This window comes from Geomonas sp. RF6 (assembly GCF_021044625.1).
GTDB lineage: Bacteria > Desulfobacterota > Desulfuromonadia > Geobacterales > Geobacteraceae > RF6.
This window is the reverse complement of record NZ_CP087999.1, coordinates 2,935,001-3,050,343: the sequence shown is the minus strand read 5'-3', so window position 1 is coordinate 3,050,343 and position 115,343 is coordinate 2,935,001. Positions and strand designations below refer to the sequence as shown.

Sequence of the window (115,343 nt, the reverse complement as noted above, 5' to 3'; positions counted from 1 at the left end):
GTCCCTCCCCCGCATGGGGGGAGGGGACGTTTTAGCGACTCTGCCGGAATACTCCGGAAGAACTAGTTATAAAGGCGCGTGTGAGGCAGGGCCGATCTGCCGAAACACGAGTCCCTGGACAAAGGAACCGGATGCAGCGCCTGGCGGCGCCACTCCGATCCTCGCTATGCCCTCCTGAAGGATGGGATATGCGGTAACTGAGCTTCAATTCAATGTGAAAGAGAGGGATCAACCAATGACACAATTCAATGCTCTGAGAGAGCTCCCGGTACCGGCCGGCTTCGGCAAGGGAGACGTCCTTTTCCTGTGCGGGGAGCTGTTCGGCCGTGGCTATGCAAACGGCATCGTTGACGAGGCCCGCGACAAGGGGATGACCATCATCGGGATCACCGTGGGGAGGCACGATACGGACGGGAAGCTGCGCGCCCTGACGGACGAGGAGCTGCGCCTTGCCGAAGAGAACCTCGGCGGCAAGATCATCAACATTCCGCTGGAGGCTGGGTTCGACATGGAGCCGTGCAGCGACGGCGTCTCCATCGTGGACAAGCTGAAAGGGGTGAAGCCGGACGACTGGAGCTCGGTGAACCTGCCGAAAGAGGAGATCGAGTACGCAAGAAACCGCGGCACGCAGAGGTTCAAGGAGAACCTCTCGACCGTCATCGCGGAGCTCGAAGGGCTCATCCCTGAAAAGACGAACGTGCTGGTGGTGCACACCATGGCGGGTGGGATCCCGCGCACCCGCGTCTTCATGCCGATCCTGAACAGGCTCTTCAAGGGCGCCGGCGAGCGCTTCCTCTCCTCCGAGGCCTTCTGGGGTTCGGACCTCGGGGAACTGTGCCGCGTGAGCTTCGACGAAGTCACCGCCGACACCTACAGCTACCTCATCGAGGCGACCGCGTCGCTGCGCGAGAAGCACTCCGTCCGCTACGCCGCATTCGGCTATCACGGCTGCGAGGTCCTCGTGGACGGGAAATACACCTGGCAGTCCTACACCCCCTACCTGCAGGGGTGGGCGAAGATTCGTCTCGAGGACGTGGCGGCTGCCGCGTGGGAAAAAGGGATCAAGGCGAGCGTGTACAACTGCCCGGAGATCCAGACGAATTCCAGCGCCCTCTTCCTCGGCGTGGAGCTCTCCCTCTACCCCCTCCTCGACTCGCTGAAGCAGGAAGGGCTCGAGGAGCTGCGCGCCGAGTGCCAGGAGCTCCTGCAGGACGGAGAGACGCTGGAGTCCGTGGTGGAGAAGGCGAATGCCTATCTCTCCTCGCCGCTCGTCACCGCGACGCGCGACTTCGCAAGCTGGCCGCAGCACAACTCCCCTGAGCAGCAGGAGTTCATGCTCGACTGCTCCGCGCAGCTTCTGGCGATGAACAAAAGCCCGAAAGACATCGTGTGCGCAGTCCTCTCCCGCGGCGTGTTCCAGGGAGTCGGCTACCTCATGTTCAACTCCTCCTGGGAGCCGAAGGCGCCGGTCTTCTGGCTCAACCACGACATCATTGCAAAGGCGCTGGCAACGAAGAAGTAGAGGCTGGCAGCGGGACACCATGGGGGGAGGGCAGCGCAGGCCGCGCCCTCCCCTTTCCGTTTAAGGTGGTCGCAGATGGCGCGCGGCCTCCAAGGAGGAGCGTCCCCCTCACGTCCCCTCCCTTTCAAGGGGAGGGACAGGGTGGGGATGGGGTTCAGCTTGAGGCAGATACAAAAATTAACACGCAGGGGATCTGAATGACGGTAAAAGTGCTGGTGGTGGACGATGTGAGCATGTTCGTGGAGTTGCAGAAGGACTTCCTGCAGGCTTCCGCGGCGACCATATTCACGGCCAGGGATGGTGCAGAGGCGCTGCGGGTAGCGAAGAGGGAGCGTCCGGACCTGATATTCATGGACCTGCACATGCCGGTCATGAACGGCGCGGAGTCGTGCGCCGCCATCAAGAGCGACCCGATGCTGCGGGGCACCCGGGTGGTGCTCATCACCTCGGAGGGGAAGGATAAGGACAAGGCGGTCTGCATGGCCGCCGGATGCGACGGGTTTCTGACGAAGCCGCTGGACAAGGAGATCTTCATGGAGATGGCCCGCCAGCTCCTCCCCGCCGTCGACAGGCGGGGGAAGCGGCTAAATTGCCGCATGAAGGCTAATTTCCGCATCTTCGGGCTGACGCTCTCCGGGCACATCCTCGACATCAGCGACAACGGCGCCTATCTGGCGACGTCACACGAGCTGGAGAAGAACGTTCTGCTGGAGATGGTCTTTCCCCTCCCCGATCCCGACGGTGCCATCATTCAGACCAAAGGAAGAGTTGCCTGGCTCAATACTTCGAAGAACCGGCATAAGCACTCACAGCAGGAAGGAGTGGGGATCGAGTTCACCGACCTCTCCCCGGAGTGCGCCCGCGCCCTCGCCCGCTATATCAAGCGCCAGACGATCTAGCGCACCAGCTTCGAAAGCTTCTTGAACTCGTCGGTCCCGGAGGTCCGCAGCAACTGGAAAAGGACGGCCTCCGTCGTGGTGAGGACCGCACCGGCTGCGGCGAGCGTCTTCAGGGCCGTCTTCCAGTTCTCCTTGCGCCGGCTCAGCACCGCGTCGGTCACCACATGGACGACGTACCCGTCATCCAGGAGTTCCAGCACGGTTTGCAGCACGCAGACGTGGGTCTCCATCCCCGTGACAATGACCTGAGGGCGCTTCAGCCGCGCGAGCTCATCTGGAAAGGTCTCGCAACCGCAGCAGCTGAAGGTCATCTTCTCCATCGCCGCCGCCGGCAGCTTCTCCTTCAGCTCCGGTATCGTCTCTCCCAGCCCCTTGACGTACTGCTCGGTCGCCAGCACCGGGATCTCCATCTCCGCACTCGCCTCGAGGAGGATGGAGATATTGCGGGTGGACTTCTCCAGCACCGCGGGGTCCATCACGCGGGAAAGCTTCTCCTGCACATCGACCACCAAAAGCATCGTCTTGCTGCGCTCCAGAAAGAATTTCTCCAGTATCGACATACATCCTCCTTTTGGCGGGATTGCGGGGAACTCGTACTATGCCGCAAAGAAGCGCCGCACAAGACCTCGCGTCCCCCCCTTTGCGAAGGGGGGACAGGGGGGATTTGACTTGGTCTGGTCACGGGATGACCGACTTGAAGATGCCCCCGTCAAAGTGCGCAAGCATATGACTGAGTGCCTGCTGTGCTCTCATCTACGGCGCAAGCAGATTCTGGGTCGAGGCCAACCGGTCGGTCGCTATGTCGTTGATCTCAATGGTGCTGCAGACGGCTGCGGTTTGAGGAGAAATCAGCATGTGCTAACGAAAAGCAAATCCCCCCTGTCCCCCCTTCGCAAAGGGGGGAACCTGCTACCTCGCCTACTGCTTTGATAGCACATTCATCTCGACTTCGAGATTCCCGGGATGAACCATTTATTCAGCAGTGGGCGCTAAGGCCGCGCTCAAAGAGTTCACCCCGGCTTCACCACCTCGATCCCCAGCTCCGTGATCTTCTTCCTCAGCGTGTTGCGGTTGATCCCCAGGATGTCTGCCGCGCGGACCTGGTTCCCGCGCGTCTTCTCCAGCACGAAACGGATCAGCGGGCGCTCCACCTGTTCCAGCACCATGGCGTACACGTCGCCGCTCTCCATCCGCTCCATGTTGCTGAAACTCCCCCTGAGCTTCAGATCGACGATCCCCTCCAGTGACAGCTCCTCGCCCCCCCCCTCCCCCTGCCGGGTGCGCAGCCCCGGAAAATCGGCGGAGATGAGAAGCGGGTCGGGAGAGAGAATCACCGCCCTCTTGATGGTGTTCTCCAGCTCGCGGATGTTGCCGGGCCAGGAATAGTTGCTCAATAGCCGCATGGCGTCGGCGGAGCAGCGCTTCGGGGGGTGCTCGAGCTCCGCGCAGATCTTGCCGAGGAAGTACTCTACCAGAAGCGGCACGTCCTCGCTCCTCTCGCGCAGCGGCACGAGCTGGATCGGTATCACGTTGAGGCGGTAGTAGAGGTCCTCGCGGAACTGCTTCTTGCGCACGCTCTCTTCCAGGTCCTGGTTCGTCGCAGCGACGACCCGCACGTCGACCTGGATGCTCTGGTTGCCGCCGGTCCTGGTGATCTCCCGCTCCTGCAGGACCCTGAGGATCTTCGCCTGCAGGTCGATCGGCATGTCCCCGATCTCGTCGAGAAAGATCGTGCCGCCGTTCGCCTGCTCGAACTTCCCGAGCTTGCGCTCCGTCGCTCCGGTGAAGGCCCCCTTCTCAAAGCCGAAGAGCTCGCTCTCCAGAAGCTCCTTCGGGATCGCCGCACAGTTGAGCGCAATGAACGGTTTCCCGAGGCGGCGGGAGTTGTAGTGGATCGCCCGCGCGATGAGCTCCTTTCCCGTTCCCGATTCACCTTGCACGAGGACCGTGACGTCGCTCGGCGCCACCTTCCCTATCGTCTTGTACACCTCGCGCATCGCCGGGGAGTTGCCGATGATTGTCTTCTCCAGCTGGTAGCGATCCTTCAGCTCCTCCTTCAGGAGGTTCACCTGCCCGCTCATCTCCCGCGCGCGACTCACCTTTTCCACGACCGCGTCCATGACGCTGAGATCGAACGGCTTGGTGAGGTAGTCGTAGGCGCCGCGCTTCATCGCCTCCACGGCGTTTTTCATGCTCGCCTCGGCGGTCATGACCACGACGAACAGATCGGCGCACTCCTCCTTTACCCGGTCCAGGAGGTCAAGTCCGGAGATCCCCGGCATCTTGATGTCGAGGATGGCGAGGTCGTACGCGTTCTCCCTGATCTGGCGCAGCGCCTCCTCCCCGTCCCTGGCGAGGTCCACCGCGAACCCCTTCTTCCTCAGGGCCTTGGAGAGGACCCAGCGCATGCTTTCTTCATCGTCGGCAACCAATATCCTGTTCATCGGCATAAAAGCTCCTCAATTCATCTGCCTGGCTCGGCGCCGGAGGCACTCCCGGCTGACAGCTCGATGGCTACTGCAGCAGCGGGAGGCTCACCGTGAAGACGGTGCCCCTTCCCGCGTGCGAGTCGACGTTTATCATGCCGCGGTGCTCGGAGACGATCTTCTGGCAGATCGCGAGCCCGAGGCCGGTACCGGTCGGCTTCGTGGTAAAAAAGGGCATAAAGAGCTGCTCCAGGTTCTCTTCCGCTATCCCCGGACCGTTGTCGGCGACATCCACCGCAAGGAGACGCGCCCGCCCCTCCCCTCTCTGGCTCATGCTGTAATCGTAGACGATGCGGCTGGTGACCTTCAGCGTTCCTCCCTCGCCGATCGCTTCGATGGCGTTTCTGATGAGGTTGAGGAAAAGCTGGGTTATGAGCGATTCGTCCGCCACGATCGGCGGGATGCTCGGATCGAAAAACTGGTGCACCGTGATGCCGCGGCAGTCAGTGTCGTGCTTTTGCAGGAGAATGATGTCGCCGAGCACCTGGTGCAGGTTCACCTTGTCGAGCTTCAGCTTTCCCGGGGAGGCAAGGGCCAGGAGCTGCTCCACGATGGAGTTCACCCGCTGCACCTCCTTCAGCACCACACGGGTGTATTCCCGCATCTCGTGACTCTCGGGAAGCTCCATCTCGAGAAGTTGCGCCGCCCCCTTGATGCCGCCGAGAGGGTTCTTGATCTCGTGGGCGAGGCCGGCAGCGAGCGTTCCGAGGGAGGAGAGGCGATCGGCGTGGCGAACGGCGGCCTCCAGTTCGCGCACCTTTGTGAGATCCCTCAGGACGACGATCGTTCCGCCGCGCTCCCCGTCGGACATCTGAAGCGGAGAGGTACTGGCGCTGACGGGGACGACGCGGCCGCCGCGCCTCATGACCACGTTTTCGTGATCGGAGACCGACATCCCCGTCGCCATCGTCTTTTCCACCATCTCCAGCAGCAGATCGGAGCCGCTGAAGATGCTGCTAAAGCGCTTCCCCTTCGCCTGGCGCCTGGAGACGCCGCAAATCTCTTCCGCCGCCGGGTTTACAAAGGTGACGGCGCCGCTGTTGTCGAGAACGATGACGCCGTCGCCGACGCTGTCGATGACGTTCTCGTAGTACCCCTCCATGACATCATGCATTGAAAAAGCTCTCCATGACCTCGGTAAGGTGCGCTGCCTGCTCTATCCTGTTCACCGCCGCGCGAAACTGCGCCGCACCCGGCAGTCCTTTGGAATACCAGGAGAGGTGCTTTCGCATCTCCATGAGGGCGGTGCGGTCCCCCTCCAGCTCGCAGAAGAGATCGAGGTGCCTCCTGGCCGCCGCCAGCCGTTCCACCCTCGTCGGAGGGTGCGGCTCCCCCCCCTCGAGAAGCGCGAGCGCCTCCCTGAAAATCCACGGGTTCCCCATGGCGCCGCGGGCGACCATGACGGCGTCGCAGCCGCTCTGCGCCATCATCGCCACCACGTCCGCCGCGCTGAAGAGGTCTCCGCTGCCGATGACCGGGATGGTGAGGGCGGCTTTCAGTTCACCGATCTTGCTCCAGTCGGCCTTCCCGTCGAACATCTGCGCCCGGCTGCGCGGATGGAGCGTCACCGCGTCGCACCCCTCCTCCTGCGCTATGCGCCCGATCTCCAGGAAGACGTCGTCACCGCAGGTCCATCCGGTGCGGATCTTCACCGTCAGCGGGAGGGGCGTCGCCCGCCGCACGCTGCGCACGATCGCGGCGACTCTCTGCGGATCCTTCAAAAGGGCGGAGCCGGCGCCGGTACCGACGACCTTGCGCACCGGGCACCCCATGTTGATATCGATGAGCTCCCCGTACCCCTCAACGAGCTTTGCGGCGTCCGCCAGCGTCTGAGGATCGTCCCCGAAAAGCTGCAGGCCGAGGGGCCGGTCCTCCGGCGTGCTGCGCAGCAGGTCGAAGCTCTTTTGCCCTTCCCTGGTCAGTCCGTTGACACTTACCATCTCCGTAAAGGTAAGCGCCACTCCCTGCTCGCGCGCCATCAGTCGCATCGCCAGGTTGGTGATCCCCGCCATCGGCGCCAGGAGGAGCCTGTTTCTCAATGTCAGCGACCCGATGGTCACCGTTTTGTGCATTATCTTCACCTTCCTATCCTGCTTAAAAAATGAGCATCATAGCATACGCTTTTTAAAAGGCAAGGCTTTTCTTCCGAAAGGAAATATTGCTGTAAATAGTTGAGAAGGCTTGGGTATTGGAGCAACCACAACACCTGTGTTGCGCCCGGACGAGTCAACGAGTTGACAGCAAAAGGAGAGATTCGGGAGTGCAGGACGTGAGGTTTCGCGTGTGGAGGTGGGGCAGTGGGGAGGGGGGGGAGGATACGCCGGTGAGTCAGACTTCTACGCCACCGGCGTCTGTTCGCTTTTTGGATGGAGGGATCAGCCTCCGATGATGGAAGAAACGTGGGCCTCCTCGCCCTCAACCCAGGAGTCCTTGAGGATGGCGAAGTTGTCGGGTGAGGTGGCCGCCTTTCGCTTATAGTCATTCACATCGATCCCGTACAGGCGAGCGGCGTTCTCCCCGAAGATCATGTTCTTCACTTCGCCGTCTACCGGGCCAAGTGCTGCGAAACTGTACTTTTGCTGCATGTCCGGCGGGATCTCGATGCGCCGGAACGCCTCGATCTGCCACTGCGGCGACCCGTACCACACCGAATCGGTCCCCCACAGGACGTGGTCCGCGCCGAGCCCCTTTACGAGCTGTCCGAGCATCCCGGCACAGAACCGGGGATGGGAGACGCAGGAGGCCGCAAAGGAGGCGCCGAGCTCGCCATACACGTTCTTGACACCATACTTCGCCGGCACCTCGGCGAGGTCGGACACCCATTCGATGCGACCGTCCTTCTCGAAGCGGCTGAGCTCCTCCTCCGGCGGCTCGACTCCCATCTTCAGCGCGGAGTGGTAGATGATGAAATTGAGCTGCGGCCAGTCCTTCGCGGCCTTGCCGACGTCGTCTACCTTGGACGCTTGCCAGTTGCGCATCATCTTCAGGTTGTATCCCGGTGGAAGTATCCCCTTGTGGATGCAGACGTTCTTGATCCCCGCCTTCACCATCTTCTCGTATGCCGGATACACCAGCTTCTCGTCGTCCAGCCTCCAGTGGTACTTCGAATTCTCGAAGGGCGCCCCCACCGTGTACCCCTTCCAGCTGTCGGGCTTCAGCGGTATGGCGAGATCCATCTCCTTCAGCCAGCCGGGTCGGCCGGGGGTGAAGAGCGCGTGGCAATAGAGCCGCTTTGACCCCGCCATCTTGTTCACCTGGGCGCGAGCCTTCGCCATCTCGTCGTTGAAGAGAAACCACTTCTCGGTCTGGTCGAAGGGGGCGCTGGTAAGGAGGGCAATGGAGGTGTCGCTCTCCACGAAGATCTCGCGCAGGTAGTTCTGGAACTTCACCTTGTCGAGATCGGTCTTTTCCCCCTTCAGCTCCGGGTTCCACCCCTTCTTCTTTGCCTCCTCGCGCAAAGGTAGCGTCCCCTTCCAGGTGTAGCGGTCGCGCACGAAGTGGGTCTGCACGTCGAAGATGAACTGGCTCCCGAGCTGACGGAAGCGCGGCGCGTTGGGCTCGGCTGCTTCGCAGGGGCTCACGTCGAAGAAGTATCCGTAGATCTCGTTCATCGCCATGAAGGCCACCGCCATCCCGCAGGAGGTTTTCAGGAAGGCGCGCCTGTCCATGCCGAGCTTCCCGGCGAAGGTGTCCGTGAGCTCGTTTATGCGGCGCTCTACCTTCTTCTGGTTCTCGGACTGCGGAGGGGGAGTGAATTCACCGTTGGAAAGGATCTTCGTGGGGAGGGGAAACTCGTCGTGCTCACCATCTCTCCGGTTCTTCGCCATAGGATATCCTCCTCATTCGAAGCGGGTGTGGTTGGTGCGGCAAAACGACATTCTTACGAGAATACTAATGTGAATGAGAATGTCCAGCAGACGGACCCTCGGACCGTGGCCGTGCAGCGGGCCCCCCCCCTCCCTCACCTCCTACTTGATCCCCACTCCCACCAGGGTCGGCTTCAGCACGCGGATCAGCTCCGACGGTTGCAGCGCCACGAGAAAGCCGCGGCTGCCGCCGTTTATGTAGATGACCGGCAGCGCAGCTATCGTCTCTTCCATGTACACAGGCATCGCCTTCCTGGTGCCAAAGGGGGAGGTGCCGCCGACGAGGTACCCCGAGTGCCGGTTCGCAGTCTCCGGAGTGCAGGGGGCCACGCTCTTCACCCCGATGGCGCGGGCGAGTTCCTTCGTGCTCACCTGCAGGTCTCCGTGCATAAGGACGATCAGCGGCGCCTTCGTCTCGTCTTCCATGATGAGGGTCTTTACCACGCTGTGCTCGTCGACCCCGAGCTCGCTTGCCGAGTGCGCGGTGCCGCCCCGCTCCTCGTAGTCGTAAAGGTGCGGCGTATAGTCAACTTTTGCCTCCCGCAGTGCGCGGACGGCCGCCGTCACCGGCAGCTTCTGCTTTGCCATTGCCTCTCCTTGTCGCTAATGAATTTCCTTGCCGACCGAACCTGACGCTGTTATAAATTGAGAGTCCCGGTCCGCATCCCCGTACTTCATAACACGTCCTTATTACTGGCACAATAGAGTAGCCAAAGGTGGGAATCATGGGTAGCAGCCAGCCTGAAGCAAAGACGATCCTTGTGATGGATGACGACGAGATGGTTCGGTTCGTTGCGGGCGAGACATTGAAAAGGTACGGCTTTGCAGTCGAGTTCGCCACGGACGGCTCCGAGGCGGTGGAGCTTTATGCGGAGCGTTTCCGCGACGGCAAAACCTTCGCAGCGGTGATTCTCGACCTCAACATCCCGGGGGGGATGGGGGGGCAGGAGGCGATGGAAAAGCTCCTGGAGATCGACCCGGCCGCGAAAGGGTATGTCTCCAGCGGCCGCCCCGATGATCCGGTCATGGTGAACTTCATGGAGTTCGGCTTCACCGGCACCATCGAGAAGCCGTACTTCTACCTCAACAAGGAACTGATGCAGCAGTTCAGCACCGACCTGCAGGGAGCCTGATACAGCATGTCAGGACTCGAAAACTACCGCGTGCTCGTCGCACGCGTCGACGAAATGTGCGCGACCACCGCAACGAAATTTGCCGCGCACCTCGCCTGCCGTCCCGGGTGCGACGCCTGCTGCAGGCACCTCACCATATTCGCAGTGGAGGCAGCCGCACTGCGACGCGCCCTGGAGGAACTCCCTCCGTCCCAACAGGAGCAAATCCGCGAACTGGCAAAGGTCAGCACAGCGCACGGGCGCTGCCCGCTCCTGCACGACGGCCTTTGCCTCCTCTACGAAGCCCGCCCCATTATTTGCCGCACCCACGGACTCCCGCTGCTGGTAAAACGAGGGGACGACAGCGAGATCGACTTCTGCCCCGAGAACTTCGCGGGGGTCGAGTCGATCCCGGGAAGCGCGGTCATTGACCTGGAGCGCCTCAACGCTCTTCTCGCCGCCATAAACGCGCTCTATCTCAAGGGATGCCCGGGACCGGAACGTATCACCATGGCTCAGGCTCTCAGCGAGTAGCCGCCCGCCCCCAGAGACTATATTCAATGAAGGAGAAGTACATGCAGGTAATCCACCACACCTCGGGGAGCTGCGCGACCCGTATCATCATCGAGATCGAAGATGGCATCATCCTCGGCGCGGAGTTCGAAAACGGCTGCCGCGGCAACACGCAGGCGGTAGCGGCTCTGGTGCGCGGCATGGCGGTTGAGGAAGCGGTAAGGAGGCTGAAGGGGATCCCGTGCCAGGGGAACACCTCCTGCCCCGACCAGCTGGCGCAGGCTCTGGAGAAGGCGGCTCTCTGACCGTCCCGCCACAAGATCGGAACCTTCACAGGAGGCTTTGATGGCAGTCTTCGGCGGATTTATGACTATCGTCTCCATCCTCGGGTTTTTCCTGACGGTGATCTGGTTTGTGCTCCCCTTTGTGATCTTCAGCATCAAGGGGCGAGTAGACCGCAGCGTCGAGCTCCTGGAGGACATCGACAGACGTCTCGCCCTGCTGGAGGCGCGCACCCGCACTCTCGAACCGGTAGTCGAGGAACCTGTAGTACCACCGGCATTCGAGGATACCCTGCCGGAGTAGGCGCACCGTGCGGGGACAGGCTCCTTTGTTAAAAGGTGCCTGTCCCCCTCCGTCCACCTACAGTTCGCCACCATCATCGAGCCTCTCCAGCCACAACTGTGTACAATCCGAATTCAGCCAAAGCCGCTATATTGCTTGCCAAAAACGTTCTTTTTCATTACTATCCTTCGTCTACAATTGAGGGACCATAGAAAAGCGGGCATCTGTTGATACCGATGAGGAGGGTATTTCATGGGTTTATTGGAAGGGAAAAAGGCACTCATTTTCGGGGTTGCCAATGACAAGAGCATAGCCTGGGCCGTGGCGGAAGCGTTCCGTCGTGAAGGGGCCGAGGTCGCTCTCGCCTACGCCAACGAGGCCGTGGCCAAGCGGGTCATGCCGTTGGCGGAGAGCATTGGGGTGACCCTCACCCTCCCGTGTGATGTAAGAAGCGACGACGACCTCAAAGCCACCTTCGCCGAGATCCAGAAGGCGTGGGGCGGACTCGATATCCTGGTGCATTCGGTGGCTTTCGCCAACAAGGAAGAGCTGAAGGGCTCGATCCTGAACACCACCCGCGAAGGGTTCAACCTCGCGCTGGAGATCAGCGCCTACTCCCTCATCGCGATGGCAAAGGAAGCAGCGCCCCTCATGCAGGGGAGAGACGGCAGCATCATCTCCATGACCTATTACGGCTCCACGAAGGTGTTCCCCAACTACAATGTCATGGGGGTCGCCAAGGCAGCTCTGGAAGCAAGCGTGCGCTACCTCGCCGAGGGGATGGGTCCCGACGGCGTGAGGGTGAACGCCATCTCCGCAGGGCCGCTGAGGACGCTCGCATCCGCCGGCGTGGGTGGCTTTACCCAGATCGCCGGGATCGTGGCGGGGAAAGCTCCGCTGCGCCGCAACATCAGCCAGGAAGAAGTGGCAGGTTCAGCTGTCTACCTTGCCAGCGACCTTTCCCGGGCCGTAACCGGAGAGGTTCATTTCGTGGACAGCGGCTATAATATTATTGGACTGTAGCGCGGGGCACAGAGCCGAGGATTCGCGACAGAATGAATAAGTAGACGGGCCGGAGGCCAGGGTCAAGGTGGCCCCGGCGCTCCGGCTTTTCTGCTTTATAGGGAGGAAACGCTATCAGACAGCCACAAGGGAACCTGACAGGACTGAAACCGAACCAGGTAAAGAGACTGGAGCGGCTCTTCCGCCGCCGCACCCTTCCGGCGGAATTGATCAATCCCGACTTCGCGCGGGAGCTCGCCGACCTCTCGCTGGAGATCAGACGGCAGATCGGGGTGCTCCTCGACCGCACCGGCGAGGTAGCCTACGTCATCGTCGGCGACGAGCGCGGTCTGCTGATACCGCAGCTGACCGACTACCCCATCGGCAAAAAGCTCCTGCGGGGGCTGCGCATGGTGCACACCCACCTGAAGGGTGAAGCGATCTCCGACGACGACCTCACAGACCTGGCGCTTCTGCGCTTCGACCTGGTCGCAGCCCTGCAGCTGACGCAGAACCCGGACCGCTTCTCCGTGCAGACCGCCTCCATCGTTCCGCCGAAGGAGCATGCACCGCCGTACGAAGTCCACCCTACGGTACCGTTCGACAGCCTGAAGCTCGACCTGCGTGCATTCATCGAAGAGCTGGAGCACAGCCTCAAACGGGAAGAGAGCCGGGAGACCGCAGCCGAAGAACGCGCGCTTCTCCTTTCGGTGACCCAGAAGCCGATGGAAGAGGCTCTCGACTCCATGGAGGAGCTGAAGGAGCTTGCCCGCACCGCCGGCGTCGGCGTACTCGATACCGTCATCCAGCGCCCGAAGGAGTTCAATCCGCGCTACCTGATGGGAGAGGGAAAGCTGCGCGAGGTGCTGATAAAGGCGATGCAGTTTGGCGCATCCCTCCTCGTCTTCGATCAGGAGCTCTCCCCTGCGCAGGTCCGTTCCATCTCGGAGATCACGGAGCTGAAGGTCATCGACCGCAGCCAGCTGATCCTGGACATCTTCGCCCGCCGCGCCCACAGCGTCGACGGCAAGGTGCAGGTTGAGCTCGCCCAGTTGAAGTATCTCTTGCCGAGGCTGAGCGGGCGGGGCGTGCAGATGTCGCGACTCATGGGGGGTATCGGCGGGCGCGGCCCCGGTGAGACGAAACTCGAGACGGACCGCCGCCGGATCAGGGACCGCATAGCTTCGCTGGAGCGGGAGCTGAGGGAGCTTTCCAACGGCCGTTACCAGCGCCGGCAGAAAAGGGTGAAAGCCGGGGTGCCGATCATCTCCATCGTGGGGTACACCAACGCCGGGAAGTCCACCCTTCTCAACACCCTTACCAGGAGCGAGGTCTTTACCGAAAATCTGCTCTTTGCGACTCTCGATACCTCGTCCAGGCGCCTGCGATTCCCGAGGGACCGCGAGGTAATCATCACCGACACCGTCGGCTTCATCAGGAGCCTCCCGAAGTCGCTCATGGGCGCTTTCAAGGCCACTCTTGAGGAGTTGAAGGACGCCGACCTCCTGATCCACCTCGTCGACTGCTCGAACCCGCGTTTCGAGGAGCAGATTCACCAGGTCGACGCGATCCTCGGCGAGCTGGAGCTCTCCAACAAGCCGCGGCTGCTGGTATTCAACAAGGTCGACCTGTTGCCGGATATGAAGAAACGCGATCCACTGGCGTTTATGAAAGTGCGGAAACTCTCGCGCACCCTGTCCGCCATCAGCGTTTCCGCCTCGGACCGCAAGAGCCTGGAGCCCCTTCTCAACGAGTTGCAGCAGCGCTTCTGGCACGACGTCCCCGACTACGCCGCGGCGCACGGCATCGAAGGGGACGAAGAGGAATAGGCATCTCCCGCCCCTGCCCCGCCTCCTGTATACACCCGCGAACAGGCTGCTTTTCCTTTCTCCGAAGAGCAGCCTGTTCCCTTTTTCATGATCGTTGTATACACCAGACAGCCACATCCCCCTGAACACCCTTCGCGAGGGCTCATCAGAGAATTCTGGGAGCGTCGGTACATTGCCACGAAGCACCGCAGAACGCCTAACGTTCCCCCCTTTGCGAAGGGGGGGCAGGGGGGATTTGATCTTCAACTCTCCTCTAGAACCGCAGCCCGTTTAACAGTAGGTCGTCGAACCGCACTGCTGCGGCAGTCTAAAGATCAACGACATACGCCCCTAGGTTTTTGCAACCAGGAATCAAAAAACTTGCTTGAGACCACAGCAGTTGCGCACTTTGCACAACGGTCCTTGCCAAGTCAAATCCCCCCTGTCCCCCCTTCGCAAAGGGGGGGACGCAAGGCCTCGTGCCGCACTTCATTGGAACATACTACGGCTTCCCCGGACTTTCCGGTAGAACCCTGGCAAAGGGGGACGTGATAGCGTCGCCTCTCTTTTTAGGCACACCAACCCCGCTTCCCCCGATCCTTTTTCACGCTGCCCTCTCATCTGTGGCTACTCGTCTCACTTCTAATGTATAATGAAAACGACATCCGGTTTCCCAGGGCAGCAGGACCAATAGACAGACGGAGTTCGTCATGAAAGCACTTGCCGGGATCGTTACCGCTTTTCTGATTGTCATAATTGTGGGCGCTGTCAGTGGCGGTGCTCTGTCGAAGAGCACTCCTGCCGCGGCGGCGCAGATCAAGGCCTTCTCCGCGGAGAAGAGGGGGTACATAATGACCGAGCAGGTAGTGAAAACGAAGGAAGAGTGGAAGAAAATACTGTCTCCCGAGCAGTTCCACGTGCTCAGGGAAAAGGGGACCGAGCGGGCCTTCAGCGGGAAACTCGTGAACAACCACGAGCACGGCGTCTATCGCTGCGCCGGATGCGGCCTCGACCTTTACCGATCTGAGGATAAGTTCGAGTCGGGTACCGGCTGGCCGAGCTTCACGCGCCCGATTGCACCGGAAAACGTGCGCACCCAGTCGGACAACTCGTTCTTCATGAAGAGGACGGGGGTCGTCTGCCCGCGTTGCGGCGGCCACCTGGGGCACGTCTTCGACGACGGCCCCAAGCCTACCGGGCAGCGCTACTGCATGAACTCGGCTGCGCTCGAATTCGTAGCCACCAAGAAATGAGGCTTCGCAGCATGGACCGGTGCTCTTTCGGAGGGAGAAATAGATGAAGATACCTATACTCATTCTGGCGGCTCTGACGTTCTTCCTGACCGGTGGCGCCTTCGCACAGGCGGCGTCCGGAAACGAGAAAGCCGCCCCTGCGGCAAAGACGGAAAAGGCCACCTTTGCCGGAGGGTGCTTCTGGTGCATGGAGCACCCCTTCGACGAGCTGCCGGGGGTTATCTCCGTGACCTCCGGCTACACCGGAGGGACGAAGAAGAATCCGACGTATGAGGAGGTATCGGCCGGTGGGACGGGGCATGCGGAATCGGTGCAGATCGTCTACGATCCGGCCAGGGTCCCCTATAAGAAGCTGCTGGAGGTGTACTGGCACAACATCGACCCCACCGTGAAAGACAGGCAGTTCTGCGATGTCGGCAACCAGTACCGCAGCGCCATCTTTTATCACACGGAGGAGCAGCGCCGCCTTGCCCTCCAGTCGAAGGAAGAGTTGCAAAAAAGCCGAGTGCTGAAGGGGGAGATACATACTGAGATCGTGGCGGCTACGGCTTTCTATCCGGCGGAGGAGTACCACCAGCACTACTACAAGAAGAACCCGATCCGTTACAAGTATTACCGCACCTCGTGCGGGCGTGACGCCAGGTTGAAGGAGCTGTGGGGCGCGTCGGCGGGGCATTAGCCCGTGGCGGCTGCGCCGCGATCGCAGGCAAGCGGCCTGCGCTCCCGCGCGGCTCATCCGAGAATCCGGGGAAGCTGTAGTATGTTCCAATAAAGGGCCGCACGAGGCCTCGCGTCCCCCCCTTCGCAAAGGGGGGAACGTTCGGCCTTCTGCAGTTCGTGGCAATGGCCCCACGCTCCCACGGAATTCCCGGATGAACCAGCAGCACGGCGGGACCCTTCTGCGGCTGAAGGAGGGGTTTCATCTCCGAGGCGTATGGTTGAATCAGCACACGTATTGGTTGAGCCAACCTCATTATACTTATTCCCTATTCCAGCTCTGGAGTAAATCATTCTCACACTGTTTACATTTCCAGCCGCAACCTTACTTCTATACGCACATCTGGACAATCCACTATTTCCTTGCAAAACATCGCCGCCTCGACTAATCTTCGACCTGCCTCAACCCGCAACCTCCTGAGCGAAAAATAATCTAAAGTTTCCGTAAACGCTGCCGAAGAGTTTTTCAAAAGATGCAGCCGCCTGAGAAGCCATCGCTTCGAGGGGGCCGATAGCCGACAATACTAAACCATCCGCGAGGATGGGACGGAAAGCCCAAGGGTCTCACCGAGACAGCCGGGATGCCGAAATATCGAGAAAACGATACACGGCACCGGCTTTTTTTGTGTCAAAAAGGTGACAATCATCACCACCTGTTGGGGAGGAAACTGGTACTCTCCCAGCAACTCGTGACGACACCGACAGCGACACAACTTGCCTGCCAGCTTACGCTTTGCCCGGCAGGCAGGAAACACAATCGATAACCGACAATACTAAACCATTCGCGAGGATGGGGCGGAAAGCCCAAGGGTCTCACCGAGACAGCCGGGATGCCGAAAGATCGAGAAAAACGATACCGGTCCCGGCTTTTTTTGCGCCCGCCGCCCTCCACCCCTGAGAGGGGGGACGGCTGGCACCACAATCGAATAAACGATAACCGACAATACTAAACCATCCGCGAGGATGGGGCGGAAAGCCTAAGGGTCTCACCGAGACAGCCGGGATGCCGAAAGATCGCCAAAACGATACCCGGCCCCGGCTTTTGTTTTACCCGACACCGGATTCAACAAAGTACAGAAAGTAACAACCGCATACGATAGACGACAATACTAAACCATCCGCGAGGATGGGACGGAAAGCCTAAGGGTCTCTCTGAGACAGCCGGGATGCCGAAATATCGAAGACGATATCCCGGCCCCGGCTTTTTCTTTGCCTGAACCGGGAAAAACCGGGATATCGAACGCGAAAAAAGGAGGTGAAATTTTTTTCGGTATCACAGGCACGAGTTAGCTGTTCGCATCAACTTCTACACACAGTTGGGGGAAACAATGAAAGCGAAACTTTTCTCAGGGATTCTCGCAGTACTTCTTTTGGTAACCGCAGTAAACGCACACGCACTCAAGTATGACAGTGGCAACACCACCACCTTGAGCGCGGGCCAGAGCTACACCTTCAACTTCCCGTCTGCAAAAGGGAACTTCAACTCGGCGAAATTCAGCTTCGACGTCGATCAGCTCTCCGGAGCGAGCACCAAGATCGGCTCCTCCACGCTGACCTCGCCGGCAAGCGGTCAGCTCTTCGCCTCCAACGGGTCGGGCCTCACCTACCTCTTCACCACCGACTTCCACCTTGGCAAAAACGTGTTCAAACTCAACAAGTTCCTGCCCGAGCTCAACGGCAACACGGCGGGACTTACCCTGGGCCTCCTGATGGACAGGGGCTCCATCACCTTCGACAGCGCACGCCTGCGCGGCACGGTTGCTCCCGAGCCGATCTCCATGGCGCTCATGGCTGCCGGGATGGTGGGTCTCCCCTTCGCACGCCGTCTGAAGAAGACGATCCGGGCGTAAGGAAGCCCCAGGCAGTACTATTCCTGCAATAGCGAGGTAGAGATGTTTCAAGCGCTTAAAAATATACATGCTGTCCTTACTGCTGCCGGCCTTGTGTTGTGTCTTGCCCTTTCCTCCCTCCCGGCCCACGCCGGGGACTACCTGATCGGAAGCCAGGACGTGCTGAAGATCACGGTGTTCGAGCACCCCGACCTCAGCATTGAGGCGCGGGTAAGCGAGGAAGGAAAGATCACCTTCCCCCTCGTGGGGGAGGTGATGATCAAGAACCTCACCACTCGGCAGGTGGAACAGAGCATCGCCAGCAAGCTCTCCACCGGCAAGATCATCAAGAAACCTCAGGTAAGCGTATTCGTGTCGCAGTACAAGGGGAGAAAAGTAACCATCATCGGCGAAGTGGTAAAACCGGGACAGTACGAAATCCCGGGCCCCACCTCGCTCCTGGACACGATCTCCCTCGCCCTCGGGCTGAATCAGAATGCTGGCTATGAGCTCACCGTCTTCAGGAAGGAACAGGCCGCGAACGGCAAGGAAGTCACCAGAAAGATAGCGGTCGATATCGACCGGCTCCTGAACGGCGGCGACCTGAAGCAGGACGTGGAGCTGAAAAACGGTGACGTCATCTATGTGCCGAAGGCGGTCTTCTACGTCTACGGAGAGGTGAACAGGCCCGGTGCGTACCGCATGGAAAGGGGGATCACAGTCAAACGTGCCATCGCCCTCGCCGGCGGGCTCACCCCGAAGGGATCGCTGAAGAGGATGGAGATCACCCGCAAGCAGGGAGAGAAGGACAAGACTGCGGGTGCCGGTATCGACGATCAGGTTGCCATCGACGACGTCGTACGGATCAAGGAAAGTATATTTTAACCGCTTAAAACACCATGCGCCGCCAGCAGTTCCGGCTGCTGGCGGCTCCTTTTTACCCGGAAACTACATAGCGGCGAAGGACTCTCTTCGTCGCGGATCGCCCCCAGCAAACGTACCCGCCCTCACCGTGACCTCCTGCTGATCCAATCGCTGCACTCTCCGGTCTACCGATCTAACGCTAACGCCCAAAAGGAATAGGCATGAAACTGCAGGACTATTGGAAAGTCATCAAGGACCGTAAAAAGGTCGTTTTGATGGTGTTTTTCACCACCGTCATCACCACCCTCATAAGCTCCCTGCTGTGGCCCGCGAAGTACCAGGGGACGGCGACCATCATGCTGGACTACGACAGCTCCAGCCCGCTGAACATCAGCATGGCGGCCGCGCCGCAGGCGCTCAACTCCGTGGAGTACATAAACACCCAGGTCGAGCTCCTCGAGAGCCGGCGCATCTCCGTCGCGGTGGTGAACATGCTGAACCTCGACAAGGTGCCCGACGTCATCGAGGACTTCAACGACATGAAGAACGGCTCCTCCTGGAAGATCTGGAAGAAGCCGACCACCACCGACATCAAGACGTGGCTGGCGGACGAATATCTCTCCAGAAACCTAAAGATCGCCCCGGGGCGCGACAGCCGCTTCCTGAACATCAATTTCTACGCGCCGGATCCGGTCTTTGCCGCAGCCGTCGCCAACGCCTACGCAAAGGCGTACACCGACTACAACCTGGAGCTGAAGGTCACCCCATTCAAGGACGCCGGGAAGTGGTTCGCCGAGAAGCTGAAAGACGCGAAAGGGTACTCCGACCGCTCCACCGAGAAGCTCAGGGAGTACCAGCAGAAGAAGGGGATCATCGCGCAGCAGGGACCGCAGGGGGGTGTCTTTGACGACGCGGTGCAGCGGCTGGACCAGATCAACCGCGAACTCGCCACGGCGAAGACGAAGCTGTACGAGACGCAGGTTGCAGTGAAAAGGGTCGAGCAGTGCGGCGGCAGGTACGACACCCTCCCCGAGGTGCAGGCAAGCGGCCTCATTCAGGGGATGAAGGCGGAAAAGCTGAAGCTCGACACTGAGCTCACCGAGCTCTCCGCGAAGGTCGGCCCGGGATACCCGCAGTATGCACGCCTCCAGTCGATGGTCAACAACCTGAGCGGCAAGATCAGCGCCGAGATGCGCACCATCGTCTCCACCATCCGGCAGGACCACTCGGCAGCTCAGCAGCGTGTGGCGGCACTCGAAGGTGCCGTGAACGGGCTGAAGAAGGAATCGAGCGCGGCGAGCGTCTCGCGCTATGAAATGGACTCCCTTACCCGCGAGTCCGAGACCTACAAGCAGGTCTACGAGGCGGTGCTCAAGAAGTACAACGAGACCGCGCTCCAGGGTGACATCAACAAGACCAACGTCTTCCTGGTCGACGCGGCGGTCCCCCCCATGGAGAAGCACAGCCCGAGGATCCTTTTGAACCTCATCCTGGCGAGCTTCGTGGGGCTCTTCCTCGGGGCGGGTCTGGCGATCTACGCCGACCACCAGGACGACACCGTGAAGAGCGCCGAGACGCTGGAGCGCGCCTTCGGGATAGCGGTTCTCGGAACCATCACCAGCGCGGGGGAGATCTAGCATGCACGTGATGAAAGTCGTTGAAAGGAAATCGGAAATTCGCGGCGCGGACATCGGGAACATCCTCATCGATGCCGGCCGCCTGACGGTCGCCGACCTGAACCGCATCGTGGCGCTGCAGGGGAAGGAGGAGATCCTCTTTGGCGAAGCGGCGGTGGCGCTCGGGATCCTTTCCGAGGAGGACGTGCGCTGGGCTCTCAGCTGCCAGTACTCCTACCCCTCGGTGGACACGGAAGACAGGGCGCTTGCCAGGGAGCTCATCGCGGCACACGATCCGGCGGACCCGCGGGTGGAGGCGCTGCGCTGCGTGCGCAGCGGGCTCATGTTCACCGGCGCGGGGAAGAGGATCAAGACGATCGCGATCGTGAGCGCCGACGCGGAAGAGGGAAAGACCTTCGTGGCGGCGAACCTCGCGGTGGTCTTCGCGCAGCTCGGGCTGCGCACCCTCCTCATGGATCTCAACTTCCGCACCCCGCGGGTGCACTCCCTTTTCCAGATGAAGAACAACACCGGCGCCAGCAGCCTCATCATCAAGCGGGCGCTCTTCGAGAAGGCGGTGCACAAGACGACCATAAACGCCCTGGCCGTCCTCCCCTCCGGTCCGAAGCCGCCGAACCCGTCGGAACTTTTGAGCTGGCAGGACTCACGCGAGCTCATGGCGACGGTGAAGGAGAACTTCGACGTGGCGATCATCGACACCCCGGCCTTCGTGAAGACCGCGGATGCGATGATGATCGCCTCCCTCTGCGACGGGACCCTCATCACCGCGCTGAAGGGGAAGACGAAGCTCGCCGCCATGGCGCAGATGAAGAAACAGCTGGAGGCTTCCAGCGTCCGTATCCTCGGCTCGGTGATGAACGAGATGGGGAAGAAGAAATAGGCGCCTCCCGGCGCGAGCCGGAGCAGCCACTACAGAGGAGGCTTTGAGTCCCAGCATGAAAAAGATCAACTTACTGATAGCCATCGTGGCCCTTTCCAGCGCGACCTTCCCCCTTGCCGGGTGCAAGAGCGCCGACATCTCCAAATCGAGCCAGGTGCTTGCGCGCGTGGGCGACAAGGAGATCACCAGCGTCTATTTCGAGCGCCAGCTCTCCGAGCTCCCGGAGTCGGTCCGTGAACTCTCCTCCCACGGCGAGGGGAAGAAGGCGGTCCTGGAGGGGCTGGTAAACCGCGAGCTTCTGTACGAGAAGGCGGTCAAGAAGCACCTGGACAACGACACCGACGTCCTCAGGAAGCTGGAGGACCTGAAGAAAGAGCTCATCATCAAGACCCTCCTGCAAAACGAGCTGTCAGGGAAGGTGGCGGTCGATGACCGCGAGGTGGAGAACTTCTACAACAGCCATCCGGACGAGTTCCAGCGCCGCGAGGAAGTGCGCATCAGCCAGATCGTGGTCCCCGACCAGGCGAAGGCGAACGAGATGATGGAGAAGCTGAGCATCAAGCGCGAGTTCGGGGAGCTGGCCGCCGCCAACTCCATCGACCAGCCGACCGCGGAGCGAAACGGCGACGTCGGGTGGTTCACCAGGGGGAAGCTCCCCGCAGAGCTGCGCGACACCATCTTCAAGCTCGGCACAGGCGAGGTGAGCCAGCCGATCAAGATGGGGAACGCCTACGAGATCTACAAGGTCACCGACCGTCGCAGCACCTCCTACGAGTTTGCCAAGGTAAAGGACGTGATCAGGGCGCAGCTTGTCGAGGAGAAGACCCAGAAAGAGCTGCAAAAGCTCGTCGAGGGGCTGAAGAAAGAGACGACCGTGCAGCTGAACGAGCAGATGTTGCGGTAACCACAGCTACCCCCCCTCCCCTCCCGGGAGGGGGGTACAAAGATCGAAGCAGTGCATCAATCGTGAAGTGAGGAAAGAGAAAATGAAGGTAATACTGCCGGTTGCCGGAAAAGGCACCAGACTCCGCCCCCATACCCACACCAAGGCCAAATCGCTGGTCCAGGTGGCCGGGAAAACGGTGTTGGAACATATCGTAAGCCGCCTCCTCCCCCTGGGGGTGGACGAGTTCATATTCATCACCGACGAAAACGGCGGGCAGATCACGGAGTTCATGGACAGGAAGTTTCCTGACCTGCACTGCCGGTACATAGTCCAGAAGGACCGCAAGGGGCCGGCCCACGCGGTCTCCCTGGCAAAGCCCCGCATCAAGGCAGGTGACGACCTCCTGATCGTCTTCAACGACACGATCTTCGTGGCGGACCTGACCCAGATCCCCCGCCTCTGTTCCGAGTGCGACGGGCTCATCTACTCGAAGGAAGTGGAAGACTACCAGCGTTTCGGCGTGAACGTCCTCGACGAGCACCAAAACATCGTGGACATGGTGGAGAAGCCGGACACCCCGGTGTCGAAGCTCGCGCAGGTCGGCCTGTACTACGTGAAGGACGCGGTGGGCTTCATGCGCACCATCGAGGAGACGATCGAGGCGGGCGAGATGGTGAAAGGTGAGTACTACCTCCCGAACGTCTTCATGCGCATGATCCGCCAGGGCGCACGGCTGCGGGCTCCGCAGATCGACGCCTGGCTCGACTGTGGCAAGCCTGAGACCCTCCTCGAGACGAACCGCTATCTCCTGACGGACGGGGAACAGGGGGACGGCGAGACGCTGAACTCCGTCATCATCCCGCCGGTGCACATCGAGAAGGGCGCCATCGTGCGCCACAGCATCGTGGGGCCGAACGTCTCCATCGCCGCCGGGAGCATCGTGGAGCAGAGCATCGTCATGGACTCCATCATCAACGGTGACAGCGAAGTGCGCAACATGCTCCTGAACGGCTCCATCCTCGGCGACTCGGTGCACCTCTTCGGCGCGCTGCGCCGCATGAACATCGGCGATCACTCCCTCATCGAGATGCCCGGTCTGACGTAGCAACCGGACGGTGGGAACGGCTCCGCGTCCCGCCCTATGCATAGGTTCATCCGGGAATTCCGGGGGAGCGTGGGTACATTGCCACGAAGCACTGCAGAAGGCCTAACGTTCCCCCCTTTGCGAAGGGGGGACAGGGGGGATTTGCTCTTTGTTGGCGTTCCCGGCAGTCCACCACAGAGGCAGCGCGCACCGGCGAATGCCGGCAGGAGTACGAATGCAGCTCAAACAATCCGAAGCAGTACAGAAAGGGCTCGCCACCATCGGGCAGCTGCGGGAAATCCCCCTTCTTACCGGGGTGACGTACGCGGCGATCATCGCCCTTTTTATCCCCACCTTCTACAAGCTCTTCTCCTTCGGGTGGGACAACGCCGACTACAGCCACGGCCCCCTCATTCTCGGCGCGTTCTTCTGGCTCCTGTGGCAAAGGCGCGATGCCCTGAAGTTCAGGGGGAGCGATGAGATGAACATCTTTTCCTTCTTCACCCTCCTGGTCGGGCTCGCCTGCTACGCCGTCGGTTCCATGCACGGCTCCATGGCGATAGAAGCGTTTTCCATCGTCCCGGTCCTTCTGGGCGCGACAGGTTTTCTCTTCGGAAAGGAAGGGCGCAAGGCGCTCCTCTTCCCGGTCATCTTCCTCCTCTTCCTGGTCCCGCCCCCCCTCGCCTTCACCGACATGCTGACCGCCCCGCTGAAGATGCTGGTGGCGAACGCGTCGGCGACGCTCCTGAAGGTGGCGGGGTACATGGTGACCAAAAACGGCGCGGTGATCATCGTCAACGACTACTCCATCGTGGTGGGGGACCCGTGCAGCGGGCTCCGTTCCCTCGTGGCCCTCATGGCGGTGGGCGCACTCTACGCGCAGATGCAGGCGGGAAGCGCGCTGAAAAAGGGGGCACTCTTCCTCTCGGTGATCCCGATCTCCATCGTCGCCAACATCGTGAGGCTGATTCTTCTGTGCCTCATCAGCGTCTACCTCGGAGAGGCGGCGGCAGAAGGGTTCCTGCACGGCTTCTCGGGATTTCTCCTCTTTGCGGTCTCCGTTGTCTGCCTCGTGCTGACCGACGCCGCCATGGAGTGGAGGCCGGCACATGACCGTAAAAAGTAAGGCAAAACACCTGGTTCTGATCGCCCTTCTCCTGGTGGCGGGGCTCGCGGCCGCGGCGCCGAAGGAAGAGCGCCACGCGGAGAAGCGGGGGCCGACCCTGACGGCGTTTCCGGCGCAGGTCGGGGAGTGGAAGATGGTCACCGAGGACACCTCGGCAAACTCGAAGGAGGCGAAGTTCCTGAACGAGGTCCTCTTCAGGACGTACCAGCGTAGCGACGGAAAAAAGGTGCTGCTGGTGGTGGCCTACGGCGCGGACCAGCGCAAGAAGTTCAACCTGCACATGCCGGAGACCTGCTACAAGGCGTCCGGTTACCAGGTCATGTCGCAGTCGAAGACGACGATGCACTCCCCGGAGCTGAAGCTGAAGCAGCTGGTGGTGAGCGCAGACCCGGTCGACACCCAGCCGGTCCAGTACTGGATCATGCTGGACGGGAAGCAGGTGGGGAGCGAGCTGGAAAAGAGGGCAAAGCACCTCTACTACAGCGTTATCGGTGCCCAGGCGGACGGGGTGCTGGTGAGGGTTTCCTCCTTCGCCACCGCTAAGACGCCGGACCCGGACTACCAGGTGCAGCAGGAGTTCATAGGCTCCCTGTACCGCTCTCTCGACCCGCAGCTCAAAAAGCTCCTCTTCGGAGCGGCGTAGGCAGCCGGGACAGGAGGGGGACAGGCACCTTTTAACAAAGGAGCCAGTCCCCGACGTCCCCCCTCCCTTGACGGGAGGGGGACAGGGGGTGGGTGAAACTGCCATATGCGCGACTGCTGGCACCTTCCCCCCCACCCCTGCCCCTCCCCCGCAGGTGGGGAGGGGACGTTCGCCGCCTCTGGCGGCAATTTCCAGAATCCAGAAAAGATTCACGGAGAACACATGCGTAAATGGTCCCTGATCGAACAGGGCTTTCTCTCCATAGCAAATTTCGGAATGGCGGTCTTCCTGGCAAGGGAACTGTCGAAGGGTGAGTGGGGCTCCTTCAGCCTCGGCTTCGCCCTCATGCTCTTCGCCCAGGGGTTCCAACGGGCACTCGTCTCCATTCCGGTCGCCACCATGGCCCACAGCGCCGAGATCCTCTCGGCGAGCCTCCCCTTCTGGCGCCGTACCCAGACGAAGATCACAGCGGCGGCAACAGCAGGGCTCGGCCTGGCAGCCCTGGCATGGCGCCCCTTCGGGACCGACAGCGGGATGCCTCTGGCGCTCCTCATCGCCGCGATCCTCGTCCCCGGCTTCTTCTCGCTGGAGTTCTGGCGTCGCGTCCTGATCCAGACCCGCGAGATCAAGGCGGCCGCCATGGTCTCCTCCTTTCTCCTTTTCTCCGTGGCGCTTCTGATCGGAACCGTCGCGCTGCGCCACGGCGGCGCCCTCTTCGCCGCGTGCGGCATGTCGGCGTGCACGCTCGCGGCAGGGGCGCTCCTGCGCCGACGCGCCATGAAGGTCCTTCCGGCCACCGCTGAGACGATCAGCTTCGCTGGCGAGCTGTACCGCTTCGGCCGCTGGGCCACCCTCAGCCACGTCGCCTTTTCCGGGTACAACACCGCGATCCAGATGGTGCTGACCATGGTCTGCGGCTCCGCCGCCATGGGGAGCTTCGCGGCGGTGCGAAACCTCACCCAGCCGATTAACACCCTCATCGGCGCGGTGGACAACCTGGACAAGCCGCGCGCGGCCCGCGCCTTTGCCGGCGGCAGCTTCCCCGACCTCTTCTCGTCGCTGTGGCGCACCATGGCCACCCTCACTATGCTCGGCGGCGGCTACCTCATCCTCTGCGCAGCGGGGGGCGGCCACCTGGTGAATGCCCTGTACCACGGCCGCTACGGCTACGCCTGGAACGAGATCTGGCTCTGGTGCCTCATCGCCTCCGCCATGATGGCGGCTCAGCCGATGGAATCGGGGCTCTACGTGGCGCAGCGCACTGACGCCCTCTTCGTGAACCGTGTCATCTCCGCGGTCATCGGCCTCGGGACCGCCGTCATCACCATCCCCCGCTTCGGCGTCGTCGGCGCCCTCATGGGGCTTGCCACCGGCTGGATCGCCACCGCGTTCCTGGCATTCCTGCAACTGCAGCTCTTCGCCCGCAAGGCCGGGGCGACGCAGCCCGCAACCGCGCTGGAGGCGGTCCAGGGATGAGAGGAGTGAAAGGAATGGCAACGGGAATGAGGAAGATCCTGACTGTCGTGGCCGCTCCTGCGCGGAAGGCGGCAGCAATGATGAAGAAAGCGGCAACCCCGCTGCGCAAGGCGGTCTCTCCCCTGCGGAAAGTGGCGGCTCCCTTTGCGAGAGCGCTCGCTCCCCTGGCGAAGCACCTCGCTCCGCTGTCGAAGGGGCCCGCATTCCTGCGGAAAGGGGTGGTCGCTCTCAGGGAGAAGGCGCGCGCCGCGAAGCTCACCATCGCGACCTGCGGCCTCGCCCTCTTCCTCGGCCTCTTCATCAGCCTCATGGGGATAAACAGCTATGCGGTCATGGTGGCGCTCGTGGTCGGACTCGCCGCCATGGTGGTGGCCTGCTTCATCCTGTACGCAGGGGTGCACGGGCGCGAGTGGGCCATCAGCCTGAGCTTCATCCTCATCACCTTTACCATCGACGCCACCTTCCGGCGCCGCGGGGACATGGCGGACAGCGGGATGGACGCGCAGACGCTCCTGAAGCTCGTCCTGTGGGGGGGAGGCTTCCTGATCGGCGCGCTGAACTTCTCCCACATCAAGAACGCCCTCGCCGAATCGGTTCCCCTCAGGTGGCTCCTCGCCTTTGCCACCTGGAGCTTCTTCTCCACGGTGTACTCCATCACCCCCACCTACACCTTCGGCGGCGGCTTCGGCTACCTCGCGCTCCTCTGCTTCGTGGCGGTGGTGGTGCAAAAGCTCGGGATGGCGAAGCTCCGGATGGGGGCGATCTACGCCTGCGGGCTCCTCACCACGAGCGCCCTCGCCCTCTATGCAGTCATGCCGAGCATCGCGGTGGCACAGCTGGAGAACGGCTCCACGCCGCGCCTGTGCGGGCTCACCGGCTCCCCGAACAACCTCGGTCGCACCGCCGCCATCGCACTTTTCTTCATCTTCTTCGCGGTGCGCGACAAGCAGGTGAAGTTCTGGCGTCCGGACATCGCCATCATCGCTCTCAGCGCGGTCGTCTCCCTTCTCATGTCGTGGAGCCGGACCTCGCTTGCCGGGGTGATCGCCGCCATCGCCATCGTCTTTTTGCGCAGGCGCATCCTCCTCATGCTGTGGGGGGCTATCGGCGTGCTGACGACCTTCTTCGCCATGATCCTCGCCAACGTGGACTGGGACCGGCTGATCAGCGTCTTTTCCCGGCACGGCTCGCTCAGCGAGCTCACCACCCTCACCGGGCGGACGGCGATCTGGCACTTCGTCTGGAACGCCATCGAGAAGAAGCCGCTCCTCGGCTACGGCTACGGCTCCACGAAGCTCCTCATCTCCAGCGGCTTCTGGACCGTCTTCGGCTGGACCACGACCTCGGCGCACAACATGTTCCTGCAGGCGCTGGTGACCACCGGCGCGGTGGGGGCGCTGTGCATCGTCATGGTGATCCTGCTGCAGCTGCGCGACTTCGTGAAGAGGCCGAACGACATGGCCGATGCCGCCTTCATCTTCGTCCTCATCACCGGCTTCTCCGAGGCGGGAGCCGTAGGGGTGGCACCGAATCTCCTCACCATCTTCTGGCTCATGTCGCTGGTGGTGCCGCGCGGCGAGCGGGTAGCGGAGCAGGTACCGGAGCAGGTTCAGCCGCTCCGGGGGGAGAGCTGGGCCCTTCCGGCACGGCCGACGGGGTCGTGGACCTGAACCCCATCCCCACCCCGACCCTCCCCTTGAAAGGGAGGGAGGTGGAGGAAGGATGAACGAAAGCAAAAAGAACACTTGAAGTAGCTGCACCGCCCCTATCCACGACAGCAAGAGCCCCAACGTCCCCTCCCTTTCAAGGGGAGGGGCAGGGTGGGGATGGGGTCAGGTGAATAAAATCGAACAAGGAACTACCTATGAAACAGATTCACGTAGCCTGGACGACATTTCAGCGCAGGCAGGTCTCCATGGCCCCGCACTGCGATTTCGAGCTCCTCTTCCTCCCGATAAAGCGCCGCACCGGCCTCTTCTCCAAAGGGATGCAGTACGTAAGAAACGGGTGGCAGACGCTGCAGGTGCTGCGCGAAAAGCGGGCGGACGTGGTGTGGATCCAGCTCCCGCAGGTCCCGCTCCTGTGGGTGGCGCTCGCCTACCGGATCCTGGTGAACCGCAAGGCGACTATCATCGCCGACTGCCACAACAAGATGTTCCGGCGCCCCTGGAGCGCCTTTCCGCTGGGGGTCTCGCAGCTGAAGCGCTGCGACGTGGTGCTGGTGCACAACGACGACGTCATGGACCAGGCGCTTGCCCTCGGGGTGCCGAGAGAGAAGCTCTCCGTGGTGGAGGATCCGCCGGCGTCCTTTGAGAAAGTCGAGGCGCGCCCCCTCTTCCCGGAGATCCCGCGCCCCTGGCTCGTCTTCCCGGCATCGTTCAACGAGGACGAGCCGCTGGTGGAACTGATGCAGGGAGCGGCGCAGCTGCCGGAGATGTCATTCCTCATCACCGGCAATACCCGCAACTGTCGCGACGAGTCGCTCATCAGGAACGCGCCGAAGAACGTCCACTTCGTAGGCTTTCTCCCTACCTGCGACTTCGACAGCCTGATCATGGGGTGCGACGCGGTCATCGCCCTCACGAAGTTCGACGGCATTCAGCTCAGCGTCTGCGGCGAGGCAGTCGGTGCGGGTAAACCGATGGTCGTCTCCGACACGAGCACCCTGCGCCGCCTCTTCCCGGCTGGGAGCGTCTTTGTAAAGGACACCGCCGAGGGGATCGCCTCCGGCGCGAAGGAAGTCATGGGGCGCCTTGAGGAGCTGAAGGGAGCCGTGCTGGCACAGCGGGACGAGATCACCGGCAGGTGGCGCTCTACCCGCGGCGACGCTCTCATGGAAACGGTTACCCGCACGGTGGAAGCGAAAAAGATGCAGAAAGGGAAGCGGAAGGTCCTCGCGGTCGCCTCCGGCGGCGGGCACTGGGTCCAGCTCATGCGCCTGCGCCCCGCTTTTGAGGGGATGTCCCTGGAGTTCATCGGCACCAACGCCGCCTACGCCAAGGAGGTCGGCAAGCCGATCCACACGGTGCGTGACGCCAACATGTGGGACAAGATCTCTCTCGCCATCATGTTTCTGCAGGTGGCGCTGAAGGTACTGAGGGTGCGCCCGGACGTCATCGTCACCACCGGTGCTGCCCCCGGCTTCGCGGCACTTCTCTTCGGCAAGCTCATTGGCGCAAGGACGATCTGGATCGACAGCATAGCGAACTCCGAGACGATGTCCTCCTCCGGGAAACACGCACGCAGGGTCGCGGACCTGTGGCTCACCCAGTGGGAGCACCTGGCAACCCCGCAGGGACCGCACTACATAGGGAGCGTTTTATGATTTTCGTAACGGTAGGTACCCAACTTCCTTTCGACAGGCTGATCAGGACGGTTGACGACTGGGCAGGTGCCCACCCCGAGGTGGAGGTCTTCGCCCAGGTCGGCCCGAGCGAGATGCGCGCAGCGCACATAGAGACGGTTCCCTTCGTGGCGCCGGACGAGGCTGACCGCCGCTTCAGGCAGGCGGACCTCATCGTATCCCACGCCGGGATGGGCTCCATCATCACCGCGCTGAAGTACAAGAAGCCGATTCTCATCCTGCCGCGCGTCGCCGCGCAGGGGGAACACCGCAACGACCACCAGATGGCGACGGCAAAGTGGCTCGGCGTGCGCCGCGGGATCACGGTGGCCTGGACCGAGCAGGAGGTCTCCAGGTATCTGGAAGGGGAGCTGCAGCTTTCCCAGACCGGAGAGATCAGCGACAGCGCCGACCCGCAGTTCATCAACAACCTGAGAAGCGCGATCATGGGTGAGGTCGAGCCGAGGCTCGCGCCGAAGAAGCTCGCCTTCGGGTGGCTGCGGCACTAGAAGCCGCACTCCTCCCTGCACATTCGTCCCCCCTCTCGCTGAGGGGGGGACCATAGATAGCAAAGCGCGCTGCAAGCGCGCCCATACCTGTTAAAATTCTAACGCCGTAGCCGCCGCAGAAGCGGGGGCTCGGGGCGATAAGGAGCTCTCGGCATGCTTCAGGAGCAGTACGCACTGCTAAAAAAATTCATCTTCGGCGTGGACGCGCTGCTGGTGGCGGTATCGTTTGCCGTCGCCTACATGGTCAGGGACTACATGGTAGTAGGCTTCCTGCATCCCCTCCCCCCCCTCGAGCAAAACCTGCAGCTCATGATCGTGGTGCTGCCGATGTGGATCATGCTGCTGCGCGCCTTCGGCGCCTACGACTCCATGCGGGAGAAGGGGTTCGGCCACATCTTCTGGGGGGTCTTCGAGGCTTCCCTCGTCGCTACCCTCGCCTGCGCCACCGCGGCCTACCTCCTCAACATGGGGATACTCTCCCGCCCGTTCCTCCTCATCTTCTTCGGGCTCGCCTCTACTACGGTGATGATGGAGAAGCTGGTGATCTTTCTCATCATGCGGAAGGTGTGGAAGACCGGCGTGAACCAGAGGGTCATGCTGGTGGTCGGCTCCGGCCCCCGCGCGCTGAAGTTCGCCAACGTCATCGAGTCCCACCCCGAGTGGGGGGTGCGCATCCTCGGCTTCATCGACGAGCCGGAGATGCAGGGGAAAGCGGTCGGCAAGGGGCAGGTCATCGGCACCTTCGACGACATGGCGCAGATCCTCGACGAGAACGTGGTCGACGAGGTCGTCTTCATCATGCCGCGGCAGTTTTTCGACCGGCTCGACAAGTACATAGGCGTATGCGAGAAGGTCGGGGTGAAGGCGACGATCGCCGTCGACTTCTTCGACACCGCCATCGCGAAGCCCGGGATCAGGGAGATCGAAGGGATTCCCCTTCTTACCTTCGACTCCACGCCGAAGGACTTCGTCTTCCTCACCCTGAAAAGGACGCTCGACATCGCCTTCTGCACGCTGGGAATGATCGCCATCTCGCCGATCTTTCTCTTCATCGCGCTCGCCATCAAGCTGACCTCGAAGGGGCCGATCTTCTTCAGCCAGGTCCGCGTCGGCCTGCGCGGCAGGCCCTTCAGGATCCTCAAGTTCCGCACCATGGTGGTGGACGCCGAGGCGCGCCTCGCGGAACTGCGCAAGCAGAACGAGCTGGAGGGGCCCGCCTTCAAGATGAAGAACGACCCGCGCATCACCGCCATCGGCAGGTTCCTGAGAAAGACGAGCCTCGACGAGCTCCCCCAGGTGCTGAACGTGATAGCGGGGGACATGTCGCTGGTGGGGCCCCGCCCGCCGCTGCCGGCGGAGGTGCAGAGATACGAGCGCTGGCAGAGGAGGCGCCTCAGCATGCGCCCCGGCATGACCTGCATCCACGAGGTCGTGGCGCGCAACAACAAGGACTTCAACTTCTGGATGAAACTGGATCTCGAGTACATCGACAACTGGTGTGTGGCTCTTGACCTGAAGATCATCGCCCGCACCTTCTTGACCGTGGTGCGAGGCACAGGATGCTAAACCTACATAGCTGCTGCAAGGGAGCTGTTTCACTCGCACTCGCCCTTCCGCCCCTCTTTCTGGGGGCGGATGAGGCGAGTTGCGCCTTTCTGGGGGACGTCCTCAAGCCTTTCGCTTCTGTAAGCGAAACGTACGACAGCAACGTTTTCAGGGTGGAAGACTCCGGCCAGCTCGCGGCGCTCCTCGGCGACGACCAGATGAGCGATTTCAGCACGATCTTCACCATCGGCACCGCGCTCAGGTACACCGTCAGCCACCAGTCGTTCGAGGCGATGCTGAAGAGGGATTTCATCCGCTTCAGCCACTACACGCAGGAGGACGCCGACCGGGACGAGGTGAGCGGCAAGGCGAACCTGAGCCTCCTGCAGAAGTGGACCCTGAAGCTCGACGGCGGCTATACCAGCGCGCCCGAGCCGAGGACCGAGTACACGAACCCCCAGCAGAACATACGGACGACCTACCGTTACGGCTTCCTCGCCGGGTATCAGCTCCCCATCGGCCTCACACTGGAGGCCGGGTACCGCAGGAGGGAGGTGGCGTACTCGCTGGAGACGTACAACGTCAGCGAATACGACGCCGACATCTATACCGGCACGATCACCTGGCAGATCTCCCCCACCGCCCAGACCTACGGCACCTACGAGCACGACGAAAGGACGTTCCGGGAAGGGACTTTTGTGGACGGGGAGACGCTGAAGCGCGACAACACCGGCGACTCCTTCCGGATCGGCTTCAACAAGACAGTCTCCCCCCGCACCTCAGTATCCACCTACCTCGGCTACCTTTCCCGCCGCCACGACGACTTCCCGGAGCGGGATTTCAGCGGCGTCATCGCGGCCCTTGAGGGGAGTTACGGCCTCACCTACAAGACGCGCCTCCTCATCGGCGGGGAGCGGCAGATCTACGAGGAGACGTACACCGACTGGATCTACAGCGTCACCAACACCTTTTCCCTCGGCGTGAACTACCAGGTAACGGAGAAGGTGAAGGCGACCGCCCTGGAGAGGTTGATGTGGAAGGACTACGAGGCGCTTCCCGAATCGAGCGCACCGAACAGAAGCGACTTCATAAACGAGACGAGCGCCGGAGTGGAGTGGGCGCCGATCAACAGGCTCACCCTCAATCTCGACTACACCTATTCCAGCAGGGATTCCGACATAGAAGGGTTCGACTTCACCGACCACACCGTCACCGCCTCCGTCGCCTACCGCTACTGATCAACGCGAGGGGACTGGCTCCGCAGGTGCCAGTCCCCCTTCGCCTTCAGCGAAATGAAGGCACCCGCCCCGACCGTTCACTGTGTGCCCTCAAGGAATGGCAACGATTACGTCCCCCCCTTTGCGAAGGGGGGACAGGGGGGATTTGACTTGGCCGGAACCGTCCTGCAACAAAGTGCGCAACTGCTGTGGTCGCAAGCAATTTCTTTCGTTCCACTTTCCAAAAACTGGTGGGGCCTATGTCGTTGATGTTTAGACTGCCGCAGCACTGCTGTTCGACGACCTAGATGTACTGTTACCGGGCTGGCGGTCCTGGAGGAAATTTGAAGATCAAATCCCCCCTGCCCCCCCTTCGCAAAGGGGGGAACGTTAGGCCTTCTGCAGTGCTTCGTGGCAATGTACCCACGCTCCCCCGCATCTCCACAAAAACTGCCCCGCCGGCGTCCTGCCACGCTCCCTCCATCCATTGCGCGTCCTCCCACCCGTTAACATAGTGTAATCAATATTTCCCTTAAGGGTGTCAGGCTTTCGCCGATAAAGAGGTTAACGCCGCGCCCCCTCCTCTCCTTCAAGCGGTAGCGAGCCAAAGAAATCACGAGTCGACGGGCATCACGCCAGGAGAAGGAGTCTCATCATGCTGTTGCGCCACAAGTTCATACTTTTCAACGTCATTGTAGTTGCACTCTCCGTGGTGGCATGCGCCGGCATAGCCATGCGGCAGGTGTACTACAACGGCATGGAAAAGGCGGTCAAGACGCGGGAAGTCCAGCTGAAGACCATGAAGGAGCTTCTCGCCGCCAGGGGATCGCAGTACAGGATCGTCAACAACAAGCTCATGGTCGGGAACTACGTGATCAACGACAACAACGAGATCCCGGACAAGTTGAAGGAGCTCGGCGGCGGCACCGCCACCATCTTCATGGGGGACGTCCGTGTCGCCACCAACGTGGTCACCGAGCAGGGGACGCGAGCGGTCGGGACGAAGCTCACCGGAGCGGCATACGATACCCTCTTCAAGGAGGGGAAGCCTTTTGTCGGGGAAACCGTCGTCTTTGGCACCCCCTTCCTCGGCGCCTACGAGCCGATCAAAAACCCCAAAGGTGAGATCATAGGCGCGATGTACGTGGGGGTGCAGAAGAAGGAGTTTCTGGCAGAATACAAGAAGATCGGGGTGCAGATCTTCGGGGGGGCGCTCCTTCTTCTCGCCTTCAGCAGCGTCGCCGCCTTCATCTTCGCCAAAAGGATCTGCAACCCCATCAGCCACATCATGAACGTCCTGCAAAAGGCCTCCGAGGGGGACCTCTCCGCGACCGCCGAGTGCGCGGGGAAGGACGAGTTCCACCACCTCGCCACCTCGGTGAACAGAACGATCGGCGCGGTAAAGGGGCTGGTGACCGATACGCAGATGCTTGTCCACGCCGCCATGCAGGGGGAGCTCTCCAGAAGGGCCGATGCGAGCCGGCACGAAGGAGAGTTTCGCACCATCATAGAGGGGATAAACGGCACGCTGGACTCCGTCGTCGCCCCCATCGTGAGCGCGTCGGAGCGGATCGACGAGCTGAGCCGCGGGGAGATCTTCGAGGAGATCGTCGACGGCTATCAGGGGGAGTACGCGCCGCTGAAAGACAGCCTGAACCGCCTGAGAGCGGTGAACGAGGCGATGCGCGCCGACGTCAGGGCCCTTTGCATCGCCTCCTACGAGGGGGACCTCTCCGCACGGGTCAATCCCGAGATCCACAGCGGCTTCTACGCGAAGATCGTCGGGGGGCTGAACAACATATTCGAGAACCTCTCCGCTCCCCTTCTGGTTTCCACAAGCTACATCGAAAAGATCAGCAGGGGGGAGATCCCGGAGAAGATCACCGAGGAGTACCGCGGCGACTACAACGGCATCAAGGAGAGCATCAACCACTTCGTGGACAGCATGGGGGCGCTGCGCGGCGAGCTCGGCTCTCTCATCGGGGCAGTAGCCAGCGGCAACCTGGAAGTCGCCGGCGATGTCGCTGCCTTCGAGGGGGAGTGGGCGAAGATCGTCTCCGGCATGAACGAGCTCATCGACGGATTCCGCACCCCCATCATCATGATCGCCGGGTACCTGGACAACATCAGCAAGGGTGAGGTTCCGGAGAAGATCGCCGAGGAGTACAACGGCGCCTTCGAAACGATCAGGGACAACCTGAACCACTGCATCGACGGACTCGGCGGGCTCGTGGAGGCCAATGCCATCCTGCAGAGGATGGCGCTGAACGACCACTCCTGCAAGGTGGAGGGGGAATACCTCGGTATCTACCACGAAGTCGGCTCCGCGGTTAACATGGTGCGCGAGCGGCTCCTCAGTGCGGCCACGACCGCAAACCTCATCGCCCGCGGCGATCTCAGCAACCTGGAGGTGTACCGCGCGGTGAACGGCGGTACCGGCAGGCGCTCCGAGCACGACACCTTCCTCCCGGCACTCATCGGGATGATGGAAGCGATCCAGGCGATGCTCGACGACGTGAACCTCCTCACCGAGGCGGCAATTGCCGGGAACCTCACCACCCGCGCCGACGCAGAGAAGCACCAGGGGCACTTCCGCCATATCATCGAGGGTTTCAACAGCGCCCTCGACGCCATCGTCGGCCCCTTCTACTCCGCAACGGAGGTGCTGTGCCGCATCGGCATGGGAGAAATCCCGGAGCCGATCGAGGCGGAGTTCCAGGGGGACTTCAACGACGTGAAGGAGAGCCTGAACAGCTGCATCGCCAACGTGAACGGCCTTCTGACCGATGTAAACCTCCTCGTGGAAGCCGCCATCGAGGGAAGACTCACCTTCCGAGCCGACGCCTCGCGCCACCACGGCGACTTCGGACGGATCGTGGAGGGGATGAACTCGGCGATCGGCACCCTGGTCGGACACCTCGACTCTATGCCAGCTCCTGCCATGATCGTGGACCGTGATCTCACCATCCAGTACATGAATCACGTGGGCGCTCAGGTCGGAGGGAAGACGCCGGAGCAGCTCGTCGGCACGAAGTGCTACGACCACTTCAAGACCACCGACTGCCACAGCGACAACTGCGCCTGCTTCCGCGCCATTCGCGACGGGCGCCAGGCATCCAGCGAAGCCACCGCGAGACCGGGTGGAAACGAGCTGGAGGTCGCCTACACCGGCGTCCCGCTGCGCGATTCCCACGGCAACGTCATCGGGGCCTTCGAGGTGGTGAGCGACCAGACGGCGGTTAAAAAGGCAGCGCGGGTGGCCCAGAAGGTGGCGGAGTTCCAGACAGCGGAGACCGCGAAGCTGAACGAAGGGCTGGAAAAGCTTGCCCTCGGCGACACGAGCATCGTCCTCTCCGTAGGGGCAGCGGATGCGGACACCGAGCAGGTGCAGCAGGTATTCGGAAAGATCTACGGCGCGGTGAACGGGCTTGCCGACGCGCTGAAGCACGTGACGAGACTGGCGCGCGAAATCGCCGCAGGGGACCTCACGGTGAGCGTCGAGGAGCGCTCCGAGCGCGACGAGCTCATGCAGGCGCTCGGCGGCATGGTCCGCAAGCTCATGGAGGTGGTGGGCGAGGTGAAGGTGGCCGCCGAGAACGTGGCGAACGGCTCCCGCGAGATGAGCATCAGCGCCGAGCAGATGTCGCAGGGTGCAACGGAGCAGGCTGCTTCCGCCGAGCAGGCTTCGGCCTCCATGGAGGAGATGAGTTCCAACATCAAGCAGACCGCGGACAACGCCTCGCAGACAGAGAAGATCGCGGTGAAGTCGGCGGAGGACGCCCAGGAAGGGGGGAAAGCGGTCGCCGCCACCGTCGCCGCCATGAAGGAGATCGCCAGCAAGATAGGGATCATCGAGGAGATCGCGCGCCAGACGAACATGCTGGCGCTGAACGCGGCCATCGAGGCTGCACGCGCCGGTGACCACGGCAAGGGTTTTGCCGTCGTTGCCGCCGAGGTGAGAAAACTCGCCGAGCGCAGCCAGAGGGCAGCGGGGGAAATCGCCAAGCTGTCGGTATCAAGCGTCGAGGTTGCCGAAAGGGCGGGATCGCTCCTGGCGACGATCCTTCCGGATATCCAGCGGACGGCGGACCTGGTGCAGGAGATCAGCGCGGCCAGCAGGGAGCAGGACAGCGGAGGGGAGCAGATCAACAAGGCGATCCAGATCCTCGACCAGGTCATCCAGAAAAACGCGGCAAGCGCCGAGGAGATGGCTTCCACCGCCACCGAGCTTTCCTCGCAGGCGAGCCAGCTGCAAAGTGCCGTCGACTTCTTCCAGATCCACGGACAGCGCCTCGCCCCGCTGCGCCAGCAGACGCCCAAGAGAAGGGCAGAAGCGGCACCCGCTTCAAAGGAGCTCCCCCGCGGCGGCACGCCGTGCCCGAAGAAGGTGAACGGGTACGACTACATGCTGGAGGACAAGCTCCATCTCGACGACTCCTTCGAGAGGTACTAAAAGTCCGCTCGTGAACGGGTCCCGCAGGCATCCTGCGGGGCCCGTCACGGTGGCGGCACCGGAGAAAACCAGCCGATCACCAGGAGAAGCACCCCCACCGCCACGAAAGACACGATCCTCTCCACCGTCCCCTGTCCCGCCAGATCTATCACGAAAAGCTTCAGCACCACCACCGCGAGAAGCGCTCCTCCGGCAAACCAGAACTTCCGCATCCCCACCCTGCTGGCCACCACCATGACGCACAGCGAAAGAAGCGCCCAGAAGATGGCGAATGAGCTCTGTGCCAGGGTGGAGTCAAAGAGCGCCCCCGCCTCCAGCGGCACGTCCCCCCAGTAGTGCAGCGCGCGGGCCAGGAGCGCGTTCAGCCAGACGAAGACCGCCGCGGCATAAAGGGGGGGCATCGCCCGCGGCTGATACGACGCTGCAACTCCCTCCGGCAGCTCCCGGAAGTGCCGGTACCAGAGAAGGAGCGCGCAGAGGGAGAGGACCACCGCGAGATCGAAGACGTTCAGCAGGGGAAGCCACCTGAAAGGCCACGGATCGCCGCTTTCCTCCAGATTTGCCAGGACGATCCACGAGAGGATCCAGAATGCCAGCGGGACGGCCGCGAGCGTAAGGTACCAGTCGCGGTGTCGCCGCACCGGCCAGGGGAGGCGCCCCCCCCACCCGGCAGCGACGAGGAGAAAGAGATCGGGGAAGAGCACGTACCCCGCCGCCAGCCAGCTCCCCGCTTCCGGGAGGCGCTCCTGCAACTGCCAGCAAAGCTCCCACGTCGCGGCAACGGCCAGAAGCCAGAGTGCCGCTGCGTGCAGGAGTCGCAGCACCTCGTCCTGTTCCCCTTCCCGCAGGTACAGGATGAGATAGCCGAGGGCGAAAGCGACGGGCCAGACGAACCATCCGCCGTTGGCGCAGGGATGCGAACCGATCGCCGCGAAGAGGAGAAGATAGAGGGCCGGTACCATTCCGAGCGCGGGAAATGCGAGCGGATGCCAGGAAAGCCGCCGCTCCAGAAAATGGCACCCCGCACTGGTGCCCGCAACGAAGAGAACCCTGCCGCCGTAAAGGACGGAGGTCGGAAGGTGCCGCCCCATCTCCTCCCACCCGCCCGCCAGCCACCACGCGAGCCCCCAGCCGAGGAGGACGGCATTGAGCGGCAGCTCCCACGCCAGGAGGCGCTCCCGGTGCCGGTACAGGGTGTATCCGCTCCAGAGTCCGGAGGCGGCGAGGAGGAGGCAGCCGAGGTAAAAGGCGTTCAGCAGCGGGGTGTCGCCGACGGAGCCCCACTCCTCACTGATGAAGACGAGCCCCGCGGCGAACTGCAGGAAGATCCCGAAAAACCGCACGTGCTGCCGCGACTGGCGTATGCCGCTCCACGCTATGGCGGCCCCTTCCACCGCCCATACCGCGGCGGTCCAGCGCCCGTCGAAGGCGAGGGGAACCGCGAGGGTGAGGTAGATCCCCCCGAAGGCGGCGAAGGCTTCGGCGAGGGGGCGCAACGCCGAGTCGCGCCGGAAGAGGACGGAAGCGAGGGAGAGGTAGATGAGACCGGCACAAAGGGCGCTCCAGGCGAGCCCGTAGCGGTAGTCGGCGACGAGTTCGGCCTGCAGGGCGAAGGCGGCGACCGGGGTACCAAAGATCAGGGTGCCGTCCAGGTATCCCTTCAGCCGGGGAGGCTGCCTCAGTGCGAAGAGAACCGCGACTCCCACGTACATGAGAAAGAAGAGGACGAGGAAAGGCTCCGTCGTCGGGAAGAAGTCGGGGCGGTAGTACCTCGCCCCCCAGAAGGCGCCGATGACAAAGGTGAAGATGAAGCCGGCGAGGTTCAGCGGGCGCCACGACTTGAACCAGGCGATCCCGATGATCCCGGCATTCAGCACGGCATAGTAGCCAAAGAGGAAGACATGGCTGCCATGGCCGGTGGAGGCCAGTAGCGGCGCGAGGAAGCCGCCGGAGATACCGAAGAGCGCCAGCGTCGGAGTCTCCTCGAGGACCGCGAGCGCGCCGCACAGCACGGAAATCGCGGCGAGAAGGGTGAAGGCGGCGAAGGGAGAAAAGAGGGAGTAGAGGCGAAAGGCTGCGAAAGAGGTGATGTAGAGGACGCCGATGCCACCCCCCTGGAGGGCGAGCGCATACTCGAGCCGTTTGCCGCGCAGGCTCCACCCCACCGCCAGGAGGACGATGCCGGCCGCGGCGCTGGCAGCAAGTCGCAGCTCGATCGGCAACAGTCCGTGCTGCGCCGCGTACTTCACCAGGAAGGAGACGCCGAAAAAGAGGATGACGACCCCGGTTTTTACCAGCAGATTGCCACCTGTGAAAAAGGCGAGGACACCCTCCGGCAAAAGATGCGGCGCACGCTCTCCGGCACCGGGGGGAGCCGGCTCCCGCGCTGCCGGGGGGGTCGCAGCCGTGGGCGGTTCCTGCGGAGCGGCGGCCGCTCCTTCCGGAGGGGGGTGCGGCGCGGGAGTCTGGAGGGGGGCCTTCTGCGCCACGACTTCCGGCGCCCGGCGCGGAACGTTCCGAGCCGCGTCGTCGCGCAGCCAGGCGACCTCACGTTCAAGACGGCGGAAACGCTGGTGCATCTCGAGGCGATCGGCCAGCAACCACCCGATGAGAGCCCCGAAGACGAAGCCGGAAAAGCCGTTGAACGCGGCCCCGATCGCACCACCCGCCATGGCGTACAGCACCTGCATCGATTCCTCCACTTCGAAAGCCCTGCGTTGAGGCTGACGCTATCCCATCCTCAGCACCTGCGCCGGATCCGCCAGCATCTCGGCCCGCATCCCCAGCGCCTCCTTCAAAAGCACATCCTGATCCCACGGGTTCCTGATGCGCGAGAGCTCCAGCATCTCCCGGAAGGAAAGCTTGAACGGGTAAAAGAGAGGGGAAACCATCGCCGTGTTCGGAAGGGGCATGTCGGTGCCGTACAGGAGCCTGCCGTGCACCTCCCGGTGCCTGATGAGCCGCTGCAGATGCCCGAACCGGTTGATCTGGGTAAGGGAGGCGATATCCGCGTACAGGTTGGGAAACTCCCGGATCAGACGGAGAAAGCGCCGGTGATTCGGCTCGCCGCCGTTTCTCCCGTTGCTTCCGGCGTGGGCGGCGATTACGGTGAGGCCGAGCGAGAGGGGGAGGCGCAGCCGCTCCGGGTCGGCGAGCTCATGCCGGGCCGCGGTAAAGGAATTCTCCCGCCCCGTGTGCGATAAAAGCGGCAGATCCAGCGCCTTCACCCGCTTGTAGAAAGGGATCAGCCGCTGGTCCGCAGGGTCGATGTACTGGATCGACGGAAGCCATTTCAAAAGGACCGCACCGTCCGCGGCAGCGCGCTCGAGCCGGTTGTAGGCGTCGCGACGGTACGGGTTCACGCTTGCGGCAAAGAGGAGGTTCGGAAAGTCCCGCACGGAAGCCGCCAGGTAGTCGTTCGGCACAAACATTTCCGTCGCGTCCCTGTCGAGATCCCCTTCCCGCACCACACCGTCGAGAGCGAGCACCACTGCCTTCGCCACACGCTGCGACTGTGCCACCCCGTCGGAGAGGTGCCGCAGCACCAGGATGTCCCCCTCCCGGTGCAGGTCGTTCTCCGTCACGCCGTACGACCGGAGGAAGAGCGGGTACCTCACATTCCTCCTCATCCGGCGGGAAATGAAGCAGCCGCTCCCCCCCGCCCCGATCCCCGCGGCGTGGCAGTGCATGTCGATCATGCTCTTGGCCCCGTCCATAAAAGCCGCTCTCCCGACGACGATCTCCGGCCCAGATTTGGTGGCGCCAGAACCAGAAGGGCGGAGCAACCTGTGATCACTCCGCCCTTTCCTCCTCTCCTTCCAGACCGACCTCAGTAGAGGAACATCGGCTTTCCAAGGACGTGCCGCACCTTCGGGCGGTACTCCGCCACATCGTACAACTCGTTCACGTCGACCCGCTTCTGCCCCTGCATCACGGTGCTCATCGGTATGTGCGTGTAGGTGCCGGCCTGCAGCGCCACCATCCGGCCCGACTGCCCCTCCGCCACCAGGTCCATCGCCATGTGCGCGTAGTTGAAGGCGACCATGAGGTCGAGGGAGTCCGGAGCGCCGCTCCTCATGAGGTAGGAGAGCTGCTGGTAGATGATGTGCGAATGCGTGAGCCGCTTCAGCGCCTCGCTGAGCACCACGCCGATCCCGCCGAGCTTCTTGTGGCCGTAGGCGTCTTCCTGGCCGTACTCCACGATCTGCCCGCCGATCATGGTCGCCCCTTCCGAGATGGTGACCATGGCGTAGTTGCTCGGATTGCTCCTCTTGTCCTCCACAAGCATCGCTGCCAGTTTCTCCACGTCGAAAGGGACCTCGGAGATGAGCGCCCGGTCAACGCCGGCGAGATAGGCGGAGATGAGGGAGGTCTCGCCGGAGTTGCGACCAAAGAGCTCCACGATGGCGATCCGCTCATGGGACCCTGCGCTGGTTCGCAGGTTGTGGATGAAGCTCACGCTGCGAGTGACCGCGGTGGAGAAGCCGATGCAGAAATCGGTGCCGTAGACGTCGTTGTCCATGGTCTTTGGGATGGCCACCACCGGAAATCCTTCCCTGTGCAGGCGCTCCGCGTAGCTCAGGGTGTCGTCTCCGCCGATGGGGATCAGCGCGTCGATCTTCAGGTGCTCCAGGTTGCTGAGGACGTGCGGCGTGAAGTCGAGCTTCTCCTTCGACTCCGGGTTGTAAGCGCCGCCTCGGAGAAATTCCGGGACGTCGTCCGGGCCGACCTTTGCGGGGTTGGTGCGGCTCGTGTGGAGAAAGGTGCCGCCGGTGCGGTCGACGGTACGCACCGCGTTGCGGTCGAGGTCGATCAGATACTTCTCCCGGGAGGCGGGATCGTCCTTGTTGTAATTGAGGAGCCCACCCCAACCGCGTCGTATGCCGATAACCTGGTAACCGCTGTCGAGGGCACGGTTCACCAGGGTCTTCAGAGCTGGGTTCAACCCCGGGACGTCGCCACCACCGGTCAGGATCCCCACGGTCTTCTTTCGATCAGCCATCGGAGCCTCCTTTTCTCATGATAGGTCCACAAGCGCTTACAAAGTATACTGGAGCTTTTTCAAAGCAAAAGCGCCGGCACCCGGAAGTGGCGCAGCGGAGCGGGGATAGAGATGCGAGGGAAGTGAATTTGTCGATGAAGGGGGAGTTATCGGTTCTTCGTGGAATGGTGGGAGTAGATAAATCAAAGCACAGCCGCCGGCAGCACGTCCCTCCCCTTTCAAGGGGGAGGTCAGGAGGGGGATGGGGTTTCTGTAGGCCGGAATAAGCGGTAGCGTTTCCGGCATTCGCTGGTGGCGGCTGCGCATGTGGTGGACTGCCGGGAACGCCTGGCGGCTTATCCCGGCCTACATGGACGTGGCCCACCAGGCTCAACCCCATCCCCACCCTGTCCCTCCCTTTGAAAGGGAGGGGACGCGCGTGCACCTGTTCTAGTGAAGGAATATACGGCGAAGGTACAGTGGAGTCAGTCAGGGAAGTGTGGCCTTGAGGTCCCCCCTCCCTTGACGGGAGGGGGACAGGGGGTGGGTGAAGCTGCCATCAATTCAGCCGGTGGCACCCTCGCCACCAAAGAGAGTCGTACTACAGCACCGGCGTCTGCGGCTCCTCATCTGCGGCGGGTGCGCCGGAAGGCTCCTCCTCACCGCCCTCAGGGTGCGGCTGGTCCGGCTGCGGCACTGCCTGCTGCACCGGGGGCAAGGCGTCGCCGCCGTGTTTCGGGCAGTACTGGTTCGGCTCCTTCCCGGCGATGAAGAATTCTTCCTTCTTGTTCGGGCAGTCCGGCGCCGCCAGGTATCCGGTGGAGGGATCGATAAAGGCGGAGACGACCCCCTGCGGCTTCGGGAAATCTCCGGCGGGCTTGGCAGCCACGGCAGCGCGCATGAATTTCCCCCAGATCGGGGCGGAGGCGGCCCCGCCTGTGAATCCTTTCCCTCCCGGCTTCGGCTTGTCATAGCCAAGCCACACGCCGGTTACCACCGTCGGGGTATAGCCAATGAACCAGGCATCGCGGTAGTCGTTCGTCGTCCCGGTCTTTCCTGCGCTCGGGTGCTGCATGCTGAATTTCTTCAGGTGCTTCGCCGTCCCGTAGGTAAGGACGTCCTTCAGCATCCCGGTCATGACATAAGCCGTAGCGGGGTCGAGCGCCGGGGTCAGCACCGGGGGGTTCTCGGTCCACTGCTGGCGCTTGCGGTCGAGGATGCGGACGATGGTGCGCGCCTCGGGGCGCACCCCGCCGTTGGCAAAGGGGGCGTACGCCTGGACCAGGTCGTTGAGGGTGACCTCCTGCGTACCGAGCGCCATGGAAAGATCGTTCGGCGGAGGGAGGGACAGCCCGAGCCTGCGGGCGAAGTTCGTGAAATCGGGAACGCCGACCGTGTTGAGGAGCTTCACCGCCACCACGTTATTCGAGTGCGCCAGTGCCTGCCTGAGGGAAAGATCGCCGTAGTGCTCACCCTCGTAATTCTGCGGCTTCCACACCCCATACGAGACCGGGGTGTCGTTCCAGATGCTGCTTGGGGAGATCCCCTTCTCCAGCGCCGCCGCATATATCAGGGGCTTCATGGCGGAGCCGGGCTGGCGCCTCGCGAAGAAGGCGCGGTTGTAGTTGCTCTTGGCGTAGTCGACGCTCCCTACCGCGGCGAGGACGTCACCGGTCGCGGTATCGAGGCAAAGAAGCGCCCCCTGCAGCTTCGGAGAGATCTTCTTTGCCCCCTCGCGCAACGTCTTTTCAGCGAGCGTCTGCAGCGAAAGATCCAGCGCCGCGATGACATCGAGCCCCCCCTGCTCCACGACTCCCGGCCCGTAGTGCTCGACGAGCTTGTTGCGGATGTGCGCCACATAGGAGGGTGCCTGCCCCGGCTGCATGACCTGGGGAGGGTGCGCCCTGAGGTTCGCGTGCTGCGCCGGGGTGATCAGCTTGAGGTCCTCCATCCGCCTGAGGACGACGTCGCGCCGCAACATGACGTCCGCGGATTTCCCGAGGGGGTTGTAGCGCCCCGGCGACTTCTGCACCCCCGCCAGCATGGCGCACTCCGCGTCGGAAAGCTCCTCCGGCCTCTTGTCGAAATAAAGCCGCGCCGCCTGCGCGATCCCCCAGGCACCGTTGCCGTAATAGATCTCGTTGAAGTACATCTCGAGGATCTGCTTCTTGGTGTACCTCTTCTCGAAGTCGAGGGCCATCCGCCCTTCCATCAGCTTTCTGTCGATGGTCTTCTCGCTTGAGAGGTACTTGTTCTTGATGAGCTGCTGCGTGATGGTGGAGCCACCCTCCGCCATCCTCCCTTTCACCACGTCCTTTACCAGCGCGCGGGCGATCCCCCGGAAGTCGAGGCCGCTGTGCTCGTAAAAGCGCGCGTCCTCCACCGCAACGACGGCGTCCTGGAGGAATGCCGGGATGCGCTCGATGGGGACCCAGTAGCGCTTCTCCGGCAGGATCCTCCCGACGAACCTCCCCTTGTTGTCGAAGACGCGGATCGAGCTGTAACCGTTCGGCAGGAACGGAAAGGTGGCGATGCCGGCGTGGGCGACGGATGCCGAGGCGACGAGGAGGACGATGAAAAGGTGAATCAGGAGAAGCGGGGCGAACTTCTTACGCAGCGGGGATAGATAAGGCTCCAAGGCGAGTTGTGCTCCTTCGAAAGAGTGGGGTCCGGAAAAACCTCGGAGATTTTCTCACAGGTTAGCCACCGGGGCAAGTCAAAGATGGGCGTGCTCACGCTCCTGCGACGGAACTCATTCGCCCCGAAGAGACTATGTCGAAGCAACCGGTGTTGACGCGGCCGCGCCTGCGGCGTACTATCCCGGGCTTTACCTCTTGCAAGCGGAGTAACGATGATCGGACCAATTGTAAACGCCTCCGCCGTAGCGGTCGGCTGTGTCATAGGATTTACCTGCGGCGGTCGGCTCCCGGAGAGGGTGCGCAAGAACATGCCCCTCACCTTCGGCTGCGCCTCCATGACCCTCGGCATCGCCATGATCGGGCAGATCCGGCAGATCCCCGCGGTCATCATCGCCCTTCTTCTCGGGTCACTATGCGGGGAGCTCTTCGACTTTCAGTCGTGGATCGAGCGCCTGACGGCGGTGATCTATGAGAGAAACAAGGAGGGGGGGAGCTTCCACGGCATGACGGAGGAAAATTTCTCCACACTCTTCAGCAGTCTCCTCGTCATCTTCTGCTTCAGCGGGACAGGTGTTGTGGGGTCGCTGAATGAAGGGCTTACCGGAGACCCTTCCCTTCTGATCGTGAAGAGCTGCCTCGACTTCATCACGGCGATCGTCTTCTCCGCCAATATCGGCTACAGCCTCCTTCTCTTCGTCATCCCCATGTTCGCCGTGCAAAGCTCCCTTTACGCCGGTGCCGCGAGCATCAACACCTTTATGACCCCTGTGGCGGTGAGCGACTTCAAGGCGACGGGGGGGATTCTCATGCTCGCCGCCGGCTTCAACCTCCTGCAGCTGAAAAGCTTCCGGCTGGTGAACATGCTTCCAGCGGTATTCATCATTCTTGTCGTGTCCGGGGTGTGGACCAGGCTGATGCCGTGACAGGGGCCGCTCTACTCCCGGGAAAAGTCGCCGACTTCGCCGCCGCTTGCAGTGACCAGGTCCTCGGGTGAGAGCTCGAATGTGCGGTCGGTGCGGCCGGTGCCGCAGTAGAGGGTGGGGAGAATGGTGAGGATGTCGCTGTCCAGAAGAACGGTGGTGTTGTCGCCGGCAAGAAGGGGCGACACGCCCCCCGGCTCGACCCCGAGGATCTCGCGCACCTCCTCCGGCGAGAGGGGAGCGAGATCGCGGCGGTTGATGCCGAGAAGGGCGGCGAGGCGGGGATAGTTCACCCGCCGCGTGCCGCGCAGGGCGGCGAGAACGATCCTGCCGTCCCTGGTGCGGAAAGCGACGGTCTTCACGATACGGGAAACGTCGAACGACAGCTGCTCCGCGGCATCGTCCACCGTGCGGGTCGCCGCATGGGCATGGAGCGCGAAGGGAAAGCCGCCCTCCCGAAGCCTCTGCACCATAAGCTGAAAGGGGGCCTCCTCCCGCGCAGCAAATTCCTCCATCTCGTCCGGCATCCGGCAGCTAGCGCTTCTCATGGTTTATCTTCTTCAGGCAGGAGAGCATGCTCGCGAGCATCCGGTACAGCCTGTCGTACCGGGGCCCGAGGCTCTTCAGCACCGCGGAGATGGTGGCGAGCGGAAGATGGATCTGATGCACCAGCGCGGCGATGCGGGCGGCGCGTTCTTCCGCCTTTACCTGCTGGGTGATGTCGATGGAAAAGCCGATGATCCCGGAGACGGCGTCGTCGTACATGAGGGGCATCTTCGTTACCGACATCCACACCACCTCGCCGTTGGGGTGGGTGATCCGCTCGCGCCGGTTCTTGATCGAGCGCCTGTTCTGCATTACCCACAGATCGTCCATCACAGCCCGCTGCGCCTGGTCCAGAGGGAGGAGGTCGTAGTCCGTCTTCCCGAGGATCTGCTTTATGCTCAGCCCGTAGTGGCTGGCCTTCACCTTGCTAACCCGGACGAAGTTCCCCCCGCTGAAGTTGTCGTTGCCGTCGTTGAAGTACTCCTTCACGTAAAAAGAATGGGGGAAATAATCCAAAAGGGCGCGAAAGATCATGAGATCCCTCATCATCGAACCCATCTCTTGCCTCCTTCTCTCTGGTCTGCGACATCCCGTCGGCGGCCCCTCGCGGCACCGCTCTGTCTTGAGCGGCAGGGAGTATAGCACAATCTTCGGAGAATCGTTTACTTTTCCTCATTCATTCCAGATCATCGATCTTTCCCTCTCATTCCTCCGCTCCCGCTTTCCCGGGATTGTATAAGAAAAACCCCTCCTCCAGTTGACTTCCGGAAGGATCGTTACTAGCTTTTTCTCAATACATGAAGGAGTCCTGCCATGAGTGAATACTTCCAGGAGATTATAGATATGGAGAGCAACGAGGAATTCGAGAAAGAGGGGGCGGGCGAGCTCGTCCTTGCGACGGACCTTCTCCCACCCCTCATCCCCATAATCCCGCTGCGGCCGCGGCCGGCCTTTCCCGGCCTCCTGATTCCGATCGTGATAAGCGGATCCGCCCAGATACAGGCCGTGCAGCGGGCGATGCAGACCCCCTCTCGGGCCCTCGGCATGGTGCTGGTGCGTGATCCCGAGGCTCCCGACAGCTCCGTCAACCTGCACGGCTTCGGGGTCGCCGGAAGGATCGTGAAGATCGTCCACCAGGACGATGATAACGCGCACTTCCTGATCAGCACGCTGGAGCGCTTCAGCATCGAGGAGGTCACCGAGTCCGCCGAGGGGTACCTGGCAAAGGTGCGGTACCACTATGCTGCGGATATCCCGGTAAATCCGGAGGTGAAGGCGTACTCCATGGCGGTGCTGGCGACCCTGAAGGAACTGGTCCAGATAAACCCCCTCTACTCCGAGGAGATCAAGCTCTTTCTCAGCCGCTCCAACCTCGACGACCCCGGCAAGCTCGCCGACTTCGCGGCGCACCTCACCACCGCCGACGGGCAGGAGTTGCAGCAGGTGCTCGAAAGTGTCGACGTGCGCAGCAGGATCGACCTCGTCCTCGTCCTCCTGAAGAAGGAGCTGGAAGTCTCCCGCCTGCAGACAAAGATCACCAAGCAGATCGAGGAGAAGATCAGCACGCACCAGCGGGAGTTCTTTTTGAAGGAGCAGCTGAAGGCGATCAAGAAGGAGCTGGGGCTCGAAAAGGAAGGAAAGACGACCGAGGTGGAGAAGTTCGAGGAGCGGCTGAAGGAGCTCAAGCTGAACCCCGAGGCGGAGCGGGCGATCACGGAGGAGTTGGAGAAGTTCAAGCTCCTTGAGCCCTCCTCCCCGGAGTACCACGTGACCCGCAACTATCTCGACTGGCTCACCATCCTCCCCTGGGGGAAATTCGGGAAGGACTCGTACAACCTGGAGAAGGCGCGGCGCATCCTCGACCGCGACCACTACGGGCTGAAGGACGTGAAGGAGCGGATCCTCGAGTTCATCGCGGTCGGCAAGATGAAAGGGGACATCTCCGGATCGATCCTGTGCCTGGTCGGCCCTCCGGGGGTCGGTAAGACCTCCGTCGGCAGGAGCATCGCCGACGCGCTGAACCGCACCTTCTACCGCTTCTCCTTGGGCGGCATGCGCGACGAGGCGGAAATCAAGGGACACCGGCGCACCTACATCGGCGCCATGCCGGGGAAATTCGTGCAGGCGATGAAGAGCGCGAAGACGGCAAACCCGGTCCTCATGCTGGACGAGATCGACAAGATCGGCGCCTCCTTCCACGGCGATCCGGCATCCGCCCTTCTCGAGGTCCTCGACCCGGAGCAGAACGCGACCTTCCGCGACCACTACCTGGACGTCCCCTTCGACCTCTCCAACGTCCTCTTCGTGGCGACCGCCAACACCCTCGACACCATCCCGGCGCCCCTCCTCGACCGCATGGAGGTGATCCGCCTCTCCGGCTACGTGCTGGAGGAAAAGCTGGAGATCGCCAAGCGCTACCTCATACCGAAGGCGCTGGAAAGCCACGGGCTCAAGGCGGGACAGGTGGTACTGCGCAAGGAGACCCTTGCCGCGCTCGTCGACGGCTGGGCCCGGGAGGCCGGGGTGCGCACCCTGGAAAACCGCATCAAGAAGCTCATGCGGAAAGCCGCCACCGAGTTCGCCACCGGACGGGTGGAGCCGCTGGTGATAGGGAAGAAGGACCTCCCGGAACTCCTCGGGCAGCCGGTCTTTGCCACCGAGGAGATCTTCGAGAACGTCGCAGGGGTGGTCACCGGGCTCGCCTGGACCAGCATGGGGGGGGCAACACTTCCGATCGAGGCGGCGGCGGTTTCCAGCAAGAACAAGGGGTTCAAGCAGACAGGGCAACTCGGGAACGTCATGGTGGAGAGCTCCGAGATAGCCTATTCCTATGTAATGTCCCACGCCAGGGAGTTCGGGGTGGAGGAAGATTTCTTCGATACCCGCTTCGTCCATCTGCACGTCCCGGCAGGCGCCACCCCGAAGGACGGCCCCTCCGCCGGCGTGACGATGGCGACCGCGCTCGCTTCCATGATGACGGGGAAACCGGTGCGCCAAAAGCTCGGCATGACCGGCGAGCTCACCCTCACCGGACGTGTGCTTCCCATCGGCGGCGTGAAGGAGAAGACGATCGCGGCGCGGCGCGCGGGCCTCAAGGTCCTCGTCTTCCCCGAGGCAAACCGGAAGGACTTCCTGGAGCTCCCCGACTACCTGAGGGAGGGGATCGAGGTGCACTTCGCCCGCGAGTACAAGGACGTGTACCAGGTCGCTTTCCAGGAGTGAACAGGAATAAAGCTCAGCCGCCCGGCGTGCTGACACTCGTAGGCCGGAATAAGCGCTAGCGTTTCCGGCATTTCGCTGCGGCTGCGTCTGCGGTGGACCGCCGGGAACGCCTGGCGGCTTATCCCGGCCTACATTGACTATATTGACGCCCGAGCAACAACCCCATCACCACCCTCTCCCTTGAAAGGGAGGGAACGCGTGAGCCCAAGGCAAAATGGTTTTATCGAAACCACCCCGTCCCTGTCACAAGGGGCGGGGTCTCTTGCACCTCCCGCACCTCTCGCACCTGCACATCCAGTCACTCCGCCCCCTCCGTTAACCCCGCCTTATGCGAAATTCACCCGATATTCTGCCACTTTCGACGCTACATGTGCTATAAGAGCAAGGTTCTGTCTCTACCCGAACACACTCCCAAAGAGACACCTTCAGATTGAAAGGGTTCAGCATGTCGAGGGCAAACAGTGCCGCCGCAGGTGTGAAATCCTGCACTCTCCACATTCTTTTCGCCATCCTCTTCCTTCTCTTTTGCACCGCACTCCCCGCAGTTGCCGACGTCGCAGGGCAAAAAAGGGTGCTGATCCTCAACTCGTACCATCAGTGGTACAAGGGATCGGACAGTGCGGTGGAGGGATTCTATCAGACCCTCATGAAATCCCTGCCGCTCACCGAGGTGCAGATCGAGTATCTGGACTCGAAGCACTTCACCGGCAAGGAGTTCGACGAGAAGGTGCTCGACCTGCTGCGCTTCAAATACCAGCAGCGCCACTTCGACCTCATCTTCTCCACCGACGACTACGCTTTCAACATCCTGGAGAAGTACCGCGACTCCATCTTTGGGCAGGAGCCTGTTCTCTTTTGCGGCACCAACTGCTTCGACCCCTCCCGCCTCAATGGAAAGAGGAACTTCAACGGCCTCGACGAGCGCCCGAGCTTCGCAGATACCCTGGAGCTGATCCTCCGCCTTCACCCCCGCACGAACGAGGTGGTGGTAGTCCACGACGACTCCGTAACAGGGGAGTTGAACAGCGCCGAGTTTCGCAGGCAGACCGCCAGCTTCAACAACAGGATCCGCTTCTCCTACCTCAAGGGTAAGAAAGTGGACGAAGTTTCCCGGCAGCTGGCGCAGCTGCCGCCGACGGCGGTGGTGATCTATTTCGCCTCCTTCATGGAGGACCGCGGCGGCGAGCGGCTCTCCAGCAACCACGCACTGCAGCGGCTCGCGGCGGCCACCCCTGTCCCGATCTACGGCGGATGGGGGTTCAGCCTCGGCAACGGAATCGTCGGGGGCCGCCTCCTCGATCTTCACGAGCACGGGGTCGTCATGGCCCAGATGGCGGTGAAGATCCTCGGCGGCGCCTCCCCCGCCTCCCTGGTTAATCTCTCCCCCGGCCCGAACGTGTACATGTTCGACTATGCGCAGATGAGCCGATTCGGGGTGAAGGAGTCACAGCTCCCCCCCGGCAGCATCATCATCAACCGTCCCGACACCTTCTGGGAAAGCAACAGGATGACGATCCTGGGGTTCCTGTGCGGCGCCCTCTTCCTCGCGCTGGTGGCAAGCTTCCTAAAGCTCCTGAGGAGTAGAAGGGAGCTCGCAGCCTCACTCGTGGAGCAGCAGCAGATCTCCCGCTCACTGGTCCGGAGCGAGGCTCGCTTCCGCAACGTGGTGGAGGCGATGCCGGACATGGTGTACCGCTGGACGACGAAGCGCGGCGGGATCTACTACTCCCCGCGCGTCATCGACATCCTCGGCTACACGCCGGAGGAGCTCTACGCCCGGCCGATGCTCTGGCGCGACTCCATTCACCCGGAGGATGCAGGCGTGGTCGACAGGGCGCTCCAGCAGTTCATGGCGGGGGAGCAGTTCGACATCGTGTACCGCCTCACCGACAGGGATGGGGAGCTGCACTGGATAAACGACCGCTCCATCTCTATGCACGCCGAGGGTGACGAGATCATCTTCGAGGGAATAGCCGCAGACATCACCAAGCGCAAGGAGGCGGAAGAGGTGCTGCGCCTTTCGGAGGAGAAGCTCTTCAAGGTCTTCAACACCTCCCCCGACGCACTTTCCCTCACCCGACTCACCGACGGCCTCATCCTGGAGGTGAACCCGAGCTATCTCAGCATGAGCGGTTACTCAAGGGAGGAGGTTGTCGGAAAGACGACGCTGGAGATCGACCTCTGGATCGACCCGGGCCTCAGGGGAGAAATGACGCGGCAGATCCGCGAAAATGGCGAGGCGGTGAACATGGAGGTGAGCTTCAAGAGGAAGGATGGCTCCATCCTGGAGACCCTCCTCTCCGCCCGCCCGATAGACGTCTTCGGAGAGCGGTGTCTCCTGGTCGCGGCGCGCGACATCAGCGAGAGGAAGCTCCTCGAGGAGAAGCTGCGCCAGTCCCTCAAGATGGAGTCGATCGGGCGCCTCGCAGGAGGGGTGGCGCACGACTTCAACAACAAGCTGACGGTCATTCTGGCCTACTCGGAGATGGCCCTCCTGGAGGTCCCCCAGGAGCAGCGCCTCTGGCGCTACCTGAACGAGATCTTCAAGGCGGCGGAGCACTCCCGCGACCTCACGGCGCAGCTCCTGGCCTTCTCGCGGCAGCAGGTCATCTCCCCGAAAGAGATGGACCTCAATGCCTTCATCAGAGACGGACAGCGCACCCTGCCGCGCCTCATCGGCGAGGACATCGTGGTAAAGTACTCGCTCGCCGGGGACCTGTGGAAGACGAAGATCGACCCGACCCAGTTGGACCAGATCGTAATGAACCTCTCCATAAACGCCCGCGACGCCATGCCCGCAGGGGGGACGCTGAGCATCATCACGGCAAACACCGTCATCGACGAAGATTTCTGCGAGGAGCAGCTCGACGCGAAGCCGGGGGAGTACGTGCGGCTGACCTTCAGCGATACCGGGCACGGGATGGAAAAAGGGACGCTCAAGCACATCTTCGAGCCGTTCTTTACCACGAAGGAGATCGGGAAGGGGACGGGACTCGGACTTGCCACGGTCTACGGAATCATCACCCAAAACGGTGGATTCATTGAAGTCCGGAGCGAGCCGGGGCGCGGCACCCTCTTCCACATCTACCTGCCGCGCCACCACACCGAGAGTGCGGGGCAGGTCGAGGAGATCGAGACGCCGATCTCCGGCTCCGGCTCCATCCTGCTGGTGGAGGACGACGAGACGGTGCGGGCGATGACCTGCGAGATGCTGGAGAGGATCGGCTACCGTGTCGAGGCGCCGAAGACCCCGGAGGAGGCGATCGAGCTTTGCCGCGACAGAAACCGGGTGGTGGACATGATCCTCAGCGACGTCATCATGCCGGGTATGTCCGGGAAGGAGATGTCGGACGCCATCAGGAAGATCCGCCCCGCCATCAAGGTCGTCTTCATGTCGGGGTACACCTTCGAGACGATCTCCAGCAAGGGACTCGTTCAGGAGGGGATGCAGCTCATCCAGAAGCCCTTCGACCTGAACACGCTGAGTAAGACGGTGAAAGGGGCGCTCGCCTAGAGCGCCCCAGCACCACCACTTCCCTGCAGCATCTCCCCACCCAAGGCAAATCCCCCCTGTCCCCCCTTCGCAAAGGGCCTTCCGGGAATTCTGGGGAACGCGCTACAAAGAATCCGGGTGCCCCCACGCTGGAGCGTAGGCATCTTGCCTGCGATGGCGGCGCAGCCGCCACAGACCGCGCGGCTGGCGCCGCGGTACAGGCTGGGAAGCCTGTGCTCCAGCGCGGCGCCACTAGTGTCCCCTCACGTCAACGGAAGCGACCGGGCTGAATTCCCGGAATTCCCGGATGAACCTTCGCAAAGGGGGGGAACGCGAGTTCTCCTGCAGCGCTTCGTGGAAATGTACTCCAGCTTCCCAGGACCTCCTGGATAAATCTTTTTATTTCACCTTCGCCGAAGCCGGGTCAACATGCCAGAGCGTCACGTGGTAGTGAGGCGCTGCCAGCCCCGGGTGGCCGCCGTTAAAGGTGATGTCCACCTTCTTCACCGGCTTGTTCGTCACCGCGAGTCCTGTGAAGTCCTTGTGGGCTTCCATGTCCGAGAGGGGGACCATGTAGATCGTGGAAACCATCTTCCCTTCCTTGTTGTAGGCGACAAACGGCCCCACCGGCAGCGTAGAGGGATTGACATACAGGGTGCCAACGCCTGGAATGAAGTCCGGTATGGGGACGAGCTCGCTCACTTTCTTGTACGACTTGTCCGGCAGATCTTTCGGCCCAGCCGCCAGCGCCGGGACTGCAAAGGCAAGCAAGAGGGCAACTATGGCAAAAATCCTTCTCATGGCTAAATCTCCTTTCTTCCTCGGACCGGTCATCTCTTCTCCAGCCTGCGCAGGACGTTCGTGACGATCCGGTCGCATCGTGCACCGTCAAAGGGAAAGACTTCGACTGCATGGTCATCCACCACCTGCGCCAGATTCTCCCTCAGGATATTCCGGGCCCTGTGGTAGCGCGTTTTCACCGTGGCTGGCTCCACCGCGAGGATCTCTGCGGTCTCCGCCACGGACATTTCCTCTATCCCGCACAGCACAAAAACCATGCGGTAGTGATCGGGAAGGAGATCGATGGCCGACTCCAGCAGACGGCGTATCTCACCGCGCGCGGCTGTCTGCTCCGGGGTGGGGAGCGTATGAACGGGCTCAGCCATAAAATTCGCCTCCTCCCCCTCCTTCTCGTCGTCAAAGGAAAGAAGGTCCGTCACCTTCAGGCCGTGGCGCAGGCGGGAAAGCGCCTCGTTCACCGTTATCCTGGCAAGCCAGGCGGAAAGCGGGCCCTTCCCGGAAAACTGCTCCAGCTTTTCGTACGCCTGCAGGTAGGAATCCTGCACCACATCCTCGGCGTCGGCGTCGTTTCGGAGCACTCCGCGGGCGATTCGAAAGAGCCGCCTGTTGTAGCGCCGCATGATCAGCTCGAAGCTTGCGGTGTCCCCCGCCAGAACCCGCCGCACCACTTCCTGATCGGAAACCATTGTGGAAACATCGACAGCATCGAGTGGAGCCATTTCCTGTAACCTCCGATCAACCTTCTCACTACGTAGATGCCGAAACGGCGAGAAAGGTTCCCGCTTTTTTTGATCCTCAAGAAATTCGCCGAGGTGCCGAAATGAGAGCTTTTCCTTTGCTACACAAATATTTCAAAAGTATAGTAGGATCCCTCGCCCCACCATAGATCGAAGGAGGATGCCATGAAGATCGTAGCGCTATTAGGAAGCCCCCGCTCAAATTCCAACAGCAGCGCCATCGCCAACCGCTTCACCGAGACCGCAGCGGCACGCGGCGCGCAGGTGCAGACCTTCGAGATCAACAGGCTCACCTACCACGGCTGCCAGGGGTGCTATGCCTGCAAGAGGGGATTTGAGCACTGCGTGGTGAAAGACGACCTGGCCGAGGTGCTGAAGGCGGTGGAAGGTGCCGACGTCGTGGTCCTCGCCTCCCCTGTCTATTACGGCGACGTCACCTCGCAGATGAAGGCCTACATCGACCGCAACTACTCCTTCCTGAAGCCCGACTACATCACGAACCCGCAGCCGAGCCGCCTCTCCCCCAAAAAGCTCCTCTTCATCCTGACCCAGGGGAATCCGGACCAGGCGATGTTCGGCGACATCTTCGGCCGCTACGACTTCTTCATGAAATGGATGGGGTTCACCGAGTCGCGGCTGATCCGCCTGTGCGGCGTCGGACCGGCCAGCGCAGACGCGGTCCCGGCCGAATGCCTTGCCGAAGCCGAAGAGGCTGCCAAAGCATTGGTAATAGAGTAGGGACACGAGTGAGCTAATCCCGCGCATGGCACAGGATGCACTTTCTGCCATCCCGGCTCGACCTGATGAAGTCAGAGATGCTGGGACCGATTTCCACAAACAGAGCACGAACCGCCCGATTCTCTCAAACCCCGCTTGGGGAACGGGTGATGTCTCTCCCGCGATGGAGAGAGGCATCACGTCCCCTCCGTTTCAAGGAGACGGAGAAGGTGGGATAAGGTTGCGCCGTATCAGTGCGATTTATCGCCACAATTACAAGACTTTGTATTAAAATTACAAAGTAGGGTACAGAAAAAGCCCTGACACGGAGGTGCAGTCATGAGAGAAAGCATCAAAGACAAACTCAAAGGTACCTTCCACCAAGCGAAGGGGAAAGCAAAAGAAGCCGCCGGAAGGGCGACCGACGATCCGAGCCTCAAAATAGAGGGTCAGGTCGAAAAGAATGCCGGCAAAGTGCAGGAGAAGGTCGGCAAGGTCGAGAAAAACCTTGAAAAGTAGCGCACACGCGCGGTGGCATTGATGGAATATATTTGAGCCACGACCGCACCTTACGATGCGGTAGAGAAAGCCCGGTCCCCCGCGAGGGGAGCCGGGCTTTTTTTGCTTCATTGGTGCAGAAGGGTTAACCTTCCCCTAAGGTTTTTCCGCCGATTGCCGATACGATTAGGATGCCACCCCGGTCAGTACTTCTGTCCGAGCGCGCCCCCCTGCCGAGGCTGTTTGCGTCGCTGAAAAACCTTATAATTCAAGACCTGACCCCGGGGTCAGGTCTTGAATTATAAGCTTGCAGCATTCCCTACAATGGAGGAGCGTCCCATGCCCAGGAAGTGGCAGAGGTTGTCGTTAACCGAGCTCGCCGTCGGCCTCGGCTCCCTCATGGTGATCGCCATTGTGGCTCTGGCCCTCGTGTCCGCCGGCTGCCTGCGCCAGCAGGAGATCGAGGTGTGGCGCAAGCAGATGGGAAACATCTCCCTCCTCCTCGCGGAGCAGACCCGGCAGTGCATGGCCTCCTCGTACCTCGCCCTCGACGGCATCGCCGAAGAAGTAAACGGCGCGGGCGCCGACACTGAAGGGGAATTCAGAAAGCTCCTCGCCACCCCGCAAACTTTCCGGATGCTGAAAAAGAAAACGCAATTCCTCCCCCACCTGGACGTCGCCACCGTCGTGGCCGCAAACGGCGATGTCATCAACTTCACCCGCTCCTTCCCCCCTCCCCCCATCAACCTGGCAGACCGAGAAGTGGTACAGGCTCTTGCCGCCGGGCACGACGGTGAGACGATGATCACCCCGGCGCTGCGCAGCAGGGGGAACGGCAGGCCGGTCTTCTACATCGGCCGCCGCATCGATGACAGGCACGGCAATCTCCTCGGCATGGTTTTGGTTGGCACCTCCGTCGATCTCTTCACATCTCTGTACCAGCGGCTCGGCGAGAATCTCGGCTCCGGCGCGTCGATTACGCTATACAGGAGCGACTTCACCATTCTTACCCGCTGGCCCTGGAGTGAGAAAGCCCTAGGACAGTCCGACTCTGCCGCGACCCGCGCCGATCCTGGAACGAGGCAAGATGAAAGCGGCGTCGTCTACCTCCACCCGACGAGCATGTCTGAGGGGGGACGGCGGGTGTCAGGGATAGGCGCACTGCGTGCGGTGCCGGAATACCCGCTTCGTATCAGCATCTCGGTCACAGAAGACCTTTTTCTGCACAACTGGCACCACATGACCAGGGGAATCGCCCTCATCTCCGTGGTCTTCATCCTCTCACTTCTCTTCGGCCTCGCCTCATCGTGAAGGTGCTGCGCCAGCGCGACAATGACCTGCTGCAGACCATGGAGCTGAAGAGCCGGGCCGAGTCGGCGAGCAGCTCAAAGAGCGCCTTTCTCGCCAACATGAGCCACGAGATCCGTACCCCTATGAACGGCATCATCGGCATGACAGAGCTCTTGCGGGACACGGAGCTCACCACGGAGCAGGGGGAGTACCTGCGGGCGATCAAGCTCTCCGCGGACAACCTCATGGAGATCATCAACGACATCCTGGACTTCTCCAAGATCGAGGCGGGTCGCACCGATCTTGAGGAAAGCCCCTTCTTCCTGCGGACCACGCTCGGGGAGACGCTGCGGACACTCGCCTCGCGCGGGGCGCAAAAAGGGGTGGAGGTCGCCTTCTCCGTGGACCGCGATGTTCCGGATCCTCTCATCGGTGACGCGGGGCGTCTGGGGCAGGTTCTGGTGAACCTGGTGGGGAACGCCGTCAAGTTTTCCGACCACGGGGTTGTGGAGGTTGCAGTCCGGCTGGTCGGGGAGACAGAGGGAGCGGCGATGCTGAGTTTTAGCGTCACCGACCAGGGGGTGGGGATCCCGCATGAGCTGCAGTCACGCATCTTCCACGCATTCGAGCAGGGGGACACCTCCACCACGAAGCGATTTGGCGGTACCGGTCTCGGCCTCGCCATCTCGAAGCGCCTGGTCCATCTCATGGGTGGTGAGATCTCGGTGGAGAGCGAGCCGGGGGGTGGAAGCCGCTTCACCTTCACCGTATCGCTGCGGCTCTGGACGGAGCCGCCGGCGGAAGTGGCGGAAGACGATCTCCTCAGCGGTGTCGCAGCACTCGTTGTGGACGATGTGCTGGTGAACCGGCAGATGCTCGCCGGCTTTCTCTCCCGGTGGGGGATGAGGGTGCACCTGGCGGGAGGGGGCGCGGAGGCGCTCGCCCTCCTGGAACAGCTGCGGGAGAAGGGGGAACTGCCGCGCCTTATGCTGACCGATGCGCGCATGCCCGGAATGGACGGATGGGAGCTGTCGCAGCGCGTGCGGGAGGAAAAGAGGCACGAAGGTATCCTCATAGTCATGATGCCGAGCGCCGGCATCCGGGGCGATGTCAAACGCTGCCGCGAGGCGGGGATCGCAGGGTACCTCACCAAGCCGATCATCCACGAGGAGCTTCGCGACACCCTCATCGCGCTCCTGAAAGGCCCTCCCCCTTCGGCCCAGTTGCCCATGATCCCGCACGGCGCCGCGGAGAACCAGCGCCGCCACACCGTGCTGGTGGTGGACGACGTGGAGATCAACCGCAAGATAGTGCGCATCATACTGGAGGAACGCGGACACCACGTCACCGAGGCATGCGACGGTCAGGAAGCGGTCGATGCCTGCCGCAAAAAAGAGTACGACATCGTCTTCATGGACATCCAGATGCCGGTTCTCGACGGGTACCAGGCGATCGGAGCGATCCGTGACATGGAGACGGAGGGGCGCAGGACACCTGTGGTGGCGATGACAGCCTACGCGCTGAAGGGGGATCGCGAAAAGTGCCTGGAGGCGGGGGCGGACGAATACCTCTCCAAGCCGGCACGTCCGGCGCAGGTGGTGGAAATCGTGCAGCGACTCCTCCCGGATCAGGAACTTCCAGCTGCCGAGGAAGGGGCGGCAGACTCAGCTGCAGAGAGTAACTACGTCCCTGTCTTCGATCACGCCGATCTGCTGTCGCGTCTGGGGGGCGAAGCCTCCATGGTGCACCATTTCCTCCTCATGTTCAGCCGGCACAGCGCGGGGTACGTGGTAGCGCTACGGGAGGCGGTCCTTCTGGGGGACCCCCGCCAGGTAACGATAGAGGCGCATACCATCAAGGGGGCCGCCGCCAGTATCTCGGCAACGAGTATTTCCCGCACCGCGGCGACGCTGGAGGATCTCGCCCGCGAAGGGCGACTGGAACGAGCAGAAGAACTGCTGGCCAGGCTCGAGTCAGACTTCGAAGAGTTCACCAGGGAGACCGCGACCTACCTCGCCGCCGCTCAAAGAGCAGGTGAATGAGGGGCGCCGCTTCGTAGCGACAGAGATGTGAAGACTCAATCCCGAAGCGGCCACACCAGGTCAAAGAGAGGGGTGCTCCACCCGAGCTCCTTCGTGGTGGGAATGAAGCGGGGGTCGAGCCGCGCGGCGATCATCATGACGCCCCTGGCGCCTTTTGGGTCGAATTGCCCGCGGAATTCCGCAATCCCCGCCTTCCGCCGCTCTGCATCGAATTTCACCTTCGAGCGCACGAACTCGTCATGCGTCGCCGATCCATCCGCATACGGCTTCAGCCATAGAAGCGCCTCCTCCAACCCCACCCCCGCCGGATTCTTCAGATGGTACCAGTCCTCGCCGTGCTCCTGCGCCGCCAGTGCAGCCAGTGCCAGAGGCTCGAGGTCGTACACCACATAATGCACCGCATCCCGCTCCTGGAAATCGACGGTGGAGCCGTCAGGGCGTATGTTGTTGGCAAGCTGGGTGCGGTAGGCGGATTTTGCCTGTGCGATGAGCGACCTGTCCCCGAGCGCGTACGATGCAAGGGTGATGAGCTTGATGCGGTGGCTTTGCCAGTTGTTGGTGGCGGTCTTGTCCGTCACCTGCGGGAGCCGGTCGAGGTACCCTTCAGCTAATTCGCGCAGAAAATTGTTCATCGGCTTTGCCAGCGGAGCCTTCACGTCCGGGGGGAGCAGATCGTAGGCGATGATCAAGCTGTCGATCCTTGACTCATCGATAGGATTGTAGGTGGGATGGTAGACGGCGAGCCATGCGGAGATTATTCCGGCGGCACGCTTCAGCTTCTCGGGGTCCCGAGTGAGGCGCCCTGCGAGGGCGAGATCGCGCGCAGCGGTAAAGTCCTTGGCGGCCTCCATGCTCTCGTCGTACCCCCCGCGGTGCGGCAGCCGCCCCTCTATCTGGAGGCGCGGAACGGGGTGTGCTGCGTGGCGCCGCACTTTTTCGCCGTTTCTCAGAGCAGCCCCCCGCGTTCTGTGGGAGGAATGCTCCAGCGCCTCCGCCTTCCGCGGAGAGACGAGCGCAAAAGGGGCCCCCGGTGCCGTTGCGGCGCAGGCAACCCCTGTGAAGGTGAGGCAGAGCGCTGCAACGGCAAGGATAAGGGAAGAAATTGTCCGGCGTGGACCGGAGTCCCGGAAGGAGTTAGCAGGGTCTGCCTGCATTGTGGTAGCTCCTTTGGCGCCGGAGTTCGGCTCAGGGATCCAGCACGATCTCCTTTTGCACGTTGTCGACCAGTACCGGCGTCTCGAAAAAGGTTACAGACGGCTCACAGCCGTACTTCGTCATTATAAACTCTCGCCATTCCCTGGTATATAGCCGCTCCGCCTCTTCACGGGAGGCCCAGGTGTAGGCGCCGCCAGCCGTGCCGCCGTCCTCGGAGAGGAGGTAGTATTTCCTGATCAGCCCCGGAATCTCCTGGTACTTCGGCGCAGTGGAGGCAAAGATCTCCCGCGCCTGTTCCCGCGTAATCGGCTGGGGGAGTTTGAACTGGACGATAGCAGTGATCATGAAGGCTCCTTTTTACAGTGAGATGTGAAAAGCGGATGACATACTAACATGAAGAGGGAAGCTCGCTAGCGGAAAAGCAGCGATGACAGGTCTTTGAATATAGCAGCGTCAACTCCGCTAGCTGGCTCGACTCCCACATCCTACCAAATTTTCGCGCTCGCCCTGCTGGTCCCGCTTGTTGAAACGGCCCACGTGCCATCTCTCACGCGACATCATTTCGAAGTACCGGCAGCGTAAATCATGATCCCCCGCCTCACGCTTAATTAGAAAAGGGGCCAACGACTCAGACATATAGGCGATTTCATCTGCAATATCAACATGTTAGGCAATACCCTTCGGACCTCCGAAGTTTTTCCCACAACTCTTCGCTCCCCCCTGCTCACCTCCTTTTTGGCGACATCAGGAGCCCCCCCATTTGAGGCTCATCGAGTCGAAGTCTTTGTAGGCCGGGATAAGCCTCAGGCGTTCCCGGCGTCGGCGCCAGCCGAAATATGCTGCAGCAGAGTTGCCGGAAACGCTCCGCTTATTCCGGCCTACAAACTTCACTCATCGTGTCATGCAATGTAAAGCCCTTAACACTCACCCTTTTCCGCGCCAGATCCGGCTTTCCACCGGCGCAAGCCCCGCCCACCGGCGCGAAGAGTGTCAACAGCGGAAAACTCAGCCGCGCCAGCGAAGGGAGAAACAACCGCCTTTTCACGCCTTTGCGAATTGACACGTCAGGCACCGAAGATGTATTGCGAGGAGTAGGAACCGTATTGCCTGAGACAGAAGGAGGTGAGGAATACATCCGGAGCTTCAGTCTCAAGACCCGCAGGGAACAGAAAGGAGGCGTCTATGAAAAGAGTACTTACAGGAGTTGTTGCCATGCTGGTCGCCCTCCTCATCGGTGGCGCCACGCATGCCGCAGGCCCGCCTATCCACGTCGGCCACGACCTTACGGGGTACAACCAGGGAGGGACCTCGCTGACCGCGGACTACTCGCTGCGTGTGGAGAATCAGGGAGATCTTCCACTCTCGGAGGTGACCCTCTCCCTGGTTCCCCTCCCACCACTTTTTGCCGAGAGGGCCACCGTCAATCTCGGCTATCTCGCCCCGCATGAAAAAAGGGACGTCTTCCTGCAGGTGGTCATTCCGGTACGGATAGATGCCGCACGTGTCTCGGCGACTCCCCTCTTCTGGGCCGCAAGCTACCGTGATGCCGATGGAAAGGTCGCTGAGTTTGCTGTCACCAGCAAACCGGGAGGTGCCAAATGACAACCTTTCTACGTGCGTCGATTGCATGCGTCGTACTCGCGATCGCGCACTTCATCTACCAGCCTCCCGCATATGGTGCACCCGGTGAATTCCTCTACGAGACGGGGGCGAAGATCCACCTCTCCGATCCTCATGCCATAGCGCGAGACCGGGACGGCAACATTTACGTGACTTCGCTGACCTACTACACCGGCAAGGAGACGGGGAGAAGTGTCCAGGTCTTCGACAAGACAGGGAAGCGCCTGTACAGGTGGGGAACCTACGGCTCCGCAGACGGTGAACTCGCCTACCCCGCAGGAATCGCGGTGACCCCGAACGGGCGGGTGTACGTGGCGGAGACGCTGAACAACAGGGTGCAGGTCTTCGACAGGAGCGGGAAGTTTAAAGGCAAATGGGGAGCTCACGGCGCAGGGGACGGCGAGTTCGATGGTCCCAGCGCCATTGCCACCGACAGGACTGGCAACCTCTACGTCTGTGACAGCGGCAACCACAGGATCCAGGTCTTCGACGGCACAGGACGCTTCCTCAGGAAGTGGGGGAGTGCCGGCACCGATGACGGCCAGTTCAGCTATCCCGCTGCCGTCGCCGTGGATGCCGCCGGAAACGTCTACGTGGCAGACAGCGGCAACTACAGAATACAGATCTTCGACAACTCCGGGAACTTCCTTAGGAAATGGGGAAGCCAGGGAGACGGCAAGGGAGAGTTCAGGTCCCCCTCCGCGCTCGCCATCGACAATAGCGGCCACGTGCTTGTCACGGACAGCTTTACCAACACGGTGAAGGTGTTTGATAGCACCGGGACCTTCATCGCCACCGTCGGCGGACCCTCGGAAAACCAGGGGCCCTCAGCAGTCCTGCAGGGGTCGTCGTGCACCCTGACGGAAACGTCTACGTGGTCGGCACAGGAAACGGGGGAGTCGCCATCTTTGCCAGCGCAGGGGACTTCATCACCCAGTGGGGGAGCTACGGCTCCGCGGACGGGCAATTTGACCACCCGATGGGACTCGCGGTAGCCCCCAACGGTGACGTCTACATAGCAGACACGAACAACCAGCGCTACCAGGTCTTTACCGCGACCGGTACATTCCTGAGAAAGTGGGGAGGGTTCGTCGATGTCGCCCACCTGCAGTACCCTTTTGGAGTCGCGCTGAGCAGCACCGGAGACGTGTACGCCGTCGATCCGTACAGAAGTGTCATAAAGGCTTTCGACCCCCTTGGGACCCTGCTGAGGGAATGGAGTGCGGGGACGATGTTTGAAGTAGTGGGGCTGGCGATAGACCCATTTGACAAGATCTACGCGGCTTCCGGAGGTATTCAGAAATTCGACCTCTTCGGCAACCAGCTTTTGTTCATCGGCTATCCGGCAATCCAGGGGGTAGGGAGAGTCGCAACGGATTCCCAAGGGAACCTATATGCGTCCGACAACAGCGCCGTGCGAGTAATCGACAGCGAGGGAAATCTGCTGAGGACGATCGGAGAAGGCGTGTTCACTGTCGCCCCCGGCGCCATTGCCGTTGATGGTAACGGCAATGTATTTGTGTCCGGCAATGACGACACGGTGTACGTATTCGATGCGGCCGGCAGGCTTCGCTTGTCGTGGGGAGGATTCGGTGACGAACCTGGACGCTTCAACGGGATCAGCGGGATCGCCATCAACAAGGACGGCACCAGGGTCTACATCTCCGACTCCAACAACAATCGCATCCAGGTATTCGAAGGCTTTGACAGCGAGATCCCCTTTGGCTGGCTCACCCGTGACATCGGCAGTGTCGGAGTCGCAGGAACCGCGGCATTCAGCAAAGGTACCTTCACCCTCGCCGGCTCCGGTGCGGACATCTGGGGCTCAGCGGACGCCTTCCGGTATGTCTACCAGCCGCTGACAGGCGACGGGCAGATCATCGCCCGCGTCGTCTCCCTGCAAAATACCCAGATGTATGCCAAAGCGGGAGTGATGATCAGGGAAACGCTGGCGGCTAGCTCGCGGCACGCCATGGTCGACCTCACCCCCGGAAGAGGTGCGGAATTCTCTCGTCGCAGCACGACCGGCGGAAGCACGACGGTCAGCGGTTTCAGCGCAGCGGCTCCGTACTGGGTGAAGCTCGTCCGCCAGGGGAACACCTTCAGCGGGTATGTCTCCAGCAACGGAACCAACTGGTCGCTCGTCGGCACGAGCACCATTACGATGGGGAGCAGTGTGTACATCGGCCTCATCGTCTCCAGTCACAACAACTCGGTCCTCTGCACCACGAGGATCGACAGCGTCTCCATTCGGGGACAGGTGAATATACCGACCGTGGCGTTGACCGCTCCCGCCTCAGGGTCAACATACAAGGCCCCGGCTTCCATACCGCTGTCGGCAACTGCCACCGCAGGATCCGGCGCCACCGTCAGGCAGGTCAATTTCTACGCAGGACCGACCCTCATCGGCACGGCAACGACAGCACCGTACCAAATCACCTGGAGCAGTGTGCCTGCCGGCGATTACTTGCTCACTGCCCAGGTCATCGACACAGCCGGCGGCACCGTGAGTTCCAGCGCAGTGGCAGTCAGCGTCATCGACAGCCATCTCCCGCCGCCGTGGGACACCTCGGACGTCGGGAGCGTCGGGATAGCAGGGAACGCCGTATACGCCAACGGAGTCTTTACAGTCAACGGTGCCGGCGCCGACATCTGGGGAAGCACCGACGCTTTCCGCTTCGTGTACCAGACTCTCACCGGCGACGGCCAGATCGTGGCGCGGGTAGCCGCCTTGCAAAATACGAACGGCTACGCGAAGGCGGGTGTCATGTTCCGCCAGAGCCTTGCGGCCAACTCCATCCACGCCATGATGGTCCTCACGCCAGGGTACGGAGCCGAGTTCTCGCAGCGCACGGCCACCGGCGGCTCCACCACTGTCACAGGGGTCGGCGGGGTCGCAGCACCATACTGGGTAAAACTCGTCCGCAGCGGCAATACCTTCACCGGGTACATCTCAACCAACGGCACAACCTGGCGACTCGCCGGGTCGAGCAGCATCGCGATGGGAACTTCGCTGTACGTGGGGCTTGTCGTCTGCAGCCACAACACCGCAGTACTTGCGCAGGCGAGGTTGGACAGCGTCACCGTTACGAGGCCGGAGGTGGTGCCTACCGCAACCATTACCTCCCCGGCGAGTGGCGCGACGTACACCGCACCAGCCACCATCCCGGTCACGGCTACAGCCACTCCGGGAACGGGCGCGACCGTCAGCAGGGTCGATTTCTACGCCGGAAGCACCCTCATCGGCACCGCCACGGCAGCGCCCTACACCGTCACCTGGAACAGCGTGCCGGCAGGAAGCTATTCCCTCACCGCGGTCGCCACCGACTCCCTCGGCAAGAAGGGAACCTCCACCCCTGTCACCGTCAATGTAACCTCACTCCCGACGCCGTGGGCGACCACGGACATCGGCCCGGTCACCATCGCAGGGAGTGCGACCTATCTTAACGGCACCTTTGGCATCACGGAGTCCGGCATCGATATATGGGGCTCCGGCGACGCATTCCGCTTCGTGTACAAGACGATGACCGGCGACGGCGCAATCACCGCGCGCGTTGCGTCACTGCAGAACACCAACTCCTACGCCAAGAGCGGGGTCATGATCCGCGAGACGCTGGCGGCAAACGCAAAGCACGCAATGATGGACGTCACACCCGTAAACGGGGCGGAATTCCTGCGCCGCGCCACCACGGGGGGAAGCACCGTCTCCAGCAAGAAGCTCGGAGTGACTGCGCCGTACTGGGTGCGGGTCGTGCGCAGCGGCAATACCTTCACCGGGTACGTCTCCTCGGACGGCGTGACATGGGATCTGGTAGGGACGAGCACGATCAGCATGAACAGCACGGTGTACGTAGGTCTCGCTGTCTGCAGCCACAATACCTCTGCGCTGGCTGCCACCACCATAGATCACGTGTCTGCGCCATGAGGCGCGCAGCAGTGAAAGGATCGAGTCATCGCTGAGGCCTCGGCGCCTTTTCTGACGAAGAAGAGGCGCCAACCTCACCACATGGGAGGCGAATTCACTGCCATCTGTACCGCGGCACCTCGGAAAGGAGGTGGGAAAAACAATCCCTTCACGATGCAATGACCCGCCGCAGATGCACTGAGATAAAGCTCCTTTTGGCGAGAGAGATCTGTCTCTGCGGGACAAGAAATGAACGGATGTGATGGGAGTGGAGGTAACCGATGAGAAAGTTCATTACCTGCTGTCTTCAATCTGCACTTCTCCTGCTTCTGGGAACGAGTCTGGCGCTTGCCGGGCCGGCGATGCCGACACCCACCGAAGTGAAGCAGCCGGACGGTGCCGTCCTGCAAATACAGATACGAGGGGACGAGTACCAGAACTGGATCGAACTGCAGCCGAGCGGGCATACCATCATCAGGAATCAGAAATCCGGCTACTGGGAGTACGCGGAAAAATCTCCGGACGGGACGCTGAAGCCGTCCGGGATAAAAGCGGAGCCGGCGGGGAGGAACGCCCCCGATTTCCTGCCGCCGCGGGCGAAACCGCAGAGAAACCAGGAGCTCGAAAAACAGCTACTGGAGCAAAGGGCGCTTGAAAGGGCGCTTTCGCCGGCTCAAACAGCGCTCAAGGCGCCAACGACGGGAACGCGGAAGGCTCTGGTCATCCTGGTCAATTTTTCCAACCGTTCCCTCGTCACCACCCCCGGCGGATGGTACGGGAAGATCTTCGACACGACGCCGGGAGTAAAGTCGCTGGCAAACTTCTACCACGACAACTCCTACGGGGCGATCACCGTCGCCCCCGCCGCCCATACCCAGTCTGGCAATCCTCCCGGCATTATCACCGCGACCATCACCGACCCCCACCCAAACTATGGAGGTGACATTTCCTACTCCGCCGACACGGCAGTCGCCAACCACGCCCTCCTGCAGGCTTCCTCCTATATAGATTTCGCCAGCTACGACACCAACGGCGACCACTATCTTCAACCGGAGGAACTGGCAATTTACTTCATTTACGCCGGGTACGAGGCATCGGGATCATGGCAGACGCCCAGTGTCTGGGCGCACGCCTGGTGGGGGGGGAGCATAACGGCGGGGACCGAGACGGTCACGTACTGGGCCCTGAACGGCGAGCTCAATGACCGCAGCGTGCAGCATCCGATGGGGGTCATAGTCCATGAGATGGGACACGCGCTTTTCAGTCTGATCGACCTGTACGACACCAGCTACACGAACGAGGCGCTCGGCAACTTTTCCACCATGGCCGCAGGCTCATGGGGAGCGGACATCGGTGAGGATGGCGGAACCACGCCGACCAACCTCGACGCCTGGAGCCGCAACTGGCTCGGGTGGTCCCAACCGGTCGAGCCCGGTGGGGGCGGATGGATCAATCTCCAGTTCGCCGATCCTTCGGCGTCGTCGACCTCTGCCTACCACCTGGCCCACCCCTCCTTCTCAAACTCCGAATACTTCCTCATCGAGAACAGGCGGCCGTCCGGCTGGGACAGGGGACTCCGGGGATTCCTCGGCGCTGACTGGGCCGGCGGGTTGCTGGTTCTGCACGTCGACGACGATGTCTACTCGAACCAGTACGTTTCCGGGTCACACCAGAAGGTCGTCCCGGTGCAGGCGAGTACCTCGTACTGCGACATGCTGGCGATCGGGTCCTACTGCCGCGGGCATGCCACCACCCTCTTCTACAAGGGGAATAACGACAGCTGGACCCAGAGCACAATTCCAAACTCGAACTACTACAACGGCACGCAATCCGGATTCAACCTCAACGGGATCTCCGTTCCGCAGGGCATCATGACGGCGCTGTACAACCGTGACGCCATCCCTCCGACCGTCACCGCTTTTGCCCTGCCACAGTCATGGGATTCGCTCACCGTGCCGATAACCGCTTTCACCGCCGCGGACAACATCCGCGTCGCCGGCTTTCTGCTGACCGAGACCTCGGTCACCCCGTCGACCGCTGATGGCGGCTGGAGCAGCACCCCGCCTGCCAGCTACACCTTCGGCACCCCCGGCCTCCATACCCTCTATGCCTGGGCAAAGGATGAGGATGGAACCGTTTCCAGCAGCCGTTCGGCGACGGTGCGCGTCACTGTTGTCGACAGTGCGGCGCCGATCGTTACGGCATTCAGCGTGCCTGCGACCTCTTCCACGCTGACCGTTGCGATTACCACGCTGACTGCAACTGATGACGTCGGTGTAACGGGATACCTGGTGAACGAGAGCGCCGCGAAGCCGGCGGCAGGCGCCGCGGGATGGAGCGCCAGCGCGCCGGGGAGCTACACCTTCCCCTCGGCGGGGGAAAAGACCCTGTACGCCTGGGCGAAGGACGCGGCGGGGAACGTCTCGGCCAGCCGCTCTGCCACCGTTACAGTGGGGGGGGGTGGGCTACCGGCTCCATGGGTAACGCAGGACGTCGGAAGCGTCGGCCTTACCGGAAGCGCGGGGTACCAGAACGGAGTCTTCACCCTCAGAGGGGCGGGCGCCGATATCTGGGGGAGCGCCGACGGGTTCCGCTTCGTCTACCAGGCGATGACGGGGGACGGCACGATCACGGCGCGGGTCGCTTCCCTGCAGAACACCAACGGGTACGCCAAGGCCGGTGTCATGATGCGCCAGTCGCTGACGGCGAATTCCATCCACGCCATGGCCGCCCTCACCCCGGTATACGGTGCGGAGTTCTCGGTCCGCACCAGCACGGGGGGTTCAACGGCGGTGACCGGGGCCGGCGGTGTCGCGGCGCCGTACTGGGTCAGGCTGGTACGCAGCGGCAACACCTTCACCGGCTACATTTCACCCAACGGGACGACATGGCGGCAGGTCGGCAGCAGCACCATCGCCATGGGGAACACCATCTACGTGGGGGTCGTCGCATGCAGCCACAGCGTCTATGCACTCACCACCGCGACGCTCGACAGCGTTAGCGTCCCCGGTTCCGACACCACTGCGCCGGTTGTGACGGCATTCTCCATTCCGGCCACGTCGGCGTCTCTCACCATCCCGATTACCTCCCTTGGCGCAACCGACAACATCGGTGTCAGCGGGTACCTGGTGAACGAAAGCGCAACCAAACCCGCAGCGTCCGCCCCGGCTTGGAGTGCGGCTCCTCCCTCCAGTTACACCTTCGCAAGCTATGGCGCCAAGACGCTCTATGCCTGGGCCAAGGATGCGGCAGGGAACGTCTCCGACAGCCGCTCCGCCACGGTGACGGTAAGTGGCGGGGATCTCCCCGTACCGTGGGCTGCCCAGGACGTTGGCAGCGTCGGCATCGCCGGGAGCGCGAGCTACTCCAGCGACACCTTCACCATCAGGGGCGCCGGAGGGGACATCTGGGGGAACGCCGACGCCTTCCGCTTCGTGTACCGGACCCTCGACGGCGACGGACAGATCGTCGCCCGCGTCGCCTCGCTGCAGAACACCAACGGCTACGCCAAGGCCGGCGTCATGTTCCGCCAGAGCCTTGCCGCCAACTCCATCCACGCCATGATGGTGCTGACTCCCGGGTACGGGGCGGAGTTCTCCCGGCGCACCGCCACCGGCGGCTCGACGACCGTCACCGGGCTCGGCGGGATGGCCGCTCCTTACTGGGTGAAACTGGTGCGCAGCGGCAACACCTTCACGGGGTACGTCTCCTCCAACGGCACCGACTGGCGACAGGCCGGCAGCAGCAGTATCACCATGGGAAGCTCCCTCTATGTGGGGCTTGCCGTGTGCAGCCACAATACCGCCCTTCTCTCCCAAGGGACTTTCGACAACGTCATCGCTATCGGCGGCACCTCCCCCACGGTCACCATTACCTCGCCGTCCAATGGCGCAATCTTCAACGCACCCGCCACAGTACCGGTTTCGGCGAGCGCGACTCCGGGGAGCGCAGCGGCGGCGATCAGCAAGGTCGATTTCTACGCCGGGAGCACCCTCATCGGCACCGCCACCGCGGGCCCCTACAGCGTCATCTGGAGGAACGTGGCTGCAGGAAGCTACCCCCTCACCGCCGTAGCCACCGACTCACTCGGCAACAGGGGGAACTCTGCTCCAGTGACGATCACGGTCAGCACCCTCCCTGCTCCCTGGACCACCCTTGACGTCGGCCCCGTCACCATCGCTGGGAGCGCCAGCTATGCCAGCGGCACCTTTACGCTGAAGGGGTCCGGCATCGACATATGGGGGGCGGGGGACGCCTTCCGCTTTGTGTACAAGGCCATGACCGGCGACGGCGAGATCATTGCGCGGGTAGCGTCGCTGCAAAACACCAACAGCTACGCGAAGAGCGGGGTGATGATGCGTGAGACTCTGGCCACAGACTCGGCGCACGTCACCATGGACGTCACCCCCGGAAACGGGGCGGAATTCCTGCGCCGCGGCATCGCGGGGGGGACGATGGTCTCCAGCAAGAAGCTCGGGGTGACCGCGCCGTACTGGGTAAGACTTGTTCGCAGCGGCAACACCTTCAGCGGCTACGTCTCCTCCAACGGGACGACGTGGGAACTGGTAGGGACGAGCAGCATCAGCATGAAAAGCACGCTGTACGTCGGACTGGTGGTCTGCAGCCACAACACCTCGGCCCTTTCCACCGCGACGATCGACGGCGTGCTCACCTCCTTCGCACCGCCGCTCAGTGCTTTCTGAGCAGCGTGCGGGGAGTTCGCAGGAAAGAAGGCCCCTCCCGGGATCGCGGAGGGGCCGGAACCTTTTCGCAGGAGGGACGCAGCAGCCTCGCCTGCTCCTTCGAACGGAGACAAACCCGGGGTTCACGCATGGCATTAAACGCAAAAAAGCCGTCACCCTCTAAAGGGGACGGCTTTTTCTCAAGTTGATGCCTGTTTCTTCGGCAGCTCGGCTACCTGTTAATTTAATAACGGGTCCGTCAGCTTTGTGTCTCTGGAATTTCTTCCAGATTTACTATTTCGGAAACAGGCTAAATTTATTATATCGAATCTCCACAAAGTGTAAAGGTGTAAAATGCATCCAGTGAATGCCACTCTACGGGAGGCTCTGGAAGTGAAACGTTTCGCATGCGCTGCCTGCGTTGCTGCCCTCTTGGCGTCAACCGCTGCCGATGCCGGCTTCTTCGGCGATCTTTCGAGGAAGGTCACCGGGCCCCTCAAGAAGCAGGCGACCCTCGACGAGAACATCATCGCAAAGGGGTTGAAGGAGGCGCTCGCCATCGGTACGGAGCGGGCGGTGAAGGAGGTGGCGAAGCAGGATGGCTACTTCGGCGACGCCCTCATAAAGATCCTCCTGCCGCCAAAGATGCAGCAGGCGGCCGACCTGCTCGCGAAGGTGGGGTATCAGCAACAGGTCGACGACCTCGTTCTCTCCATGAACAGGGCAGCGGAAAAGGCGGCTCCGAAGGCGGCAAAATACTTCGGCGACGCGATCCGGCACATGAGCGTGGAGGATGCCAAGGGGATCCTTCGAGGCGGCGACACCGCCGCGAGCCAATTCTTTGAGAAGAAGACGCGGAGCCAGCTCTTCGAGGAGTTCAGGCCGACGGTGGCCGAAAGCATGAAGCAGGTGGGGGTGGCACGGGCCTACCAGGAGATGATAGGGAGGTATGAGAACATCCCCTTTGCCTCGCTGGTGGGACTGCCATCTCTCGATCTCGACACCTACGTCACGAACAAGGCGCTGGACGGACTCTTCATCAAGGTCAGCGAAGAAGAAAAGAGGATCAGGAAAAACCCGGCAGCGCGGACGACTGACCTACTGCGCAAGGTATTCGGAAGGCTTTAGCCCCCGTTCCGCTGTCTAAGCCCAGGCGCCACCGGCCATACCAGTGGAGCCGTCACCCACTTCTCCCCTCAAGGCAGGGGATTTTTATGTAGGCCGGGATAAGCCGCAAGGCGTTCCCGGCGTCGGCGCCAGCCGATGTAGATGCTGCCGAAAGTGCCGGAAACGCTGCGCTTATTCCGGCCTACGATACCCTGTCTCGAAATCCCCCTCGTCTTTAGCGCTGCGGCACCCCTCCCAACTCCCGCCTCGCACGATCTTTCTTTCCCAGCGATGCAGTATACACCCATGTTGTTTCTCAAGTTTCCTTTCACTCTGGCCGAAGAAAAGAGCGAATCACACCAACAGGCAAATTGCCGATACTGTTTCATCGAAGATTTATCAAGTGTACCAGGATCAGGATGACGTCCTGACAGATGGTGAGACAGTAGCAATGAGGACCCATGAAGACTCGCGCTCGTTTCATTCATATGAAAAATTTGCCCATACTCATCCTTCTTGCGACTTCTTTTCTTTCTACCTTGCACGCGGCGCCCGCTGAGTGTGCCAACGACGAGGAGACGGGCCAGACGACATCGGTAGAACTCTCGGAGCTGAGCCTTGAGGAACTGATGAATGTGAAGGTCGCCACCGTCTACGGCGCGTCGCGGTTCCAGCAGAACGTCAGCGAAGCCCCGTCATCGGTTAGCATAGTGACGGCCGACGAGATAAAAAAGTTCGGCTACCGAACTCTCGCCGACATCATCAACAGCCAGCGCGGACTGTTCACAACGAACGACAGGAACTACACCTACATCGGGGCCCGTGGCGTGGACCGCTCCGGCGGATACAGCAACCGCATCCTCATTCTCGTCGACGGCCACCGCACCAACGAAAATGTCTACGGCACCGCATTTGTCGGCCACGACTTCGTTCTCGATGTCGACCTCATCGAGCGCGTCGAGATCATCCGGGGACCCGGTTCCTCCCTCTACGGCGACAACGCCTTTTTCGGCGTCATCAATGTCATCACCAGGCACGACAACAGCCTTCAGGGGGTCGAGGTATCGGGCAACGCCGGCAGCCTGGAAAGCTACCAGGGACGGATCAGCTACGGCAAACGCTTCAATGATGACTTCGCCCTCTCCCTTTCGGGCACCATCTACGACAGCCGCGGGAACCGCAACCTCTACTACCCGGAGTACGACACGCCGGAGCAAAATAACGGAGTCGCACGAAACCTCGACTACGAGCGCAACTACAGCTTCTTTAGCACCGCTACCCTGAAGGACTTCACCCTCCAGGGAACCTTTGTGAAAAGAACGAAGGGAGTCCCTACCGCATCGTACGGCGCGACCTTCAATGATCACCGCTTCCATAGCGTCGACTACCGCGGATACCTCGACCTGAAGTACGAGCACACCTTCAACGAGTGGGAGACCATGGCGCGGGGGTACTACGACTACTACGACTACTTCGAGGACATCCCGTTCAACGCCGAGAGCGGCGATGTGGTGCTGAACCGGGACAGCGCCGAGAACCACTGGTGGGGCACCGAGGTGAAGCTCTCCCGCACGTTGTGGGAAAAGCACAGGGTCATCGTCGGCGCCGACTTCCAGAGCAACACGAAGCAGCAGTTGAACAACCACGACCTCGACCCGTACCTGCTCCATCTCCACGCGGATCATCCGACCTGGCGCTGGGCCTCGTACCTCCAGGACGAGTTCACCCTGCTGCCCAACCTCATTCTGAATGCCGGTGTCCGTTACGACTATTACAACACCTTCGGCAGCACGGTAAACCCGCGCGCCGCGCTTATCTATGAGCCGTTCGAGAGCACCAGCCTGAAGGCGGTTTATGGTGAGGCGTTCCGGGCGCCCAACAGCTACGAGCTCTACTATGACGAGCCGTCCTCGGAGCAGAAGGGAAATCTCAACCTCGCCCCGGAGAAGATCAGGAGTACCGAGCTCATCTGGGAGCAGACGCTGGGAGAACACGTCCGCACCACCGTCACCGGCTACTACAACACCATTACCAAGATGATCACCCAGATCACCGACCCCGCTGACGGCTACCTCGTGTACAACAATTCGAGCAGCGTCACGGCACGTGGAGTGGAGGCGGAAATAGAAGGAAAATGGAAGAACGGGCTTTTGGCGCGCGGGAGCTACGCGTTCCAGGTTGCTCGCGATGACGCGACGGGAGTCACCCTGCCAGACTCGCCACGGCACCTGGGGAAGATCAACCTGATCGCGCCCTGTTACAAGGACCGGCTCTTCACGGGAGTCGAGCTTCAGTACCTCAGCAAGCGGAAGACCTTGGCGGGGAGAAGCGACAAGCCGCACCTCCTGACAAACCTCACCCTCTTCAGCAGGAAGCTCGTCGAGGGGGTGGAGCTTTCAGGAAGCATCTACAACCTCTTTGACGTCCGCTACGGCGATCCGGGGTCGGGGGAGCACCTCCAGGATGTCATCCCTCAGGACGGCCGCCTTTTCCGCATCAAGCTGACGTACCAGTTTTAGCCCCTACGCCTCGTCCATGTAGGCCGGGATAAGCCGCCAGGCGTTCCCGGCAGTCCACCCGCAGATGTTGGGCAGCAGCGAATGCCGGAAACGCTGCGCTTATTCCGGCCTACGGGCACTAGCGCTTCTCCGGCGGAGTGACAAGGTCCGTCGGCGTCATCTCCGGAATCACACCGATGCGCCGGTAGATCGGACGCACCTGTTCCCGGATGGCCGGCAGGTGGCGGGCGTAGAGGAGGCCGGCGACAAAACAGGCGCCGGCGCCGATGAGGAGCGTGGCGGTGGCGCCGATTCGCCCCGCGACGACTCCCGCGAAGAGACTCCCAAAAGGGGTCGTCCCCATGAAGGCCATGGTATAAAAGCTCATCACCCGCCCTCGTTTGTCGTCGTCGACGATCGTCTGCAGCACCGTGTTGCCGGAGGCGATGACGGTCATGACGCCGAATCCCGCAACGAGCAGGCACAAAAGCGAAAGGATGAGGGAGCGCGACATGGCAAAGGCCGCGACCCCGATACCGAAGACGCAGGCGCAACTCCACATGAACCTCCCCAGGCCGAGGACGCTCCTTCGCGATGCCAGAAATATGGTGCTCACGAAGGCGCCGAGCCCCGTGGCGCCCATGAGGAACCCGTAGGTATGGGCGCCGCCGTGCAGCAGGTCCTTCGCAAAAACCGGCATCAGCACCGAGTACGGCATTCCCATCAGGCTGAGGACTCCGATCAGGAGAAGGATCGCCCATATCGGCTTGAAGCCCGCCGCATACTCCACCCCTTCCTTCAACTCCCGCAACAAGTCCTTCCGCGCGCCGTGCGGCTGCGCCGGCCGTATCCGCATGGCAGCGACTGCAACGATGACGGCAAGATAGCTGAAGGCGTTCAGGATAAAGCAGACCCCCTCACCGAGGCTGGCGATGAGGAGTCCGGCGACGGAAGGCCCAATGAGGCGCGCACCGTTCACCATGGAGGAGTTGAGGGCAATGGCGTTTCCGAGCGACTCCTTGTCCTCCACCATGTCGATGACGAAAGACTGCCGTACCGGAACGTCGAAGGCGCTGATGACGCCCAGGAAGGAGGCGAGGGCGATGACGTGCCAGACCTCCACCATCCCGGTCACGACAATGAGGGCAAGAATCGCTGCCTGAAGCATAGCCAGGGCCTGAGTGCACAGCACGAGCTCGCGGCGGTCCCACCGGTCTGCGAGGACCCCTGCGAAGGGGGCGAAGAGGAAGGTCGGCAACTGCCCGACAAACCCGATGACGCCGAGAAGCACCGCCGAGCCGGTGAGGCGATAGACGAGCCAGCTCATGGCGACCTGCTGCATCCACGTCCCCACCAGCGATACGCTCTGCCCAAGGAAAAAGAGACGGTAATTGCGGTAGCGCAGGGCTCGCAGCAGAAGCTGCCAGCGCCCTATCCTATCACCGCCGTTGTTTTTCATTGCCCCCTCCCTTGCCACCTCTATTCACTATGAGAGGTTCCGAGGCGGTGTCAACGCGGACCGTCTGACTGGTCTGACTGGTCTGACTGGTCTGACTGGTCTGACTGGTCTGACTGGTCTGACTGGTCTGACTGGTCTGACTGGTCTGACTGGTCTGACTGGTCTGACTGGTCTGACTGGTCTGACTGGTCTGACTGGTCTGACTGGTCTGACTGGTCTGACTGGTCTGACTGGACACGGTGGTGGTCGGCGGCGCCGTCGAGGGCCTCTACTTCACCTTGTCCAGCAGGCGCAGCAGCCCGTCGAGAATCGTCACCGGGTGCGGTGGGCAGCCGGGGATGTACAGGTCCACCGGCAGAAGGTCCCCTACTCCGTCGTGCGCCTCGGGGGAGCCGATGAAGGGGCCGCCGTTGATGGCGCAGGCGCCGTTCGCCACCACGAGCTTCGGCGCGGGGATCGCCTCGTACGTCAGAAGGAGCGCCTCCCTCATGTGCTCCGTTACCGGCCCGGTAACCCACAAGCCGTCGGCATGCCGGGGGGATGCCACAAACTGGATCCCGAAACGCCCGAGATCCCAGCCGATGGTAGACAAAACGTTCGTGTCGGCGTCGCAGGCATTGCAGCTCCCGGCAACGACAGAGCGAAACTTCAGCGATCTCCCGAAGAGGGAGAGCATCTTCTTCTCCAGGGCCTGGGCGAGCCGCCGCTCATCCCCTTCCGTGACAACGAGATCCTCCCGCCGGTTCGCCGCCAGCCGCCAGTCCTTGCTGAACTCGATGGCGCCGTGCGGGCACGCCCTGGAGCAGGAAGGACAGAAGAGGCACTTTCCCATGTCGACAGAGAGAGCCGGCTCCAGCGTCACCGCTCCGGTCGGGCAGGCATCGACGCAGGCGCGGCAGTCGGGGGGGCAGGCGCTCCCCTTCACGACGGGGTAGCCGCGGAAGCGCTCAGGAAGGGGCACCGGCTCCTTCGGGAAACGCATGGTGCGGTGCCCCTGCTTTATCCTCGCCACTATCGCTTCTATCATGGTGATGCTCCTTCTTCTCGAGACCCGCGGAAGCGTTCCTCCCGCGAGACGGTCCTCAGCCTCCGCCAGCCGTTCACAGATCAAACCCGCAGTACGACAGGTTGAAACTCTTGTTGCACAGCGGGAAGTCGGAGATCTGCTCGTTTCTGAGCGCCATCGCGAGCCCGCTCCAGTTGTGGAAGGACGGGTCCACGATCTTGTAGCGGCTGAAGCGCCCTCTCTCATCGGTAAGCGCCACGTGGCACACCTCGCCGCGCCACCCCTCGGTCAGCGCTATCGCCATGTGGTTGCACGCCAGCGTCCCCACCTCCACCTCCACGTTGCCGGCCGGAAGCTGCTTCAGTTGCTCGTCCAGGTAGTCGAGCGATTTCTCCGCCTCCAGCCAGCGCACCATGGCGCGCGCGAAGACATCCCCCGTCTTCAGCGTTTCCACCGGAATCTGCGTGAGGCTGTAGATGCCGAAGGGGTGATCCCGCCTCACGTCGCGGTTCACGCCGCAGGCGCGGGCCGCCGGCCCCACGAGGCCGAGATCGAGTGCGGTCTGCTCGCTCACCCTCCCCGTCCCCTCGAGCCTCCCCAGCGCGCTCGGTGTGTGCCACATGAGCTCCGTGGCATTGGAGAGATCCCGCCGCGCCGCCGCGACCCTGTTGCGCAGGGCGTCCGCCTGCAAGGGGGTGCAGTCGAATCCGACGCCGCCTGGAACGATCAATCCCCTGCTGAAACGGCTGCCGCACAGCTCCGCGGTCATGTTGAGGAAATCGCCGCGGATCCTCCCGCAGAACGAGGCGGTCGGGAGGAAACCGACGTCGCCGGAGATGGCGCCGAGGTCGCCGGTGTGGTTCGCGAGGCGCTCCAGCTCCATGGCGACCCCGCGCAGCGCATGTGCCCGGGCCGGCACCGCGACCGCGGCGAGCGCCTCCACCACCATGGCATAGGCAACGGTGTGCCCGACGGTGGTGTCCCCCGCCACGGTCTCCATCTGGTTCAGGGTGACGCGGTGCGGCCCTCCGATCAGCATCTCCTCCAGGCCGCGGTGCTGGTACCCCAGTGCGATCTCCAGGTGCAGCACCTTCTCGCCGTAGCACTGAAAGCGGAAGTGCCCGGGCTCGATGATACCGGCATGAACGGGACCGACCGCCACCTCGTGGATCTCGTCCCCCTGCACCTGATAGAAGTCCATGACCCCGGGAAGGGCGGGAAGAGATGCTTCGCTCTCTTCAACCAGTCGCAGCGCCTTCTGGAAGCGCACCGGTTTCCCCCACGGGTGGTTCTCGAATACGACCCCGTACTGCTCCGCGATCTCCCGCTCGAAGAGGTGCAGCTGCGGACAGAACGGCGTCAGCGACGGGAGCCTCCCCCCCGACACTTTCGTGGAGGCGATCCCCAGCTGCCCCCCGGCCTTCGGCGCGAGAAGGGCGTAGAGCTCGAGCTCCCGCCCCGCCGGCACTCCGAAGTATGAACAGACCCGCCAGCCGGAGTCGACGGCGTCCAGCACCTTCTGCAGAAATTCATCCTGATCGAGAGAGGGGATGTTGCAGCGCTGGATGGCTGAGCCGTTGTAGAGCCGATAAAAGTCGTTCGTCATCGCCCACCCCCCAGAAGCGCCGCCGCGTCAGCCAGGAGATCCTGCAGCGGAGCCGGTATCCACACCCCCAGGACAAGTACCACCCCCATGAGGATCAGCGGAGGGAGGACCGTCTGCGCGCTGTCGCGGTAGGTCGTAGGCGGGAGGTCGCGCGGGATCTTACCCATGACCACGGAGAGGACGGTAGAGGCCATGCCGATGAATATGATTCCCAGGAAGAGGAGAAAGAGCCCCCCTGCCCACCCGGTCCCTTCGGTGAAGGCGCTGCTTACGATGGTGAACTCGCTCACAAAGGGGCCAAAGGGGGGTGACCCGGTGATTGCCAGGAAGGCGGCCAGAAAGAGGGCGCCGGACCAGGGGGAGCGCCGCAGCGCCCCCTTCACAAACTCGGTGCTCTTGCTCGAATAGGCCCGGTGGATGTTCCCGGAGGAGAGGAAGAGGACCCCCTTCGTGAGGGCGTTGTTCATCATGTGCAGGAGTCCGCCGAAGAGGGCACCCTTCCCGAGCCCCAGCGCGAGCGCGAGGATACCGACGTGCTCGACGCTCGAGTAGGCGAGCATCCTCTTGAAATCGCTCTGACGCGCCATGAAGACCGCCGCAAACGCCATGGAGACGAGTCCCATTCCGAGGAGAACCTGCTGAAAGAGCGCACCCTCCGTGGAGGCGACGGCGATCTGGTACACCCTCATGAGGGCGAGGAAGGCGCAGTTCACCAGCCCACCGGCAAGGAGCGCCCCGACGAGCCCCGGCGCCTCGCCGTAGGCGTCTGGCTTCCAGGTGTGCAGCGGCGCGAGCCCCATCTTCGACCCGAACCCGACGAGGAGGAAGATGAAGGCGGCATGGCGCCACCCGGCATGGAGGCTTGCGGCGCCGGAGATGAGTGGCTGGAGGAGAAGGGTCGCCTCCCGCCCCGCCACTATGGTGGAGTAGGCGAGGAAGAAGAGCCCCAGGAGGGCGATGGCGATACCGACGGAGCAGATGAGGAGATACTTCCAGGTCGCCTCGATGGAGCGGGCGTTGCGGTTGAAGTAGATGAGGGGGGCCATGGTAAGGGTGGTGGCCTCCAGGGTGATCCACAAAAGCCCCAGGTGCTGCGAGAGGCAGACCAGGGTCATCGCCGAGAGACAGATGAGAAGGGCCGCGCAGATCGTGCGGTTGGAGCGCTCCTTCCGGTAGAAACCTAAGTAGCCGACCGCGTAGAGGGCGCAGACAGTGAAGAGCGCGCTGGTGGAGAGAAGCGTCACCTTCCCTAGCGCGTCGAGGTAAATCCAGCCGTGCGGCGAGGGGCCTGGGGAATCGTTCAGAAGGACGACGGTGAGAGCGAGGTGCAGGACCGCAAAGACGGGGAGCACCAGCGGGCGCCTGGTGTTTTCCGAGACCGCCCAGGCGATGAGGGCGCCCAGGAGCGGCAGGGTGACGTATGCCCAGATCAGTGCCATTTATTCCTCCCGCAGCGCGCTCAGGCGCGAAGTGTCGATGGACGAGAACTCGCGGCTTATGTGGTTGATGACGATCCCCATGACAAAGACGCCGACCAGGAGGTCGAGAAGTGCCCCCGCCTCCACCATCAGGGGCATGGCGTCCGCCAGCAGCAGGCCGAAGATGAAGATGCCGTTTTCCAAAAGCAGGTAGCCTATGACCTGCGAGATCGCCTTGCGCCGCGCCATCAGCACCAGAAAGCCGCACATGAGGGTGGCGATGGAGGCGGGGACGAAGAGGAGCCCCTCGTGCTCGGGGGCCAAGGGGAGCTTCTCGGCAAAAACGAAGGCGAGGCTGGTGAAAAGGGCCCCGAGGACGAGGGAGGAGATGTAGCCGATGAAGGGATCGAACTCCCGCTGGATCTTCGCCTTGCGCACCGCGCGCATGATCATCACCGGGATCACCACCCCTTTGGCGGCGAGCATCCCCGCCACGATGAGGACCAGGTGCCAGGAGAAGGGGTGCACCAGCGTGGGCAGGACCGCGAGCACTATTCCCTGCAGCGCCACTGCCCGCACGGAGAAGGCGAGCCGGCTCGTACCGAGCACCACGAAGTTTATGAGGAGGGACAGGACGAGAAACTGGTCTGCCAGAGCATTCATAGAGGTCACCTCACCACAAGCACGAGGGAAAAGGCAGCGAGGATCATCGCCGCCACCAGAAGCTGGGGCACCCGGATCAGCCTCAGGCGCGCCATGACCGACTCCACCACCCCCACACTCACCGCGAGGAGAAGGATGGCGGCGATGAAGATCCCCCAGTCGGCGAAGGTGTCGCCGGAACTCCCCGGCAGGGCAAGACCAACAAAGAAGGCGCCGAGCACGAAGAGCTTCAGCGCCGCGCCGTACAGGATGCAGCCGAAATACGGGCCGCTGTGGTCCAGCACCATGACCTCGTGGATCATGGTGAGCTCCAGGTGCGTGTTGGGGTCGTCGAAGGGGATGCGGCTGTTCTCGACAAGAAGAACCACGTAGAGCCCCGCCAGCATGAGAAGGAGGGCCGCGCCGGTGCCGACCCACACCGACGAGGAGAGGTGCAAAAGCATCGGGGTGAGGGACATGGTGCCGCTCAGCCTGGTCAGGGTGATGAGCGCGAAAAAGAGGGTCGGCTCCGCAAGGCAGGAAAAGCTCGCCTCACGCGCCGCCCCCATCCCCTCGAAGCTGGAGCCTGTATCGAGCGCGGCGATGGTGGTAAAGAAGCGCCCGAGCGCGAAGAGGTAGGCGAAGAGGATCATGTCGCCATCGAAGGAGAGCGGGGCCGGGTGCTTGCCGAGCGGGACGAGGAAGGAGGCGCAGGCGGTGGCGGCAAGGGTGATGACCGGCCCGGCGCGAAAGATCCAGGTCGTGGTGTCGCTAAAGACGCACCCTTTCCGCATGAGGCGGATGATGTCGTAGTACGGCTGCAGGAATGGGGCGCCGACCCTGCCGGCGAAGAGCGCCTTCGTCTTCCCGATCACCCCCAGAAGGAGGGGGGGCATGGTGAAGACCAGCAAAATGTGCAGGAGCGTATCGATCATTTCGGTCTCCTTCGAAATCGGAGCTGCAAAAGCAATCCGACCAGTCAACAGGGGAGGAGGGAATCTATCTCACCCACACCATCAGGAGCACGAGCGCCACGAACATGTAGAGCATGTACAACTGCACCTGTCCGTGCTGCAGCTTGCGCATGTAGTAGAAGCCCTTCCCGATCATCCTGAAGGCCGGGAGGATGCCGCGGTCGAGAACCGTCTCCTCCGGCTCGTACTCCAGCCGTGAGGCGCCCGGCGCGTACCCTTCCACACCGACGGCACGCACCGTGGTGCGGGTGACGCGCGAGGTGAGGCTCGCCAGGAACTCGCTGAAAGAGGTGGCGCTGTACTGCATCCTGGACGTCGGGCGCAGATAGCCGCATCCCCAGGTTGCCGCCTGCGAAGTCGTCCCCTGCGCCGTTCGCCACCGCAGAAAGAGAGCGAGCGTGCCGCCGGTGAGGAGAAGGGCGCAGGCGCCCCAGGCAAAGATCCTGGGGTCTATCGGGAGGGCGATGGCGACAGGAGCGAGTGCGGGGACCGCCGCCAGCACCGGCGCCACCAGCGCGAGGGGGGCCTGGGGGTAGACACCAGCGCCCGCACAGAGCAGAGCGAGGAACCCCATCGGGAGGAGCATCGAAAGGGGCGCCTCATGGCACGCCGCCCCCCTCTCGCTGCGCGCGCTCCCGAGGAAGGTGGCACCGAAGAGCTTCACGAGGGAAAGGACCGCGATGCCGCCCACGAGCGCAAGGACCGGCGCCCCCAGCGTCAGGTACGGATGGTCCCCCATCGCCTCGCCGAAGAAAGCAACGTAGAGAAAGAATTCGCTGACGAAGCCGTTGAAGGGGGGCAGCCCGCAGATCGCCACAGCTCCGCACAGGGCAGCAAGGGTGCTCCACGGCATCCGCTTCGCGAGCCCCCCCATGCGGTCCATGCTGCGGGTGCCGGTGGCGTGCATGACGCTCCCGGCGCAGAAGAAGAGGAGAGGCTTGAAGAGGCTGTGGTTCAGGGTGTGCAAAAGTGCGGCGGTGAGGCCGAGCAAGGCGAGCCGGTCCGCATGGGTCGCCTCTCCGATGAGGGCGACTCCTATCGCCGCCGCGATGATCCCTACATTCTCGATACTGCTGTAGGCAAGAAGCCTCTTGATGTCACTCTGCAACGAGGCAGCGCAGATCCCGAAAAGCGCCGACGATAGCCCCGCAACGAGGAGAACCGCCCCCCACCATAGAGGGCGCTGCGGCAGAAAGGAGAGGGTGCGCAGGATTCCATAGATCCCCATCTTCAGCATCACGCCGGAGAGGATGGCCGACACGTGACTCGGAGCGTTGGCGTGGGCGGACGGGAGCCAGATGTGCAGCGGCATGATTCCCGCCTTTGAGCCGAATCCGGCAAGGGCTGCGAAAAAGATCACCGACGCAATGACTGCATCGACATGCTGCAGTGCCCCCCTTGCAGGAAAGAGGAAGGAGCCGGTATGGAAGCGCAGCAGTGAGAAGAGGAGAAAAAGCGCCGCAACGCCCACATGGCTTGCCACGAGGTACACGACCCCGGCGCGGCGCACCTCCCCCTTGTCGTGCTCGGCCATCAGGAGGAAGAAGCCGGAGAGCGCCATCACCTCCCAGAACATGAGGAAGAAAGCGCCGTTTCTGGCGACCACCACGAGCGCCATGGCGGCGGCCAGAAGGCCATAGAAAAAGGTCAGCGGCGGCTCGCTGGAGCGATGCGATGCCGAAGGCCAGTACCCATTGGCGTAAAGAGAGCCGCAGGGAAAGACGACGAATATCGGTATCAGGAAAGAGAGAGAGAGAGGATCGAGGCCGAGCAGGCACTCCCCGAAGGGGAGATTGAGAGCGAGCAGGTAGCTCGCGCTGGCGCCGGTGAGGAGCATGAAGACGATGGAGGGGAGTGCCAGCAGCGAGGCGAGGAGAGCGGCTGCGGTGGCGATACGCTGCCCGAGCGACTGCTTTTTTATCAGGAGTCCGGGGGCTCCGGAGAGGGCGACGAGGGTTATGGAGATCAATACCACCAGGGAAGGGTCCCGCATCAAATTATGAAGCATTACCAACCTTTCTTGCTGCAGCACTACGAACCAAATTTCCCGTCTCGGAAATTCACTAGTCAAAACGTATAGTTCATAAAAAAACCTCTGTCAATTTATTTTACAGTGTTCTAATTTTTCTCACACCTGTTCTAATTTTAGATTGAATATCTCTAAGGAGTTCGATCAAAGCCATTCCCGAGCAGAATCCTTATCGCACATTCAGCTCATAAAGAGGGAAGCGGGCCACGCCTGTGTACTTTGAGCAAGTTCTCTCACAGAGATGGTTGTGAGGCAGGTTCAGTTACATTAGACGGACCTCCCCTACCTGACAGTGAGCACCATGAGGAGTACGAGCGTGACGAAGGTATAGCCGATGTACAGATGGAGACGTCCGTGCTGCAGCTGCCGGATCACGGCACTCTTGCGGTAGAGCCAGGCAAGCGCGGGAAGGTACACCCGCTCCAGCATCGTTTCCGGCACATGGCTCTCGAAGCTCGCCGGCTGCGGGAAGAGCCCCGCCACCTTCGCCTCGTGCGTCTCTGGTCGCAGCGCACCGCTGAACCAGTGCACCAGCATCGATCCGAAGGAGGAAGGGGTGTATTGCATGCGCGACGTGGGACGAAGATAGCCGCACCCCCACGTTCCCGCCGCACCTTGCGGGAGCTTTGCCCCCCCCCTCCGCAGCGACCACCACAAGAGGAGCGCGCCCCCCACCAGCGCGACCGCCATGACCGACACCAGGGAAAAGGGGGCGACTTCCGCGAGCGCCACCCCCGCTACCGAGGGCGCGAAGGTCTCCAGCGCACTTTCCAGCGGCACCACCAGTACCACCGGAACGATACCGATGAGAGCGCAGAGCGCGGCGAGGATCCCCATCGGAACGAGCATGGTGACAGGCGCCTCGTGCCCCCCCGCGTGGGCCTCCGCCCGCGGCACGCCGAGAAAGACGGCGCCGTAGACCTTGACGAAGCAGGCAAGCGCGAGCCCCCCCACAAGAGCCAGCGCCGGCGCGGCGAGCGCAGGAAGCGCCGCCGCCACCCCATCGAGGGAGCGGGTGGCGGTGAAAAAGCCGAGATACACGAGGAGCTCGCTCACAAAGCCGTTCAGCGGGGGGAGCCCGCAGATCGCAACAGCTCCGACGAGGAAGGTGAGCGCGGTCCAGGGAAGACGGCGGGCCACCCCTCCCATCAGTTCCATCTCCCGGGTTCCCGTAGCGTGAATCACCGAGCCTGCACCGAGAAAAAGAAGCCCCTTGAAGGTCGCGTGATTGAGGGTGTGCAGCAGTGCCCCTCCCATCCCCAGCGCCATGAGGGCCGGAGCGTCCGCCGTCTTTCCGACCAGGGCCACCCCGATCCCCAGCATGATGATCCCTATGTTCTCGATGCTGTGGTAGGCCAGGAGCCGCTTCAGGTCGTGCTGTCCGATGGCGAAGGCGACCCCCACCACCGCGGAAATAGCTCCGAGAGCGAGAACGATGCTCCCCCACCAGATAGGAATGTTTACGAAGAAGGAGAAGACGCGCACCATCCCGTAAATCCCCATTTTCAGCACGACCCCCGAAAGTATCGCGGAGACATGGCTCGGAGCGGTCGCGTGCGCCGACGGAAGCCACACGTGGAGCGGCATGACGCCGGCCTTCAGCCCGAATCCTAAGAGGGCGCAGAAGAAGATCGACCACCCGAGGGCTCCGTACGCGGAGAGGGAGGCGTTGGCGGGAAAGGCAAAGGAGCCGGTCGCCACCTTCAGGAAGGAGAAGAGGGCAAAGAGAAAGAGCGTCGCGCAGTGTGTCGTGATGAGATAAAGGATCCCCGCCTCGCGCACCTCCTTCTTTTCGTCCTGTGTGGTCAGGGCGAAGTAGGCGGCCACCGCCATGATCTCCCAGGCGATCAGGAAGAGGACGCCGTCCCGCGCCATGAGAAGCGCCGTCAGTGCCGCGGCGAGAATGCCGGTGAAAAAGGTCATTTTTCCGGTGCCGTGCGGGTGCTTTTGTGCGGGCCGGTAACCGATGCTGTAGAGTGCGGCGCAACCGCAGATCAGGAAGACGGGGAGGAGGAAGAATGCAGAGAGAGGGTCGATGCCGAGCTCGGTAGCGCCGAGGGGGAGTCCCAGGGGGAGGGTGTACGTCGCGCTTACCCTGCCGACGAGGGATGAGCAGGCGCCGAGGAAACCGGCGAGGGAGCCGGCGATCATGAGTCCGGCGGCACTTCTCTGGGCGGTGCCGGAGCCACGCGCAAAGAGCAGGGGAATGCCGGAGACCGCTTGCAGCAAAATGGCACAGCTCAACAGGGCAACAGAAGAAAACGCTTCACCGGGGAGATGCATCGGTCAACTCCTTACCTTTAGCGCTGATCTTTTACACTGCCTTGAGAAGAATCTTTGGCGGAGCGTCGCGCGGGATCGAGTGCAGGTGAAATAAAGCTCAGCCGCCGGCAGCACGGCCCTCCCCTTTCTACCCCATCCCCACCCTGTCCCTCCCCTTGAAAGGGAGGGGACGCTTTGGCTCCCGTTTTGCCGGGGGGCACCTCAGGGGTTCTTCCCGTTCTTTATCCCCTGATCGAACGACCGCGCCGCCGCGAGGATTGCCGCCGCATCCGACCTCTCGCTCAGCGCCGAGCGGAATCCCTCGTTGTGCAGGGCGTAGGCGATCCTGGACAGAAGGTGGAGATGGGTCTTCACGTTGGGACTGGTAAGGAGAAAAAGGATCTCGACCGGCTTTCCGTCGAGGGCCCCGAAATCTATCGGGTTTTCCAGAAAGTTGAGCATCACCGCCGCCGCGGGCTGCCCCTGGAGGAGGATCGGGTTCCGTACGTGCGGTATGGCGATGCCGTCGCCGATGGCAGTTGTTCCGAGCGCCTCGCGGGCGAGGAGCACCTGCAGGAGAAACTCCGGGTCGACCTGGGGAGGGAGATTCAGGCGGCTTACCACCTCGCGCAGGACCGAGAGCTTGTCAGTCCCGGGGACGTTGCGGTGGATGCCGCCGGTTTCCAGCGCTTCCGCTAAGGTGGGGAATTGGAGATCGGCATCGGCGGCTGTGAAGAGTTCGGGGGGGACTTTTATGTCGTGCTCGGTGGCCCACTCCAGGAGATCCATCCTGTTCACCACGTACGTCTCGTTCATCGGTGTGGCGGGAAGTTTCTCCTTCTTGATCCATTTGACGACGGTACTTTCCTTCGTGTGCAAAAGAGCTGCTACTTCGGCTACAGAAATCAGCATCAACAGCCTCCTCGCAAGAGATGAAACCCGACCATAGCTGCAAGCCTGCACAGGAGGGGCAACGACAGCCTGAGAATTAGACGGGGCTTAGGCTACCACCTCCATTGGGGATATTCCAACATTTTTTTTGCACCGGGAGGTTCCCGCCACTGGAGGATAGGCTTCCCGGCGTATCCTGCGGCGAGTGCCGCAGCATCCTTGGCGGCTGCGCCGCCATCAGGTAGGGAGCGCGGGGGCGCGGATTTAGTCCCTCGGTCCCTCGTTCCCAAGCTCCAGCTTGGGAACGGGCTTGCGCCAGAGGCTCCGCCTCCCCTAATGCCGGGATATATGCCTCACCGCTGACGCGGATGCAAAGCCGGAGCTTTGCACCCAAGTGCGTTCCCAAGGCGGACCTTCGGAACGAGTATGGAAAGAGGATGGAGCAGGCACGCTGCAGCGGGTGGTTCAAGCGCTCCTGCGGCGAAGCGACGTCGGTTGAGCGGGCTTAGTCGTAGGCCGGAATAAGCGGTAGCGTTTCCGGCATTCGCTGGTGCACGGCTACGTCCGTGATGGACTGCCGGGAACGCCTGCCCGCTTATCCGGCCTACATTGCAGCGTCTTTGGCGTCTACGCCGCCATCGCAGGCAGGGATGCCTCCGCTCCAGCGCGGCGCCGGCACTCTCTTCCCGCCCCATAAAGAAGAAAAAGGGCACGCCCCGCTTGCCGAGACGTGCCTTTTTCACATCACTTCGTTCTTCTAGAAATGCTCGAAGGACTCGTCACCCTCGTACATCTCCAGTGCCGCACCCGACGGTTTGGCAGCCGGCTTCGGCGCGATGCGCGACTTTATCGCCGCCTTCGACGCTGCCGGGGCCCGCCGTTGCTGCACAACCTTGTGCCCGACGGTGTGCCCGACCTCAAAAAACCCGATCGTCCCCTGCAGCTGCTCGCTCTGGGTAGCGAGCTCCTCTGCGGTGGAAGACATCTCCTCCGAGGCGGCTGCGTTCTGCTGGATCACCTGGTCGAGCATCTGGATCGCCTTGTTGATCTGCCCGGCCCCCGTGTCCTGCTCGCGGCAGGCGGCGCTGATCTCCTGTACCAGCTCTGCAGTCCGCTTGATGTCCGGGAGCATTTGCGCCAGCATCCCTCCTGCCTGCTCGGCGACCTTCACGCTCGATGAGGACAGCCCCGAGATCTCCGCGGCCGCCCTCTGGGAGCGCTCCGCGAGCTTTCTCACCTCGCTCGCCACTACAGCGAACCCCTTGCCGTGCTCGCCGGCACGCGCCGCCTCGATCGCTGCATTGAGCGCCAGGAGGTTCGTCTGCCGTGCGATCTCCTCGATGATGCTGATCTTTCCCGCGATATCTTTCATGGCAGACACGGTCTGCGCTACGGCGTGTCCGCTCTCCTCCGCGTCGGTTGCCGCCTTCACCGCTATCTTCTCGGTCTGCAGCGCGTTGTCTGCGTTTTGCCTGATATTGGCGGACATTTCTTCCATGGAGGACGAAGCCTCCTCTGCCGCCGCGGCCTGCTCCGTCGCCCCCTGGCTCATCTCTTCTGCGCTGGAGGACATTTGCTGGCTTCCGGCCGCCACATTGTCGGCAGCTCCCTTCACCTCGTTTACCACCTCGGCAAGCTTCGCCACCATCGCTGAGAGAGAAGCCATCAGCTCGTCCTGCTCGGAGCGCTTCGCAAGCGCCACCGTGAGGTTTCCGCTCGCGACCTCGCCGGCTGCGCGGGCGATCTCCTCGTTGGAGCGGATCAAGAGGTTCAGGTTCTCCTTGATGGCACTGAAGTCGCCGCGGTACTCATCCGTGATCTGCGGCGGCAGGTCGCCGCGCGAGATGCGCGCCACGTAGTCGGCGGCCACGTTCAGCGGGCCGATGACGGCGTCGAGGGTGCTGTTTACCCCCTCGACAACCCTGCGGAAATCGCCGCTGTGCCTGGAGGCGTCGGCGCGGATCGCGAGGTTCCCCTGTACCGCGCCGCTGGCGAGGGTGTTGGCGTCAGCCACCAGAGCATTCACGTTGTCGATGCAGTTGTTCAGGTTCAGCTTGATGTCGTTGAAGTCCCCGTTGTAGCTGTCGGTGATCTTCGGGGGGAGATCCCCCCTGGAGATCCGGTCAACGTAGTCGGCGGCAACGTTCAGTGGGCCGATGACCGCGTCGAGCGTCGAGTTCACCCCCGCGATGACTTCGCGGTATGCCCCCTCGTGTTTCGAGGCATCCGCGCGCGTGGCGAGATTGCCTTCCACGGCAGCCCTGGAAAGCTCGATCGAATCCTCGACCAGGAGACGAATGCTGCCGGTCATCGCCGACATCGCCTTCAGCAGCTGGCCCGTCTCATCAGCGGAAAAGTGGTCGATGGTGAGGGATAGATCCCCTCGCGCCAGACTCTCCGCCGCGTTCACCCCCCCCTTCAGCGCACGGGCTATGACCCGGGCAACGGCAAGCGCGAGCACTATCCCGAGAAGAACTGCGACAACGATGACTGCGGAGATCATGATACGGGAGCTCCGGAATACTGCCTGCGACTTCTGATATGCCGCATCACTCCCCTTCTCGTTCAGAGCGACGTCCTTGTCAACGGCGTCCATGCAGGCATTGAAGCTCTTCGATGACTCCGCGCGCAGCAGCTCCATTGCCTCGGCCTTCTTATCCTGGGCCACGAGCTCCATAATCTTCTGGTGCGACATCTGGTAGGAGGCCCAGTGCCGGTTGAAGGTGTCGAAAAGCGCCTTCTCCTCGGGGGAGGAAATCAGCTTTGCGTATTCTGCCGTCGTTTTTTCGTAATCCGCCCCCCCCTGCTGCATCCGTTTCTCGTACTTCTCCATGTCCTCTTTTTTGGTGGAGAGGAGATAGAGGAGCTCGGACCTGCGGTAGGTCGCTACCACGTTGGAGATACGTCCCAGTGTCTTTACGCTCGGCAGCCAGTTGGTACCCATGTCCACCGTGGAGCCGTTGACACGGGAGAGCTGGACGATGGAAAAGATGCCCAGGAAGACCATCAGCGTCAGCAGCGCAAAGACGACAGTGAGGATCTTTCCGCTGATGCGCAGATTGTTGAACCACTTCATAAAAAATCCATCCTTCTTCCTTGATTACCGTATGACCGGTTTTTCTGGAGGCTTCGTGCCCCGCTAGATGCTACGCCAGTGCCGGGTTCAGAATTGTTCGAACTCTGCATCGAGTTCGTCGAGATTGAGGCGTACCCCATGCTGCGCGGCGGATGCCTTCTGCGCACCGCAATTCCTGGAGATCGGGCGGACCGGAGGTGCCGACGCCTTCCGGAGAGGGGCAGCACCACGCACCGCGGGGGCAGACTCGCCGGCCATCCTGAAGAAGGAGATGGTGGACTGCAGCTGCCCGCTTTGCGAGGCGAGCTCTTCGGCGGTGGAGGACATCTCCTCGGCAGCAGAGGCGTTTTGCTGGATCACCAGATCGAGTTGCTGGATCGCCTTGTTGATCTGCACGGCACCGCTGTCCTGCTCGCGGCAGGCGGCGCTGATCTCCTGCACCAGTTCCGCCGTCTTCTGTATGTCGGGGAGCATGCGGGAGAGCATCTCCCCTGCCCTTTCCGCCACCTCCACGCTGGAGGAGGAGAGGGCCGAAATCTCCGCCGCCGCCTTCTGGGAGCGCTCGGCGAGCTTTCTCACCTCGCTCGCCACCACGGCGAACCCTTTGCCGTGCTCGCCGGCCCGAGCCGCCTCTATCGCGGCGTTCAGCGCCAGGAGGTTCGTCTGACGGGCGATCTCCTCTATGATGGAGATTTTCCCGGCGATCTCCCTCATGGCGCCTACCGTCTGGCCGACCGCCTTGCCACCTTCATGGGCGTCGGCTGCGGATTTCACTGCGATCTTCTCGGTCTGCAGCGCATTGTCCGCATTCTGCTTGATGTTGGAGGCCATCTCCTCCATGGCGGAGGAAGCCTCCTCCGCCGCAGCCGCCTGCTCCGTCGCCCCCTGGCTCATCTCCTCCGAGCTGGAGGACATCTGCTGGCTCCCTGCCGCAACGTTGTCGGCGGCATTCTTCACGTCGTTTACCACCTCGGCAAGTTTCGCCACCATGGCGGACAGCGAGCGCATAAGCTCGTCGTTCTCCGAGCGCTCCGCGAGCTGAACGGTAAGGTCCCCGGCGGCGACGGCCTTCGCCCCCTCGGTGATCGACTCGGTGGAGCGGATCAGAAGATTCAGGTTGTTCTTGATGGCGTTGAAATCGCCCCGGTACTCCTCCCGGATCTGCGGGGGGATGTCCCCGGAGGAGATCCGCTCCACGTACTCCGCGGCCACGTTCAGCGGGCCGATGACAGCGTCGAGGGTGCCGTTCACCCCCTCCACGATGGTCCGGAAGTCCCCCTCGTGCGCCTTTGCGTCGGCGCGGGTGGCAAGGTTTCCGGCCACTGCTTCCCGGGAGAGGTGATCCACGTCGGAGACCATGCGCTTTATGGCATCCACCATCTGCTGCATCGCGCTTTGCAGGAGCCCCGTTTCATCCTTGCAGGTGGTATCGAGGGAGACCGCGACGTCACCCCTGGCGATCCGTACTGCCGCGTCTATGCAGGAGTTGAGAGGCCGGGTGATGATCCGGGTGATGAGAAGGCCGAGGAAGATGGCCACCAGAGCCCCCGCAACCGCAAGGACCGCCATGGTGGTGAAGGCGCCCTGCGCCGTGGCGGCATTTTCCTCCGCCGTTCGCTTCCCCTGGGCGATCTTTGATTCCTGCAGCTTGTCGATCAGCTCCTGCTCCCGGAGAGCTACCTGCTTCCCCTCCGCCAGCAGCGCGGCCGCCTCCGCGTCGCGGTTCGCGGCGGCAAGGACGCAGACGCGGTCCATTACTTCGCCGTAGGCTTCGTTCGCTTTCCTGAAGTCGGCAAAGAGCCGCCGCGCCTCATCGGAGATGATCGTCTTCTCGAAGCGGTCGGACTTCTCCAAAACCTCCTGGCGCAGCCCCTTCAGTGTGGCCAGGATCTTCCCCTTTTCCTCCCGGTCCTCGGTCGCTGTGAGGTCACGCATGTTGATGCGCTCCCTCTGGAAGGCGGTGGAGATGTCGGAGAGATCGCTTAGCGGCACCGTAACCCTCTGGTACAGCCGGGTGCTCGCTTCGTCCAGCAGGCGCACCTTCGCGATACCGATAAAGCCGATCGTGCCGGCAATGAGGGCGACGAGTATGAAGCCCGAAAGGAGCTTCGTCCGAACCTTCAGATCTTGATACCACTTCATGTTGACCTCGAAACTATAAATTTTTAGCAGCAGTGCGCGTTATGCAGCGCGGTCCTCCGGCTCCGTCAGGCGCGCCAGGTCGTCGGAGGAGAAGACCTTGTCGATGTCCAGGATGATGATGAACTCTTCGCCGTGTTTCCCCATGCCGCGGATGAAGTCCGTGTCGAGCTTCGTGCCGATGCGCGGCGCCGGCTCGATGTGGTCCGGCGGCAGGTCGAGCACCTCCTGCACCGCGTCCGCCATGGCGCCCATCACCACCGTCTCGCCGTCCAGCGCGACCTCCACGATGATGATGCAGGTGTTGACCGTCTTTTCCGCCCCCGCCAGCCCGAACTTGAGACGCATGTCCACCACCGGCACGACGCTGCCGCGCAGGTTGATGACACCGCGCATGTAGTCCGGGGTCTGCGGAACCTTCGTGATGGTGGTGAAATCGAGGACCTCGCGCACCTTGCCGATGTCGAGCGCGAAGAGCTCCTCTTCCAGCTTGAACGTCAGGAACTGCGTTGTCTCAGTTGTCGTCTCCGTAGCCATCGTGCCACCTCCCTTTTCTGTTCACGGAGCCCGACGGCCGTGCCGCCGGTGCCGTTATGATCGCTTTTTACGCCGCGCGGTCATCCTGGCCGCTGACGCAGGCCAGCTCCTCGGCGGAGAAGACCTTGTCGATATCGAGGATGATGATGAAATCTTCGCCGTGTTTCCCCATGCCGCGGATGAAGTCGGTGTTGAGCTTCGTTCCGATGCGCGGCGGCGGCTCCACCTGGTCAGGCTCGAGGTCGAGCACCTCCTGGACCGCGTCCGCCATCGCCCCCATCACCACCGTCTCCCCGTCAAGTTCGACCTCCACAATGATGATGCAGGTGTTGACCGTCTTTTCAGCGCCGGTCATCCCGAACTTCAGGCGCATGTCCACCACGGGAACGACGCTGCCGCGCAGGTTGATGACACCGCGCATGTACTCCGGGGTCTGCGGAACCTTGGTAATGGTGGTGAAATCGAGCACCTCCCGCACCTTCCCGATATCGAGTGCGAAGAGCTCGTCCTCCAGCTTGAACGTCAAAAACTGTGTCGTTACCGCAATCGTTTCGACCGCCATGTCATAGCCTCCATCTACATCGTGTTAACCTGGGGCACGCGCCGCAGGATTTTTGTTGTCGCGGGGTTTATCCGGCAGCCGGCGTCCGTATACAGGAGTCGCGGCGGCCAGAGATGTCCCTCCAGTTATCGACCGGGAGTCCCTTTTCTTTAGTGATTTGGCGGAGTTTTAGCAAAAACTAATAGAGGTGTAAGAGTGAGGCTTCGGGGGATGGGAGCGGTTGGGAGAGCTTCCCGGAGGGGCCGGCTTTGTGCCGGAAACGCTGCGCTTATTCCGGCCTGCATTTCGTCTGCATCGGGGGATGATGGTAAGGGGAGTTCGTGCGGGGCCCGGACAAAAACAGGGGGGGGAGCCTTCCGGCTCCCCCCCTGCGCCCTAGCGGGCGGCGTGGCTTTCTCCGCCGGGAACGTCTTGCCCCCCTGCGGAGTGACACTCGCTGCAGTTCGTCTTCATGATCTCATCCCCTATGTCGACGGGATGCACAAACGCATTTACCTTCGTCCCTGCCGGGATGTTCTCCTGCTTTTGCGCAAGGACTACATGGCAGATGTTGCAGTCCTTGGAGATCACCCTGCCGTCCGCCGACTTGTGCTTCCCGTCATGGCACCGGAAGCAGCCGGGGGTATAGAAGTGCCCTATGAAGTTCGGATAGGTGTTCCACGCCACATTCATTCTCGGGAAGAAGTTCTTGGCATACATCTCCTGCACCTGCGCTATCGCCTGCTGCACCGCCGCGCCCTTCGTTTGCAGGATCTGCGGGTAGTTCTTCGCGTAGTACTCCTGCATCCCGGCGGCAATCGCCTGCTGCGCCTCCTCCCTCGACTTGTACGGCCTGGTCAGAAGGCCCACCGCAACCTTCTTCACATACGGAATACCGCGATCGATGCGACCGGCCATAAAGGCCTCGTCCATCTCCGTTCCCGGTGCACGGTATATGTGCGTCGGGCGGTTGTGGCAGTCGATGCAGTCCATCGTCCGCTTCTCTGCCTTGTCGATCTGCTGGCGGGTCAGCGGCTTCTCGGTGTCGAGATACTCAACCACCTTCCCGTCAGCCCCGTGCACCGCCACGTACGGGATCTCGATCCTCTTTCTGTCGGTGGCGATGTAGTTCACCACGCTGCCGATATGCCAGTGAATCCCCTTGTTGTGCGCGGTCCCCGGGGTGCCTCCGATCTTGAGGAGCATGTCGATCTCCCGAGGGGTGTTCTCCTCGTTGGGGGCGTAGTGGGCAAAGACCTTCTGCCTGCCGAAGTAGAACTTCTCCGGCCAGTGGCAGTGCTCGCAGGTGTCGCGCGCCGGGCGCAGGTTCGCGATGGGGGTCTCGATCGGGCGGGAGTAGGTGTGCAACGCCACCGCCACCAGCTGCCGCAACCCCGAGATTTTTGCCTTCACATACCACTCCGCACCCGGCCCGACATGGCACTCGACGCACTTCACCTTCGCGTGAGGGGAGTTGCTCCAGGCCGTATGCTCCGGTTCCATGACGGTATGGCAAAGCTCGCCGCAGAAGGTGGTGGACTCGGTAAATTCGTACCCCTTTATGGAGGCAACCGAGACGATGAGCAAAAACACGATGGTCGCCAGCACGAAGAAGATGAAAAGGCGCCGCTTGTGCGGGTCGTTGAAGTCGACCTGGGGGAAAGGAAGAATGTCTTCCTCCGGTATCGCCCGCCTCTTCTCCCTGACGCGGTATGCCCCGAGCGGCACCAGAAGAAGGCCGAGGATGAGCATCCCCGGGAAGAGGAAATAGGTCAAAAGCCCCAGGTACGGCTTTTCCATGCCGATTATCGCCTCGAAGGAAAGGAAGGCGATGATCAATCCCGCTGCTGTTATCGCGATCACCATGCCGAAAAGACTGATCAGGTTCCATGCATATCCGGCGTACTTTCTAAGTGGCATACTCACTCCTTTACGTGTGCGAGGTTGGCGGGAGAGCCTACTACGCTGACCAAGCTTTGTCAAAAAGAGTCTCTGCGCGTGCCCAACCGTGAAACAGCACTATTCGCGCATCGATTTAGCGATGCAATAGTACCGCTCTTTTCGGCAATCATCATCATGTCTTGAGGCAGAGGCTATAGATAAGTCCGGACCAATACGAAGAGGACTCCTGTGGCGGGTTGTGGAGAGGCGGTGACTACATGCTGGAGTGCGGTGGAGGAGTGATGAAGACACCCAGAAAAGAAATTGATGCAGGGGGGCTGAGTGGTGCTGCAGAGGAGGGCGCGGGGGGAGGCGGGGGATGCACGGCACCCCCCGAGTCTGGAGCGATCACTCCGGCTCGAACACCTCCTTGCCGGCGCCACACACCGGGCAGACCCACTCGTCCGGCAGATCGTTGAAAGATGTCCCTGGTGCTATGCCGCCATCGGGATCCCCCAGGGCGGGGTCGTACACATACTGGCAGATAGTACAGATGTAGGTTCCCATGTTTCTCTCCTTTGGTAACGGTTTTCGGCCCCTCCGATCATTCCGCCCGGGAAAAACGGAGCGCTGCACCGGCATTAGATTACCAGAGGACCCCCTACTGTCAATTAGAGGAAGCCCACGGCATTTTTGTTGATTTTAAGGGCTCGTGTGTTAAGTTTACAAAAGTTTTCTTATCATGAGATGCCCTTAAAGGGAGGGGTGTATGAGCATGGATCTCAATAGCGTAACCAGAAGCACCGGTCTCGAAGAGCACGGGATCACCAACGCCAATATCATCTACTGGACGCCCCCGACTACGGTTCTGTACGAGCAGGTCGTAAAAAGGGGGGAGGGACTGATTTCCCACCAGGGCCCGCTGACGGTGAAGACGGGGCACTATACGGGGCGCGCGGCGAATGAAAAGTTCATCGTCGACGAGCCCTCCTGCCGCGACAAGATCAACTGGGGCACCATAAACCGCCCCTTCGACGAGGACCGCTTCGAGGCGCTGTACAGGCGGCTCACCTCATACCTGCAGGGGAAGGACCTCTTTGTGCAGGACTGCTACGCGGGCGCCAGCCGCAGCCACCGCATTCCGGTGCGTATCATCACGGAGAAGGCCTGGCACTCCCTCTTCGCGCGCAACATGTTCATCCAGGCGACGCGCGAGGAACTGGAGAACCACAAGACCCAGTTCACCGTCATCGACATACCGAGCTTCCACGCTGTCCCCAGTATCGACGGCACCAACTCGGAAGCCTTCATCATCATACATTTCGCGAAGCGCCTGGTGATCATCGGCGGAACGAGCTACGCAGGGGAGATCAAGAAATCGATCTTCACCGTCATGAACTACCTCCTCCCCTCCCAGAAGAAGGTCCTCTCCATGCACTGTTCTGCCAACGCCGGCCCGGACGGTGACACAGCCATCTTCTTCGGTCTCTCCGGGACCGGAAAGACCACCCTCTCCGCGGCCCCCAACCGCCGCCTCATCGGCGACGACGAGCACGGCTGGGACGACGGGGGGATCTTCAACTTCGAAGGGGGGTGCTACGCGAAGGTCATCAACCTCTCCCCGGTGAGCGAGCCGGAGATCTACGACTGCACGAGGAGGTTCGGCACCATCCTCGAGAATGTGGCGATAGACACCCTCACCAGGAGAATCGATCTCAACGACGCCTCCTTCACGGAGAACACCAGGGCCTCATACCCCCTGACACACATTCCGAACATCATCGGTGCCGGCACCGGCGACCATCCGAACAACGTCATCATGCTCACCTGCGACGCCTTCGGGGTCCTCCCGCCGATCGCGCGCCTCACACCGGAGCAGGCGATGTACCACTTCCTCTCCGGGTACACCGCGAAGGTCGCCGGCACCGAGGCAGGGGTAACGGAGCCGAAGGCGACCTTCTCCACCTGCTTCGGCGCTCCGTTCATGGCGCTGCACCCGTCGGTATATGCCGAGCTCTTAAAGGAGAAGATCGGGACGCACCAGTCGCACTGCTGGCTGGTGAACACCGGCTGGAGCGGCGGCGGCCCCGGAGTCGGCAGCAGGATGAAGATCGCCTACTCAAGGGCTCTGGTAAACGCCGCCCTCGACGGCACGCTGGCCGCCGGTCAGTTCGAGCTCGACCCGGTCTTTGGCCTCAGCATCCCGAAGTCGTGCCCCGGCGTTTCGCAGGACGTCCTCAACCCCAGGAACTCCTGGGCGGACAAGGCTGCATACGACGAGGTGTCGCGCAACCTCGTGGCGCGTTTCCGCAAGAATTTCGAGCAGTTCAGCAACTACGTCTCCCCTGACGTCGCGAAGGTCATGTAGTCGGTTGAGCAGTGACAAGCTTTCGGGGCCCCGGTTAAAGCCGGGGCCTTTTTTCCTTGGTAAACTCGCTCTATAGACCATTGAGGAGGTGCACCATGGAGTTCAAGCTGAGCAGTCCTGCTTTCAATAACGGCACCCAGATACCGTCGAGGTACACCTGTGACGGCGAAAACATCAACCCACACCTGGTCATCCACGGCGTGCCGGCAAAGACGAAATCGCTCGCGCTCCTTGTGGAGGACCCGGACGCTCCGGCAGGGCTGTGGGTTCATTGGGTGATGTGGAACATGCCCCCCGACACGACGGAGATCCGGGAGCACACCGTCCCCTTCGGCGCGAAGGAAGGGCTCAACACCCGCCGCAAGCACGGCTACGACGGCCCGTGTCCCCCCTCCGGTTCCCACCGCTATTTCTTCCGGCTCTTCGCGCTGGACCAGAAGCTGGAGCTGAAGGCGGACGCCGGGAAGGAGCAACTGGAAGAGGCGATGATGACGCACATACTGGCTACGACGGAGCTTATGGGGACGTACTCGAGGACGAACGAAGGCCCGATGTAGCGACCGGGTAAAGACAGGGAAGAAAAAGAGGCCCGCCGGCACAGCCGGGGGCCTCTTTTTGTTGAAGTCGTAGGCCGGGATAAGCCGCAGGCGTTCCCGGCGTCGAGGCCAGCGACTAGATGCGCCCCATGATTGCCGGAGACGCTCCGCTTATTCCGGCCTACCTTGAAAGCCGCATGAGCTTCTATCTCCACTCCACCGCGCCGAACTTCGACGCACCGAGATAGGAGTAGGTGATGCTGATACTCCCTTCGCTCTCGTGCATGCTGGGGTGGCTGCCGTACTTCGCCTCGCGTGAAGAAAAGACGTATTGCAGGCCGAAGCCGTGGCGCTTGTACACGCGGACGGTAAAGCCTATGTTGCCGCGGAAGATCAGTTCGGAACCTTCCGAGTCATCCGAGCCTGTGCCGCTCACATAGTACTCGTTGCCGCTCAGGTAGCACAGGGTTCTGTCACCGAAGATGAGACGAAGCGAGGCGGAAGCCAGGGGGGTAACGCCGTAGTGGTAGTCACGCTCTCCGGACACCGTCGGAGTCTGCCCCGCCGCGCCGAAACCGACCCCGGCCAGTACAGACCCCTGAAGAGCTATGCCGGGAGCCACCCAGTACTGGGCGGTGCTGCCGAGGGAGAGCGCCATGGTGGAGACACGGAAGAGCTCGGGAGAGATGTAGTCGTAGCTGCCGTAGAGCCCCCAGATGCCGCGGTAGTCATTCCCCAGCTCGTAGCGTTCCCCGAAGAGAAGTCCCCTGAGCACCACGTTTCCCACAGGGTTGCTGCTCCTCGCCCGCAGCTGGAAGAGGAAGTCGAAGTAATCCATCGGCCGGCGGTATGTGTACCCCGGCTTGCCGGGAAGGCCGTAGATCATGGAGAAATCGACGGTTGCATCGTGCCGGAGGATTTCCGCAGTGGTTCCCAGGTTGTCCTTGTTGGTGTCGAGGCTCAACCCCATGCGCAGACGCCAGAAGACGGCGGGGTCGTGATCGGGATAGAGCGTCTTGAACCGGTCGCCGAAGACGTGCCGGTTGAAGGCGGTGGCAGGGGAGATCAGGGCGGCCGACGCCTCGTGCAGCGTGTCGTTTCCGTCCCTCAGCACGAGGTTCGCCATGCGATAGAGCGCCTCCCCGAGGAGGCTCCCTGCATTGCCGGTGGTTATCTGGTCATTTATGGAAGGGGGGTCGGTCTCTCCCGCCATCTTCCAGATGAAGCTCCCCATGTTGCTGTACAGGAGCGATTCCCAGAAGCTGAGTCCTGCAGAGCGCGCGAGGCCGTACATTACCGCCCCCTGGTACGGATGCGCGAACTGGTTCACATCGAAGGGATCCTTATCGAAGACCCAGTTCTGTTCCCTCAGATGCTCCCATGTGGTGGAGAGGTTCACGCTGTAGACCTTCTTGTCGTCCTCCTTGTCGCCGGAATAAATGACCCGGTCCACCAGGTTGAGGCCGATGAGAAAGGCGGGAATTTCCAGAGCCGGAATTGCATAGCTTTTTCCCGTGCCGGTGTTCCACGAGAGGGGGGGAGGCTCCTGCGTAGGGGGGCGCGCTGCCGGCTGAAAAAAGGTAGTCTCGGCCGCATTGTCTGCCACTACGACCATAGACGGCTTTAGCTGTAACTCACCGGGGGAGAGTAAGGAAATTGGTGAATGCGGTGCCGACCCTTCAAAAGCCGCCACAGGGGTTGCAAAAGAAAGGCACAGGAGAATGAGGATGCAAACTTTGAGGACCACTTCTGACACAGAAAGGCTCCCTTGAGGGTGTTCCATCCGATTCGCGGGCAGGAAATATGGGCGGTACTGATCTTCGGGCAAATGAGGCTATTAGATAATACTAAGGCGCGCTCAAAAGTCCAGAATGCCGCGCCAGTTGCAGAGTTCGGCATCGCGGTGAGCAACTCCATGTCTCACAACCTCTTTTCACACACTGAGTTCCGTCCACAAAGTAGTATCACATGGCAGAGTAGATAGTAGCGGGCCGTACCCTTCACCTTGCCAACGCAGGGAGGTAGCTGGTACAGTAGCCGCATGTCCGACATCGTCCGCCGCCACTACGAGCTGTACCCCTACCCTCACTACCCTCTGCTCGCCTCGGTGCGCCGCTGCGACACGTATGCCGCCAACCTTTCCGCGCTCTGGTGCCGCTTCAACGGGGAGCTCCCCTCTCCGGAGGCGCGACGCATCCTCATCGCCGGGTGCGGCTCGTTCTCCCCCTACCCCTTCGCTCTCGCCAATCCCGATACCCCCATTACCGCCCTCGACCTCTCCGCCTCAAGTCTCAGGAGGGCACGGCTGCACTGCCTGCTGCACGGCCAGCGGCATGTCACCTTCAGGGAGGGGGATCTGCGCGACCCTTGCGCAATCGACGGCGCCTTTGGGCTCATAGACTCATTCGGCGTTCTGCATCACCTGGAGGATCCGCTGGCGGGGATGCGGGCTCTGGCGGCGCACCTGTGCGAGGGGGGGATACTGCGCGTCATGGTGTACAGCCGCTACACCAGACGTGAAGAGGAATCGGTGCGGCGGGCCCTGCGCATCCTCGGGGTGCGGGACCCGGCAACGGCGCGTCGGCTCCTGAAGCGGGCCCGAAAGGGATCGCGGCTGCGACGCTTTCTGGAGGCGTCGGAGGAAGTCTCCGGCACCGCCGGCCTCGCCGATGCGCTGCTGCACCCCTGCGTCACCACCTACCGCATTGACGAGTTCATGGAACTGGTTGCCGCCTCCGGCCTGCAACCTCTCCTCTTTGCCCACCGGCACGCCCTCCCGGACGTCGAGGAGGAGATAGCGAGGATAAGGGCACTGGAGGGCCAGAAGCGCTCTCCCGGTAATTTCGTCCTTTATCTCGGGCGCGGCACCAAGGGGGGGTGCGGCACGGAGGAGGACTCCCTGTTCCTGCTAAACCCTGCCCTTTCCGGCGCCGTCCGCTCCCTGCGCCCCGGCGCTCTGCACATTCCGCCACGCCTGGGACACCACAATCCCCCGCTTAGGGGAGGGGACCGCCGCTTCCTGCGCCGCTTCCTGCGCCCCGTCGGCAGCGACGCATTGACGAGGGAAGAGCGGGAGGCCGCCCTCTCCTTTGCCGAGAAGCTTTTCCTCCTTCAATACAGAAGATCGCCCCTCTGACCACCAGGCATCGCACACGTTTCGTTCTTCAGGAAATGGAGCAGGCGAAGCTATTTCCCCCTCTGCGATGATCTGGGAGTCGGGCGCAACCACCGGTTGCGTTCCCTCAAACAAGATGAGAGGCCATACGTTCCCCCCTTTGCTAAGGGTCTTCAGGGAATTCTGGGGAACGCGCTGCAAAGAATCCGGGTGACCCCACGCTGGAGCGTAGGCATCTTGCCTGCGATGGCGGCGCAGCCGCCACAGACCGCGCGGCTGGCGCCGCGGTACAGGCTGGGAAGCCTGTGCTCCAGCGCGGCGCCACTAGTGTCCTCTCACGTCAACGGAAGCGACCGGGCTCAATTCCCGGAATTCCCGGATGAACCTTTGCGAAGGGGGGGACAGGGGAGATTTGCCTTGGGTAGGCGGACGGGTGGGATGTTTGACAGGGGGTGGATAAAGCTGCGGGCTTATCGGAAGGCTTTCCCCCGGGAAGCCGCATGTCGCGCGGTTCCCGGGGGGCAGCGGGTAACGGTGCAGCGTTTAGCGGAAGGAACCGGAATTTTTCAGCGCCTGCAGCCGTTCATTGTCGATGTCGTGCAGCGCCACGATGTTCTGCCTCGGCAAAAAGACGCTGCCGTCCCCCTTCGGCGTCGGGATGTGCAGCGTTATCCCCTGGTCCGAGCAGCAGCTCAGATACCACGACTCGCTTCCCGATCTCTCCAGCTTCCCGAGAATCTCCGGATAGTCCTTCAGTTCCACGTACAGCGTCACGTCGTCCAGATTCCTGAGCTTCTGGATGTAGGTCATCCCTTGGCTGGAAAGAAAGGTGGTAATCTTTCCGAGGTTCTTATCATTGCCGTTGGCGCGGATTTTCACCTTAACAGTCGTAGTCATCACTCCCCCGAAAACATGGAAATAGCACGGAGAACCCGTTGTTGCAGCTTTTCGGACGGTACCGCAAATCGCTTGAGTGAAAAAAGACCAGAGAAGCAAAATAGGTTTACCGCGAAGAAGTAACGGGTAAACTAGAAGTCATCTCTTCTCTCATTACTCATTCGAAGCTGCGCCGTTAACGGTGAGCGGGGGCAGTCGTTAAGGGGGAGCAGGTTGGGATCTCTGAGCGAGTTGATCAACATAGAGCAGATCCGTCTCCTCCTGGAGGCGCACCACAGGGTCACCGGGATCTGTTCGGCTGTTGTCGATGCCGAAGACAAGGTCCTCGTGGCGGTGGGATGGGGGGATGCGGAGTGCACCCCCTCGGAGCGCTCGGGCTCCGGCTCCTGCCAGGGGTGCAGCGAAAATAGAACGGTACCCTCTTCTTTTTCGGCGACCGCTCGCGACCTGAAGTGCAAGAAGCTCCTGTGGGACGTCGCACTCCCGATCATCGTGGAAGGAAAGCACCTCGGCACCTTTTTTACCGGCCAGATCTCGGCCGGGGATGAGAGTACAGAGAGGGCGGAGGTGCCGGGCCCAGCCAGGATAGGGCGCAGCACTGCCGCCACCGGAGAGAAGATAAAGCATCTCATCGACTTCTTCTATGTTCTTGTGGAGATGATGGGTCAGATGGTCGGACGGACTATGGAACTCGCCCGCGAGGTGGAGGAGAGGCACAAGGCGGAGAAGTCGCACCGCGAGTCGAGGGAACTTCTGGAAAAGATCGTGAACAGCATCAGCGACCCGATCTTTGTGAAGGATCGGCAGCACCGGCTCGTCCTTGTGAATGAGGCGGTGTGCACGCTGGCGGGGCTGCGCCGCGACGACCTGATGGGGCGCAGGAACGAGGAGGTATCGCTGGCAAACGAGGTCGACGTGCTCTGGGAGACGGACGAAGTGGTATTTACCACCGGCGAGGAGACGGTCAGGGAAGAGGAAGTCACCGACGCCCAGGGGGGAAGGCGTGTCGTCCTTACCAGAAAGAGCATCTGTCGCGGCGCCGACGGCAATCCGTACCTCGTCGGGGTGCTGCACGACATAACGGAGAGAAAGCGTAGCGAGGAGGACATCGCTTTGCTGAACTTCGCCCTCGACAACGTCCGGGAAGCGGCCTACCTCATGGACCAGCAGGCGCGCTTTCTGTACGTCAACGAGGCGGCCTGCCGCGCCCTCGGCTACCTGCGCGAGGAGCTCCTCTGCATGAGGCTCCCGGAGATAGCCCCGGACCGCCCCCAGGAGCGCTGGGTCAAGGACTGGGAGGAATTGAAGGAAATGGGGCGGCTTACCTTCGAAAGCAGGCACAAGACGCGCTCGGGGCGGATCTTCCCGGTGGAGATCACGGCCAACTACTTCGAGTACGACAGCACAGGATACACACTCGCCCTGGTGCGGGACATGACCGAGATCCCTCCGCTCACCCCTCCCCCCTGGCCATAGGCTTCAGCACCTCCTTTTTCAGGAGATCTCCACTATCTCGTATTCCCTTTCCGACCCACCGCAGTCGACCTGCACGACATCCCCCACCTCCCTGCCGAGAATCTGCCGCCCCAGCGGGGAATGCGGGGTGATCACCGTTATCTCTCCCGCCTCGTCCGAAATCCGCAACCCACCTGCGGCGGGTCCGAGGAAGATCCTCTTCTGGGTGCCCTCCTCGTCCTCGAGGGTGACGAGTGCGGTGAGCCGGACAGCTGAATCTGCCGAGAATCCCCTTACCTCCAGATGCCGGTAGCTCTCCAATGCTCCCCGGATCTCCTGTGCCCTGTTCGCCTGCCCCTGCGCGACGTAGGACGCTTCCAGGCTCAAGGTGTCGTACTTGTTGTCGGGGATATTCTCGGAGTCCGTCGCTGCGCGGTGGGCGGTCCTCGCCGCATCGAGCAGCACCTCGTGGCTATGTGAAAGTGCGCCTGCGATGAGGGCGACGATTTTCTCTTTCTTCTTCATCCTTACCTTTTCGCTCCTGCTGGCAATATTGATCATCCCGGGATTTCGGGAGAATGCGGACGACTCAAAAAAAGCCACAGGGTGATCGCCCTGTGGCTGGAAAGAAAAGCTGAGCAGTTATAGCAGTTTTGCCGGCGGCATTCAAGGCCGGTATGCGCAGAGTTTCTTCATCTGCAGCTTCATCCGGTAGCACCCGAAATAGGGCGCCGCTCAGCCGAAATGGGGCAGAGAGAGGGGATCAAAGGGAGAAAAAGAGGGGAAGGTCGAGAGTCGATCGGCATCCGCAGGCTGCTGGGGAGCGGCATGAAAGATGCTATGCTTAGAAGTGGTGCAGATATCAACCTATGGGAGGAATCTATGAAGAGAGTACTTTCTACCATCGTCGCGTCACTCGTTGCACTATCCTTTGCCGCACTCGTCTCCGCCGCGGAAACGACAACGACAACCACCGAGCATACGACCGCCGCGCCTGCAGCGAACGGCAGCGATCAGGCCACAACAGCGAAGAAAAAGCCCGCGAAGAAGAAACACCACAAAAAGCACCACAAGAAGAGCAGCACGAAGAAAAAAACGACTACGACAACCACCACAACGACAGAGCCGGCTCCGGCAGAGAGCAAGTAGTACAACAGCTCAAGTCGCAGGTGGCGGTACCAATACGCCCGACAAAGCCCCAACGCACCCCGTTGGGGCTTTTTTCGTGTGAAGGAGAGTTCCGGGACCGGATCCCGCACCCGTAGGCCGGGATAGGGCTCAGGCGTTCCCGGCGGTCGTCGCCACACCGATAGATGCTGACCGGGAGTTTCCGGAGGCGCTGCGCTTATTCCGGCCACATCATTCCTAGCAGATGTGCCACGTGCTGTCATAGCGCCGCCTGGCGAAGACTCGGGGTCTCGTGCTGCAACTTATAAATTTTCCGACACCTGGCACTATGACTGCCCCTGTTGTGTATCATTGACATACATTGGACAATTCTTTCAATCACCCCTGTCATGTGAGCAAAGCGGGCGAGTGGAGCCAACCCTGAGTCGATCTTATGCAAGAGGTGATCATCTCGGGAACTGGGAGAGAAGCACCCGCAAGTATCTCTCACGACATCGATAATCGGTGCTACTACCCCATGAGAACCATCAACTTCATAAAGGGGAGACGTGCCCCATGGCAGCGCCTGCTGCTCCTTGGGGTGCTGGCAGCCTCCCTTTTCCCCTCTGCGGGGCAGGCCGCCTCCGGCGAATCGGAACCACCGGTGGCGGTCGTCCCGGCGGAACCCGCTCCCCCTCCCCCTCCCGAACCTATCGTGGAGCCGAGCTTCTTCCGATCAATCACCAACGGGATCCTCCTACTCGGCAGGAGCGCGGAAAAGACCCATGACAAACTGCAGGCATCGATCCTGGAGCAGACGATCAGGTTCGACGACTTCTTTGGCACAATGAATAACAAGAAGGAGCAGCGGACCGGTTATCTGCTGCGCTGGCGCAACGATGTTCGCCTCGATGAGGGGGGGCATCTCCATTACGGCTCGACGCTGCGTGCCGACGTGAGGCTTTCGCGAATCGACGAGAAGTTGCGCCTCACCTTTGCCAGCGAAAACGATTCGGAGGCTTTCGCGCCGCGTCTCCCCGAGGATCCGGGGAATCCCGGTTTCGACCGCACCACCCCCAATGCCCGGATCGTGAACATGGAGCTGCGCTACCAGCTTGTAAACTCGCTGGCTACCACGTGTTTCATGGGTGTCGGTCTCGACCTCTCCTTTCCCCTGCAGGTCTTTGTCAGGGCCAGGTACCAGCACAGCTTCCGCCTGAGCGACGTCTCCCAGATCCGGGTATCGGAAACGGCCTTCGAGAAAACCGCGGACGGACTCGGGGAGACGACAGAGGTATCGATCGAGCGCTCCCTTTCCCCCGAGACGCAGCTGCGCCTTGCCACCAGCGGCACTGCCTCGGAGGAGATCGGAGGCTTCGAATGGGGAAGCGAGCTCTCCCTTTTGCACCGGCTCTCCCCCAAGAGCGCCGTCACCGTCGCAGCCGGAGTTTATGGAGATACCTCCGAGGCACACGGCATAAGCAACCATCGCATCTTTGCGCGCTACCGCCGCAACTTCCTGAGGAGCTGGCTCTTTTACGAGGTGGAGCCCGAGGTGTTCTGGCCCCGCCGGGACGATGACACCTATCCCACCAGCTATGCCGTCACCTTCCGGCTCGAGGTCCTCTTTGAAGGGAAGGAAGAGAAGAAGTGATGGCGAAGGGATTCGGCGCCTCAAAAAATTCTACTCGCGAGTGACAGGGACCGATCAGGAGGTGCCCATGCGCCGATTCTCTAGTTGCGCCGGAAAAAGATCAGGCCGGCTGAAACGCGTCATCTTCCCGAGAGGCATCCACGCTGTAGCCACCTTGCTGTGCGGGCTCATCACGCTCCTTTCTTCCACCGTCGAAAGCGCGGCCCCGCAGTACGGCGGAACTCTCACCATCGCGGTCGACCGGGAGTTTCGCGGCTTCGACCCCCTCAATGCGGGGTACCTGCAGCTCGGGGACCGCAGCGTCGTTATGGCCGTGGAAGAGCGGCTCTTCTCCACCGACACGGAGGGAAACCTGGTGCCGGAGCTTGCCCTCTCCGCCACAGTCTCCAAGGACGAACTGACCTGGTCAATCAAGCTGCGCACCGGCGTCTATTTCCACGACGGCACCCCGTTCAATGCGGATGCAGTGGTTCAGCACTGGCAGCGGATGCTCGACCCCGCGAAACGCTACCCCGGCGCCCTCTACCTGGAACCTGTCGACTCCGTCACAAAGGGGGACGACTACACCGTCCTCTTCACCCTGAAGCACCCGTGGGCACCGTTGCGGGCGATGCTCAGCGAGTCGCAGTGGATGGGTGCCTTCATACCGTCTCCCAAGGCTGTACGCGCCAAAACACAGAGCCGCGCTCCGGTGGGGACGGGACCGTTCGTCTTCAAGGAGTGGGTGCCGAACGACCGCCTTGTGGTGCTGCAAAATCGGAACTACTGGCGCAAGGGGAGACCGTATCTCGACAAGGTGATCTTTCGGCCCATCGCCGATGCCAGCGCCCGTCTCGCCGCACTGACGGAAGGAAGAAGCGACATCGTCCTCAGCGACGTCGGGAGCGAAGTGGCCACGGCGAAGGGGGACACGACCCTCAAGGTGTACAGCGCACAGTCGACGGGGCCGTACACCCTGATCATCAATACCAAAGTTTCACCTCTGGACGACTCCCGTGTGCGCCGCGCCCTCGCCTACGCGTGGGATCAGGAGACCTACGTGAAGAGCATGTCGGGGGGCCCCGCCCCTGTCGCCCGCGACCCCTTCGGCGGCACACTCTCCTGCGCCGATGTCAGCTACCGCAACCACGACCTCCCCAAGGCCCGGGAACTCCTCACCGCATACGGCTCGCCGGTTGCGCTGGAGCTTCTGGAGTCGGATACACCGCGGGGACGTGCGGCGGGAAAGCTCGTGCAGCAGCTTTTTAACGGTATCGGCGTTACCGTCACCGTCACGCACCTCCCCGAGGGAGAGCTGGTGCAGCGGGTCATGCGCGGCAACTATCAACTCTCGGGGTGGCGCCTGATGGACCTGGACGACATGGGGCCATACTTCAACGTCACCCTTCAATCGGAGGGCAAGCTCAACTTCAGCCGGTACAGCAATGCCGCCATGGATGAGCTGCTGAAGATCCAGCAGACGACCGACGGCAGCATCAGACAAAATGCGCTGTGCCGGATCGCCAGCCTCATCAATGAAGACGTCATGTACCTCTACGCCGGTACCAGACGGTTTCATCTCATCTCCAGGGGATCGATCCGGGGCATTTCCGGAGCCGAGCACGGGGTGGTGCGGGTATCCGAGGCGTGGCTGCAGAGTGGGAAAGGCCAGCCCCGCCGCTGACCTCCCGCTGCGTCGAAATTTTCACCGCCTCGTGACGAAATTACTAACTTTCCGGAAGGCGAAGGGAAGAAAGGGCGATGCAATGAAGGCTTCGGCACCCGGCCGTCCCACGGGGGGAAGCACTCAACGTGGCGGGATTTCCACCCCTTTTCACCATTTCGCCCCTTCCCTCGGGGCCATCTACACCCGGGGCGTACAAATTGCTTGCGCAGCCGCATTAAAATGCCATAATTTTAACGTTTGCCCAGCCCAGAATGGACTCCCCCTGGCCACCCGCCGATACACATTTTCGGGGGCGCGCCGCCCCGTTTCACAGTGACACAGTTACTGCCGTACCAGAAGACTTCCCAACTACCAAGACAGAGGCTGCTGGAGGTGTGACATGATGTTTCCTTGTGAGGCAATCCCGATTCCCGAGGCCGAGAGTGAGAGCAGCGGCAGCAGGAGCGTCAACAAGTCGTACCTGGTGAACAAGCTCAATTACCTCAATTTCCAGGATGAAAGCATAGAGGTCCACCTCAAGCACAACAAGTACGACAACACGATCACCCTGCCGGTGAAGCCTCTCCCTTGCGCGGGGGAACGCCTGGACTGCAGCTGGATCCGCAGGCCGGGGCTCCAGCAGGTCCTTTCCTCTTACAGCTTCAAGTATCTCCTGATGAACGACGGGAAGAAGTTTCTCATGGTGGCGCCGAAGCTCCTGAACATCGACGAGGAGGGGCTGAGCGTACTCCTCCCCATGAAGGGGCGGGAGTTCAGGATGAGACGGATCAGGAGGCACCCCAGCTCCGGCATAGGTGTGCAGCTCACCCAGGACGGCGCGCTCTTCCAGGGGACACTGGCGGACTTCACTCCCGTATCGCTGCGGGTGGAGGGTAGCGTCGCGACGCCGCAGACCTTCAAGTGGATCAGCCCCAGGTCGCCGGTCAACCTCCACCTTTACCTCGGGAAGCAGATTCTCTACTCCGGCCCCTGCGACATCACCAGGGAAAGCTTCAAGGAGAAGCAGGGAGCTTTCGTGCTGAGCTGCCAGGAAGGGGCGGTGCGCAGGTTCAATGCCGAGCGCTACCTGAGGGCGGCGCAGCAGCTTATCCCCTCCCCGAGCATCATCTTCGAGCACCCCCTCATCGGGAAGACCGTGAACCTGAAGGTTACCTCCCTCACGGGGTGGGCCCTGACAGTGCAGGAAACGGAGGAAAATTCGGTCCTGATGACCGGGATGATCATACCGACGGCGCGGCTCAATTTCGGGCACGCCCTCAACTTCACCTGCCGGGTCCAGGTGGTGTCCCGCACGGTGAGGAGGACGGAGGGGGACGATGAAGGGGTGGCGAGCTGCGACCTCGTGATCATGGACATGGACATCCACGAGCACGTGAAGCTTCTCTCCATCCTGCACCAGGCGAGCAACGAGAATTCCTACGTCTGCAGCACCGTGGACATGGACGCGCTGTGGGACTTCTTCTTCGAGACCGGCTTCATCTACCCCGAAAAGTACGCCCACTTCCAGGCGAACAAGGGAGCGATCAAGAAGATCTACCACAGGCTGTACGGCCACAACCCGCACATCGCACGGCACTTCACCTACCAGGACAAGGGGGTCATCCTGGGGCACGTGGCGATGGTGCGCTTCTATGAAAACTCCTGGATGATCCACCACCACGCGGCTCGCAAGACCGTCTCCTTGAAGGCGGGGATGGCCGTGCTGCACCAGATCGGGCAGTATGTGGACGTGCTGCGTAACTTCTACTTCGCCCACCTGAACTACGTGTACTGCTACTTCCGCCCGGAAAACAAATTCCCCAACCGCGTCTTCGGCGGCGTGGCGCGCCACCTGAACGACCAGAAGCGCTGCTCGCTGGACAGGTTCGCCTTCTCCCACTTCATTGCGCCCCCCGTAAAGGAGGCTCTCCCGGAGCCATGGCAGCTGAAAAGAACCTGCCCCTTCGATCTCAGGGAGCTCGGGAGTTTCTACGGCTTCACCTCCGGGGGGCTCATGATGGACGCCTTCGACCTCCGCAGCGAGGACGAGATGCCAGACTCGCTGGACAAGGAGTACCAGAAGCTCGGATTCCGCAAGGAGAAGCACCTCTACTCCCTGCATCATGAAGGGAGTGTGAAGGCGATAATCATGGCGCACGCCACCGATGCCGGCTTCAACATGGCGGACCTCACCAACTGCGCGACCCTCATCGTCCTCGACGAGTCGATTCCCGCAGAGGTCATGCAGGCGGCACTCGGGGAGGTGGCAGCACACTACGACGGCGAGATGCCGGTCCTGACCTATCCGTACAGCTATGCGGAGAACGGCAGGCTGCCGGTGGAGAAGACGTACGCGCTGTGGATCCTCGATCTGCGTTACCTCGAGGAGTACTTCGAATTCACGGAGTCGCTCTTTGCGGGTGGAGGCAGGAAGACGGAGGATTCGGAGATGCGGGAAACTCCCGCACTTCCGGAGGCCTGACGTCCGCCAGGACGCACGGGTCACAGGGAAATGACCATGGATGTGCATGCTCCCCTCTACAACAGCAGGATCACGGACTCGTACCTCAAGCTGGTGAAGAAGAGGTACCCGTTTGTGAACATCGGCGAACTGCTGGCGTATGCAGGGATGAAGGAGTACGAGGTCGCGGATCAGGGGCACTGGTTCACTCAAGACCAGGTGAACCGTTTCCAGGAAAAGCTGATCCAGATGACCAGCAACCCGCACATCGCGCGGGAGGCGGGACGCTATTGCGCGTCCGTCGATGCGCTCGGTGTCATGCGGCAGTACATCCTCGGCTTCATCGGTATCTCCCATACCTTCCAGATGACCACAAAGACCGCCTCCAACTTCACCAGGTCAGCGATGTATGAGGCAAAGGCGGTTTCCTCCACCCAGGTGGAGGTCGTGGTGACCCCGCTGGTGGAGGGGCTGGAGCGACCGTTCCAGTGTGAGAACAGGGCGGGGTTCTTCGAGGCGATCGTCCTCATGTTTTCCAGCAAGATGCCGACAGTCTCCCACCCCGAATGCGTCTTCAACGGCGGGAAGGTGTGCCGCTATGTCATCACCTGGGAGAACACCCTCCCCGACGTCCTGAAGCGGGTGCACAACATCCTCACCCCCCTTCTCATACTCCTTAACGTTACAATCGTCCTGGGACATAACTGGGGAATGCTGGAGAGATCCCTCACCGGCTCCCTCATACTTGCCCTGCTCATTACCATAGCTGCCCAAAGGAGCGAACTCCGCGGGCTCTTCTCCAGCCTCAGCAACACCATGGCCACGAAGGACAGCCTTCTGGAGCAGATAAATATAAACTACAACAACGCGCTCCTCACAAACGACGTCGCCCAGGGGCTCGGGTCGTACTCGAATGCAGACGACATCCTGGCCGACGTCCTCCGTGTCATGCAGAAGCGGCTCAAGTACGACCGCGGGGTGATCTTCCTTGCCAACAAGGAGGGAACGCGCCTCGTGTTCCATGGAGGGTATGGCTACTCAGACGAGCACATCGCCCTGTACAAGAAATTCCCCTACCATCTGGACCGTCCCCGCTCGAAAGGGATGTTTCTGCGCGCCTACCGTGAACAGAGGCCCTTCCTCATCAACGACGTCGAGGACATAAAGGACTCCCTGTCCAACCGGAGCCTCGCCTTCGCCCGAAAAATGGGGGCGGTTTCCTTCATCTGCTGCCCCATCATCTGCGAGAGGAAATCGATGGGGATCGTGGCGGTGGACAACGTCACGACGAAGCAGGCGCTGGTCGAGAGCGACATCGGGCTGCTCATGGGAATTGCTTCGGTCGTGGGGATCAGCATCAGGAATGCGGAGCTCACCGATTCCCGCGTTCGCGTCTTCAGCTCCATCCTCCATGCGCTCGCAGCGAGTATCGACGCCCGCGACCCGCTCACCGCGGGGCACTCGGAGAAAGTGACGGAATACTCCCTCGGGATCTGCCGCGAGCTGGAGCTGCAGCCGGAATTTTGCGAGGTGATCCGGGTCGCGGCGCTGCTGCACGATTACGGCAAGATAGGGGTGCCGGACACGATACTGAAAAAGAAGGGGAAGCTGACGCAGGAAGAATACGAAGTGGTAAAGGCCCACTCGCTGAAGACGAAGGAGATTCTGGCGAAGATCAATTTCGAGGGACCGTACAGGGATGTACCTGCAGTTGCGGGTGCCCATCACGAGAAACTCGACGGCAGCGGTTATCCGTGCGGGATGAAAGGAAGCGACATACCGCTCGGAGCGCGCATTATCGCAGTAGCCGATTACTTCGAGGCGATCACCGCGAAGAGGCACTACCGCGATCCAATGCCCGTTGCGGAGGCGTTCTCAGTCCTCTACGGGGCGTGTGGATATCATCTCGAGGAACGGCTGGTGGAGGCACTGAGGGCGTATTACGTGCGGACCTACCCGGAGGACTTCTTCGACCAGTACGTGCTCCCCGAAGCGCAGCTTCGCCGGCCGCCGCCGACTCCGGAAATTTGGGAGGCCTTGCCGCAACCCGCCGTTACGACTCCCACAGACCCCGCCACAGCAGATACCCGCACCTCCAACACCTAGCCGAGACGCCAATCGATCGGCTGCACCCCATGTTGGGCGAGATAGGCCGCCGCCTTGGAAAAGTGCCTGCAGCCGAGAAAGCCGCGGTGGGCAGAGAGCGGTGAAGGATGAGGAGCCTTGAGAACAAGGTGCCTCTTCTGGTCGATGACTTCCCCTTTGCGGTGGGCGTAGGCTCCCCACAGCATGAAGACGAGGTGCTCGCGCTGATCATTCAAAGCACTGATGGCACGATCGGTAAAGGTCTCCCACCCCTTCCCCTGGTGCGACGCAGCGCGCCCATCCTCAACTGTCAGGACACTGTTTAGAAGGAGCACCCCCTGTTCGGCCCACCGCTTCAAATTTCCATGAGGGAAGTGCGCCGGAGGTATGGTGAGGTCAGACTGGATCTCCTTGAAGATATTCACCAGAGAAGGGGGCGAGGGGGTGCCCGGCGGCACCGAGAAGCAGAGCCCATGTGCCTGGTTCGGCCCGTGGTACGGATCCTGCCCGAGGATGACGACCTTCACGGCATCGAAAGGAGTGGTATTGAAGGCGTTGAAGTACTCGTTTCCTTTCGGATAGATCCTTTTGCGGGAGGAGAGCTCGCGTCGCAGAAAATCCTTCAGCTCGAGCATGTAAGGCTTCTCGAATTCAGAGATGAGATGCCGCTTCCACCCTTCCTCCAACCGGACCGCCCCTTCCGCATCAGCCATTACCGCACCCTCCGTGCTACAGTCAGTCAGCGCCGGGACGCCACTGCCTCTTATACTCCACAACGTCCACAACGTCCACAACGTCCGTCGATTCGCGCCAGCGCCAGCCATGAAGCCCCAGACGCAGAAAAGCCCCACCTCTTTCGGGGTGGGGCTTTTCAATTAAATTCCCTGCGGCGACCTACTCTCCCACACAGCTTCCCGTGCAGTACCATCGGCCCAGAGAGGCTTAACTTCCGTGTTCGGGATGGGAACGGGTGTGACCCTCTCGGCATTGCCACAGAGAAACTTTTCGCTTCAGGTTTATTGCCTCAAGCACATCGTTTCTCCAATCGCATAGTCTTCTGATCTGTCGGCAGTCGCAGCATATAATCGGGGGGTGGAGGTCCACCCCCCTTCAATAATTTTTTATGGTCAAGCCTCACGGCCGATTAGTACCGGTAAGCTGAGTACATTACTGTACTTACACACCCGGCCTATCAACGTTGTGGTCTACAACGGGCCTTCAGGGGATTGCTCCCGGGGATACCTAATCTTGAAGGAGGCTTCCCGCTTAGATGCTTTCAGCGGTTATCCTTTCCGTACATAGCTACCCAGCGACTGCTCCTGGCGGAACAACTGGCACACCAGAGGTACGTTCAACCCGGTCCTCTCGTACTAAGGTCAACTCTTCTCAAGTATCCTACGCCCACGGTAGATAGGGACCAAACTGTCTCACGACGTTTTAAACCCAGCTCGCGTACCGCTTTAATTGGCGAACAGCCAAACCCTTGGGACCTACTTCAGCCCCAGGATGCGATGAGCCGACATCGAGGTGCCAAACCTCCCCGTCGATGTGAACTCTTGGGGGAGATCAGCCTGTTATCCCCGGCGTACCTTTTATCCGTTGAGCGACGGCCCTTCCATACAGAACCGCCGGATCACTAAGACCTACTTTCGTACCTGCTCGACTTGTGGGTCTCGCAGTCAAGCTCCCTTATGCCTTTACACTCTACGGCTGGTTTCCAATCAGCCTGAGGGAACCTTCGCGCGCCTCCGTTACTCTTTGGGAGGCGACCGCCCCAGTCAAACTACCCATCAGACAGTGTCCCCGATCCGGATGACGGACCTGGGTTAGACACCCAAACCAACCAGGGTGGTATTTCAAGGATGGCTCCACCGAAACTGGCGTCCCGGATTCACAGCCTCCCACCTATCCTACACAAGCTAATTCGAATGTCACTGTCAAACTGTAGTAAAGGTGCACGGGGTCTTTCCGTCTTACCGCGGGTACTCGGCATCTTCACCGAGAATTCAATTTCGCTGAGCCACTGGTTGAGACAGCGCGGAAATCGTTACGCCATTCGTGCAGGTCGGAACTTACCCGACAAGGAATTTCGCTACCTTAGGACCGTTATAGTTACGGCCGCCGTTTACCGGGGCTTCGGTTCAAAGCTTCACCTTGCGGCTAACAAATCCCCTTAACCTTCCGGCACCGGGCAGGCGTCAGACCCTATACGTCGTCTTGCGACTTTGCAGAGTCCTATGTTTTTAGTAAACAGTCGCTACCGCCATTTCTCTGCGACCCTCCTCAGCTAGGCGAGCGAATCGCTTTCACCAAAAAGGGCATACCTTCTCCCGAAGTTACGGTATCATTTTGCCGAGTTCCTTAACCAGTGTTCTCTCAAGCACCTTAGGACATTTATCCTCACCCACCTGAGTCGGTTTACGGTACGGTCACCTGCTGTCTGAAGCTTAGAGGCTTTTCTTGGAAGCATGGGATCGACGACTTTACGGGGATACCCCCTCGTCATCAGCTCTCAGCGTTGAATAGAGAAAGGGATTTGCCTCCTTCTCCCGCCTACAGCCTTAAACCAGGACAACCAGCGCCTGGATCGCCTACCCTTCTCCGTCCCCCCATCGCAACAACAGGTGGTACAGGAATATTAACCTGTTTCCCATCAACTACGCCTTTCGGCCTCGCCTTAGGGACCGACTAACCCTACGCAGATTACCTTTACGTAGGAAACCTTGGGTTTTCGGTGACAAGGTTTCTCACCTTGTTTTTCGCTACTCATGTCAGCATAATCTCTTGTGATACCTCCAGCCGTCCTCGCGGTCGACCTTCACAGGCTTACACAATGCTCCCCTACCACTCGCTCCTTAAGAAGCGAATCCGCAGCTTCGGTACTACGCTTGAGCCCCGTTACATTTTCCGCGCAGACCCACTCGACCAGTGAGCTATTACGCTTTCTTTAAAGGATGGCTGCTTCTAAGCCAACCTCCTGGTTGTCTGGGCATTTCCACATCGTTTTCCACTTAGCGTAGATTTTGGGACCTTAGCTGGCGGTCTGGGCTGTTTCCCTTTCGACCGCGGATCTTATCACCCGCGGTCTGACTCCCACAGTAACAGTTAACGGTATTCGGAGTTTGGTTAGGTTTGGTAATCCGGTAAGACCCCTAGCCCATCCAGTGCTCTACCCCCGTTACTTACTCTGTGAGGCTATACCTAAATATATTTCGGGGAGAACCAGCTATCTCCGAGTTTGATTAGCCTTTCACTCCTATCCACACCTCATCCCCTGGCTTTTCAACGCCAGTGGGTTCGGGCCTCCACGAAGTGTTACCTTCCTTTCACCCTGGACATGGATAGATCACCCGGTTTCGGGTCTACTCCCAGCAACTATGGCGCCCTGTTCAGACTCGCTTTCGCTGCGGCTCCGTTCTATGAACTTAACCTCGCTGCTGAGAGTAACTCGCTGACTCATTATGCAAAAGGCA

Annotated in this window: 81 protein-coding genes, 2 rRNA genes, 2 pseudogenes and 5 riboswitches (1 of these 90 cut by a window edge); of the genes and pseudogenes, 48 read left to right on the top strand and 37 right to left on the bottom strand. The window is 61.6% G+C overall.

What is annotated here, in order from left to right; genetic code table 11:
* Positions 1-235 precede the first annotated feature (235 nt).
* Complete coding sequence (locus LPW11_RS13155) at positions 236-1,522, top strand: enoyl ACP reductase FabMG family protein (protein WP_230994334.1); 1,287 nt, start codon at positions 236-238, stop codon at positions 1,520-1,522.
* A gap of 197 nt (positions 1,523-1,719) precedes the next feature.
* The gene (locus LPW11_RS13150; protein WP_230994333.1) at positions 1,720-2,421 is read left to right on the top strand and encodes a response regulator; all 702 of its coding nucleotides are present in this window, start codon (positions 1,720-1,722) and stop codon (positions 2,419-2,421) included.
* On the opposite strand, the gene LPW11_RS13145 is transcribed toward LPW11_RS13150, so the two are convergent.
* The 6 genes from LPW11_RS13145 to ybaK all read right to left on the bottom strand — a co-directional run bounded on the left by LPW11_RS13145 (position 2,418) and on the right by ybaK (position 9,361).
* Entirely contained in the window at positions 2,418-2,981 is a 564-nt protein-coding gene (locus tag LPW11_RS13145) for a hydrolase (RefSeq protein WP_230994332.1), read from the bottom strand. The genes LPW11_RS13150 and LPW11_RS13145 overlap by 4 nt on opposite strands.
* Positions 2,982-3,431: 450 nt before the next feature.
* Positions 3,432-4,871, bottom strand: a complete 1,440-nt coding sequence (locus tag LPW11_RS13140; RefSeq protein ID WP_230994331.1) for a sigma-54-dependent transcriptional regulator — start codon at positions 4,869-4,871, stop codon at positions 3,432-3,434.
* Between the two features lie 64 nt (positions 4,872-4,935).
* Positions 4,936-6,021: a two-component system sensor histidine kinase NtrB gene (locus LPW11_RS13135; RefSeq protein ID WP_230994330.1), complete on the bottom strand. Its 1,086-nt coding sequence runs from the start codon at positions 6,019-6,021 to the stop codon at positions 4,936-4,938.
* On the bottom strand, positions 6,014-6,979 hold the full coding sequence (gene dusB, locus LPW11_RS13130; protein ID WP_230994329.1) for a tRNA dihydrouridine synthase DusB: 966 nt from the start codon (positions 6,977-6,979) through the stop codon (positions 6,014-6,016). Before dusB ends, LPW11_RS13135 begins: the two co-directional genes overlap by 8 nt.
* 303 nt (positions 6,980-7,282) lie before the next feature.
* Positions 7,283-8,734, bottom strand: coding sequence for an amidohydrolase family protein (locus tag LPW11_RS13125; protein WP_230994328.1), 1,452 nt, complete (start codon positions 8,732-8,734; stop codon positions 7,283-7,285).
* Between the two features lie 141 nt (positions 8,735-8,875).
* Complete coding sequence (ybaK, locus tag LPW11_RS13120) at positions 8,876-9,361, bottom strand: Cys-tRNA(Pro) deacylase (protein ID WP_230994327.1); 486 nt, start codon at positions 9,359-9,361, stop codon at positions 8,876-8,878.
* Between the two features lie 137 nt (positions 9,362-9,498).
* Here ybaK and LPW11_RS13115 point away from each other — a divergent pair, with 137 nt between their 5' ends.
* The 24 genes and pseudogenes from LPW11_RS13115 to LPW11_RS22505 all read left to right on the top strand — a co-directional run.
* Positions 9,499-9,906 (top strand): response regulator, encoded by a 408-nt coding sequence (locus LPW11_RS13115; protein WP_230994326.1) that lies wholly within the window; start codon positions 9,499-9,501, stop codon positions 9,904-9,906.
* Between the two features lie 6 nt (positions 9,907-9,912).
* Positions 9,913-10,419: a YkgJ family cysteine cluster protein gene (locus LPW11_RS13110; RefSeq protein ID WP_230994325.1), complete on the top strand. Its 507-nt coding sequence runs from the start codon at positions 9,913-9,915 to the stop codon at positions 10,417-10,419.
* Between the two features lie 41 nt (positions 10,420-10,460).
* Positions 10,461-10,703: a TIGR03905 family TSCPD domain-containing protein gene (locus LPW11_RS13105; protein WP_230994324.1), complete on the top strand. Its 243-nt coding sequence runs from the start codon at positions 10,461-10,463 to the stop codon at positions 10,701-10,703.
* Between the two features lie 40 nt (positions 10,704-10,743).
* Entirely contained in the window at positions 10,744-10,983 is a 240-nt protein-coding gene (locus LPW11_RS13100; RefSeq protein WP_230994323.1) for a hypothetical protein, read from the top strand.
* A gap of 231 nt (positions 10,984-11,214) precedes the next feature.
* On the top strand, positions 11,215-11,985 hold the full coding sequence (locus LPW11_RS13095; protein WP_230994322.1) for an enoyl-ACP reductase FabI: 771 nt from the start codon (positions 11,215-11,217) through the stop codon (positions 11,983-11,985).
* 143 nt (positions 11,986-12,128) lie between these two features.
* Positions 12,129-13,793, top strand: a complete 1,665-nt coding sequence (gene hflX, locus LPW11_RS13090; RefSeq protein WP_230998290.1) for a GTPase HflX — start codon at positions 12,129-12,131, stop codon at positions 13,791-13,793.
* Positions 13,794-14,482: 689 nt separating this feature from the next.
* Entirely contained in the window at positions 14,483-15,025 is a 543-nt protein-coding gene (gene msrB / locus LPW11_RS13085; protein WP_230994321.1) for a peptide-methionine (R)-S-oxide reductase MsrB, read from the top strand.
* A gap of 43 nt (positions 15,026-15,068) precedes the next feature.
* Positions 15,069-15,704 carry a peptide-methionine (S)-S-oxide reductase MsrA gene (gene msrA / locus LPW11_RS13080; protein ID WP_230994320.1) on the top strand — a complete coding sequence of 212 codons (636 nt, stop codon included), beginning with the start codon at positions 15,069-15,071 and terminating at the stop codon, positions 15,702-15,704.
* Positions 15,705-16,255: 551 nt separating this feature from the next.
* Positions 16,256-16,331, top strand: a riboswitch (cyclic di-GMP riboswitch).
* Positions 16,332-16,504: 173 nt separating this feature from the next.
* Positions 16,505-16,580: riboswitch (cyclic di-GMP riboswitch) on the top strand.
* A 97-nt stretch (positions 16,581-16,677) separates the two neighbouring features.
* A riboswitch (cyclic di-GMP riboswitch) is annotated at positions 16,678-16,753 on the top strand.
* A gap of 87 nt (positions 16,754-16,840) precedes the next feature.
* Positions 16,841-16,916, top strand: a riboswitch (cyclic di-GMP riboswitch).
* Positions 16,917-17,070: 154 nt separating this feature from the next.
* Positions 17,071-17,592, top strand: a complete 522-nt coding sequence (locus LPW11_RS13075) for a hypothetical protein (protein WP_230994319.1) — start codon at positions 17,071-17,073, stop codon at positions 17,590-17,592.
* A gap of 42 nt (positions 17,593-17,634) precedes the next feature.
* Positions 17,635-18,456, top strand: coding sequence for a polysaccharide biosynthesis/export family protein (locus tag LPW11_RS13070; RefSeq protein ID WP_230994318.1), 822 nt, complete (start codon positions 17,635-17,637; stop codon positions 18,454-18,456).
* Between the two features lie 200 nt (positions 18,457-18,656).
* Positions 18,657-20,072, top strand: a complete 1,416-nt coding sequence (locus LPW11_RS13065) for a GNVR domain-containing protein (RefSeq protein ID WP_230994317.1) — start codon at positions 18,657-18,659, stop codon at positions 20,070-20,072.
* A gap of 1 nt (position 20,073) precedes the next feature.
* Positions 20,074-20,952, top strand: a complete 879-nt coding sequence (locus tag LPW11_RS13060; protein WP_230994316.1) for a polysaccharide biosynthesis tyrosine autokinase — start codon at positions 20,074-20,076, stop codon at positions 20,950-20,952.
* A 55-nt stretch (positions 20,953-21,007) separates the two neighbouring features.
* Positions 21,008-21,856, top strand: a complete 849-nt coding sequence (locus tag LPW11_RS13055; RefSeq protein ID WP_230994315.1) for a peptidylprolyl isomerase — start codon at positions 21,008-21,010, stop codon at positions 21,854-21,856.
* Positions 21,857-21,938: 82 nt separating this feature from the next.
* The gene (locus LPW11_RS13050; protein ID WP_230994314.1) at positions 21,939-22,943 is read left to right on the top strand and encodes a sugar phosphate nucleotidyltransferase; all 1,005 of its coding nucleotides are present in this window, start codon (positions 21,939-21,941) and stop codon (positions 22,941-22,943) included.
* 214 nt (positions 22,944-23,157) lie between these two features.
* A complete protein-coding gene (gene xrt, locus LPW11_RS13045; protein ID WP_230994313.1) occupies positions 23,158-24,048 on the top strand; it encodes an exosortase in 891 nt (296 codons plus the stop codon).
* Positions 24,032-24,691 carry an exosortase C-terminal domain/associated protein EpsI gene (locus LPW11_RS13040; RefSeq protein WP_230994312.1) on the top strand — a complete coding sequence of 220 codons (660 nt, stop codon included), beginning with the start codon at positions 24,032-24,034 and terminating at the stop codon, positions 24,689-24,691. Before xrt ends, LPW11_RS13040 begins: the two co-directional genes overlap by 17 nt.
* A 222-nt stretch (positions 24,692-24,913) precedes the next feature.
* Positions 24,914-26,167 (top strand): lipopolysaccharide biosynthesis protein, encoded by a 1,254-nt coding sequence (locus LPW11_RS13035; RefSeq protein ID WP_230994311.1) that lies wholly within the window; start codon positions 24,914-24,916, stop codon positions 26,165-26,167.
* A 14-nt stretch (positions 26,168-26,181) separates the two neighbouring features.
* Positions 26,182-27,837 (top strand): O-antigen ligase family protein, encoded by a 1,656-nt coding sequence (locus LPW11_RS13030; protein ID WP_230994310.1) that lies wholly within the window; start codon positions 26,182-26,184, stop codon positions 27,835-27,837.
* A gap of 194 nt (positions 27,838-28,031) precedes the next feature.
* Entirely contained in the window at positions 28,032-29,492 is a 1,461-nt protein-coding gene (locus LPW11_RS13025) for a glycosyltransferase (RefSeq protein ID WP_230994309.1), read from the top strand.
* Positions 29,489-30,019 carry a glycosyltransferase gene (locus LPW11_RS13020; RefSeq protein ID WP_230994308.1) on the top strand — a complete coding sequence of 177 codons (531 nt, stop codon included), beginning with the start codon at positions 29,489-29,491 and terminating at the stop codon, positions 30,017-30,019. Before LPW11_RS13025 ends, LPW11_RS13020 begins: the two co-directional genes overlap by 4 nt.
* Positions 30,020-30,172: 153 nt before the next feature.
* A complete protein-coding gene (locus tag LPW11_RS13015; RefSeq protein ID WP_230994307.1) occupies positions 30,173-31,585 on the top strand; it encodes a sugar transferase in 1,413 nt (470 codons plus the stop codon).
* The gene (locus tag LPW11_RS13010; RefSeq protein WP_230994306.1) at positions 31,579-32,802 is read left to right on the top strand and encodes an outer membrane beta-barrel protein; all 1,224 of its coding nucleotides are present in this window, start codon (positions 31,579-31,581) and stop codon (positions 32,800-32,802) included. Before LPW11_RS13015 ends, LPW11_RS13010 begins: the two co-directional genes overlap by 7 nt.
* A 634-nt stretch (positions 32,803-33,436) precedes the next feature.
* Positions 33,437-34,987: pseudogene (locus tag LPW11_RS22510) on the top strand (cache domain-containing protein); the annotation flags it as partial.
* Between the two features lie 222 nt (positions 34,988-35,209).
* Positions 35,210-37,055: pseudogene (locus tag LPW11_RS22505) on the top strand (methyl-accepting chemotaxis protein); the annotation flags it as partial.
* A 223-nt stretch (positions 37,056-37,278) separates the two neighbouring features.
* Here the strand turns inward: LPW11_RS22505 and LPW11_RS13000 are convergent.
* The 4 genes from LPW11_RS13000 to LPW11_RS12985 all read right to left on the bottom strand — a co-directional run bounded on the left by LPW11_RS13000 (position 37,279) and on the right by LPW11_RS12985 (position 44,853).
* On the bottom strand, positions 37,279-39,924 hold the full coding sequence (locus tag LPW11_RS13000; protein ID WP_230994304.1) for a DUF2339 domain-containing protein: 2,646 nt from the start codon (positions 39,922-39,924) through the stop codon (positions 37,279-37,281).
* Positions 39,925-39,963: 39 nt separating this feature from the next.
* Complete coding sequence (locus tag LPW11_RS12995; protein ID WP_230994303.1) at positions 39,964-40,950, bottom strand: amidohydrolase family protein; 987 nt, start codon at positions 40,948-40,950, stop codon at positions 39,964-39,966.
* A 113-nt stretch (positions 40,951-41,063) separates the two neighbouring features.
* Positions 41,064-42,236 (bottom strand): 6-phosphofructokinase, encoded by a 1,173-nt coding sequence (locus LPW11_RS12990; RefSeq protein ID WP_230994302.1) that lies wholly within the window; start codon positions 42,234-42,236, stop codon positions 41,064-41,066.
* A 580-nt stretch (positions 42,237-42,816) separates the two neighbouring features.
* Complete coding sequence (locus LPW11_RS12985) at positions 42,817-44,853, bottom strand: transglycosylase domain-containing protein (protein ID WP_230994301.1); 2,037 nt, start codon at positions 44,851-44,853, stop codon at positions 42,817-42,819.
* Positions 44,854-45,066: 213 nt separating this feature from the next.
* On the opposite strand from LPW11_RS12985, the gene LPW11_RS12980 reads away from it, so the two are divergent.
* Positions 45,067-45,777 carry a DUF554 domain-containing protein gene (locus LPW11_RS12980; protein WP_230994300.1) on the top strand — a complete coding sequence of 237 codons (711 nt, stop codon included), beginning with the start codon at positions 45,067-45,069 and terminating at the stop codon, positions 45,775-45,777.
* Positions 45,778-45,788: 11 nt separating this feature from the next.
* On the opposite strand, the gene LPW11_RS12975 is transcribed toward LPW11_RS12980, so the two are convergent.
* Entirely contained in the window at positions 45,789-46,322 is a 534-nt protein-coding gene (locus tag LPW11_RS12975; RefSeq protein ID WP_230994299.1) for an aminoacyl-tRNA deacylase, read from the bottom strand.
* On the bottom strand, positions 46,309-46,878 hold the full coding sequence (locus tag LPW11_RS12970; protein ID WP_230994298.1) for a PAS domain-containing protein: 570 nt from the start codon (positions 46,876-46,878) through the stop codon (positions 46,309-46,311). The genes LPW11_RS12975 and LPW11_RS12970 overlap by 14 nt, the downstream gene beginning before the upstream one ends.
* 255 nt (positions 46,879-47,133) lie before the next feature.
* Here LPW11_RS12970 and lon point away from each other — a divergent pair, with 255 nt between their 5' ends.
* Together lon and LPW11_RS12960 are read left to right on the top strand one after the other, a co-directional pair.
* Positions 47,134-49,542, top strand: a complete 2,409-nt coding sequence (gene lon / locus LPW11_RS12965; RefSeq protein WP_230994297.1) for an endopeptidase La — start codon at positions 47,134-47,136, stop codon at positions 49,540-49,542.
* 445 nt (positions 49,543-49,987) lie between these two features.
* A complete protein-coding gene (locus tag LPW11_RS12960) occupies positions 49,988-53,056 on the top strand; it encodes a PAS domain S-box protein (RefSeq protein WP_230994296.1) in 3,069 nt (1,022 codons plus the stop codon).
* Between the two features lie 378 nt (positions 53,057-53,434).
* Here the strand turns inward: LPW11_RS12960 and LPW11_RS12955 are convergent, their stop codons facing one another.
* The gene (locus tag LPW11_RS12955; RefSeq protein ID WP_230994295.1) at positions 53,435-53,836 is read right to left on the bottom strand and encodes a hypothetical protein; all 402 of its coding nucleotides are present in this window, start codon (positions 53,834-53,836) and stop codon (positions 53,435-53,437) included.
* Positions 53,837-53,865: 29 nt separating this feature from the next.
* Complete coding sequence (locus LPW11_RS12950) at positions 53,866-54,555, bottom strand: RNA polymerase sigma factor (RefSeq protein WP_230994294.1); 690 nt, start codon at positions 54,553-54,555, stop codon at positions 53,866-53,868.
* 183 nt (positions 54,556-54,738) lie between these two features.
* On the opposite strand from LPW11_RS12950, the gene LPW11_RS12945 reads away from it, so the two are divergent.
* From LPW11_RS12945 to LPW11_RS12930, 4 genes are all read left to right on the top strand, one after another.
* Positions 54,739-55,311, top strand: coding sequence for a flavodoxin family protein (locus tag LPW11_RS12945; RefSeq protein ID WP_230994293.1), 573 nt, complete (start codon positions 54,739-54,741; stop codon positions 55,309-55,311).
* A 318-nt stretch (positions 55,312-55,629) separates the two neighbouring features.
* Complete coding sequence (locus tag LPW11_RS12940; RefSeq protein WP_230994292.1) at positions 55,630-55,809, top strand: CsbD family protein; 180 nt, start codon at positions 55,630-55,632, stop codon at positions 55,807-55,809.
* A gap of 318 nt (positions 55,810-56,127) precedes the next feature.
* Complete coding sequence (locus LPW11_RS12935; protein ID WP_230994291.1) at positions 56,128-57,099, top strand: hypothetical protein; 972 nt, start codon at positions 56,128-56,130, stop codon at positions 57,097-57,099.
* Entirely contained in the window at positions 57,096-59,120 is a 2,025-nt protein-coding gene (locus LPW11_RS12930) for a hybrid sensor histidine kinase/response regulator (RefSeq protein WP_230994290.1), read from the top strand. Before LPW11_RS12935 ends, LPW11_RS12930 begins: the two co-directional genes overlap by 4 nt.
* A 35-nt stretch (positions 59,121-59,155) precedes the next feature.
* Here LPW11_RS12930 and LPW11_RS12925 read toward each other — a convergent pair whose 3' ends face one another.
* Positions 59,156-60,274 (bottom strand): alginate lyase family protein, encoded by a 1,119-nt coding sequence (locus LPW11_RS12925; protein WP_230994289.1) that lies wholly within the window; start codon positions 60,272-60,274, stop codon positions 59,156-59,158.
* 31 nt (positions 60,275-60,305) lie between these two features.
* Positions 60,306-60,620 carry a YdhR family protein gene (locus LPW11_RS12920; RefSeq protein WP_230994288.1) on the bottom strand — a complete coding sequence of 105 codons (315 nt, stop codon included), beginning with the start codon at positions 60,618-60,620 and terminating at the stop codon, positions 60,306-60,308.
* Positions 60,621-61,457: 837 nt separating this feature from the next.
* On the opposite strand from LPW11_RS12920, the gene LPW11_RS12915 reads away from it, so the two are divergent.
* The 6 genes from LPW11_RS12915 to LPW11_RS12890 all read left to right on the top strand — a co-directional run bounded on the left by LPW11_RS12915 (position 61,458) and on the right by LPW11_RS12890 (position 74,107).
* Entirely contained in the window at positions 61,458-61,877 is a 420-nt protein-coding gene (locus tag LPW11_RS12915; protein WP_230994287.1) for a hypothetical protein, read from the top strand.
* Complete coding sequence (locus LPW11_RS12910) at positions 61,874-62,890, top strand: 6-bladed beta-propeller (RefSeq protein ID WP_230994286.1); 1,017 nt, start codon at positions 61,874-61,876, stop codon at positions 62,888-62,890. Before LPW11_RS12915 ends, LPW11_RS12910 begins: the two co-directional genes overlap by 4 nt.
* The gene (locus LPW11_RS12905) at positions 62,875-65,820 is read left to right on the top strand and encodes an Ig-like domain-containing protein (RefSeq protein ID WP_230998289.1); all 2,946 of its coding nucleotides are present in this window, start codon (positions 62,875-62,877) and stop codon (positions 65,818-65,820) included. The genes LPW11_RS12910 and LPW11_RS12905 overlap by 16 nt, the downstream gene beginning before the upstream one ends.
* 260 nt (positions 65,821-66,080) lie before the next feature.
* Positions 66,081-70,502 (top strand): M6 family metalloprotease domain-containing protein, encoded by a 4,422-nt coding sequence (locus tag LPW11_RS12900; RefSeq protein ID WP_230994285.1) that lies wholly within the window; start codon positions 66,081-66,083, stop codon positions 70,500-70,502.
* A gap of 198 nt (positions 70,503-70,700) precedes the next feature.
* Positions 70,701-70,787, bottom strand: a riboswitch (cyclic di-GMP riboswitch).
* A gap of 87 nt (positions 70,788-70,874) precedes the next feature.
* The gene (locus LPW11_RS12895) at positions 70,875-71,609 is read left to right on the top strand and encodes a DUF4197 domain-containing protein (RefSeq protein WP_230994284.1); all 735 of its coding nucleotides are present in this window, start codon (positions 70,875-70,877) and stop codon (positions 71,607-71,609) included.
* 476 nt (positions 71,610-72,085) lie between these two features.
* Positions 72,086-74,107: a TonB-dependent receptor plug domain-containing protein gene (locus LPW11_RS12890; RefSeq protein ID WP_230994283.1), complete on the top strand. Its 2,022-nt coding sequence runs from the start codon at positions 72,086-72,088 to the stop codon at positions 74,105-74,107.
* A 118-nt stretch (positions 74,108-74,225) separates the two neighbouring features.
* On the opposite strand, the gene LPW11_RS12885 is transcribed toward LPW11_RS12890, so the two are convergent.
* The 15 genes from LPW11_RS12885 to rd form a co-directional block, all read right to left on the bottom strand.
* The gene (locus tag LPW11_RS12885; protein WP_230994282.1) at positions 74,226-75,545 is read right to left on the bottom strand and encodes an MFS transporter; all 1,320 of its coding nucleotides are present in this window, start codon (positions 75,543-75,545) and stop codon (positions 74,226-74,228) included.
* A 268-nt stretch (positions 75,546-75,813) separates the two neighbouring features.
* Positions 75,814-76,572, bottom strand: a complete 759-nt coding sequence (locus LPW11_RS12880) for a 4Fe-4S dicluster domain-containing protein (RefSeq protein WP_230994281.1) — start codon at positions 76,570-76,572, stop codon at positions 75,814-75,816.
* Between the two features lie 73 nt (positions 76,573-76,645).
* Entirely contained in the window at positions 76,646-78,157 is a 1,512-nt protein-coding gene (locus LPW11_RS12875) for a hydrogenase large subunit (RefSeq protein ID WP_230994280.1), read from the bottom strand.
* On the bottom strand, positions 78,154-79,590 hold the full coding sequence (locus LPW11_RS12870; protein WP_230998288.1) for a proton-conducting transporter transmembrane domain-containing protein: 1,437 nt from the start codon (positions 79,588-79,590) through the stop codon (positions 78,154-78,156). Before LPW11_RS12870 ends, LPW11_RS12875 begins: the two co-directional genes overlap by 4 nt.
* 6 nt (positions 79,591-79,596) lie before the next feature.
* Positions 79,597-80,238 carry a hydrogenase gene (locus LPW11_RS12865; RefSeq protein WP_230994279.1) on the bottom strand — a complete coding sequence of 214 codons (642 nt, stop codon included), beginning with the start codon at positions 80,236-80,238 and terminating at the stop codon, positions 79,597-79,599.
* A gap of 5 nt (positions 80,239-80,243) precedes the next feature.
* Positions 80,244-81,152, bottom strand: coding sequence for a respiratory chain complex I subunit 1 family protein (locus tag LPW11_RS12860; RefSeq protein ID WP_230994278.1), 909 nt, complete (start codon positions 81,150-81,152; stop codon positions 80,244-80,246).
* Between the two features lie 64 nt (positions 81,153-81,216).
* Positions 81,217-83,199, bottom strand: coding sequence for a proton-conducting transporter transmembrane domain-containing protein (locus LPW11_RS12855; RefSeq protein WP_230994277.1), 1,983 nt, complete (start codon positions 83,197-83,199; stop codon positions 81,217-81,219).
* 303 nt (positions 83,200-83,502) lie between these two features.
* Positions 83,503-85,503, bottom strand: a complete 2,001-nt coding sequence (locus LPW11_RS12850) for a proton-conducting transporter transmembrane domain-containing protein (protein WP_230994276.1) — start codon at positions 85,501-85,503, stop codon at positions 83,503-83,505.
* 201 nt (positions 85,504-85,704) lie between these two features.
* Positions 85,705-86,394: a PTS sugar transporter subunit IIA gene (locus LPW11_RS12845; protein WP_230994275.1), complete on the bottom strand. Its 690-nt coding sequence runs from the start codon at positions 86,392-86,394 to the stop codon at positions 85,705-85,707.
* Positions 86,395-87,130: 736 nt separating this feature from the next.
* Positions 87,131-89,449: an MCP four helix bundle domain-containing protein gene (locus LPW11_RS12840; protein ID WP_230994274.1), complete on the bottom strand. Its 2,319-nt coding sequence runs from the start codon at positions 89,447-89,449 to the stop codon at positions 87,131-87,133.
* Between the two features lie 87 nt (positions 89,450-89,536).
* On the bottom strand, positions 89,537-91,591 hold the full coding sequence (locus LPW11_RS12835; protein WP_230994273.1) for a HAMP domain-containing methyl-accepting chemotaxis protein: 2,055 nt from the start codon (positions 91,589-91,591) through the stop codon (positions 89,537-89,539).
* A 39-nt stretch (positions 91,592-91,630) separates the two neighbouring features.
* On the bottom strand, positions 91,631-92,125 hold the full coding sequence (locus LPW11_RS12830; RefSeq protein ID WP_230994272.1) for a chemotaxis protein CheW: 495 nt from the start codon (positions 92,123-92,125) through the stop codon (positions 91,631-91,633).
* A gap of 67 nt (positions 92,126-92,192) precedes the next feature.
* Entirely contained in the window at positions 92,193-92,687 is a 495-nt protein-coding gene (locus LPW11_RS12825) for a chemotaxis protein CheW (protein WP_230994271.1), read from the bottom strand.
* 375 nt (positions 92,688-93,062) lie between these two features.
* Entirely contained in the window at positions 93,063-94,586 is a 1,524-nt protein-coding gene (locus LPW11_RS12820; protein WP_230994270.1) for a NapC/NirT family cytochrome c, read from the bottom strand.
* Between the two features lie 369 nt (positions 94,587-94,955).
* Positions 94,956-95,114 carry a rubredoxin gene (rd, locus tag LPW11_RS12815; protein ID WP_230994269.1) on the bottom strand — a complete coding sequence of 53 codons (159 nt, stop codon included), beginning with the start codon at positions 95,112-95,114 and terminating at the stop codon, positions 94,956-94,958.
* A gap of 208 nt (positions 95,115-95,322) precedes the next feature.
* On the opposite strand from rd, the gene pckA reads away from it, so the two are divergent.
* The gene (gene pckA / locus LPW11_RS12810) at positions 95,323-96,915 is read left to right on the top strand and encodes a phosphoenolpyruvate carboxykinase (ATP) (RefSeq protein WP_230998287.1); all 1,593 of its coding nucleotides are present in this window, start codon (positions 95,323-95,325) and stop codon (positions 96,913-96,915) included.
* A gap of 95 nt (positions 96,916-97,010) precedes the next feature.
* Entirely contained in the window at positions 97,011-97,472 is a 462-nt protein-coding gene (locus LPW11_RS12805) for a YbhB/YbcL family Raf kinase inhibitor-like protein (protein WP_230994268.1), read from the top strand.
* A gap of 184 nt (positions 97,473-97,656) precedes the next feature.
* Here LPW11_RS12805 and LPW11_RS12800 read toward each other — a convergent pair whose 3' ends face one another.
* Positions 97,657-99,066, bottom strand: a complete 1,410-nt coding sequence (locus LPW11_RS12800; RefSeq protein WP_230994267.1) for a DUF3943 domain-containing protein — start codon at positions 99,064-99,066, stop codon at positions 97,657-97,659.
* Positions 99,067-99,492: 426 nt separating this feature from the next.
* Between LPW11_RS12800 and LPW11_RS12795 the strand changes: the two genes are divergently transcribed.
* A complete protein-coding gene (locus tag LPW11_RS12795; protein WP_230994266.1) occupies positions 99,493-100,587 on the top strand; it encodes a class I SAM-dependent methyltransferase in 1,095 nt (364 codons plus the stop codon).
* 522 nt (positions 100,588-101,109) lie between these two features.
* Here the strand turns inward: LPW11_RS12795 and LPW11_RS12790 are convergent.
* Complete coding sequence (locus tag LPW11_RS12790; RefSeq protein WP_230994265.1) at positions 101,110-101,463, bottom strand: hypothetical protein; 354 nt, start codon at positions 101,461-101,463, stop codon at positions 101,110-101,112.
* 213 nt (positions 101,464-101,676) lie between these two features.
* Between LPW11_RS12790 and LPW11_RS12785 the strand changes: the two genes are divergently transcribed.
* Positions 101,677-102,939, top strand: coding sequence for a PAS domain S-box protein (locus LPW11_RS12785; protein WP_230994264.1), 1,263 nt, complete (start codon positions 101,677-101,679; stop codon positions 102,937-102,939).
* A gap of 18 nt (positions 102,940-102,957) precedes the next feature.
* Here the strand turns inward: LPW11_RS12785 and LPW11_RS12780 are convergent, their stop codons facing one another.
* On the bottom strand, positions 102,958-103,443 hold the full coding sequence (locus LPW11_RS12780) for a GreA/GreB family elongation factor (RefSeq protein ID WP_230994263.1): 486 nt from the start codon (positions 103,441-103,443) through the stop codon (positions 102,958-102,960).
* A 357-nt stretch (positions 103,444-103,800) separates the two neighbouring features.
* Here LPW11_RS12780 and LPW11_RS12775 point away from each other — a divergent pair, with 357 nt between their 5' ends.
* The 5 genes from LPW11_RS12775 to LPW11_RS12755 all read left to right on the top strand — a co-directional run bounded on the left by LPW11_RS12775 (position 103,801) and on the right by LPW11_RS12755 (position 111,891).
* The gene (locus LPW11_RS12775; RefSeq protein WP_230994262.1) at positions 103,801-104,067 is read left to right on the top strand and encodes a hypothetical protein; all 267 of its coding nucleotides are present in this window, start codon (positions 103,801-103,803) and stop codon (positions 104,065-104,067) included.
* 496 nt (positions 104,068-104,563) lie between these two features.
* Positions 104,564-105,679 carry a hypothetical protein gene (locus tag LPW11_RS12770; protein ID WP_230994261.1) on the top strand — a complete coding sequence of 372 codons (1,116 nt, stop codon included), beginning with the start codon at positions 104,564-104,566 and terminating at the stop codon, positions 105,677-105,679.
* 67 nt (positions 105,680-105,746) lie between these two features.
* Positions 105,747-107,342 carry an ABC transporter substrate-binding protein gene (locus LPW11_RS12765; RefSeq protein WP_230994260.1) on the top strand — a complete coding sequence of 532 codons (1,596 nt, stop codon included), beginning with the start codon at positions 105,747-105,749 and terminating at the stop codon, positions 107,340-107,342.
* A gap of 382 nt (positions 107,343-107,724) precedes the next feature.
* Entirely contained in the window at positions 107,725-109,806 is a 2,082-nt protein-coding gene (locus LPW11_RS12760) for a pilus assembly protein PilZ (protein WP_230994259.1), read from the top strand.
* A 36-nt stretch (positions 109,807-109,842) separates the two neighbouring features.
* On the top strand, positions 109,843-111,891 hold the full coding sequence (locus LPW11_RS12755) for an HD domain-containing phosphohydrolase (RefSeq protein ID WP_230994258.1): 2,049 nt from the start codon (positions 109,843-109,845) through the stop codon (positions 111,889-111,891).
* Here the strand turns inward: LPW11_RS12755 and ung are convergent.
* From ung to LPW11_RS12740, 3 genes are all read right to left on the bottom strand, one after another.
* Positions 111,888-112,583, bottom strand: coding sequence for a uracil-DNA glycosylase (ung, locus tag LPW11_RS12750; RefSeq protein WP_230994257.1), 696 nt, complete (start codon positions 112,581-112,583; stop codon positions 111,888-111,890). The two genes, LPW11_RS12755 and ung, sit on opposite strands and share 4 nt — an antisense overlap.
* Positions 112,584-112,751: 168 nt before the next feature.
* Positions 112,752-112,868 (bottom strand): 5S ribosomal RNA (gene rrf, locus LPW11_RS12745).
* A gap of 125 nt (positions 112,869-112,993) precedes the next feature.
* A 23S ribosomal RNA gene (locus LPW11_RS12740) occupies positions 112,994-115,343 on the bottom strand; it runs 610 nt beyond the window's last position.

What these genes read in the sequence shown, in the direction of transcription:
- LPW11_RS12860 (WP_230994278.1), bottom strand. Translation starts at nt 81,152, where the DNA reads ATGATCGATACGCTCCTGCACATTTTGCTGGTCTTCACCATGCCCCCC.
- LPW11_RS13035 (WP_230994311.1), top strand. Translation starts at nt 24,914, where the DNA reads ATGCGTAAATGGTCCCTGATCGAACAGGGCTTTCTCTCCATAGCAAAT.
- LPW11_RS12970 (WP_230994298.1), bottom strand. Translation starts at nt 46,878, where the DNA reads ATGGGTTCGATGATGAGGGATCTCATGATCTTTCGCGCCCTTTTGGAT.
- LPW11_RS12900 (WP_230994285.1), top strand. Translation starts at nt 66,081, where the DNA reads ATGAGAAAGTTCATTACCTGCTGTCTTCAATCTGCACTTCTCCTGCTT.
- pckA (WP_230998287.1), top strand. Translation starts at nt 95,323, where the DNA reads ATGGATCTCAATAGCGTAACCAGAAGCACCGGTCTCGAAGAGCACGGG.
- rd (WP_230994269.1), bottom strand. Translation starts at nt 95,114, where the DNA reads ATGGGAACCTACATCTGTACTATCTGCCAGTATGTGTACGACCCCGCC.
- lon (WP_230994297.1), top strand. Translation starts at nt 47,134, where the DNA reads ATGAGTGAATACTTCCAGGAGATTATAGATATGGAGAGCAACGAGGAA.
- LPW11_RS13025 (WP_230994309.1), top strand. Translation starts at nt 28,032, where the DNA reads ATGAAACAGATTCACGTAGCCTGGACGACATTTCAGCGCAGGCAGGTC.
- LPW11_RS12955 (WP_230994295.1), bottom strand. Translation starts at nt 53,836, where the DNA reads ATGAGAAGGATTTTTGCCATAGTTGCCCTCTTGCTTGCCTTTGCAGTC.
- LPW11_RS13125 (WP_230994328.1), bottom strand. Translation starts at nt 8,734, where the DNA reads ATGGCGAAGAACCGGAGAGATGGTGAGCACGACGAGTTTCCCCTCCCC.
- LPW11_RS12980 (WP_230994300.1), top strand. Translation starts at nt 45,067, where the DNA reads ATGATCGGACCAATTGTAAACGCCTCCGCCGTAGCGGTCGGCTGTGTC.
- LPW11_RS12940 (WP_230994292.1), top strand. Translation starts at nt 55,630, where the DNA reads ATGAGAGAAAGCATCAAAGACAAACTCAAAGGTACCTTCCACCAAGCG.
- LPW11_RS12840 (WP_230994274.1), bottom strand. Translation starts at nt 89,449, where the DNA reads ATGAAGTGGTTCAACAATCTGCGCATCAGCGGAAAGATCCTCACTGTC.
- msrB (WP_230994321.1), top strand. Translation starts at nt 14,483, where the DNA reads ATGAAAGCACTTGCCGGGATCGTTACCGCTTTTCTGATTGTCATAATT.
- LPW11_RS12915 (WP_230994287.1), top strand. Translation starts at nt 61,458, where the DNA reads ATGAAAAGAGTACTTACAGGAGTTGTTGCCATGCTGGTCGCCCTCCTC.
- LPW11_RS13155 (WP_230994334.1), top strand. Translation starts at nt 236, where the DNA reads ATGACACAATTCAATGCTCTGAGAGAGCTCCCGGTACCGGCCGGCTTC.
- LPW11_RS12885 (WP_230994282.1), bottom strand. Translation starts at nt 75,545, where the DNA reads ATGAAAAACAACGGCGGTGATAGGATAGGGCGCTGGCAGCTTCTGCTG.
- LPW11_RS12950 (WP_230994294.1), bottom strand. Translation starts at nt 54,555, where the DNA reads ATGGCTCCACTCGATGCTGTCGATGTTTCCACAATGGTTTCCGATCAG.
- LPW11_RS13040 (WP_230994312.1), top strand. Translation starts at nt 24,032, where the DNA reads ATGACCGTAAAAAGTAAGGCAAAACACCTGGTTCTGATCGCCCTTCTC.
- LPW11_RS12910 (WP_230994286.1), top strand. Translation starts at nt 61,874, where the DNA reads ATGACAACCTTTCTACGTGCGTCGATTGCATGCGTCGTACTCGCGATC.
- LPW11_RS13070 (WP_230994318.1), top strand. Translation starts at nt 17,635, where the DNA reads ATGTTTCAAGCGCTTAAAAATATACATGCTGTCCTTACTGCTGCCGGC.
- LPW11_RS12990 (WP_230994302.1), bottom strand. Translation starts at nt 42,236, where the DNA reads ATGGCTGATCGAAAGAAGACCGTGGGGATCCTGACCGGTGGTGGCGAC.
- LPW11_RS12960 (WP_230994296.1), top strand. Translation starts at nt 49,988, where the DNA reads ATGTCGAGGGCAAACAGTGCCGCCGCAGGTGTGAAATCCTGCACTCTC.
- LPW11_RS12920 (WP_230994288.1), bottom strand. Translation starts at nt 60,620, where the DNA reads ATGATCACTGCTATCGTCCAGTTCAAACTCCCCCAGCCGATTACGCGG.
- LPW11_RS13060 (WP_230994316.1), top strand. Translation starts at nt 20,074, where the DNA reads ATGCACGTGATGAAAGTCGTTGAAAGGAAATCGGAAATTCGCGGCGCG.
- LPW11_RS13100 (WP_230994323.1), top strand. Translation starts at nt 10,744, where the DNA reads ATGGCAGTCTTCGGCGGATTTATGACTATCGTCTCCATCCTCGGGTTT.
- LPW11_RS12820 (WP_230994270.1), bottom strand. Translation starts at nt 94,586, where the DNA reads ATGCCACTTAGAAAGTACGCCGGATATGCATGGAACCTGATCAGTCTT.
- LPW11_RS13135 (WP_230994330.1), bottom strand. Translation starts at nt 6,021, where the DNA reads ATGCATGATGTCATGGAGGGGTACTACGAGAACGTCATCGACAGCGTC.
- LPW11_RS12935 (WP_230994291.1), top strand. Translation starts at nt 56,128, where the DNA reads ATGCCCAGGAAGTGGCAGAGGTTGTCGTTAACCGAGCTCGCCGTCGGC.
- LPW11_RS12795 (WP_230994266.1), top strand. Translation starts at nt 99,493, where the DNA reads ATGTCCGACATCGTCCGCCGCCACTACGAGCTGTACCCCTACCCTCAC.
- xrt (WP_230994313.1), top strand. Translation starts at nt 23,158, where the DNA reads ATGCAGCTCAAACAATCCGAAGCAGTACAGAAAGGGCTCGCCACCATC.
- LPW11_RS13145 (WP_230994332.1), bottom strand. Translation starts at nt 2,981, where the DNA reads ATGTCGATACTGGAGAAATTCTTTCTGGAGCGCAGCAAGACGATGCTT.
- LPW11_RS12905 (WP_230998289.1), top strand. Translation starts at nt 62,875, where the DNA reads ATGGGACTCGCGGTAGCCCCCAACGGTGACGTCTACATAGCAGACACG.
- LPW11_RS13095 (WP_230994322.1), top strand. Translation starts at nt 11,215, where the DNA reads ATGGGTTTATTGGAAGGGAAAAAGGCACTCATTTTCGGGGTTGCCAAT.
- LPW11_RS13050 (WP_230994314.1), top strand. Translation starts at nt 21,939, where the DNA reads ATGAAGGTAATACTGCCGGTTGCCGGAAAAGGCACCAGACTCCGCCCC.
- LPW11_RS12835 (WP_230994273.1), bottom strand. Translation starts at nt 91,591, where the DNA reads ATGAAGTGGTATCAAGATCTGAAGGTTCGGACGAAGCTCCTTTCGGGC.
- LPW11_RS12975 (WP_230994299.1), bottom strand. Translation starts at nt 46,322, where the DNA reads ATGAGAAGCGCTAGCTGCCGGATGCCGGACGAGATGGAGGAATTTGCT.
- LPW11_RS12845 (WP_230994275.1), bottom strand. Translation starts at nt 86,394, where the DNA reads ATGCTGATTTCTGTAGCCGAAGTAGCAGCTCTTTTGCACACGAAGGAA.
- LPW11_RS13140 (WP_230994331.1), bottom strand. Translation starts at nt 4,871, where the DNA reads ATGCCGATGAACAGGATATTGGTTGCCGACGATGAAGAAAGCATGCGC.
- LPW11_RS12780 (WP_230994263.1), bottom strand. Translation starts at nt 103,443, where the DNA reads ATGAAGAAGAAAGAGAAAATCGTCGCCCTCATCGCAGGCGCACTTTCA.
- LPW11_RS12790 (WP_230994265.1), bottom strand. Translation starts at nt 101,463, where the DNA reads ATGACTACGACTGTTAAGGTGAAAATCCGCGCCAACGGCAATGATAAG.
- LPW11_RS12775 (WP_230994262.1), top strand. Translation starts at nt 103,801, where the DNA reads ATGAAGAGAGTACTTTCTACCATCGTCGCGTCACTCGTTGCACTATCC.
- LPW11_RS12800 (WP_230994267.1), bottom strand. Translation starts at nt 99,066, where the DNA reads ATGGTCGTAGTGGCAGACAATGCGGCCGAGACTACCTTTTTTCAGCCG.
- LPW11_RS12765 (WP_230994260.1), top strand. Translation starts at nt 105,747, where the DNA reads ATGCGCCGATTCTCTAGTTGCGCCGGAAAAAGATCAGGCCGGCTGAAA.
- LPW11_RS13115 (WP_230994326.1), top strand. Translation starts at nt 9,499, where the DNA reads ATGGGTAGCAGCCAGCCTGAAGCAAAGACGATCCTTGTGATGGATGAC.
- LPW11_RS12805 (WP_230994268.1), top strand. Translation starts at nt 97,011, where the DNA reads ATGGAGTTCAAGCTGAGCAGTCCTGCTTTCAATAACGGCACCCAGATA.
- LPW11_RS12850 (WP_230994276.1), bottom strand. Translation starts at nt 85,503, where the DNA reads ATGCATCTCCCCGGTGAAGCGTTTTCTTCTGTTGCCCTGTTGAGCTGT.
- LPW11_RS12875 (WP_230994280.1), bottom strand. Translation starts at nt 78,157, where the DNA reads ATGACGAACGACTTTTATCGGCTCTACAACGGCTCAGCCATCCAGCGC.
- LPW11_RS12755 (WP_230994258.1), top strand. Translation starts at nt 109,843, where the DNA reads ATGGATGTGCATGCTCCCCTCTACAACAGCAGGATCACGGACTCGTAC.
- LPW11_RS13020 (WP_230994308.1), top strand. Translation starts at nt 29,489, where the DNA reads ATGATTTTCGTAACGGTAGGTACCCAACTTCCTTTCGACAGGCTGATC.
- LPW11_RS12995 (WP_230994303.1), bottom strand. Translation starts at nt 40,950, where the DNA reads ATGGACGGGGCCAAGAGCATGATCGACATGCACTGCCACGCCGCGGGG.
- LPW11_RS13105 (WP_230994324.1), top strand. Translation starts at nt 10,461, where the DNA reads ATGCAGGTAATCCACCACACCTCGGGGAGCTGCGCGACCCGTATCATC.
- LPW11_RS13150 (WP_230994333.1), top strand. Translation starts at nt 1,720, where the DNA reads ATGACGGTAAAAGTGCTGGTGGTGGACGATGTGAGCATGTTCGTGGAG.
- dusB (WP_230994329.1), bottom strand. Translation starts at nt 6,979, where the DNA reads ATGCACAAAACGGTGACCATCGGGTCGCTGACATTGAGAAACAGGCTC.
- LPW11_RS12855 (WP_230994277.1), bottom strand. Translation starts at nt 83,199, where the DNA reads ATGCTTCATAATTTGATGCGGGACCCTTCCCTGGTGGTATTGATCTCC.
- LPW11_RS12760 (WP_230994259.1), top strand. Translation starts at nt 107,725, where the DNA reads ATGATGTTTCCTTGTGAGGCAATCCCGATTCCCGAGGCCGAGAGTGAG.
- LPW11_RS13055 (WP_230994315.1), top strand. Translation starts at nt 21,008, where the DNA reads ATGAAAAAGATCAACTTACTGATAGCCATCGTGGCCCTTTCCAGCGCG.
- LPW11_RS13030 (WP_230994310.1), top strand. Translation starts at nt 26,182, where the DNA reads ATGGCAACGGGAATGAGGAAGATCCTGACTGTCGTGGCCGCTCCTGCG.
- msrA (WP_230994320.1), top strand. Translation starts at nt 15,069, where the DNA reads ATGAAGATACCTATACTCATTCTGGCGGCTCTGACGTTCTTCCTGACC.
- ybaK (WP_230994327.1), bottom strand. Translation starts at nt 9,361, where the DNA reads ATGGCAAAGCAGAAGCTGCCGGTGACGGCGGCCGTCCGCGCACTGCGG.
- LPW11_RS13075 (WP_230994319.1), top strand. Translation starts at nt 17,071, where the DNA reads ATGAAAGCGAAACTTTTCTCAGGGATTCTCGCAGTACTTCTTTTGGTA.
- LPW11_RS12925 (WP_230994289.1), bottom strand. Translation starts at nt 60,274, where the DNA reads ATGCAGGCAGACCCTGCTAACTCCTTCCGGGACTCCGGTCCACGCCGG.
- LPW11_RS12880 (WP_230994281.1), bottom strand. Translation starts at nt 76,572, where the DNA reads ATGATAGAAGCGATAGTGGCGAGGATAAAGCAGGGGCACCGCACCATG.
- LPW11_RS12830 (WP_230994272.1), bottom strand. Translation starts at nt 92,125, where the DNA reads ATGGCTACGGAGACGACAACTGAGACAACGCAGTTCCTGACGTTCAAG.
- LPW11_RS13065 (WP_230994317.1), top strand. Translation starts at nt 18,657, where the DNA reads ATGAAACTGCAGGACTATTGGAAAGTCATCAAGGACCGTAAAAAGGTC.
- LPW11_RS13110 (WP_230994325.1), top strand. Translation starts at nt 9,913, where the DNA reads ATGTCAGGACTCGAAAACTACCGCGTGCTCGTCGCACGCGTCGACGAA.
- LPW11_RS12865 (WP_230994279.1), bottom strand. Translation starts at nt 80,238, where the DNA reads ATGAATGCTCTGGCAGACCAGTTTCTCGTCCTGTCCCTCCTCATAAAC.
- LPW11_RS13015 (WP_230994307.1), top strand. Translation starts at nt 30,173, where the DNA reads ATGCTTCAGGAGCAGTACGCACTGCTAAAAAAATTCATCTTCGGCGTG.
- LPW11_RS12945 (WP_230994293.1), top strand. Translation starts at nt 54,739, where the DNA reads ATGAAGATCGTAGCGCTATTAGGAAGCCCCCGCTCAAATTCCAACAGC.
- LPW11_RS12770 (WP_230994261.1), top strand. Translation starts at nt 104,564, where the DNA reads ATGAGAACCATCAACTTCATAAAGGGGAGACGTGCCCCATGGCAGCGC.
- LPW11_RS13000 (WP_230994304.1), bottom strand. Translation starts at nt 39,924, where the DNA reads ATGCAGGTGCTGTACGCCATGGCGGGTGGTGCGATCGGGGCCGCGTTC.
- ung (WP_230994257.1), bottom strand. Translation starts at nt 112,583, where the DNA reads ATGGCTGATGCGGAAGGGGCGGTCCGGTTGGAGGAAGGGTGGAAGCGG.
- LPW11_RS13010 (WP_230994306.1), top strand. Translation starts at nt 31,579, where the DNA reads ATGCTAAACCTACATAGCTGCTGCAAGGGAGCTGTTTCACTCGCACTC.
- LPW11_RS12825 (WP_230994271.1), bottom strand. Translation starts at nt 92,687, where the DNA reads ATGGCGGTCGAAACGATTGCGGTAACGACACAGTTTTTGACGTTCAAG.